Source organism: Lutibacter flavus, assembly GCF_900188355.1.
Taxonomy (GTDB): Bacteria; Bacteroidota; Bacteroidia; order Flavobacteriales; family Flavobacteriaceae; genus Lutibacter; species Lutibacter flavus.
The window spans coordinates 535,096-650,438 of the sequence record NZ_FZNX01000001.1; the positions used below are offsets into that span (position 1 = coordinate 535,096).

At 29.9% G+C, this 115,343-nt stretch carries 91 protein-coding genes, 1 tRNA gene, 1 other RNA gene, 2 pseudogenes and 1 riboswitch (2 of these 96 only partly in view); of the genes and pseudogenes, 56 read left to right on the plus strand and 39 right to left on the minus strand.

Annotated features, from left to right (window positions below; translation table 11 throughout):
- Together CHB63_RS02335 and CHB63_RS02340 are read left to right on the plus strand one after the other, a co-directional pair.
- Positions 1-675: the 3' portion of an efflux RND transporter periplasmic adaptor subunit gene (locus tag CHB63_RS02335; protein ID WP_089376814.1), read on the plus strand. 441 nt of this gene lie to the left of the window's left edge; only the last 675 of its 1,116 coding nucleotides appear in the window; its start codon lies beyond the left edge, outside the window; it ends in the stop codon at positions 673-675.
- A 183-nt stretch (positions 676-858) separates the two neighbouring features.
- Positions 859-1,239, plus strand: coding sequence for a hypothetical protein (locus tag CHB63_RS02340; protein ID WP_089376815.1), 381 nt, complete (start codon positions 859-861; stop codon positions 1,237-1,239).
- Between the two features lie 59 nt (positions 1,240-1,298).
- Here CHB63_RS02340 and CHB63_RS02345 read toward each other — a convergent pair whose 3' ends face one another.
- The 3 genes from CHB63_RS02345 to CHB63_RS02355 are packed head-to-tail and all read right to left on the minus strand — an operon-like array spanning position 1,299 to position 3,933.
- Positions 1,299-2,186 (minus strand): 3-hydroxyacyl-CoA dehydrogenase family protein, encoded by an 888-nt coding sequence (locus CHB63_RS02345; RefSeq protein WP_089376816.1) that lies wholly within the window; start codon positions 2,184-2,186, stop codon positions 1,299-1,301.
- Between the two features lie 9 nt (positions 2,187-2,195).
- Positions 2,196-2,972: a PhzF family phenazine biosynthesis protein gene (locus CHB63_RS02350; protein ID WP_089376817.1), complete on the minus strand. Its 777-nt coding sequence runs from the start codon at positions 2,970-2,972 to the stop codon at positions 2,196-2,198.
- A gap of 1 nt (position 2,973) precedes the next feature.
- The gene (locus tag CHB63_RS02355; protein WP_089376818.1) at positions 2,974-3,933 is read right to left on the minus strand and encodes a Gfo/Idh/MocA family protein; all 960 of its coding nucleotides are present in this window, start codon (positions 3,931-3,933) and stop codon (positions 2,974-2,976) included.
- Between the two features lie 86 nt (positions 3,934-4,019).
- Here CHB63_RS02355 and CHB63_RS02360 point away from each other — a divergent pair, with 86 nt between their 5' ends.
- Both CHB63_RS02360 and CHB63_RS02365 read left to right on the plus strand, forming a co-directional pair.
- Entirely contained in the window at positions 4,020-4,661 is a 642-nt protein-coding gene (locus tag CHB63_RS02360) for a protein-L-isoaspartate(D-aspartate) O-methyltransferase (RefSeq protein WP_089376819.1), read from the plus strand.
- A gap of 50 nt (positions 4,662-4,711) precedes the next feature.
- Positions 4,712-5,887 (plus strand): acyloxyacyl hydrolase, encoded by a 1,176-nt coding sequence (locus tag CHB63_RS02365; RefSeq protein ID WP_089376820.1) that lies wholly within the window; start codon positions 4,712-4,714, stop codon positions 5,885-5,887.
- Between the two features lie 49 nt (positions 5,888-5,936).
- On the opposite strand, the gene CHB63_RS02370 is transcribed toward CHB63_RS02365, so the two are convergent.
- The 4 genes from CHB63_RS02370 to ppdK form a co-directional block, all read right to left on the minus strand.
- The gene (locus tag CHB63_RS02370) at positions 5,937-6,368 is read right to left on the minus strand and encodes a DUF2147 domain-containing protein (protein WP_089377560.1); all 432 of its coding nucleotides are present in this window, start codon (positions 6,366-6,368) and stop codon (positions 5,937-5,939) included.
- A gap of 4 nt (positions 6,369-6,372) precedes the next feature.
- Positions 6,373-6,900, minus strand: a complete 528-nt coding sequence (locus CHB63_RS02375) for a KdsC family phosphatase (protein WP_089376821.1) — start codon at positions 6,898-6,900, stop codon at positions 6,373-6,375.
- Positions 6,884-7,645 carry a Rossmann-like and DUF2520 domain-containing protein gene (locus tag CHB63_RS02380; RefSeq protein WP_089376822.1) on the minus strand — a complete coding sequence of 254 codons (762 nt, stop codon included), beginning with the start codon at positions 7,643-7,645 and terminating at the stop codon, positions 6,884-6,886. The genes CHB63_RS02375 and CHB63_RS02380 overlap by 17 nt, the downstream gene beginning before the upstream one ends.
- 89 nt (positions 7,646-7,734) lie before the next feature.
- Entirely contained in the window at positions 7,735-10,464 is a 2,730-nt protein-coding gene (ppdK, locus tag CHB63_RS02385; RefSeq protein WP_089376823.1) for a pyruvate, phosphate dikinase, read from the minus strand.
- Positions 10,465-10,738: 274 nt separating this feature from the next.
- Here ppdK and CHB63_RS02390 point away from each other — a divergent pair, with 274 nt between their 5' ends.
- The 3 genes from CHB63_RS02390 to CHB63_RS02400 are packed head-to-tail and all read left to right on the plus strand — an operon-like array spanning position 10,739 to position 14,390.
- Positions 10,739-11,983, plus strand: coding sequence for an ABC transporter permease (locus tag CHB63_RS02390; protein ID WP_089376824.1), 1,245 nt, complete (start codon positions 10,739-10,741; stop codon positions 11,981-11,983).
- 10 nt (positions 11,984-11,993) lie between these two features.
- Positions 11,994-13,253 (plus strand): ABC transporter permease, encoded by a 1,260-nt coding sequence (locus CHB63_RS02395; RefSeq protein ID WP_089376825.1) that lies wholly within the window; start codon positions 11,994-11,996, stop codon positions 13,251-13,253.
- A gap of 27 nt (positions 13,254-13,280) precedes the next feature.
- A complete protein-coding gene (locus CHB63_RS02400) occupies positions 13,281-14,390 on the plus strand; it encodes an efflux RND transporter periplasmic adaptor subunit (RefSeq protein ID WP_089376826.1) in 1,110 nt (369 codons plus the stop codon).
- Positions 14,391-14,606: 216 nt separating this feature from the next.
- Here the strand turns inward: CHB63_RS02400 and CHB63_RS02405 are convergent, their stop codons facing one another.
- From CHB63_RS02405 to CHB63_RS02425, 5 genes are all read right to left on the minus strand, one after another.
- On the minus strand, positions 14,607-15,923 hold the full coding sequence (locus tag CHB63_RS02405) for a TolC family protein (protein WP_089376827.1): 1,317 nt from the start codon (positions 15,921-15,923) through the stop codon (positions 14,607-14,609).
- A complete protein-coding gene (locus tag CHB63_RS02410) occupies positions 15,916-19,089 on the minus strand; it encodes an efflux RND transporter permease subunit (RefSeq protein ID WP_089376828.1) in 3,174 nt (1,057 codons plus the stop codon). The genes CHB63_RS02405 and CHB63_RS02410 overlap by 8 nt, the downstream gene beginning before the upstream one ends.
- Positions 19,089-20,210: an efflux RND transporter periplasmic adaptor subunit gene (locus CHB63_RS02415; RefSeq protein WP_089376829.1), complete on the minus strand. Its 1,122-nt coding sequence runs from the start codon at positions 20,208-20,210 to the stop codon at positions 19,089-19,091. The genes CHB63_RS02410 and CHB63_RS02415 overlap by 1 nt, the downstream gene beginning before the upstream one ends.
- Positions 20,211-20,238: 28 nt before the next feature.
- On the minus strand, positions 20,239-20,700 hold the full coding sequence (locus CHB63_RS02420; protein WP_089376830.1) for a MarR family winged helix-turn-helix transcriptional regulator: 462 nt from the start codon (positions 20,698-20,700) through the stop codon (positions 20,239-20,241).
- Positions 20,701-20,834: 134 nt separating this feature from the next.
- A complete protein-coding gene (locus CHB63_RS02425; RefSeq protein ID WP_089376831.1) occupies positions 20,835-21,686 on the minus strand; it encodes a leucine-rich repeat domain-containing protein in 852 nt (283 codons plus the stop codon).
- A gap of 227 nt (positions 21,687-21,913) precedes the next feature.
- Here CHB63_RS02425 and bshB1 point away from each other — a divergent pair, with 227 nt between their 5' ends.
- From bshB1 to CHB63_RS02440, 3 genes are all read left to right on the plus strand, one after another.
- Positions 21,914-22,630, plus strand: coding sequence for a bacillithiol biosynthesis deacetylase BshB1 (gene bshB1 / locus CHB63_RS02430; protein ID WP_089376832.1), 717 nt, complete (start codon positions 21,914-21,916; stop codon positions 22,628-22,630).
- A 49-nt stretch (positions 22,631-22,679) separates the two neighbouring features.
- Positions 22,680-22,755: transfer RNA gene (locus CHB63_RS02435), tRNA-His, on the plus strand.
- 122 nt (positions 22,756-22,877) lie between these two features.
- Positions 22,878-23,564, plus strand: coding sequence for a tetratricopeptide repeat protein (locus CHB63_RS02440; RefSeq protein ID WP_089376833.1), 687 nt, complete (start codon positions 22,878-22,880; stop codon positions 23,562-23,564).
- Between the two features lies 1 nt (position 23,565).
- Here CHB63_RS02440 and uvrA read toward each other — a convergent pair whose 3' ends face one another.
- Positions 23,566-26,349 (minus strand): excinuclease ABC subunit UvrA, encoded by a 2,784-nt coding sequence (uvrA, locus tag CHB63_RS02445; protein WP_089376834.1) that lies wholly within the window; start codon positions 26,347-26,349, stop codon positions 23,566-23,568.
- Between the two features lie 235 nt (positions 26,350-26,584).
- Here uvrA and CHB63_RS02450 point away from each other — a divergent pair, with 235 nt between their 5' ends.
- Both CHB63_RS02450 and CHB63_RS17090 read left to right on the plus strand, forming a co-directional pair.
- Positions 26,585-27,169: an RNA polymerase sigma factor gene (locus CHB63_RS02450; protein WP_089377561.1), complete on the plus strand. Its 585-nt coding sequence runs from the start codon at positions 26,585-26,587 to the stop codon at positions 27,167-27,169.
- Positions 27,170-27,216: 47 nt separating this feature from the next.
- Positions 27,217-27,357, plus strand: coding sequence for a hypothetical protein (locus tag CHB63_RS17090; RefSeq protein WP_176420221.1), 141 nt, complete (start codon positions 27,217-27,219; stop codon positions 27,355-27,357).
- A 37-nt stretch (positions 27,358-27,394) separates the two neighbouring features.
- Here the strand turns inward: CHB63_RS17090 and nth are convergent, their stop codons facing one another.
- Positions 27,395-28,030 (minus strand): endonuclease III, encoded by a 636-nt coding sequence (nth, locus tag CHB63_RS02455; RefSeq protein ID WP_089376835.1) that lies wholly within the window; start codon positions 28,028-28,030, stop codon positions 27,395-27,397.
- Positions 28,031-28,065: 35 nt separating this feature from the next.
- Here nth and bcp point away from each other — a divergent pair, with 35 nt between their 5' ends.
- Positions 28,066-28,518 carry a thioredoxin-dependent thiol peroxidase gene (gene bcp, locus CHB63_RS02460; RefSeq protein WP_089376836.1) on the plus strand — a complete coding sequence of 151 codons (453 nt, stop codon included), beginning with the start codon at positions 28,066-28,068 and terminating at the stop codon, positions 28,516-28,518.
- Position 28,519: 1 nt separating this feature from the next.
- On the opposite strand, the gene CHB63_RS02465 is transcribed toward bcp, so the two are convergent.
- Both CHB63_RS02465 and CHB63_RS02470 read right to left on the minus strand, forming a co-directional pair.
- Positions 28,520-30,967: a TonB-dependent receptor gene (locus CHB63_RS02465; protein ID WP_089376837.1), complete on the minus strand. Its 2,448-nt coding sequence runs from the start codon at positions 30,965-30,967 to the stop codon at positions 28,520-28,522.
- A gap of 10 nt (positions 30,968-30,977) precedes the next feature.
- On the minus strand, positions 30,978-32,690 hold the full coding sequence (locus CHB63_RS02470; RefSeq protein WP_089376838.1) for a M23 family metallopeptidase: 1,713 nt from the start codon (positions 32,688-32,690) through the stop codon (positions 30,978-30,980).
- A 168-nt stretch (positions 32,691-32,858) separates the two neighbouring features.
- On the opposite strand from CHB63_RS02470, the gene CHB63_RS02475 reads away from it, so the two are divergent.
- The 4 genes from CHB63_RS02475 to rny all read left to right on the plus strand — a co-directional run bounded on the left by CHB63_RS02475 (position 32,859) and on the right by rny (position 35,237).
- Positions 32,859-33,149: a hypothetical protein gene (locus tag CHB63_RS02475; protein WP_089376839.1), complete on the plus strand. Its 291-nt coding sequence runs from the start codon at positions 32,859-32,861 to the stop codon at positions 33,147-33,149.
- 12 nt (positions 33,150-33,161) lie between these two features.
- Positions 33,162-33,458, plus strand: coding sequence for a cell division protein ZapA (locus CHB63_RS02480; RefSeq protein WP_089376840.1), 297 nt, complete (start codon positions 33,162-33,164; stop codon positions 33,456-33,458).
- 56 nt (positions 33,459-33,514) lie between these two features.
- Positions 33,515-33,621: non-coding RNA, 6S RNA (gene ssrS, locus CHB63_RS02485), on the plus strand.
- A gap of 47 nt (positions 33,622-33,668) precedes the next feature.
- The gene (gene rny / locus CHB63_RS02490; protein ID WP_089376841.1) at positions 33,669-35,237 is read left to right on the plus strand and encodes a ribonuclease Y; all 1,569 of its coding nucleotides are present in this window, start codon (positions 33,669-33,671) and stop codon (positions 35,235-35,237) included.
- Positions 35,238-35,291: 54 nt separating this feature from the next.
- Here the strand turns inward: rny and xerD are convergent, their stop codons facing one another.
- Complete coding sequence (gene xerD / locus CHB63_RS02495) at positions 35,292-36,188, minus strand: site-specific tyrosine recombinase XerD (RefSeq protein ID WP_089376842.1); 897 nt, start codon at positions 36,186-36,188, stop codon at positions 35,292-35,294.
- A gap of 94 nt (positions 36,189-36,282) precedes the next feature.
- Here xerD and CHB63_RS02500 point away from each other — a divergent pair, with 94 nt between their 5' ends.
- Together CHB63_RS02500 and aroQ are read left to right on the plus strand one after the other, a co-directional pair.
- On the plus strand, positions 36,283-36,843 hold the full coding sequence (locus tag CHB63_RS02500) for an outer membrane beta-barrel protein (RefSeq protein ID WP_089376843.1): 561 nt from the start codon (positions 36,283-36,285) through the stop codon (positions 36,841-36,843).
- A gap of 81 nt (positions 36,844-36,924) precedes the next feature.
- Positions 36,925-37,338, plus strand: coding sequence for a type II 3-dehydroquinate dehydratase (gene aroQ, locus CHB63_RS02505; RefSeq protein WP_089376844.1), 414 nt, complete (start codon positions 36,925-36,927; stop codon positions 37,336-37,338).
- Positions 37,339-37,344: 6 nt separating this feature from the next.
- Here aroQ and CHB63_RS02510 read toward each other — a convergent pair.
- Together CHB63_RS02510 and CHB63_RS02515 are read right to left on the minus strand one after the other, a co-directional pair.
- Positions 37,345-37,614: pseudogene (locus CHB63_RS02510) on the minus strand (DUF2400 family protein); the annotation flags it as partial.
- Positions 37,615-37,632: 18 nt separating this feature from the next.
- A complete protein-coding gene (locus tag CHB63_RS02515; RefSeq protein WP_089376845.1) occupies positions 37,633-39,339 on the minus strand; it encodes a recombinase family protein in 1,707 nt (568 codons plus the stop codon).
- Between the two features lie 417 nt (positions 39,340-39,756).
- Between CHB63_RS02515 and CHB63_RS02520 the strand changes: the two genes are divergently transcribed.
- Entirely contained in the window at positions 39,757-39,939 is a 183-nt protein-coding gene (locus tag CHB63_RS02520; protein ID WP_141107245.1) for a hypothetical protein, read from the plus strand.
- Positions 39,940-40,068: 129 nt separating this feature from the next.
- On the opposite strand, the gene CHB63_RS02525 is transcribed toward CHB63_RS02520, so the two are convergent.
- The 4 genes from CHB63_RS02525 to CHB63_RS02540 form a co-directional block, all read right to left on the minus strand.
- Entirely contained in the window at positions 40,069-42,717 is a 2,649-nt protein-coding gene (locus tag CHB63_RS02525; protein WP_089376847.1) for a hypothetical protein, read from the minus strand.
- Positions 42,718-43,133: 416 nt separating this feature from the next.
- On the minus strand, positions 43,134-43,685 hold the full coding sequence (locus tag CHB63_RS02530; protein ID WP_089376848.1) for a hypothetical protein: 552 nt from the start codon (positions 43,683-43,685) through the stop codon (positions 43,134-43,136).
- 204 nt (positions 43,686-43,889) lie between these two features.
- Entirely contained in the window at positions 43,890-44,612 is a 723-nt protein-coding gene (locus tag CHB63_RS02535; RefSeq protein WP_089376849.1) for a DUF5131 family protein, read from the minus strand.
- A gap of 191 nt (positions 44,613-44,803) precedes the next feature.
- Positions 44,804-45,235 carry a hypothetical protein gene (locus CHB63_RS02540; protein ID WP_089376850.1) on the minus strand — a complete coding sequence of 144 codons (432 nt, stop codon included), beginning with the start codon at positions 45,233-45,235 and terminating at the stop codon, positions 44,804-44,806.
- Between the two features lie 215 nt (positions 45,236-45,450).
- Here CHB63_RS02540 and CHB63_RS02545 point away from each other — a divergent pair, with 215 nt between their 5' ends.
- The 21 genes from CHB63_RS02545 (at position 45,451) to CHB63_RS02645 (ending at position 75,173) form a co-directional block, all read left to right on the plus strand.
- Positions 45,451-46,923 (plus strand): hypothetical protein, encoded by a 1,473-nt coding sequence (locus CHB63_RS02545; protein ID WP_089376851.1) that lies wholly within the window; start codon positions 45,451-45,453, stop codon positions 46,921-46,923.
- A 133-nt stretch (positions 46,924-47,056) separates the two neighbouring features.
- Positions 47,057-47,236 (plus strand): helix-turn-helix domain-containing protein, encoded by a 180-nt coding sequence (locus CHB63_RS17450; protein ID WP_089376852.1) that lies wholly within the window; start codon positions 47,057-47,059, stop codon positions 47,234-47,236.
- Positions 47,236-47,832: a DUF1819 family protein gene (locus CHB63_RS02555; protein WP_089376853.1), complete on the plus strand. Its 597-nt coding sequence runs from the start codon at positions 47,236-47,238 to the stop codon at positions 47,830-47,832. The genes CHB63_RS17450 and CHB63_RS02555 overlap by 1 nt, the downstream gene beginning before the upstream one ends.
- Before the next feature lies 1 nt (position 47,833).
- Positions 47,834-48,415, plus strand: coding sequence for a DUF1788 domain-containing protein (locus CHB63_RS02560; RefSeq protein WP_089376854.1), 582 nt, complete (start codon positions 47,834-47,836; stop codon positions 48,413-48,415).
- A gap of 6 nt (positions 48,416-48,421) precedes the next feature.
- Entirely contained in the window at positions 48,422-51,919 is a 3,498-nt protein-coding gene (gene brxC, locus CHB63_RS02565; RefSeq protein ID WP_089376855.1) for a BREX system P-loop protein BrxC, read from the plus strand.
- 14 nt (positions 51,920-51,933) lie between these two features.
- On the plus strand, positions 51,934-52,797 hold the full coding sequence (locus CHB63_RS02570) for a hypothetical protein (RefSeq protein ID WP_089376856.1): 864 nt from the start codon (positions 51,934-51,936) through the stop codon (positions 52,795-52,797).
- A gap of 4 nt (positions 52,798-52,801) precedes the next feature.
- Positions 52,802-56,239 carry a BREX-1 system adenine-specific DNA-methyltransferase PglX gene (gene pglX, locus CHB63_RS02575; protein ID WP_089376857.1) on the plus strand — a complete coding sequence of 1,146 codons (3,438 nt, stop codon included), beginning with the start codon at positions 52,802-52,804 and terminating at the stop codon, positions 56,237-56,239.
- Positions 56,240-56,263: 24 nt separating this feature from the next.
- Complete coding sequence (locus CHB63_RS02580; protein WP_089376858.1) at positions 56,264-56,575, plus strand: hypothetical protein; 312 nt, start codon at positions 56,264-56,266, stop codon at positions 56,573-56,575.
- Between the two features lie 79 nt (positions 56,576-56,654).
- Positions 56,655-56,909 (plus strand): hypothetical protein, encoded by a 255-nt coding sequence (locus tag CHB63_RS02585; RefSeq protein WP_089376859.1) that lies wholly within the window; start codon positions 56,655-56,657, stop codon positions 56,907-56,909.
- A 17-nt stretch (positions 56,910-56,926) separates the two neighbouring features.
- Positions 56,927-57,541 (plus strand): alpha-ketoglutarate-dependent dioxygenase AlkB family protein, encoded by a 615-nt coding sequence (locus CHB63_RS02590; protein WP_089376860.1) that lies wholly within the window; start codon positions 56,927-56,929, stop codon positions 57,539-57,541.
- The gene (locus CHB63_RS02595) at positions 57,538-58,557 is read left to right on the plus strand and encodes a DUF1848 domain-containing protein (RefSeq protein ID WP_089376861.1); all 1,020 of its coding nucleotides are present in this window, start codon (positions 57,538-57,540) and stop codon (positions 58,555-58,557) included. Before CHB63_RS02590 ends, CHB63_RS02595 begins: the two co-directional genes overlap by 4 nt.
- Before the next feature lie 15 nt (positions 58,558-58,572).
- Complete coding sequence (locus CHB63_RS02600; RefSeq protein ID WP_089376862.1) at positions 58,573-59,574, plus strand: 3'-5' exonuclease; 1,002 nt, start codon at positions 58,573-58,575, stop codon at positions 59,572-59,574.
- 2 nt (positions 59,575-59,576) lie between these two features.
- Positions 59,577-61,445 (plus strand): hypothetical protein, encoded by a 1,869-nt coding sequence (locus CHB63_RS02605; RefSeq protein ID WP_089376863.1) that lies wholly within the window; start codon positions 59,577-59,579, stop codon positions 61,443-61,445.
- A 13-nt stretch (positions 61,446-61,458) separates the two neighbouring features.
- Positions 61,459-62,919, plus strand: coding sequence for a hypothetical protein (locus CHB63_RS02610; protein WP_089376864.1), 1,461 nt, complete (start codon positions 61,459-61,461; stop codon positions 62,917-62,919).
- Between the two features lie 17 nt (positions 62,920-62,936).
- The gene (gene pglZ / locus CHB63_RS02615) at positions 62,937-65,432 is read left to right on the plus strand and encodes a BREX-1 system phosphatase PglZ type A (RefSeq protein ID WP_089376865.1); all 2,496 of its coding nucleotides are present in this window, start codon (positions 62,937-62,939) and stop codon (positions 65,430-65,432) included.
- Between the two features lie 3 nt (positions 65,433-65,435).
- The gene (gene brxL / locus CHB63_RS02620; protein WP_089376866.1) at positions 65,436-67,448 is read left to right on the plus strand and encodes a BREX system Lon protease-like protein BrxL; all 2,013 of its coding nucleotides are present in this window, start codon (positions 65,436-65,438) and stop codon (positions 67,446-67,448) included.
- Positions 67,449-67,461: 13 nt separating this feature from the next.
- Positions 67,462-70,710 carry a hypothetical protein gene (locus tag CHB63_RS02625; protein ID WP_089376867.1) on the plus strand — a complete coding sequence of 1,083 codons (3,249 nt, stop codon included), beginning with the start codon at positions 67,462-67,464 and terminating at the stop codon, positions 70,708-70,710.
- Positions 70,707-71,567, plus strand: a complete 861-nt coding sequence (locus tag CHB63_RS02630; protein ID WP_089376868.1) for a DUF5677 domain-containing protein — start codon at positions 70,707-70,709, stop codon at positions 71,565-71,567. The genes CHB63_RS02625 and CHB63_RS02630 overlap by 4 nt, the downstream gene beginning before the upstream one ends.
- Before the next feature lie 159 nt (positions 71,568-71,726).
- A complete protein-coding gene (locus CHB63_RS02635) occupies positions 71,727-72,533 on the plus strand; it encodes a DUF2971 domain-containing protein (protein ID WP_089376869.1) in 807 nt (268 codons plus the stop codon).
- 1,603 nt (positions 72,534-74,136) lie between these two features.
- Positions 74,137-74,451 (plus strand): hypothetical protein, encoded by a 315-nt coding sequence (locus CHB63_RS02640; RefSeq protein ID WP_089376870.1) that lies wholly within the window; start codon positions 74,137-74,139, stop codon positions 74,449-74,451.
- Positions 74,451-75,173: a recombinase family protein gene (locus tag CHB63_RS02645; RefSeq protein ID WP_089376871.1), complete on the plus strand. Its 723-nt coding sequence runs from the start codon at positions 74,451-74,453 to the stop codon at positions 75,171-75,173. The genes CHB63_RS02640 and CHB63_RS02645 overlap by 1 nt, the downstream gene beginning before the upstream one ends.
- Positions 75,174-75,180: 7 nt before the next feature.
- On the opposite strand, the gene CHB63_RS02650 is transcribed toward CHB63_RS02645, so the two are convergent.
- Positions 75,181-75,945: a TIGR02757 family protein gene (locus CHB63_RS02650; RefSeq protein ID WP_089376872.1), complete on the minus strand. Its 765-nt coding sequence runs from the start codon at positions 75,943-75,945 to the stop codon at positions 75,181-75,183.
- A gap of 89 nt (positions 75,946-76,034) precedes the next feature.
- Between CHB63_RS02650 and CHB63_RS02655 the strand changes: the two genes are divergently transcribed.
- Complete coding sequence (locus tag CHB63_RS02655) at positions 76,035-76,655, plus strand: hypothetical protein (protein ID WP_089376873.1); 621 nt, start codon at positions 76,035-76,037, stop codon at positions 76,653-76,655.
- A gap of 56 nt (positions 76,656-76,711) precedes the next feature.
- Here CHB63_RS02655 and CHB63_RS02660 read toward each other — a convergent pair.
- The 11 genes and pseudogenes from CHB63_RS02660 to CHB63_RS02710 form a co-directional block, all read right to left on the minus strand.
- Positions 76,712-77,227, minus strand: a pseudogene (locus CHB63_RS02660) (DUF2400 domain-containing protein); the annotation flags it as partial.
- A gap of 33 nt (positions 77,228-77,260) precedes the next feature.
- Positions 77,261-77,788 carry an inosine/xanthosine triphosphatase gene (gene yjjX, locus CHB63_RS02665; RefSeq protein WP_089376875.1) on the minus strand — a complete coding sequence of 176 codons (528 nt, stop codon included), beginning with the start codon at positions 77,786-77,788 and terminating at the stop codon, positions 77,261-77,263.
- Between the two features lie 121 nt (positions 77,789-77,909).
- Positions 77,910-78,815 carry a tRNA (adenosine(37)-N6)-dimethylallyltransferase MiaA gene (gene miaA, locus CHB63_RS02670; protein ID WP_089377562.1) on the minus strand — a complete coding sequence of 302 codons (906 nt, stop codon included), beginning with the start codon at positions 78,813-78,815 and terminating at the stop codon, positions 77,910-77,912.
- 1 nt (position 78,816) lies between these two features.
- A complete protein-coding gene (locus CHB63_RS02675) occupies positions 78,817-79,638 on the minus strand; it encodes an ion transporter (RefSeq protein ID WP_089376876.1) in 822 nt (273 codons plus the stop codon).
- An 81-nt stretch (positions 79,639-79,719) separates the two neighbouring features.
- Positions 79,720-81,678: a transglutaminase domain-containing protein gene (locus CHB63_RS02680; protein ID WP_089376877.1), complete on the minus strand. Its 1,959-nt coding sequence runs from the start codon at positions 81,676-81,678 to the stop codon at positions 79,720-79,722.
- Positions 81,679-81,691: 13 nt separating this feature from the next.
- Positions 81,692-82,771, minus strand: coding sequence for an exonuclease domain-containing protein (locus CHB63_RS02685; RefSeq protein ID WP_089377563.1), 1,080 nt, complete (start codon positions 82,769-82,771; stop codon positions 81,692-81,694).
- A 1-nt stretch (position 82,772) separates the two neighbouring features.
- Positions 82,773-83,441: a YggS family pyridoxal phosphate-dependent enzyme gene (locus CHB63_RS02690; protein ID WP_089376878.1), complete on the minus strand. Its 669-nt coding sequence runs from the start codon at positions 83,439-83,441 to the stop codon at positions 82,773-82,775.
- 42 nt (positions 83,442-83,483) lie between these two features.
- On the minus strand, positions 83,484-84,725 hold the full coding sequence (locus CHB63_RS02695; RefSeq protein WP_089376879.1) for a DUF1015 domain-containing protein: 1,242 nt from the start codon (positions 84,723-84,725) through the stop codon (positions 83,484-83,486).
- A gap of 123 nt (positions 84,726-84,848) precedes the next feature.
- Entirely contained in the window at positions 84,849-85,799 is a 951-nt protein-coding gene (locus tag CHB63_RS02700) for a D-2-hydroxyacid dehydrogenase (protein ID WP_089376880.1), read from the minus strand.
- A gap of 21 nt (positions 85,800-85,820) precedes the next feature.
- Positions 85,821-86,888: a 3-phosphoserine/phosphohydroxythreonine transaminase gene (serC, locus tag CHB63_RS02705; RefSeq protein WP_089376881.1), complete on the minus strand. Its 1,068-nt coding sequence runs from the start codon at positions 86,886-86,888 to the stop codon at positions 85,821-85,823.
- 82 nt (positions 86,889-86,970) lie between these two features.
- Positions 86,971-88,032, minus strand: a complete 1,062-nt coding sequence (locus tag CHB63_RS02710; protein ID WP_089376882.1) for an acyl-CoA reductase — start codon at positions 88,030-88,032, stop codon at positions 86,971-86,973.
- Positions 88,033-88,072: 40 nt separating this feature from the next.
- Between CHB63_RS02710 and CHB63_RS02715 the strand changes: the two genes are divergently transcribed.
- The 3 genes from CHB63_RS02715 to CHB63_RS02725 all read left to right on the plus strand — a co-directional run bounded on the left by CHB63_RS02715 (position 88,073) and on the right by CHB63_RS02725 (position 90,350).
- Positions 88,073-88,423, plus strand: a complete 351-nt coding sequence (locus CHB63_RS02715) for a 4Fe-4S binding protein (protein ID WP_089376883.1) — start codon at positions 88,073-88,075, stop codon at positions 88,421-88,423.
- Between the two features lie 235 nt (positions 88,424-88,658).
- On the plus strand, positions 88,659-89,654 hold the full coding sequence (locus CHB63_RS02720) for an isoaspartyl peptidase/L-asparaginase family protein (protein ID WP_089376884.1): 996 nt from the start codon (positions 88,659-88,661) through the stop codon (positions 89,652-89,654).
- Positions 89,655-90,350, plus strand: a complete 696-nt coding sequence (locus CHB63_RS02725) for a copper homeostasis protein CutC (protein WP_089376885.1) — start codon at positions 89,655-89,657, stop codon at positions 90,348-90,350.
- Here CHB63_RS02725 and CHB63_RS02730 read toward each other — a convergent pair.
- Positions 90,339-93,272 (minus strand): GH92 family glycosyl hydrolase, encoded by a 2,934-nt coding sequence (locus CHB63_RS02730; protein ID WP_089376886.1) that lies wholly within the window; start codon positions 93,270-93,272, stop codon positions 90,339-90,341. The two genes, CHB63_RS02725 and CHB63_RS02730, sit on opposite strands and share 12 nt — an antisense overlap.
- A 12-nt stretch (positions 93,273-93,284) precedes the next feature.
- On the minus strand, positions 93,285-94,697 hold the full coding sequence (locus tag CHB63_RS02735; RefSeq protein WP_089376887.1) for an MFS transporter: 1,413 nt from the start codon (positions 94,695-94,697) through the stop codon (positions 93,285-93,287).
- Between the two features lie 120 nt (positions 94,698-94,817).
- Here CHB63_RS02735 and ychF point away from each other — a divergent pair, with 120 nt between their 5' ends.
- The 7 genes from ychF (at position 94,818) to CHB63_RS02770 (ending at position 106,414) form a co-directional block, all read left to right on the plus strand.
- The gene (gene ychF, locus CHB63_RS02740) at positions 94,818-95,912 is read left to right on the plus strand and encodes a redox-regulated ATPase YchF (RefSeq protein ID WP_089376888.1); all 1,095 of its coding nucleotides are present in this window, start codon (positions 94,818-94,820) and stop codon (positions 95,910-95,912) included.
- Between the two features lie 51 nt (positions 95,913-95,963).
- A complete protein-coding gene (locus tag CHB63_RS17455) occupies positions 95,964-96,185 on the plus strand; it encodes an EamA family transporter (protein ID WP_089376889.1) in 222 nt (73 codons plus the stop codon).
- Between the two features lie 100 nt (positions 96,186-96,285).
- Positions 96,286-98,142, plus strand: a complete 1,857-nt coding sequence (locus CHB63_RS02750) for a DNA topoisomerase IV subunit B (protein ID WP_089376890.1) — start codon at positions 96,286-96,288, stop codon at positions 98,140-98,142.
- A 1-nt stretch (position 98,143) separates the two neighbouring features.
- Positions 98,144-100,804: a DNA gyrase/topoisomerase IV subunit A gene (locus tag CHB63_RS02755; protein ID WP_089376891.1), complete on the plus strand. Its 2,661-nt coding sequence runs from the start codon at positions 98,144-98,146 to the stop codon at positions 100,802-100,804.
- A 439-nt stretch (positions 100,805-101,243) separates the two neighbouring features.
- Positions 101,244-101,762 (plus strand): T9SS type A sorting domain-containing protein, encoded by a 519-nt coding sequence (locus CHB63_RS02760; protein ID WP_089376892.1) that lies wholly within the window; start codon positions 101,244-101,246, stop codon positions 101,760-101,762.
- A 74-nt stretch (positions 101,763-101,836) separates the two neighbouring features.
- A complete protein-coding gene (locus CHB63_RS02765) occupies positions 101,837-102,481 on the plus strand; it encodes an outer membrane beta-barrel protein (protein WP_089376893.1) in 645 nt (214 codons plus the stop codon).
- A gap of 36 nt (positions 102,482-102,517) precedes the next feature.
- Entirely contained in the window at positions 102,518-106,414 is a 3,897-nt protein-coding gene (locus CHB63_RS02770; protein WP_141107246.1) for a DUF1566 domain-containing protein, read from the plus strand.
- A 256-nt stretch (positions 106,415-106,670) separates the two neighbouring features.
- Here the strand turns inward: CHB63_RS02770 and CHB63_RS02775 are convergent, their stop codons facing one another.
- On the minus strand, positions 106,671-107,804 hold the full coding sequence (locus CHB63_RS02775) for an ABC transporter substrate-binding protein (protein ID WP_089376895.1): 1,134 nt from the start codon (positions 107,802-107,804) through the stop codon (positions 106,671-106,673).
- A 68-nt stretch (positions 107,805-107,872) separates the two neighbouring features.
- Positions 107,873-108,083: riboswitch (cobalamin riboswitch) on the plus strand.
- An 82-nt stretch (positions 108,084-108,165) separates the two neighbouring features.
- On the opposite strand from CHB63_RS02775, the gene CHB63_RS02780 reads away from it, so the two are divergent.
- The gene (locus tag CHB63_RS02780) at positions 108,166-110,070 is read left to right on the plus strand and encodes a TonB-dependent receptor plug domain-containing protein (protein WP_089376896.1); all 1,905 of its coding nucleotides are present in this window, start codon (positions 108,166-108,168) and stop codon (positions 110,068-110,070) included.
- 90 nt (positions 110,071-110,160) lie between these two features.
- On the opposite strand, the gene CHB63_RS02785 is transcribed toward CHB63_RS02780, so the two are convergent.
- Complete coding sequence (locus CHB63_RS02785) at positions 110,161-110,682, minus strand: DUF7935 family protein (protein ID WP_089376897.1); 522 nt, start codon at positions 110,680-110,682, stop codon at positions 110,161-110,163.
- A 270-nt stretch (positions 110,683-110,952) separates the two neighbouring features.
- Here CHB63_RS02785 and CHB63_RS02790 point away from each other — a divergent pair, with 270 nt between their 5' ends.
- From CHB63_RS02790 to CHB63_RS02800, 3 genes are all read left to right on the plus strand, one after another.
- On the plus strand, positions 110,953-112,329 hold the full coding sequence (locus tag CHB63_RS02790) for an OmpP1/FadL family transporter (protein WP_089376898.1): 1,377 nt from the start codon (positions 110,953-110,955) through the stop codon (positions 112,327-112,329).
- 112 nt (positions 112,330-112,441) lie between these two features.
- Positions 112,442-113,668: a hypothetical protein gene (locus tag CHB63_RS02795; protein ID WP_089376899.1), complete on the plus strand. Its 1,227-nt coding sequence runs from the start codon at positions 112,442-112,444 to the stop codon at positions 113,666-113,668.
- A gap of 67 nt (positions 113,669-113,735) precedes the next feature.
- Positions 113,736-115,343, plus strand: partial view of an ATP-dependent helicase gene (locus CHB63_RS02800; protein WP_089376900.1) — the 5' portion only. The gene runs 720 nt beyond the window's last position; the window shows 1,608 of its 2,328 coding nt (coding positions 1-1,608); the start codon lies at positions 113,736-113,738; its stop codon lies off the right edge, out of view.

Consider the following 115,343-nt stretch of genomic DNA (forward strand, 5'->3'; position numbering starts at 1 on the left):
GATTTAAGTAATGCAAGAAATAACTTACAAATCATACAAAAAGGATCTGCCGCTGGAATGGGTAAAACAGCAAATACTTATGTGACAGCAGAAATTTCTGGTACAATTTTAGAGATTCCAGTACGTAAAGGAAATCAGGTAATTGAAAGTAATACTTTTAATGCAGGTACTACAATTGCTACTATTGCTGATATGACAAAAATGATTTTTGAAGGTAAAGTTGATGAAGCTGAAGTTGGTAAAATTAAAAATGGAACGGTATTAGAAGTTTCTTTAGGTGCCATTGAAAAGAAAAAATATCCTGCAAAATTAAACTTTATTGCTCCAAAGGGAACTGAAGAAAATGGAGCAGTTCAATTTAAAATTAAAGGTGATGTAACTTTAGATGATGAATTTTTTGTTAGAGCTGGTTATAGTGCAAATGCTGATATAGTTTTAGAAAAGAAAGATAGTGTTCTTTCAATAAAAGAGGCTTTATTGCAATTTGATAAAAAAACTGAAACACCATATGTTGAAGTAAAAACGGGAGATCAGGAATTTGAAAAACGTGATGTTGAGTTAGGAATTTCAGATGGTATTAATGTTGAAGTTTTATCAGGTGTTGATAAAGAAGATGAAATAAAGATTTGGAATAAAACATCTAAAAAAGATGAAGATGAAAACGGTAATAACTAATACCGAAAATTAATAATAATAAAAAAAGCGTTTTAATTAAATTAAAACGCTTTTTTTATATCTTTATAGGAGAGTACTTTTAAAATTAAATTTTACTTAAAAATGTTAATTATGACTTTTGTCAGAGTAATTTTTAAAAAAAAGTTAGAAATTTATTGTATAAAATTTAAAAGCAAATAGAGTATGGAAAGTCAATTATTATTTTTAAGTGATTTAAACTTCAATCTTGAAGTATGGAAAAGAGAGTTGAAATTTCAAGAAAGTGAAATGGATTATTTTGAAGAGAAACTAGAGCATATAGCTATGCGTGATCTTGGAAATGACGTTATGGCTCAATTGGAAGTATTTCAGAATAAAATAATAAGAGAGAGACATGTAATGGGTGAATTAAGGCATCGAATACGAATGAAAAAAAGAGAAATAGCTCAAGCAAAATATGATAATAACAGTGAAGTAAAATTTCACGAAAAACAAGTACTGCTTAAAGATCAAATGAAAACTTTTGTTAAAATGCATTACGAGTTAAAAGAAGATATGATGGATTTTTTCTTAAAATATCTATAATTTAAAAAAAAGACCTTTCCAGAAATTGAAAGGTCTTTTTTTATAGGTCAAAATTGTTTTTATCTAAATTGTTTTGAAATTATTTCAGCCTTACGGTTTTCGGAATAGTCATAAAAACCTTCACCTGATTTTGAGCCAAGTTTACCAGCTTGTACCATATTAACTAATAGCGGACAAGGAGCATATTTTGGATTTTTAAAGCCATCATACATTACATTTAAAATTGATAAACAAACATCTAGGCCAATAAAGTCAGCCAATTGTAACGGACCCATTGGATGCGCCATTCCTAATTTCATTACAGTATCAATTTCATAAACGCCTGCAACTCCATTGTATAAGGTTTCAATAGCCTCGTTTAGCATTGGCATTAAAATACGGTTTGCTACAAAGCCTGGATAGTCATTAACTTCAACAGGAACTTTTTTAAGATTTTCTGAAAGATCCATAATTGTTTTGGTAACCTCATCAGAAGTGTTATAACCTCTAATTATTTCTACCAATTTCATTATTGGAACAGGATTCATAAAATGCATTCCAATTACTTTTTCTGGTCTTTTTGTTACCGATGCTATTTTAGTAATTGATATTGATGATGTATTTGAAGCTAAAATTGCATTAGCCGGAGCTTCTTCATCAATTTGTTTAAATATTTTTAATTTTAAATCGATGTTTTCAGTTGCAGCTTCAACAACTAAATCTATATCTTTAACACCTTCAGCAATAGAAGTATAAGTTGTAATATTATTTAAAGTTTGTGCTTTAATAATACTAGTGATTTTTTCTTTAGAAAGTAATCTATCAAGGTTTTTAGTAACTGTAGCTAAACCTTTGTCTAAAGCCGCCTGAGATATATCTATTAAGTTTACTTTGTAATTATTTTGAGCGAACACATGAGCAATTCCATTTCCCATGGTCCCAGCTCCAATAACAGCTATATTAGTCATAATTAATAATTAAATAGTTAATTTTCCTTTTAAATAAGTGATTGCTTGTCCACTCATTTCAACACGTTCATTTAAATATTCACATTTTAAATATCCCGTTCTGTTAGATAATTGAATAGCTTCTAAACTATTTAATTTTAGCTTTTTAGCCCAAAATGGAATTAATAACGTATGTGCAGAACCAGTTACCGGGTCTTCATTAATACCAATTTTTGGAGCAAAAAAACGAGAAACAAAATCCACTTTATCTCCTTGTGCAGTAACAATAATTCCTGCGTGTTCCAAATTTGCTAATTTTGAAAAATTAGGAGTTAAATTTTTAACTGCACTTTCATTTTCTAATTCCACAACCAATTTCCATTTACCTTCAAAAGTTTTAATTATTGGAACTTTTAACGCATCCTTTAAAAGTTGCGGTGTTTTAATTTCAATAATTTCTTCAGACGGAAAATTTAAAGTGTACCAATCTTCTTTTTTTTCAACTTTTAAAATGCCACTTTTTGAATTGAATTCTATTACTTTTTTGTCATAATCTAATTCTGAAAATATAATATGTGCAGCAGCTAAGGTAGCGTGACCACATAAATCAATTTCACAAGAAGGTGTAAACCATCTAATTTCAAAATGATCTTTAACTTTCACAAAGAATACAGTTTCAGATAAATTGTTTTCTTCAGCAATAGCTTGCATTAATTCTTCCGAAATCCATTTAGTTAGAGGGCAAACTGCAGCTGGATTTCCTTTGAAAATCTCGTTTGTAAAAGCATCAACTTGATAAATAGTCATCTTAAAAATCGTTTATAATCATATGAGCAACTCTTAATGCTTCTGTACCTTGTTCTAAAGTTACAATTGGAGTTGTATTATTAGTAATTGCGTCTGCAAACGTTTCTAATTCATCTAAAATAGCATTATTTGCTTCAACAGTTGGGTTTTCAAAATAAATTTGCTTTTTAATTCCTTCAGCATTTTGTAAAATCATATCAAAATCACCTGGTATTTTAGGCGCATCTTGCATTTTAACCACTTCTGTTGCTTTTTCAAAGAAATCAACAGCTATATAAGCATCCTTTTGAAAAAAACGTGTTTTACGCATATTTTTTAATGAAATTCTACTTGCCGTTAAATTAGCAACACATCCATTTTCAAATTCAATTCGAGCATTTGCAATATCCGGAGTTTCACTAATCACAGAAACACCACTGGCATTCACACTTTTTACTTTAGATTTTACAACACTTAAAATAATATCTATATCATGAATCATTAAATCTAAAACAACAGGCACATCGGTACCACGTGGATTAAACTCTGCCAATCTATGGGTTTCAATAAACATTGGTTTATTTAAAGAATCCTTAACGGCAGTAAATGCTGGATTAAAACGCTCTACGTGACCAACCTGACCTTTAACCTTGTGTTTATTAGCAAGTTCAATTAATTTCTCAGCTTCTTCAACTGTCTTAGTAATTGGTTTTTCAATAAATATATGTTTTCCTTTTTCGATGGCTTCTTTTGCACAATCAAAATGCGAAAGGGTAGGTGTAACTATATCTACAACATCTACGGCATCTATTAACTCTTGAATAGTATCAAATGATTTGTAGCCAAATTCTTCTTCAACTTTTTGAGCGTTTTCCTTTATAGGGTCGTAAAATCCTACTAAATTGTATTTTTCAGATTGATTTAATAATTTTAAGTGAATTTTTCCGAGATGTCCGGCTCCTAAAACTCCTGCTTTTAGCATAATAAGATTGTTTATTTTTATGTAAACAAAAGTAACAATCTTTATGCATTTATTCCTATTTTTAGCATCTCAAATTTAATTAATTAGTGAAAGATTCGCACAAACATCAAGGACTTAGAAATCAATTAGTAGCAATATTATCTAAAAAGGGAATTACTGATAAAAATGTTTTGAAAGCAATTTCAATTATACCAAGGCATTTATTTATGGATTCTAGTTTTGCAGATTTTGCGTATCAGGACAAGGCGTTTCCAATTGCTGCCGAACAAACTATTTCACAACCTTATACTGTTGCATTTCAAACAGAATTGTTACAAGTTAAACCTAATGATGAAATATTAGAAATAGGGACAGGTTCGGGTTATCAAACTGCTGTTTTAATAGAAATGGGAGCAAAGGTTTATACTATAGAGCGACAACTAGAACTTTTTAAAAAGACGAAATTATTTTTGCCAAAATTAAATTATAAGCCTAAAAAAGTGATTTTTGGTGACGGTTATAAAGGTTTGCCAGAAAATGCTCCTTTTGATAGAATTATTGTAACTGCCGGTGCTCCATTTGTTCCAAAACCTTTGTTGAGTCAATTAAAAATAGGAGGGAGATTGGTAATTCCCATTGGGGATGAAGTACAAACAATGACTTTGTTTGTTAGAACAAGTGAAAAGGATTTTGAAAAGCACGAATTGGGCGATTTTAGGTTTGTGCCAATGCTAAAAGAGAGGAATTAAATTAATAATATGCCTTCATTTTTATGAGTATTGTTTTTTATATTTAACCAATGAAAAAATTATTCCTCTTTTTCTTTATTGGATTTTCTTGTTTGGGTCAAAATGAACAAACATTTGGGGAATATGCTCTTAGGCCAGAATTATTTTTTGGAAAAACCATTGCTGCATTTGAATTGTACCCAAATACAAATTCTCAATTTATAATTGGGATGAGTTTTGAAAAGAAAAATTTATTTCCTGAAAAACAATGGGAAAGTATTTTAAATTTTCCAACCACAGGTGTTTCAGTATATTTTACTAATTATGGTAATAAAGATTTATTGGGACGCTCAGTGAGTGTTTTACCATTTATAAAACTAAATTTAAATAAAAAACAAAATTTTCATTTTAAAGGAGGTCTTGGAATTTCTTATTTTGATACACGTTATGACGTGGTAAATAACCCTAGAAATTCTGCAATAAGCACAAAATTAACATGGGCTTTTCAAACATTTTTGTATTACAATTTGCTTTCGAAAAACAATAAAGATTTACAATTAGGAATTGGTTATATACATCATTCAAATGGTCATGCACAACTACCAAATGAAGGGTTGAATTCTGCTTTAATGAGTATTTCAACAAAAATTGATGTTAAAAAAAGTATTATTAAAAATGATACTAAATTTGATTTAAACAATGTTAAAACGTTTTCAAAAGGTTTTTATTCAATACGTTACGGACAAGGAATACATAAATTTGTTAAAAATGAAAGTTTGGTAAAAGCTATTAATTCAATTGAAGTATATGGAGGTTTGTTTTATAAAGATATTTTTAAAGTCAGTTTAGGAGCTACCTATAGATTTTATCATCATTATTACGATTATATAAATGAAAATGAATTAGAACCTTATTACTCTAAACCTATACTAAATGCATCAAATTTATATTTGTCGGTTGGTGTTGAGGCTATGCTGGGACATATTGGGATTGATTGGGAAGGCGGTTTAAATTTGCACAAACCATTTTATAAAGAGCAATATTTACTTGAGGAACCAGAGCTTGATTTTTTTTATGATCTTAAAAAATTGTTTTTAGGACGTTTAGGTTTAAAATTATATGCTATAAATACTTCAAAAATGCCAAAAAATAATTTTTATTTAAGTGCTCACATTAATTCTAATTTAAGTCAGGCTGATTTTTCAGAATTAAGTTTGGGGTTTACCCATAGAATATTTACTAAATGACACTGTATTTATAAAATTTGAAATATTAGAAACTAAGTTTATTGTTAAATTAATTAACTCTGGTCCAGTATTGAGTTCTTCCAATTAAAGCAAAACCAATATAGCCTCTAACTTTTAGTTTGTTATTATCTTCAAGGGTTATATAACATTTGTATTCTTTTCCTGTCTTAGGATCTAATATTTTGGCTCCATTCCATTCACTACCATCTTTTGAAAGGCCATTTATAATAACCATTCCTTTAATTGATTTATTTTTATTTGTTCCTTTACAGTTTTCACAAACTTTATTTTCATTTCCTTTTTTCAATAATTGCTTAATTACAGCATAAGCTTTTCCATTTTCTTGATAAACTTCAACAATAGATTTTTCGTTACCAGTTTCATCATCAATAGTTTTCCATTCTCCAAAAATAGATTGAGCTTGTAAAGAAATAGCTCCTGAAAATAAGAGAGTTAGAGTTATTAGAATAATTTTTCTCATATTATTAATCATATTTTGCATCAAATTGTCCATTCCATTTTCCTTGAACTTTTAAAACTTGCTCAATTACATCTCTCACACATCCATTTCCACCTTTTTTTTGTGAAATATATAATGAAATATCTTGAATTTCTGGAACTGCATCTTTTGGACAACTGGGTAAACCTACTTTTTTCATGACCTTATAATCTGGAATGTCATCACCCATAAATAAAATTTCTTCAGGATTTAATTTATGAATTGTAATGTATTCTTCAAATTGTTCCATTTTATTATGAGTGCCTAAATAAATATCTGTAATTCCTAAGTTTTGAAGTCGAGAACGCACGCCTTCATTACTTCCACCAGAAATTATACATATCTTAAAGCCCTGATCTATTGCTGTTTTTAAGGCATATCCATCTTTGATGTTCATTGTTCTAATCAATTCTCCAGTAGTGGTAATTGTAATCATTCCATTAGTTAAAACGCCATCTACATCAAACATAAATGTTGTAATTTGAGGCATTATTTCTTTATAACTTTTTCCCATAGGTATTTTGTATTGATTTTGTAAGCAAATTATAAATTTCCTTTTGCTGTTTATTTAAAATTGCTTTGTGGTTTTTTATAGTTTTGGTATCGTTTCTTTTTGCAGGACCAGTTTGAGCCTTTAAAGGTGGTATTTCTACTATTTTTTTTGAAGTTTTTTCAATTAAAGGGTGCAAAATCTCAAAGGGAATTCCATTTTCTTCACAAATTTCATTTCCGATATGATATAAATGATTCACAAAATTATTTACAAAAACAGCTGCAACATGCAAATGTTTGCGTTGTTCAGAATTTATTAGATAATATTTTTTTGCAATAGATTTTGCTAATTTTTCCAGTAAATCTAAATCTGTTTTTGTTTCAGCCTCAATACAAATTGGAATAGATGTAAAATCAATTTTATTTTCTTTTGAAAATGTTTGTAAGGGGTAAAAAACACCTTTGTTAGATTTAGATTTTAATTCATTTAAATTGGCTGCCCCTGAAGTATGAACAACTAATTTATTTTTGAAATTTAATTTTGAAGAAACTTCTGAAATTGCATTATCTGCAACCGCAACAACATAAATATCAGCAGCTTCCAATGCATTTAAGTTATCTGTTATTGCAGTTTTTGATTTTAAATATTGAATTTTATCAATACTTCTATTATAAACCTGAATAAGGTTAACAGCTTTATTATTTAACAAATTTTTTGTTAAATGAAAGGCTAAATTTCCACCACCAAGTAATACAACTTTAATCATATTGCGAAGATACTTTAATTGTTATATATAAAAAAACTCCATCTTTTTTAAAAAGATGGAGTTTTTATAACTAACTAAAAAAACCTATACTATGCTTGTTTTTTAATTACCGCCTGAGCCGAAGCTACACGTGCAATTGGAACTCTATAAGGAGAACAACTAACATAATTCATTCCGGTATTGTAACAAAATTCTACTGAACTTGGCTCACCACCATGTTCACCACAAATACCAACTTTTAAGTCTGGTTTTGTCATTCTACCTTTTTCTGTACCCATTTTTACTAATTGTCCAACACCTTCTTGGTCAAGAACTTCAAATGGATCAACTTTTAATATTCCTTTTTCTATATAAACTGGTAAGAATTTACCAGCATCATCTCTTGAATAACCAAATGCCATTTGAGTTAAATCATTTGTTCCAAATGAGAAGAACTCAGCTTTAGCAGCAATTAAATCAGCTGTTAAAGCAGCTCTTGGAATTTCAATCATAGTACCTACTAAATATTCGATAGTATCATTTCTTTCTTCAAAAACTTTATTGGCTGTATCTCTAATAATTTTTTCTTGACTTTCAAATTCAGCCAAAGTACCAATTAAAGGAACCATAATTTCAGGTTTTGCTTCAATTCCTCTTTCTTTTAAATTTAAAGCAGCTTCAATAATTGCTCTTGCTTGCATTTCAGTAATTTCAGGATATGTAATTCCTAATCTACAACCTCTATGACCTAGCATTGGGTTAAATTCTTCTAACTCTGCAATTTTACTTTTTACAGCTTCTAATGAAATATGCATTTCTTCAGCTAAATCTTTTTGAGTAGCTAAAACGTGAGGTACAAACTCATGTAAAGGTGGATCTAATAAACGAACTGTTACTGGAAGACCAGCCATTGCTTCAAAAATACCTTCAAAATCTTCACGTTGCATTGGTAATAATTGGTCTAACGCTTGTTTTCTTCCTTTTACAGTATCTGAAAGTATCATTTCACGCATTGCCTTAATTCGGTCAACTTCAAAGAACATATGTTCAGTTCTTGTTAATCCAATACCTTGTGCTCCAAAACTACGAGCTACTTTTGCATCTTTAGGAGAGTCAGCATTTGTTCTAACTTTCATTGTCGCAAATTTATCAGCCAATTCCATAATTTCAGCAAATTCTCCGCTTAATTCAGGCTCAATCGTTGCAACTTTTCCGTCAATAATATTTCCAGTAGAACCGTTTAATGAAATCCAATCACCTTCATGATATTCGTGACCATCAACTGTTAAAGTTCTATTTTTATAGTTTATTTTTAAAGCACCAGCACCAGAAACACAACATTTACCCATACCACGAGCAACAACAGCTGCGTGAGAAGTCATACCACCACGTGCAGTTAATATTCCTTTTGCAATATTCATTCCTTCTAAATCTTCAGGAGAAGTTTCTATACGAACTAGAATACTTGTTTTATATTTTGAAGCTTCATCAGCAAAAAATACAATTTGACCAGTTGCAGCTCCAGGAGAAGCAGGTAAACCTTGCGCAATTACATTAGATTTTTTTAAAGCTTTAGGATCAAAAACAGGATGTAATAATTCGTCTAATTTATTTGGTTCTATAGAAAGTAAGGCTTCTTTTTCAGTAATAGCACCTTCTTTTAATTTGTCAATTGCAATTTTTACCATTGCAGAACCAGTACGTTTACCATTTCTTGTTTGTAAAATCCAAAGTTTACCATCTTGCATAGTAAACTCCATATCTTGCATATCTTTATAATGATCTTCTAATTTTTGTTGGTAGTCATTTAACTCATTATAAATAGATGGCATTAACTCTTCTAAAGAAGGGTAATTTGCTAATCTGTCATCTTCTTCAACCTTAGCTAATTCAGCCCAACGTAAAGAACCAACTTTAGTAATTTGTTGAGGAGTTCTTGTTCCAGCAACTACATCTTCACCTTGTGCATTGATTAAATATTCTCCATTGAAAAGATTTTCTCCAGTTCCAGCATCACGTGTAAAACAAACTCCTGTACCAGAATTGTCTCCCATATTTCCATAAACCATTGCTTGCACGTTTACAGCAGTTCCCCATTCACTTGGGTATCCATTCATATTTCTGTAATAAATAGCTCTATCACCGTTCCAACTATTAAAAACTGCCATAACAGCTCCCCATAATTGATCCCAAGGATTTGTAGGGAAATCATGACCAGTACGTTTTTTTACAGCATCTTTAAAATCGTAAACTAAATCTTTTAAATCTTGTATTGTAAATTCTGTATCTAATTCAATATCTCTTTTATGTTTAAGAGCTTCCATTATTTCTTCAAAAGGATCAATATCTTCTTTAGATTCTGGTTTCATACCTAAAACAACATCACCGTACATTTGTATAAAACGTCTATATGAATCCCATGCGAAACGTTCGTTTCCAGATTTAATAGCTAAGCCTTCAACAACTTCATCGTTTAAACCTAAGTTTAATACAGTATCCATCATACCTGGCATAGAAACTCTTGCTCCAGAACGAACTGAAACTAATAAAGGGTTTTCTTTGTCTCCAAATTTTGATCCCATTATATTTTCAATATTCTCTATTGCTTTTTCAACTTCAGGAACAATCATACCAACAACAGCATCTTTTCCTAATAGGTTATATTCAGTACAAACTTCTGTAGTAATTGTAAATCCTGGAGGAACAGGGATTCCAATTGCGCTCATTTCAGCTAAATTAGCTCCTTTACCACCTAATAGGTTTTTCATTGTACTATTACCATCAGTATTTTTATCTCCAAACTTGTATACTCTGGCTTTGACTTCTTGTATCGTCTCCATCTTAAAATTTTATATTTGTGTTAATCTCTTGTTTTAATGAGAACAAATTTAAGCACAGTATTTAAAGTTTATTATGATTTATGTCATTCTATTTTTCGATTTGTAATTTAAAGTAACTATTGTTACAGAAAAAGTCAAAACATACTATATTTCAGCACTTTATATATTTTAAATTATTATAAATGCAATTATTTTTCCTATTTGATGTAACATTTGTATCTTTAAAAAGTCTTTTAAGAAGGTAGTTATCATACTAATAATACTGTTTTAATAAATGTTTGATTTAGATCGCTGGCAAGAAATATTTGAAACCATTCGAAAAAATAAACTTAGGACTTTTCTTACTGGAATTTCTGTAGCCTCTGGTATATTTATTTTAGTCGTTTTATTAGGTTTTGGGCAAGGAATGCAAAATGGTATTCAAAAAGAGTTTGAAGCTGATGCGACTAACCGAGTTTGGGTTTGGACTGAAGTTACAACCAAAGAATACAAAGGCTTAAATCCAGGTAGGCCTATTCAACTTAGAAATGAAGATTATGACAATTTAACAACGTTATATAAAAATGAATTAGAATATAAGTCTGATTTGTTTAGAGTAAGAGGTACAAGTATCAATTATAAGAATGAATCTGTTTCTTACGGAGTTCATGGAGTTAGTCCAAATTATCAACAAATTGAAAATCAAAAAATAATTTTAGGGCGATATATAAATTATTCAGATTTAAAATCAAAAGGAAAAGTAATAGTAATTAGTAATAAAATTAAACAGGAATTATTGCCAAATGTTGAAAACCCTTTAAGTGAATACCTTCAACTTTCTGGTATCAATTTTAAAATAGTTGGTGTTTATATAGATGAAGGTGGTGAGCGTGAGGAAAATAGAGTATTTATACCAATAAGTACAGCTCAATCTATATTTAATGGATCAAATAGAGTTGCTAATCTCGCTTTTACTTTACAGCCTGAAGAAAATTTTGAAAAAGCGTTGGCTGTATCCAAACAATTTACGGAAGAAATAAAGCAATATTTAAAACAAGTACATAGCGTTGCGCCAGATGACAATGCCGTTAATGCATTTAATGTAATGGAAGAAGTGAAGAGATATTATACTTTAACAAGTAATATTGCATTATTTTTCTGGTTTGTAGGTATTTGTACTATAATAGCGGGAGTTGTTGGTGTAAGTAATATCATGTTAATTATTGTAAAGGAACGAACTCGTGAAATTGGGATAAGAAAAGCGTTGGGAGCTAAACCTTGGTCTATTATTTGGATGATTATGCAAGAATCAATTTTTGTTACAGGAGTTGCGGGTTTCGCAGGTTTAATTCTAAGTATGGCGTTGTTAGAAGTTGTAGGTCCAAATATTGAAGTAGATTATGTATTAAATCCATCAGTAAATTTTTCAATGGCAGTTACTATGGTTATTTTACTAATTGTTGCAGGTGCTTTGGCTGGTTTTATACCTGCCTGGAAAGCGGCAAATGTACATCCTATAAAAGCTTTAAGTCACGAATAAAAGTGTAAAAATGTTTAATAAAGACAAATGGAATGAAATAATAGAAGTACTAACAAGTAATTGGGTTAGAACTTTATTGACTGCTTTTGGTGTTTTTTGGGGCATATTTATTTTAATATTATTATTAGCTGCGGGAAAAGGTCTTGAAAATGGGATTAAGCAAGATTTTGGAGATATAGCAACCAATACAATGTTTATGTGGACTCGAACGGTTACGAAGTCTTATGAAGGAATGTCAAAAGGAAGACGTTTTAGTTACGATTTGGATGATGTTGTTGATATTAATGAGAATGTAAAAAATTTAAGATTCGTTTCTCCACGAAATCAATTAGGTGGATTTAGAGGCGCAAATAATGTAGTTAGAGGGTTAAATGTTGGCGCTTTTAATGTTTATGGAGATTATCCTGAAATTATTAAACAAGAACCAATGGATATAACTTCAGGTAGGTTTATTAATTATTCAGATATAAATGAAAAAAGAAAAATAGCTATAATTGGAGAAGGAGTAAGGAGCAGTTTGTATGAAAAGGATGAAGAAGTTATTGGGACCTACATAAAAATACAAGGAGTGAATTTTATGGTAATTGGTACTTATAAGAAGAAAACTACCGGTGGAGATGGGGAAGAAGATCAAAAACAGATTTACGTACCGTTTACATCATTCTCACAAGCTTTCAATAGGGGAGAACGTGTTGGATGGATGGCAATTACAGCAAATGATGGTACTCCAATTACAGAGATTAAACAACAAATATTTGATGTTGTCAAAAAGAACCATAAAATACATCCAGATGATGCCAGAGCAGTGGGTCATTTTGATTTATTTGAACAATACAACAGAGTAGAATCATTGTTTATGGCGTTAAGGATTATAGCATATTTTGTTGGTACTTTGGTCTTACTTTCAGGAATAATCGGTGTAAGTAATATTATGCTAATTGTAGTTAAAGAAAGAACAAAAGAAATTGGGATACGAAGAGCATTGGGAGCTTCACCATCAAATATTAGAGGCCAAATTCTTACAGAATCAGTATTTTTAACCATTATTTCGGGTATGGCAGGTATTGTATTTGGAGCCGTTTTTATCTATCTCATAAATTATGTTATAGAATTGTCGGGTCCAATAGATATGTTTGCAAATCCAAGTGTTAATTTGGGAGTAATAATTACCGCATTAACAATTTTAATATTTTCAGGATTGTTGGCTGGTTTAATACCTGCACAAAATGCAATTAAATTAAAACCAGTTGATGCCTTAAGAAATGAATAATTATCAATCAAATAATAATACCAATCAATGAAAAAGTCAGTAACTATTTTTATATTAATTTTTATCGTAATCACTTTTAGTGGTGCAATGTATTATTTATATCAAAAAAATGCCGAAGATCCAGTTGTGTATAAAACTGAAAAAGCCTCAATAGAAACTATTATTAAAAAAACAGTGGCTACAGGAAGTATTATTCCATTAGAAGAAGTATTAATAAAACCAAATATTTCTGGTGTAATAGAGGAGATTTATGTTGAAGGTGGGGATATTTTGAAAGCCAATGATTTAATTGCAAAAATTAAAGTAATCCCTAATTTATCTGCTCTAAATAACGCAAAAAATGCTATTCAAACGGCAAAAATATCACTGGATAATGAAAGCAGAAATTTCAACAGACAAAAGGGTTTATTTGCTAAAGGAGTTATTTCCAGACAAGATTTAGAGCGAGTAGAAGTTAGTTATGATCAGGCAAAGCAATCCTATAAAGCAGCAAATCAAAATTATGATATTGTAAAAACAGGTTCTACAAGCGGATTGGGAAATTCTGCAAACACTTTAATTAGATCTACAGTATCAGGAATGGTTTTAGAAATGCCTGTAGAAGTAGGAAATCAAGTAATAGAAAGTAATAATTTTAATGAAGGAACTACGATTGCAGCCCTTGCAGATGTGAATAAAATGATTTTTGAAGGAAAAGTTGATGAATCTGAAATTGATAAAATTAAAGAAGGCTTACCATTAGAAATTACTGTCGGTGCAATTGAAAATACCAAGTTTAATGCAGTTTTAGATTATATTGCACCTAAAGGAAAATTGGAAAATGGAGCTGTTCAATTTGAAATTAAAGGAACTTTAAATAAGCAAGATTCTACTTTTATTAGAGCTGGATTAAGTGCAAATGCATCAATAATTTTAGCAAAAGTAGATAGTGTTATTGCTATTAAGGAAGCATTATTACAATTTGATGTAGAAACTAAAAATCCATTTGTTGAAATTAAAACAGGGGATAAAGAATTTGAACGAAAAGATGTTAAAACTGGAATTAGCAATGGAATTTTTGTTCAAATATTAGAAGGAATAACTTTAGAAGATGAAATTAAAGTTTGGAACGCAATTAAAGCGCAAAACGGTAATTAACCTAGTTCAATATATTTAATATTGATTATAAACAAGCTAATATTTTTCAATTAAAATTAAATATTATTTTATTGAGCGAGCGTGCTACAGATGGAAACTGGGGAATCCAAAACAAAATATATAATAGATTCCTGCTTGTGCAGGAATGACAATCAAACATAAAAGGCTGTCTAAAAAATTTAGACAGCCTTTTTTTTGTTTTAAAAATATAGAATTTTAAAATTCTATATTTAGTAAATCACCAGATAGTTGCAATAATTTAAGTTCTGCGTTTTTTGCATCGTATTTTGCACTATTGTAATTAGATTGTGCATTTAATAAATTTACCTGAGCTTGTCTAAATTCTATTGAAGAAATTTGTCCTAATTTAAATTGTTCTTCTGTTCGCGTAAAATTTTTAGTATTTGTTTCAACATTTTTTCCTTCAGCTTCAAGTATAAAAAGAGCATTGTTATAAATTTCTAATGCGTTTGCAACATTACGTTCTAATTCATTCTCAACTTGATCTTTTTGTACTTTAATGTTGTCGGCATTTATTTTTGCATTTTGAATACGTGTTTTTGTGCTTCCTCCATCAAATAAATTCCAACTTAAAGTTACTCCAGTATTAAATCCATCTGATTCTATAGTTTTAAAAAGAGATGTTTGATTATTATTGGAATTATTAAATCCGTAAGAAGTATTTAAATTTAGAAAAGGATACAGGCTGGATTTACTCATTTTAATATCATATTCGCTAATTACAATATTTCTATTGATTTTTTGAATTTCAACATTGTATTGTTTTGATTTTTCTAATAATTGATCAAATTCAAAAATTGAATTAAACTCAACTTCTGTATCTACAACAAAATCAACAGTTACGTTTCTTCCTAAAAGTAAATTTAAATTACGTTTAGAATTTGCAAGTAATTGTTTTTCATTCAAAAAGCGAATACTATCATTATTAACATCAACCTCAGCATTTAAAACACCTAACTTTGTGTTTTGTCCGTATTCAAAACCGTAATTCATTCGAGTTAACCGTTGTTTAGAAATTTTTAAAGATTCTGAAATGTTCTTTTGATTTTCTGTAATTCTAGCAACTTCATAATAATTGGTGAAAATTTGCAACAACGTATTTTGAATAACTGTTTCAGCTTCTAATTCTGATAAGTTAAATTGTTCTTTTAATCTTTTAAAATTATAAGACCTTCCTAATCCATCAAATAATGTATAATTTAAACCAATAGAACCATTATATCTTGAAGATTCAGCATTATTTATTTTTACAGATGTACCATCTTGCCTTGTTGCTGTGGAATTATCGTTACTATAACTAGCGCCTGAATTTCCAACAACATTAGGTAAATAACCGCTATTGAATACGCTTTTGTTGTTTTTAGCAATTTTCACATTGTTTTTAGCAATTTTAATTCCGTAATTATTTTCTAATGCCAGGCTAATTGCTTGTTCCTTTGTTAAATTTCCCTGAGCGTAATTTGTAGTAAAACAAAGTGTTAATAGAATTACAAGTTTATTAATATTATTCATTTTCTTCGTTTTTTAATTCAATAATAGCTCTTTCAACTTCTTCTTTAGTTACTTTTTCTCCAGTACGCATCCATTTTATAAATACTTTTATAGAATTTGAAACGGATAACATTAAAGGCAGCATTACCAAGGTTAATACCGTAGCAATTCCAATACCATAAGAAATTGATATTGCCATTGGTTTTAAAAATTGTGCTTGTCTGCTTTTTTCTAAAAGCAACGGTGCTAAACCTGCAATAGTAGTTAAAGTAGTTAATAAAATAGCTCTAAATCTGGATAGACCTGCTTGTATAAGGGCATCATCATATTTCATACCTTGCTTTAAATACCCATTGAATTTTTCAATAAGAACCAACCCATCATTTACCATAATTCCTATTAAGGCAATTATACCTAACCAGGAAAGTATGTTTATTGGAAAGCCATGAACCCAATGACCTACAACAACACCAATTAAGCTAAATGGAATCATTAATAAAAGCATTATTGGTTGTTCATAAGACCTAAATGTAAATGCAATTACAATATAAATAAGTGCAAAAATAATCAATCCAACAGTTTTAAAAGAGCTAACGGTTTTATTAGCCTCTCTATTTTGTCCTTCATATGCAGCAGTAACTGTTGGATATTTTGAAGAAATTTCGGGCATTACATTTAGTTTAATATCATCTAAAATATCTGTTGCCCCTTCACCTGGAGTTTTTAAATCTGCAGTTATTTGTATTTCACGTTTACTACTTAAGTGGTTAATAGCAACATCACCTCGTTTAATTTCATAAGTGGCAATTTCAGATAATGGAACGCTTTTATTTGAAGGTGTGGTAATCCACATATCATTCAAATTTTTAATAGAAGATCTATCTTCTTTTTTATAACGTACCCAAATTTTAATTTCATCTTGCCCACGTTGAAAACGCTGAGCTTGTATACCAAAAAATCCTGAACGCACCTGACTCATTACAGATTGTAAATTTAAACCTAATAAATAAGCATTTTCTTTTAACTTAATTTGAATTTCTTTAATACCTGCAGGATCATTATCAGAAATGTCTTTTAATTGAGAATTTTTAGCTAAAACTTCTTTTAATTCGGTTTTTGCTGCTTTTAATTCTGTAATATTATTACCTAATAGTGAAACTGCAACTGGGCTTCCACCAAAGTTACCACCAGAGCCAAAAGTTAAACTTTCAATTCCATGAACGGTACCAACTTTTTCTCGAATAGCGTTTGTTATTTCAGGAGATGAAAAATCTCTTGTCTCTCCAGGAAGTAAATTCACTGTTAAACGTCCATTTGAAGTTCCAGGACCAATTCTTTTTATAACATTTTCAACAACTGGAATATTACCCGTTTGTTTTTTTGTAAATTCTTGGTTTACTTCCCAAACTGCATCTTCAATTTTTGAAATAATAGAATCAGTAATCATTTCATTAGTTCCTTGAAGCATCTTTAAGTTAATAGATACTCTATCACTTGCAATTGACGGGAAAAATGAAGTTCTTACAATTCCTCCTCCTATAGCGCCAATACTTAATATTAATAGGGCAATTGGTATTGCAAAACCTAATAATTTGTTCTTTAAAAAGAATTTTAAATAAGGAGCATAAAGTGTATCTCTAAAATAGAAAAGTCCTTTTTCTGCTTTTTGATTTACGTTAAAAAAGAAAGTATTTAACTTATTACGTTTTTTATTTTTCTTTTCTAATGCTTTTGAATGTGCAATATGCGCAGGTAAAATAATTAATGCTTCAATTAATGAAACTGCCAATGTTAAAATTACAACAAGAGAAACCTCACTAAAGAAATTTCCAATTCTCCCATCTAAAAAGAAAAATGTTGAAAAAGCTATAATAGTAGTTAATATTGCAGAAACAATGGGAGGTATAACTTCTAACGTTCCGTCAATTGCAGCTCTTATTGGAGTTTTTCCTTTTTCGAAATGGTGATAAATATTTTCTCCAATAACAATCCCGTCATCAACTAAAATACCGATAACAATAATCATCCCAAATAATGAAAGAACATTTATTGTAATTCCTAAATTTGCAGCAAAAACAAACATTCCAAAAAACGCTATTGGAATTCCAAAAGCAACCCAAAAAGCCAAACGGATATTTAAAAATAAGGCCAAGAAAAAAAGTACCAATAAAACTCCCATTCCAGCATTTTTAATCAGTAATTCTGTACGTTGGTTTAGAGAAACTGAACTATCACTGGTAACATTTAATTTAACAGTTTCTTGTTGCTGATTAAACTTATGGATGTATTCTTTTACATTTTCAGCTGTAGAAAGTAAATCTTCACTATTTGTATTGTTTACCGTAATGTCTATGGCATTTTCTCCATTATAATATAATCTGTCTGGATTTTCAGACCACGTATCTGAAACACTAGCAATATCACTAAGTCTAATAATATTACCGCTAACATCAGCTTTTACTACTAAATTTAGTAGTTCATTACCATAATAATTTTTATTACGAGCTCTTATTAAGTAATCTTCATCATCAGTTTTAATATTACCTCCAGAAATTAATAAATTTGTTTTGCTAACCGCATTTGAAACTTCAGCAAAGGATAAATTATAAGCTAGTAAGTCTTGTTCTCTCACTGCAATTTCAATTTCTTGGTCAGGAAAACCAGAAAGACTTACTTGAGAAATACCTTCGATACCCCTTAAATCATTTTCAACAGTTCTTGCATATTGTTTTAAAGTTGCCAAGGAAATATTATCACCGCTAATAGAAAAGCTAATTGTGGGTCTTATGCTTTCAATTTTGGCAATAATTGGAGGTTCCATACCAGACGGAAAGGAGGGAACTCTATCAACTGCATTTTTAACATCTGATAAAACTACATCAATTTTTTTTCCTTTAATTGTTTCTATATTTATACTAGCTGAATTTTCTCTGGAAACAGAAGTAACACGGTCTATACCTACAATTCCTTTTAAATTGTCTTCAACTTTTAGAACAATACCTTCTTCCATTTCTTCTGGTGAAGCACCTGGATAGGTTAAACTTATTGAAATGTTTTGAGATTCAGTTAATGGGAAAAATGAGGATTTCATTGATAAAACTCCTGCCAAACCAAATCCAAAAAAGGCTAGTATAAAAACATTTACAGCTACAGGAAATTTTATAAAATATGAGATTATTTTTTCCATTATTGATTATTGTTTTCAGTTGAAACCTTAACTAACATTCCAATATGTGCACCAGGAACGGGTTTAGATAAAACTAAAGTTCCGTTTTCAAGTCCTTTGACTACTACTGTTTTTTTACTTTCAAAAACAGGGTTAATTGTTACTAAATCTAAAACAGAATCTTTAACAATGTAAAGTTTAGAATTCTCAATTAATAAGTTTCTAGAAACCTGATATGCATTTTCTTCAGCTTTTGCTTCAAGAGCTACTTCTAAATATTGACCTTCTTTTAAATCTTTGCCAATTACTTCAATGTAAGCTGTTATTGTTTGTGTTGATGCATCTACTTTACCATTAATTCTAATAACTTTTCCGTCCCAACTTTTAGATTTTTCTAAATTAAATAATGTTACGTTTTTTCCAATTTGAAGTAATTCCTTAAATTCTGATTTCACGGAAATAGCTGCTTCAAATATTGTTGGGTCAATAAACTCCCCTAATTTTTGACCAGATCTCACTAAAGTTCCAGGGTTAACCATAGATTCGGTTATAATTCCCGAAAAAGGAGCTCTTAAATTATATTTGCTAAGTTTAACTTCTAAATTTTTTACATTGTAATATGAAGTTACAATTCCACGGCCTGAAATAAAGAATTTTTCTTTTTCTGAAGTTGTTTCAGGAAGTTTATCAATAGATTTATTGAAATCAAAATTTTGAAGATAGTTTTGCCATTTTAAATATTCATTTGGAAAGTCTAAACGAATATCAGGCATAATAGAGGTTAAATTATTAAATAAATTGCTTTTTTGCGCTTGTAAATTTGTGTAAAATTCGTCGCTGTTAATTTTAATAATTGTTTCCCCTTTATTAAATTTAGTTCCGGGCTTAAATTCTTTTGAAGTTGTTTTTAAAACACCCTGAACTTCAGAATATAAATCAATTTTATTTTTAGCAATTAAATTACCATTTGCAGTAATTATTAAAGGAATTGACGTGTTTTTAACTGTATCTATAAATACTGTTTTTACAATTTTTTCAAATTTAGGTTTGGGTTTATTTTTATTATCTATTAAATATTTTGCAAAAAATATAGATCCTGCTACTAGTACTACAGCTAATATAATTGTTATTATTTTTCTCATTTTTAAAGTTAATCAGTTATTTATGGTTTTAAATGGTATGTTTTTTAAGGTTATTTTGAATTTTTGCTAATATTGAAATTAAATCCTTCATTTCATTTTCAGTAATTCCACATTGAATAATATCTAAACTATTTAAGAGTAGAGGTTTTGTTTTTAAAAATAATTCATCTCCTTTTTTTGTAATTTGAATTACATTTTTACGAGAGTCTGCTTTAAATGGGATTCTAGTTACTAAATTATTTTTCTCCATAACATTAATTAATCTTGTTAAAGAAGCTTTATTTCGTTCAGTAATACATGCAAGATCATTTTGAATAATTCCATTGGTATCTTCATGTAAAATTTTTAAAACAACCCATTGTTGTTTAGTTAATTGTATGTTATTTTTATTAAATACATCTAAAATGTACATATTCAACATTTTTGATGTTTTTCCTAACCAAGGCGCTATTGTTTTATTAAACTCTGAGTTAATGATGGAAGGATGCATTATAAATATTTTTTTGCAAATATATAAATAGTAAATAAAGGTTGCATATGCAACTATGTTAATTAGTGTTAATATTAGTTAACAAAAAAAAATCACTCAATTGAGTGATTTTTTTATTTTATATATTTTGTTTTTTACTGTAATGTAAGTCTTGCTTGTGAAACTGGATTTGAATATACAGGTGATTCTTTTAAGTTTTTATATTCAACGTTTTTAAGTAAATATAAATTCTTAATAATTGGATCTAATTCTCCAACAAATCTATTCTGATTAAGCAATAACGTTTCTAATTGAGTTAATTTATTTATTTCTGTTGGTAAATTACCTTCAAATAAATTATTAGATAAAGCAAGTTCTTTTAAATTAATTAAATTTCCAATTTCAACAGGAAGAACTCCATACATAGAATTTTCAAAAAAGCTCAAAACCTCAAGGTTTTTTAACATTCCAATTTTAGAAGTTATTGTTCCTGTAATTTTATTACTGCTTAATTGTAAAATTTTTAAGTTTTCAAGTTTATAGATTGAAGCAGGTAAATCACCACTTAATAAATTATTGAATAAAATTAATTCTTTAAGACTAGCAATCTCCCCAATATTTGAAGGTAATTCACCTTCAAGCTGATTCATAAATAATTCAATACTTTCTAATGATTTGTTTTTGCAAATTTCAGAAGGAATAGTTCCTTGTAATTTATTAAACCCAAGATTTAATTTTACTAAAGAATTTAAATTCCCAATAGTAGAAGGAAGTATACCTTCTAAGTTATTCATACTTAAATTTATTTTAGTAACTGAATTATTTGATATTGTAACTCCGTGCCATGTACTTACGTCTTTAGATAGATCCCAAGAGTTATTCCAATTCTCTCCGTTGGTTGATTTATATAAATCAATCAATGCATTTTTTTCTAAATCAGAAATTTGTGAAAAAGCAACCGTTGAGATTGTTAATAAAAACAATATGCTTAGAGTGAATTTTTTCATTTTCTTGGGGTTTTGAGGGTTAAATTATTCAAAATCTTATATCAAATATATATAATTGTTTTCAATTAAACAAACAAAACTTACCATTTGTTCTGTTTTTGTTACCGTTTATTAGATTTCCGTACTTTTATATGGTTTTTCATTACTTTGTATGACCTGTAATATTAACATTAAGTATTAGGAGTCAAAATTATTATATATTTGTTTAGCAATAGAACAAAAAAATTATGAAGTTAGATATATTAGCAATAGGTGCTCATCCAGATGATGTTGAATTAGGTTGTGGAGCAACTATTGGAAAAGAAATTTCTTTAGGGAAAAAAATTGGTATTTTAGATTTAACACGAGGTGAATTAGGAACAAGAGGCTCTGCTGAAATTAGGGATAATGAAGCTAATGCCGCGGCAAAATTATTAGGAGTTCAAGTAAGAGAAAATTTGGGGTTTGCTGATGGGTTTTTTATAAATGACAAAAAACATCAATTAGAAGTAGTTAAAATTATTAGAAAATATCAACCTGAAATTGTTTTGTGTAATGCAATAGATGATAGGCATATTGATCACCCTAAGGGTAGTGATTTAGTTTCAAATGCTTGTTTTTTATCTGGTTTAATGAAAATTGAAACTGAATTAGATGGGGTTAAACAAAAAGTATGGAGACCAAAACAAGTGTACCATTATATACAGTGGAAAAATGTTGAACCAGATTTTGTTATTGATGTAAGTGGATTTATAGATTTAAAGCTAAAAGCAGTTAATGCATATAGTTCACAATTTTACAATCCTAATAGTAAAGAACCAAGCTCTCCAATTTCTAGCAAGAATTTTATAGATAGTATTGTTTATAGAGCACAAGATTTAGGAAGGCTAATTGGTGTTGAACACGCAGAAGGCTTTAATTCAGAGCGTTATATTGCAATAAAATCTTTAGATAAAATATTTTAAAAAATGTTTGTAATAAAATAGAAATGTTTTACATTTGCATCCGCAATATGGTGGTTGTAGCTCAGTTGGTTAGAGCATCGGTTTGTGGTACCGAGGGTCGCCGGTTCGAATCCGGTCTTCCACCCAAAATTAGAGGTCTGTTTTTCAGACCTTTTTTTGTGGATAAATGTCATTAATTTAAGATAAATTTTAGATTTGATAAGATTTATTTTAATAGTTTTACATCTTCAATTTCTAAATAAAAAAAATGAAAAACTTAGTATATATTTTTACTTTCATTATAGCAACATCAGCTATAGCACAATCTGTAAACAACCTAGATTTAGAAAAACAAAAACTAAAGCAAGCGTTAACTTATAGCGATAAAGTTGTTGCAGCTTCTGCAATGTATTCAATAATTGCGATGGAAGGTGAGCGAAGCACTTATAAGGATAGCTTAGCGTACCTATATTTTAATGATGCAAAGTATGTTTCTTGTTTTTTGGTAACAAATGATATTTTAAAAAGTAAACCAGATAATTTAGAGTTATTGGAAATGCAAAGCATTTCATTAGAATCTATGGGAGCAATTGCAAAAGCAATTGAAAATTACCAGTCTCTTTTGTCTAAAACTAACAATAACTATCATGCTTTTAAATTAGCAGGATTACAATTGTCTCTAAATAAATTTGATGATGCTTATCAATCAATTAAAAAAGCTGATCAGCTTCCGGATGATGGAACAGCTAAAGTAACTTATCAAGTTAATAAAAATTACAATCAAAATGTTGATTTGAAAGCAGCTATTGCTTATTTAAATGGAATTATTGAGCTGAATTTAGAGAAAAAAGCTGAAGCAAAACTAAGTTTTATGCGTGCAGTAAATTTATTTCCAGATTTTGTATTGGCTAAAAGTAAGATAACTACCATTGAAAATTCAGAAAAAAAAGAATAAACTATCTTAATTTCTCAGCTAAATAAGGAGCAGTAAAAGAATCTTTGGAATTAACAAGTTCTTCTGGTGTTCCTTGGTATAGGAGTGAACCACCATTTTTACCACCTTCTTTGCCTAAATCTATTATATAATCAGCACATTTTATTAAATCAATATTGTGTTCAATTACAATAATGGAATGGCCATTATCAATTAATGCATTAAATGATTTTAGTAATTTTTTAATATCGTGAAAATGCAGTCCCGTGGTTGGTTCATCAAAAATAAATAAAGATTTACTTTGGCGGGTTCCTTTTACTAAAAATGAAGCTAATTTTATACGTTGTGCTTCACCACCAGAAAGAGTTGATGATGATTGCCCAAGTGTAACATAGCCCAAACCAACATCTTGTAATGGTTGTAATTTTTTTACAATTTTGGTTTCATTATAATTATTAAAAAAGGTTATTGCATCATCAATTGTGCTATTTAAAATGTCGTTTATAGACATATTATAAAATTTCACTTCTAAAATTTCTTTTTTAAATCTTTTTCCTTTGCAAGTTTCACATTCTAAATGCACATCTGCCATAAATTGCATTTCAATAGTTACTTCACCATCTCCTTTGCAAACTTCACATCTGCCACCTTCAACATTAAATGAGAAATGTTTTGGCTGATAGTTTCTAATTTTTGAAAGCTTTTCTGAAGCAAATAAAGCTCTTATATCATCATAAGCCTTAATATACGTAACAGGATTTGATCTGCTTGAACGCCCAATAGGGTTTTGATTTATAAATTCAATATGTTCAATTTTATTTGCATCTCCTCTTAATTCGGTAAACTGACCAACTTTTTCTCCATATCCTCCAATTTGTTTTTGAATTGCAGGATATAGTAGTTTACTTACTAATGTACTTTTTCCACTTCCGGAAACACCGGTTACAACAGTTAAACTGTTTAATGGAAATTTTACATCAATATTTTTTAAGTTATTTTCCCGAGCTCCAATAATTTCAACTGAATATTTTGATTTTCTTCTTTTTTTAGGAACTTCGATTTGTAATTTATTATTCAAATATTGCGCAGTTAACGAATCGGATTTTAGAATTTCTTTAAAAGTACCTTCTGCAACTATAGCACCACCAAAGGTACCCGCTTCTGGTCCAATATCAATTATCATATCTGCAGCTTTCATAATATCTTCATCGTGCTCAACTACAATAACTGTATTGCCTAAATTTCGTAAATCTTTTAGCACTTTTATTAATCGTTCTGTATCTTTTGGATGCAAACCTATACTTGGTTCATCTAATATATACATAGAACCTACTAAACTACTACCTAAAGATGTTGCAAGGTTAATGCGTTGACTTTCTCCTCCAGATAATGTATTTGAGGTTCTATTTAATGTTAAATAACTCAATCCAACATCATTTAAAAATTGTATTCTATTATTAATTTCAACCAATAATCTTTTTCCAATTTTTGCTTCAAAAGCTTCTAATTGAATGTTTTTAAAAAATAATGCCAATTCATTTAAAGGTAAATCTACTAACTCGTTAATATTTTTAGTATTGATTGTAACATAATTAGTTTCTTCTCTTAAGCGTTTTCCTTTACAAGTTGTGCATTTTGTTTTTCCCCTGTATCGAGAAAGCATAACTCTATACTGAATTTTATAAGTTTGTTCTTCTAAATGTTTGAAAAAATGGTTTAAACCATTAAAAAACTTATTACCACTCCAAATAAGTTGTTTTTGTTCATCTGTTAACTCAAACCAAGGTTTATGAATAGGAATATCAAATTTATAGGCGTGTGTTATCAAGTCATTTTTATAATGGCTAAAAGTGTCTGTTTTCCAAGGTAATATTGCATTCTCATAAATTGAAAGAGAAGTATTAGGAATAACTAAATCTTCATCAATTCCAATAACACTTCCATAACCTTCGCATTTTGGGCAAGCGCCATACGGATTGTTAAAACTGAATAAATGTGTATTAGGTTCTAAAAATTGAATTCCATCCAATTCAAATTTATTATTAAAAAGTGTTTGAGTATCTGAATTTAGGTTTTCAATAATACATTCACCTTTTCCTTCAAAAAAGGCAGTTTGAACAGCATCACTCAAACGGTTAAAAAAATCTTCATCGTCTTTTACTACAATTCTATCAATTACTAAATAAAAATCGTGCTCTATTTCTTTTTTAATATCTTCAATTCTTAGAATTTCATTTTTATATTTAATTCTCGAATAGCCTTGTTGTGCTAGTATTTTTAAGGTCTGCAACACACTTCTTTCATCAGGAATATGAACAGGAGCCAACAGTAAAAGTTTTGCTTTTAATTCTAGTGTTTTTATAAAATTGATCACATCACTTACGGTATGTTTTTTTACTTCGTTTCCAGAAATAGGAGAGTAGGTTTTACCAATTCTGGCAAAAAGAAGCTTTAAATAATCATATATTTCAGTAGAAGTTCCAACAGTTGATCTCGGATTTGTTGAATTCACTTTTTGTTCAATGGCAATTGCAGGTGCAATTCCTTTTATATAATCTACTTTTGGTTTGTTTAATCTACCTAAAAACTGACGCGCATATGATGATAAACTTTCAACATATCTTCTCTGACCTTCAGCAAATAATGTGTCAAATGCTAAACTTGATTTTCCCGAACCAGAAAGTCCAGTAATCACAATTAATTTATTTCTAGGGATTGCAACATCAATATTTTTTAAATTATGAAGTCTGGCTCCTTTAATTAATATATTTTCTTTTGGGTTTAATGTTGCTATGTTTTTAGTCATATTAATTCAAAAAAGTGAATAAATGCAAAGATAATCACAATTACTGAGAATTATAACTCAACTATAAAACATATTTCAAAAATAATAATAAGGATAGTTTATAAAAATTTATTTGTAAATGTTAAAAATATGCTGCATATTTGAATATTAATTCAAAAAAGAAACGCCTATACAATACTATTACTTTTTATAAAAATTATAAAATACAAAAATAAACCCCTTAATGTATTTAAGTATGGAAAGTAAAGTTATTGCCGATAGCGTTCTAGTTAGCGACTACATAAACGGAAATGAAAAATCTTTAGAATTATTAATAATTCGTCATAAACAGCGAATTTTTAGTTTTATCTTATCTAAAGTTTTGGATAGAGAAATTGCAGAAGATATCTTTCAAGATGCCTTTATTAAAGTTATTAATACTTTAAAAAAAGGAGGATATAATGAAGAAGGAAAGTTTTTACCTTGGGTAATGCGTATTTCTCACAACCTGGTTATTGATCATTTTAGAAGAAATAAAAGGATACCAACTTTTAAAAATACGGATGATTTTGACATTTTTACTGTAATTAGTGATGAAGTGTTAAATGTTGAAAAGCAATTAATAAAAGATCAAATATTAGAAGATATTAGAGGTTTGATTGTTGAATTGCCAGAGGATCAGAAAGAAGTTTTAATAATGCGTATGTACAAAGATATGAGTTTCAAAGAAATTGCTGAAAATACAGATGTTAGTATCAATACTGCATTAGGTAGAATGCGATATGCTTTAATTAATTTACGTAAGTTAATAGAAAAACATAATATTATTTTAGTTAATTAATAATAATTGTAAGTTTTCATCGTTAATGTAATACAAACCAATTATATATGATGAAACTTTACTCTAAAAAGTCTCCAATGAAGGAGCAACCAAGACCTGAAATAGTTCAATATTTGATAAATTACTCTAAACAATTTAGAGTAGTTAAAACCAACAAAAACGATTATATTGAATTACATTTGAATTAATGTTCTTAACCCATTTTATAACCTAAAATGGGTTTTTTTATTTTAAAATAGATTTTCTTCCAATTGTTTTAGTAATTATATCTTTTTCCAGATTCCAACCTCTTGCAGGTGAATATTCTCTTCCATAAAAAATGATTTGTAAATGCAACTTATTCCATAATTCTTTTGGAAATAATCTTTTTGCATCTTTTTCAGTTTGTGCAACATTTTTTCCATTGCTCAATCCCCATCTATACATTAATCTTTGAATATGAGTATCAACAGGAAAAGTTGGAATACCAAATGCTTGACTCATTACAACACTTGCAGTTTTGTGTCCAACCGCAGGTAAGTCTTCTAAATCTTCAAAATTTTGAGGTACTTTACCATCGTGTTTTTCTATCAATATTTTTGATAAGCCATAAATTCCTTTTGCTTTCATAGGAGATAAGCCAACAGGTTTTATAATTTCTCTAATTTCTTCAACTGAAAGTTTTACCATATCATAAGGATTATCAGCTTTTGCAAATAGAATAGGAGTAATTTTATTCACGCCAACATCAGTACTTTGAGCTGATAATAGCACTGCTATTAATAATGTATATGGATCTTTATGGTCTAGTGGAATTGGAACTTCAGGATATAATTTTTCCAGTGTATCAATTACAAACTGAACTTTTTCTTTCTTTGTCATTTTTAGTATCTTTACAAAAAGCTAAAATACAAATTATGACAACATTAAAAGTAGGAGATAAGGCACCAAATTTTGAAGCACTTGATGAAAAGGAAAATACTATAAAATTAACTGATTATAAAGGTAAAAAATTAGTATTATTTTTTTATCCAAAGGCAAGTACGCCTGGTTGTACTGTAGAAGCTTGTAATTTAAGAGATAATTATCAATCGTTTTTAGCTCAAGGTTATGCTATTTTGGGAGTCAGTGCAGATTCAGCAAAACGTCAGCAAAATTTTATTGATAAAAATGAATTGCCTTTTCCTTTGTTGGCTGATGAAGATAAAACCGTGATTAACGCATTTAAAGTTTGGGGGCCAAAGAAATTTATGGGCCGCGAATATGATGGAATTCATAGAACTACTTTTGTGATTGATGAAAAAGGAATGATTGAAGAAGTAATAACCAAAGTTAAAACTAAGGAACATACTGGACAGATTTTGAAGTAATTTAAAATTTCACATCCATTTTAATATTTAAAACTCTAGGAGTCATATAATTGGGGATTCCATAATATCGTTTTGAATATACGTCTCGAACCCAAGTATTTGTAATAGAGTTTGTTACGTCAAACATATTGAAAATTTCAAACCCTACAGCTAATTCTTTAAAGTTTTTAAGCCAACCAGTATTGTAATTATTTTTGGCATCTGTAAAAACGTAAGAAATGCCAATGTCTGCTCTTTTATAGGAATTTAATCTGTTTTGATAATCGTAAGAATTTGTATAGGAAGGGGAACCTCCAGGTAATCCAGTATTAAATACTAAGTTTAAATACATTTTAATATTTGGAATATTGGGAACATAATCTTGAAACAACATTCCAAATTTAAACCGTTGGTCCGTTGGACGAGAAATATAACCTTGATTATTGCTATTTTCTTCAGTTTTTAAGAAACCAACACTAACCCAACTTTCTGTTCCCGGAACAAATTCACCATTCAATCTTAAGTCAATACCAGTAGCATATGCTTTTGCATTATTATTAGCGCTGTATCTAATTTTAACATTGTCAACGGTATACGTATTTACATCAGTTAAATTTTTATAATATACTTCTGAAACCAATTTAAAAGGTCTGTCCCAGATATTAAAACTGTAATCACTTCCTAAAACTATTTGAACTGATTTTTGAGTATCAACAGCGGTATTTATGTTTCCATTAAAATCTCTTAATTCTTTGTAAAAAGGAGGCTGGTTATACATACCACCAGAAATTCTAAAAAGCATATCTTTTTCCCAATCTGGTTTTATTGCAAATTGTCCTCGAAGACTATAAATAATTTGATTTGAAGTTTCAAGGTTTTCACTATTAACATTCCAGTTATGTGATCTTAAACCTAAATTATACCAAACTTTATGATTATTCCAATCAGAATTTTTACTGTACTGTGCAAACCAAACCAACCTATCAATTTTTATATGGTTTTTTGTATTTATATTTTGGTAAGGAGTTATTTCTCCAGAAAAAGGTTCGTAAGGCTGATTATTTACTAGGTGATGCGGTGGGCGGACACTAAACCCTACAGAATCAATTACTTCCCATTCTTTTATTCTGTCTTTTATATCTTCATTTTGATATTTTATACCAAAATCAAATTTATGATTGTCCTTTTTATAAGTAGCTTTTATTTCAGCATTACTTATTAAAGCATCAATATCATTACGTGCGTGATTTAATTGAGAACCTAATCCTTCAGAAAAATCTACATTACCAAAATCTTCAGAGCCAAAGTCGTTATTTACTTCCCCAATATTATAACTTGCCAAAATATCATAATATTCTTCTTCAATTGTATGATATGCTGACGTGGTTAGACTTAAATTTAAGTTTTCGTTTACAATGTAACTTCCTTTTAAAGCCCCAAACAATGTTTTAAATTTATCTTTTTCTTGTCCGTTGTAATGAACAATAAGTTCTAAAGGGTCACTAATAGTTCCAAATTTAGTTCTTCTGGTTTTTGGTGTATAATTGTAATTATTTAATGAATAATTTCCTAAAAAGTCAATTTTTAATTTAGGATTTACGACATAAGATAAAAAAGTTTGAACATCAGTAAAATTTGGATTTGCATTGGTTTCAATATCCTTACTATTAATAAATAAGTTGTTATTTCTGTACCTAAAGCCAATTAAGGTGCTTAATTTTTTATTTGGTGTCAAACCTTCTAATGTTAAACTCCCACCTAACAAGCTGGCATTAATACTTGCTCCAAATTCTTGTGGAGTTCTATAAGTAATATCTAAAACCGATGAAAGTTTGTCGCCATATTTGGCTTGGAACCCACCTGCAGAAAAATTAATATTTTGAACCATATTTCCATTAACAAAGCTTAAGCCCTCTTGTTGACCGGATCTCACTAAAAATGGTCTGTAAACTTCAATTCCATTTACGTACACTAAGTTTTCATCAAAATTACCGCCACGTACATTGTATTGTGTACTTAATTCATTGTTATTATTTACACCTGCTAAAATCATTAAAATATTTTCTACACCTTGATTTGCACCTGGTATTTTGGAAATATCAGCAGTATTAATATTAATATTTCCTTGCGCATCCCTTTTATGGTCTTCAACAATTACTTCAGTTATTTCCTCAACCTTGGCAGTTAAAAAAGGTGAATAGCGTAATGATTTATTTTTTGGAATAATTACAATTTTCTTAATTGAATTATATGCAATATGACTAAATATTATTGAAATTTCAATGTTCGCCGCAACTTGTAATTGGTATTCTCCTTTTTCATTTGAAATTGTACCGTGATTTAAATATGAAATTGCAACGCCTTCAATAGGTTCTCTATCTATATTTTTTATAATTCCTTTAATTGTTGCGGTTTGGGCAGAAAGGGAAAGTGAAATAAAAAAAACTAAATATTGGGTTATTGTTTTCAAATTAGAGTACTTATTTTTTTCTGAAAAAAGTAGTGTTTAAAGTATTTGTGTTTCCAACATTATCAGTTACGGTTACTTTAAGATTGTGTTTTGCAGTTGTAAAATTTTTATCTTTTAAATTGTAATATAATAAGTTCTTTTTAGGGTCATATTCCATTAAAATCCATTCACCATCTATTTCACCCCCATACGATTTAATCCCGGAATCACTATCTGTAATTTTAACTTTTAATGTATTAAAACTAGTAAGCCATTGTTCATTTTTAAAATTAACTAACTTGATCTTAGGTGATTTATAATCATACAATAAAGTAAATTTACCTAATTTTTTAATTGAAGTATAAAACGACATTTCTTTTTTAACGGTTGACTCATATTTTGAGTATCCATATTTGTTTATTGAAGCAATATACATGTGCTTTTTTTCATATTCATTATATTTAGAAACATCAAATGTAAGCGTGTATCTTTTATTCAGAGGTACGGTTGGTGTATGTACTTTAATAATAGAATCAGATGTATTGAAGTCTAAATAAAAATCATTATAAAATGTGTTTTTAGGAAATGCGATTGTGATGTTATCTTTACTGAATTTATTAAATTCAGTATGATTAATTTTATAAGGTGTTTTTATAATTTCTTTTTTTACTAAAATACTGTCCTTTTTTCCAACAATTGGAATTGTTATTTTTTGATTATTTCCTTTAAAATCTTTAGCAATTATTTCTACATTATAGTTTAAACCATCTTCAATTGTTAAATAACCTTTGCTATAAGATTTTTTATACAAACTTAGTTTATTGGCAGGCTCAATATAACATTTTTGAATTCGTTGTTTTATTTTGCTAAATCTCTCGTAATCAATAAGTAAATTTATATATTTAGATTCAGAGAAAGAGAAGGTAGTAGCATTAAACTCGTGAACAGTTTCTCCATTAACTTTCATTAAAAGACTATACAAACCATTTTTATTATAAGCATTATCCAATTGATCATAGGCATTTATTCCAAAACCAATTTTTCCAAAAGCATTAATTTTTTTTGCTAAAAAATCTCCATTTTCAAGTCGAACTAATGTAAGTTGAGTAGGAACGGTTACTTGATTTATATGAGATGCTTCAGTTAATGAATATCCAATTAAAGTATTAATTCTAGGCTTTTTAGAGTCGTTAACTGTAATCCCAAAAAGCATTGGATTAATTGTTTTTTCAGATTTAGTTTCTCTTATTTCATAGTGTAAATGTGGACCTCCAGAACCTCCGGAATTACCAGAAAACGCAATTATTTCATTTTTAGATATCGGTAAAGTTCCAGAAGAAGGAAATAATTGAATTTCAAAACTTTCCTTCTTGTATTGTTGCTTTTTTACGTAATCTTCAATTCGTTTATTAAATTTTTTTAAATGTGCATAAACAGTTGTATATCCATTAGGATGCGTGATATATAGTGCTTTGCCATAGCCCCAGTGTGAAATTTTAATTCGTGAAACATATCCATTTGCAGATGCAAATACATTTAAGCCTTCTATACCTTGTGTTTTAATATCCAATCCAGAATGAAAATGATTGGTTCTTAATTCTCCAAAGGTTCCTGATAAAACAAGTGGAATTTCAAGTGGGTTATTAAAAAAATTTACAGGGTAATTACTAGATGTATCAGCGCTTCCTTGACAAAAGATGTAAGAACTGCTAAAAAGTATTAAAATTATAAATATTTTTTTCACTAATTGTTGTTTTGTGCTAAAATACTAAATATTATTTTTTGAAATGTTTATTAAATCAATGAATTAGTAATTATAAACGTAAGTTTTTTTTAAATTGGTATAAAAACAGTTGTAATATTGACATACTAACACTAACTTTGTATTTATAGTTTAGATTCTTTAGCATATATGAGTAGTATAGTAAAAGTTGTTGATTTATTTGAAAATAAACTTAAGACGCTTTTAGAGAATTATAATTTTTTGAAAGAAGAAAATGAGATTTTATACAATAAAATTGCAGTTTTAGAAAATCAAATAGCTGAAGAAAAGGAATTTAAAAATGTAATTGAAAAAAAATATCAATCATTAAAAATTGCTAAAACTATAGAAGGCAGTAAAGAAGATAGAAGAGAAACAAAACTCAAAATAAATACTTTAATTCGTGAAATTGATAATTGTATCACTCAATTAAGCGAATAAGATCTTTTAAATATGGCAGAATCATTAAAAATAAAGGTAACCATAGCTGGAAGAGTGTACCCACTCAATGTTAAAAATGAAAATGAAGAAGAGGGAATGCGAAAGGCAGCTAATAAAATTAATGATTTAGTAAGCAAATTTGAACAAAATTATGCAGTTAGTGATAAACAAGATGTTTTATCAATGTGTGCATTGCAATTTGCTTCATTAATTGAAATTAATGCCATTAATAAAGAAGAAGATCTGATTGAAGTATCAGAAAAATTAAATAAGTTGAATGTTTTAATTGATGAACATTTAAAAAAATAAGTTCTTTAAAATAATATTAATTAATAATACTGCCTACATTAGTTATTGTTTGTTAAACTCAACACATTTTTATTAAAAAGGATGAGTCTAAATTGTTAAAGCATGCCGTTTCGTACGGATCCTTGATCAGTTTGTTAGTCCTAAACTTGTTTACAAGGAGTTTACATAAAACCTTTCTAATGTAGGTTTTTTTATATATAAATTTGAAATATGGTAGAAATTATAGTGCCAATTATAATTGGCATAGTTATAGGATTAGCAATAGGCTATGTGATTGCAAAAATTCTCGAAAAAAAGAAAGCAACTAAAATTTTAAGAAATACAAAAAAAGATGCAACTTCATTAATTAGAGCAGCTCAAATTGAAGCTGACGCAATTAAAAAAGATAAAATTTTACAAGCTAAAGAAAAATTCATAGAGCTAAAATCGGAGCATGAAAAAGTTATAATTGCTCGTGATAAGAAAATTGCAGAAGCAGAAAAACGTACACGAGATAAGGAATCTCAAGTTTCTCAAGAGCTCGATAAAGGTAAAAAGCTTAATAATGAACTTACTTCTAAAGTAAATGATTATACTAAAAAAGTTGATTATTTAGAAAGAAAAACCGAGGAAGTTGATAAATTACACCGTAAACAAATAGAAAATTTAGAAGTTATTTCTGGTTTATCTGCCGAAGACGCAAAAAAGGAATTAGTTGAATCTTTAAAAGATGAAGCAAAATCAGATGCAATGGTTCACATTCAAGATACTATTGAAGAAGCCAAATTAACTGCACAACAAGAAGCTCGTAAAGTTATTTTAAATACAATTCAACGTGTTGGTGTTGAACAAACAGTAGAAAATTGTGTATCTGTTTTCAATATAGAGTCTGATGATGTTAAAGGTAGAATTATTGGTAGAGAAGGGCGTAATATACGTGCTTTAGAAGCTGCCACTGGTGTTGAAATTATTGTTGATGATACACCTGAAGCAATTATTTTATCTTGTTTCGATCCTGTTCGCAGAGAAATTGCTCGTTTATCTTTGCATAAATTGGTAACTGATGGTCGTATTCACCCAGCTCGAATTGAAGAAATTGTAAAAAAGACAGAGAATCAATTGCAACAAGAAATTATTGAAGTTGGTAAGCGTACAGTTATAGATTTAGGTATTCACGGTTTACATCCTGAACTTATTAAAACGATTGGAAGAATGAAATATCGTTCTTCATACGGTCAAAATTTGTTACAACACTCTCGTGAGGTTGCAAATCTTTGTGGTTTAATGGCTGCAGAATTAGGTTTAAATGCAAAATTAGCTAAAAGAGCGGGTTTATTACATGATATTGGAAAAGTACCTGAAAGTGAAAGTGAATTACCACATGCATTGCTAGGTATGCAATGGGCCGAAAAATACAATGAAAACCCAGAAATATGTAATGCTATTGGAGCTCATCATGATGAGATAGAAATGAAAACGTTAATTGCGCCTATAGTGCAAGTTTGTGATGCTATTTCAGGAGCTAGACCAGGTGCACGTCGTCAGGTATTAGATTCTTATATTCAACGTTTAAAAGACTTAGAAGATATTGCATTCGGATTTAACGGAGTGCAGAAAGCATATGCTATTCAAGCAGGTAGAGAATTGCGTGTAATTGTTGAAAGTGAAAAAGTGAATGATGCGAAAGCGGCTGAACTTTCTTTTACAATATCACAAAAAATTCAAAATGATATGACATATCCTGGTCAGGTTAGAGTTACAGTTATTAGAGAAACTAGAGCTGTAAATATTGCTAAATAGTATATATTGTTAAAATAAATTGAACGAAAAAAATCTCGCTTAGGCGAGATTTTTTTATTTTCTTGGGTGAAAAGTATTTACAACTTGTTTCAAAAAGCTTTTATCTAAGTGCATATATATTTCTGTAGTTGTAATGCTTTCGTGACCTAACATTTGCTGTATAGCTCTTAAATCGGCACCACGTTCTAATAAATGAGTAGCAAAAGAGTGCCTAAATGTATGCGGACTAATTTTCTTTTTTAGTCCAGTTTTAATTGCTAAGTTTTTTACAATAGTAAAAATCATAACACGGGTTAATTTTTTGCCTCTTCGATTTAAAAAAACAGTATCTTCAAATCCTTTTTGAGTATTTAAATGAACTCTAATTTCATTTACATAATTTGCAATATACTTTTGAGTTTGAGTATTAATTGGTACAAATCGTTGTTTGTTTCCTTTCCCAATAACTCTAATAAAGCCTTCTTCAAAAAATAAATCTGAAATCTGTAGATTAACAAGTTCAGAAACTCGTAATCCACAACTATATAATGTTTCTAAAAGTGTTCTGTTTCTTTCACCTTGAGGTTTGCTTAAATCAATAGAATTAATTAAAAGATCTATATCTTCAATTGAAAGTGTATCAGGAAGTTTTAGCCCAATTTTTGGTGTTTCAAGTAAATCCGTTGGATTGTCTTTTCTATAATCTTCAAAAATTAAAAAGTCAAAAAAATTACGAATACCAGAAATTAATCGTGCTTGTGAACGTGCATTTATTTCTTTTGATGCAGTATAAATAAATTCTTGAATATGATCCTGATTTATTGAAATAGGAGAGACCTTAATTTCATTAACTTCTAAATATGAAATCAATTTTTTAACATCGCGAGAATAGCTGTCAATTGTATTTAGGGCCAGACCTTTTTCAATTTTTAAAAAAGTTAAATAATCTGTTAAAGCGTTATTCCAATTCATTAGGTAAATATAATCATTTAAAATTTTCACATTAAATATTTGAAGGGTACATTTAATTGAAATTAATTATATTAGTGGTATAAATTATAAGAATATGAAGAAGTACATTTATTATTCGTTTTTTGTTATTTTTTTATTGAACTTCAACCAAGTTAAATCTCAAAATTTAAATCAGTTTGGATTAAAAGCTGGAGCAAATTTAATGGGAATAAAAGATAAACTTAGTGACGGCAATACCACTCAAGTAAATAAAACAGGATTTTACATAGGTGCTTTTATGGAATTTAGAAAAAGTCTGAATTTATCAATCCAAGCAGAAATAAACTATTCATCAACGGATAATAAAATAAATGATAACATTGGATTATTGCATATTCCTTTATTAATTAAATATAAGCTTGGGGAAAAATTTGAAATTTATGGTGGACCAGAAAGTCAGTTTTTATTATCAGTTAGTCAAACTGATATTAAAGGTGATGAATATAAAAAATTTATTTTAGCAGCTGATTTAGGAGTTGGATTGATTGTTTCAGATGCACTTACTTTAGATGCACGTTATAATTTAGCTATTTCCAATTACAGAGATTTAGGATATCGCCAAAATATAAAATTAAATTTTTTACAAATTGGATTGGCATATAAATTTGATAATTGATAAAACAAATTCAATGTAATCAATAATAATTTTTAAATTTGATACTTGAAGAATTGACTTCTACTTTATTAAAAAACATACATGAAAATATTAATATTAAACGGCCCCAATCTTAATTTACTTGGAAAGCGTGAACCTGAAATATATGGAAGTTTAACCTTTGAAGCGTTTTTTGAAGAATTAAAAAAGAAATATAATACAATTGATTTACATTATTTTCAAAGTAATGTTGAAGGTGAACTTATAAATAAATTGCACGAAGTAGGTTTTAGTTTTGATGGAATTGTTTTAAATGCGGGTGCTTATACACATACATCTGTAGCAATTGGAGATGCTATAAAAGGCATTGAAACACCTGTAATTGAGGTACATATTTCTAATGTACATGCCCGTGAAGATTTTCGACATACCTCGTATATTGCTCCAAATGCAAAAGGAGTTATTGCTGGTTTTGGGTTGCAAAGCTATGAGTTGGCTTTACAAAGTTTTTTGTAAATAAATTTAAAATTTTTCGAATACTCCAAGACCAAATAAGGCAAAGTCATATTTAACAGGGTCTAATGGATCCATTCTTCTTAAAGAAGAATCTAGTTCAGCCAATGCTTTGGCATCGTTCTGTTTTCTAGTTAACAAACCTAATTTTCTGGCAACATTTCCAGAATGTACATCTAAGGGACAAGATAGTTGAGCGGGAGTGAGGCTTTGCCAAATACCAAAATCTACTCCGGCATTATCATTTCTAACCATCCAACGTAAAAACATATTAATCTGTATAATTAAGGAAGCGTTTTAATCAAAAGTAATTAATTCACTATCATTAATTGAGACATCTAGTTCGTCTTTAATCAATCCTTTTAATTTATAACTAAATAATGCTCGACTCGGCATATATTCTTCAACCATTTCAAGACCAAATTCATCTGATGGAAACTGTTTTACATTGGCTATACAAACATAGTTTAATAGTTGAAGGTTGGATAAAAAGGAAATTGTTTCATTGAATCCTTTATACTTGATAACAAATAGGAATCGACCATTCCTTTCAAGCGGTTTATATGATACATCAATTCTTTCTATTAGCTGTTGTACTGCTTTCTTAATTGCATCAAACCCACTACTAACATCAAACCCATCTATAACATGATTAACCCTATTTAATCTATTGTTGTCATTCTGTATTACCAATTGAGCTTCCACGTGTTCTAGTGATTCTTTAAATTTAACCACTCTATCCTTAGCTTCTCTATACTTGGCTTTTAATCTTTCATCTTCAGCAAAATCATCTTCAGCATCACCAAACAAATAGTTAAATGCTTTAGTTTCAATTTTTTCGACTGATTTTATTTTCTTAATTAGTTCATTCTTCTTGAAGGTCAAAGTATCTATTTCAACGGTATCTACTTCAATATTGTTTAAGTATTGCTGTAGGTCCTTGCTCAAGAATAAATGTTTAATGATAAAGGTTTCGAATCTAGGAATATTAAACCCTTTGCTTCCTTTACAGACATGTAAAGGTGCTTGTTTTCCAGAGCATATATATTGATTCCTCCTATCAGACAAGCGTCTTTTACCTTTGTACATATGACCGCATTCTGCACAGAATATAATTCCATTCAATAAATACTTATATATTGGTGTTTTACCAGATTTGGTTCTTTTGTTCTTCGTTAGATTCTTCTGGATGGCGCTATATTGTTCTAACGATATGATGGCCAAATGAGGCAAAGGAATTTCTTCTTTATTCCAAACATGAATACCAGCATATAATTTCTTCTTTAATATACCATGAACTGTAGAACCCCACCATACTTTATTCTTATGTTCTATTTTCTTGCCAGTACTTGCATCCGTTGTCACAACATTTTTACCAAGCTTTGCAAACCTTGTAGGTATATTTAATTTATTTAATTTCTTTGCTATACTATATGCGCCATTCCCTTCTAATGACCATTTAAATATTTTCTTAACTACTTCAATTTCTTCAGGTTCTTGAATATAATACCCATTTGCATCTTTGGTAAATCCGTATGCACGAATACCATGAACTTTCCCCTTAAGTGCATTACGGTAAAATGCAACTTTCACTGCATCAGATGTTTTATCAGAATGCATTTCATTAAAGATTGAGAGTAGGTTTGCCATAGCTCTATTGGTAGTTGAATCCAAGTCATAGAAAATTCCATCAGGATACCACTTAGCGCCAGCATTTAAAAGGGTAGAAACAAAATATCTCCATGTGTCAGGGTTTCTCTCTATCCTATCTTGATGAACAGCAAATACATTTGTTATTTTTTTATTTTTAATATCACCAATGAACCTATAAAATTCATCACGAGCTATTATTTCGGCTTTACCTGAAACATTAATATCTTTATATACTTCGTACTGCATTTTCATTTTATTAGCAAAAGCAACACCTCTTTCTTCTTGATACTCAATACTTGTATCTTTTCCTTCTTCTTTATCTCCAGATATTCTACAATATATTCCAACCATAATTTTTATATTCAAGTTCAAATATACTTTTAAATGGTTAATTAAGGAAGCGTAAATTTACATTGTTATAACCCTAATCCTACCTTTTTATATTAATTAGTTGTTTATTCAACAGTTAGTTAATTATACCACCTCGATAAATAATTATTTAAGAAATATTAAATTTCAATTAAATTTCATCTATTTATATACATGCTTTAGAACTTCATAAAGATTTCAAAGCATTATTGATAATATATAAATAGAAATGAAGAAATTAATGCAATTGATAGATACTATTACCAAAATGGAAATCCTCTGGTTAAACGACCAGTTAACATCAATCTCCAATAGAAAAAAACTTAAAAAATGAAACTAATAATCAACACCCACCAGCTAGATTTACTATCATCCAACTTTGTTATAGTAGAAGATGGATTGCATTCCAATGAAACCAACCTTATCAAAGAAGGTGGAACTCCTGAATACCTTGTGAGTCTTTGGATTTCATCATATCCCGCTGAGATTAGAATTGGAACAAATATGGGAAGTGGAGGTGCAATGGCCATTGCTCGGAAATTATTCCCCAATGCAAGAGTATATTCTGCCAAGTCTGCATAATTATGGCATTGAAATAAATTAAAAATATGGCTTAAAATATAAACTAAGCTATATTATTCTTGATACTATTGTTTATAGTAAACATCAGGAATGAAAGCTAACCTAAATAAGTTTACAATAATATTTTCATTAGTAAAATTGATAATTGTCAATTGTATTCTTGGAACTATGTGGTGTATCCGTTGTTGGTCCCATATACTCACTTCCATCATTATATAACTCAACATGATAGAAAAATTCATCCACTTGAGTTGGTAAAACTATATTTGATTCCAAAATAGCTTCCTCGCTAACAATCAAAGCATCATGAAATCGATGACAAGTAACTGGAAGAATCCTTCTATATTTCTCAATGATTCTCTTTTCATGCATAGTCATCTTCACATAAAAACTTCCTTTTGGAACTTTTGCGGTCATCTTGGCCAACTTTAATGCATTATCTTTATCATATCCACTATCCAAGTAAATCTTCTGGGCTTGAGCAACAGTAAACTTATAATTATTCAATGTCATATTAAAAAACCGTTTGGCTTCTGCTCTTGAAATACCCATATTCTCCATTAAATTATCATACACTTGCATGCCTATTTTAGTTCCAAGAATTTGGTCTATAATTTGAGGATGAGCTGAAGTCAAATCTATAGATAAATACCTAAGGGGAATAGCTTTCCTAAAAACCTTGGATAATTGAGTCATGGCATTATACTCCCTGTTTTTCTTGAGGATTGTTCTATGATTAGCCTGCCCTTCAGTTAATAAAAATAGGTTGTTATTAACCATTTTATCTCTCAATGATTTGAAAGTAACGAAATACAAACTCTTACCCTTATCTATGCGCTTAAAGAGCTTCTTTACGATATCTTTTATCAGCTCTATTTCAGTTGTGCTCAATGGCTCAAAAATCTCATCTACACGACTTGAAATAACCCTCAAGACATCTCTGTATCTTTGTGGATTGGATTCATATTTCTTATATAACTCTTCATTATTAGCTTCAATAAGTATTTTTATTTCACGCTCATATTCAACTGATAATTTCTCATAGGTAATTTGATGAATATTATATAAAAATTGCCAATCGTTGGTCAAATCAGTGTTTTCCTCTAAGATTTCCCTAATATCATTATTAGCGTATAATCTTATGGCATTTTTTTTAGCCTCTTCAGATAATTGCTCGGTATAATACTTGGTATCCGTATTAACCCTTAATAATAAATTCATCGATGCGTATATATCTTTACGCTTAACTCTCTTAGAAGTTCGTAGCTTCTCAACTAATTGAGAAGTATTGGTCACTTTCAAAAAATAAGCAGATAAATATTCAAGTGCATCTTTACTACTAAATACCCCCTTTCCATTACTCTTATTTTTTATGTTATTTTTAATTTTATTATAATCTTTTAAAAGTTGAGGTTTATCAATATCCATTAAATTAAGTAACCTTTCAGAAAATACCGTACTCTTTTTTTTGCTCACAGCTGTATTTGTAGTTACATAATCAGAAACTTTAAAGTTATATTCCTTCATCCTCTCAATGAAAATACCCTTATTATACTGCTGGTAATCATTCATTGTATTCAATGCATTATTGAATAGAAAAGCCCTATTAACATCCATCGATTGTGTTATGGACTTATGATGACTTACTTGATAATAGGCACTGTACTTACCAACTACTGAGCTAAAATAAGTGAAGTCATCTTTGAACATTGTAAATGAAGTAATTACATCCTCTTCAGATATTTGAGTACAATTTTCACTTCCATTTTGAGGGCTAGTTATGTTGACATATAAGGCGTTTTGAACTGTTTTACGACACCTACCATAAGATTGCACTAGATTGTTGATATTTATTTTATAGGCATCATTATTTTGCTCACTAATAATACAAACACTACAATCTTGATTGATATCAAACCCAGCAAAGTAGGAAGAACTAAAGACAATTATGTCACAGTCATCGAAGCTTAATTTTTCTCGACTTGTATCCCCATTAAATGGAGCTAACTTTACTCTTAACGCATCTCCAGTCCCGCTTTTAGTTTTTAAATCTGAAAATGATTTGTGATAACGGATGTTATTAGTAAATACAGCTACCTTATTTTTATTATTATTTTCATTATATACAAAGTCGAAAGCATCATCTTTTTTAGTACTATATCTCAAAGACTTAGTAGGCTCATCATATCTTTGAAATTTATAATATTTGATATCAAGTTCCTTTGGAATATCATGACCTCCATAGATAGGTGTTGCAGTAGTTAATGTCATTTTTGCTTCCCATTTTTTATAAACTAGCTCCATACAAAACCCCATCTCAACTCTGAATACGGCATCTTGAGTAAAGGCATGAATTTCATCAACCAAGACTGGAATCTGTATGATTTCACCGAATATATCTTTTCTATTTTGATATAACCATGTGATTTGATTTGGAGTACAATTAATAATTAGGTTTTGTTTCTCTATTTCAACAAAACCAAAATAATCCATGGCTTCTTGCCATAGGTCTTTTGTCTCCCCATAAATGCCTAATTGTTTGTCACTATAATATTTACCATCTATTTTATCCGTTATCTGAACAATATTAGGACTTATTATAATTAAGTTTCCTCCTTTATAATTATAAGCAGCAGTTGTTATTCCAACCCCCGTATTCTTATCAATAAATTTATGGTAGCTAAAGTCCGTTAACACGGCATTAGCATTTTCATCATTACCCACATAATCGAGGAATTTAATAATTTCTACTTCCTCATTTTTTTTAAATTCTTTCATCGTTTTTCATATTTTATAATTAATAATTTGAATGCCTTCTAAATAGTTTTTTTCCTTTTTTTCTACTTTAGAAAGTATTCCCATAACCCTGTATCCGTTGCTCCAACAATTTGACTCACAAACAAAGTTCTATAGCTCGATGGTCAAATTATCATAAGAGGCACATCAACCAAATAACTATCATTATTGTCTCCAATTCAATTGTATTCATGTCAATAATCTAGACATAGTTTTTAACTAATTTTAGACGAAAACCTAATGATGGCAGTAGTTACACTCATTTTATTGGGTAGACACTTTAGATATACTATTATAATAAACAATACTTAGGAAGATACCTGATAACACAACAACCATTATTGGTTTTTAGCAGATGGAAATCTTAGTTTTTTTTACAGCTTCCCACCCGATTAGAATTAATCTATTTCTATTACTTCCCACCCATACTCAAATCTCTTTATTATTTTATGTTTGTTTTCATATACTAATATATTATATGGATTTAGAAGGAATTTCAAGTCTGACTCTGCAATTCGAAAATTTTTAGTATTTGTTTTTATATAAACGCAGAAAATATCATCATAATTTTCTACGAAATAATCAGTTTCTCTGGATAATCCTTCAACAAGAGTATATGGGTGACAATAAATTGGAATTTCATTCCCATTATCTTGGAGGAAAATTATTTCAATATTTATTTTGAAAATACAATCATGTTTTACTCTATCAAATCCCCATTCTGGTGGAACTTCCTCACCATTGAATTCAGGAATAAGTTCCATAGTTCTTTTAATAGCGCTTGTACGAGCATCAAAAATGTTCTTACTTTCAAAAACCTGTTCAAATATTATTTCATCTAGTTCATCGTTTTTTGTAAAGTGGTAGAAGTACCCTCTCACAATATATTTACTTGTTTCTTTGTGTTTTGAATCATTTTGACTCAACTTTTTACTTTCATTTTTTTTCATGATTTCTATATTTAATTTGTTAATAATTTTATTTTACAGCAAGTTTTTCACCCTCAGGCTACTCCAGAATTTTTAATATGTTGGTAATTTGGTAATTGAGTTTTTTGTAATTCAAATACAAGTTTTTTGGTTTCTCTCATAATTTTAAAGTTTGTGAGTGGAAAACCATTTTTTGAGCCTCCCACTCGATTAGTATTATTTTATTTATGCCGATTGATTGAAAATCGGTGGCATTTCGTCATAGGTTCTACCATTCAATAATCGTCCAGCTTTCTTTTTGTTTTTGCCGCCCCATTGCTTGAAGAAAAAATCAGTTTTCTGCTCTTCACATTGCTTTTGGATATCTTCAACCCAAAATTTTTCAATCGGTCTTGATTTGGGTCCAGATTCTCCGCCTACAATTGCCCAATCTATTCCTGATAGGTTCATATTGGGCAATGGTCCCAGCAGAGGTTCAAGTGAAAGAAATTTGGTTTTAGCATTGGTATTTCTCAAGAAATCAATTCTATCCATCACCTTCTGATTTTCAACACTAACTCCCATCCATATATTTGAGGTCCATTCAAGCTCTTCATGCAATTCATGGAGCCTTTCGGCTCTTTTGGTTAACACTTGAAAAGTGTGTTGAGGGTTTTCATTCATAACTTTAAATACTTGTTTGATAAACTCTAGCGGAACATCCTTATGGAAGAGGTCGCTCATAGAATTAACAAACACCACTCTAGGTTTTTTCCATTGGTATGGTCGTGTTAATTCACTTGGATGAACTCTTACTTCAAAGTTGTCTTTGTACTTTAGTTGCCCCATAGCTTGAAGCCTTTTGGACATTATTTTTGCATAACAGTTTGCGCATCCCGCTGAACATTCAGTACATCCAGTTGTTGGGTTCCATGTTGTTTCCGTCCATTCAATTTTAGTTTTACTCATAATCTTTTAAGTTTTGTGAGTGGTAGATATTTTAATACCACTCGGTTAATAATCTTACCTATAGATATAGTTATCCCTCTTCACGATTTTCCTGAATTTTTAATTAATCGATAACAGTTGCTTATTTACCTCCGATATTGAGGGTTTGACTTAGCTTTTTATTGAATCTCTCATAGCAATGATTCAATCTTTTAATTTAGAAAGAATTCTAAATCCGATTCAAGAACTACGACCATCTGACCGTTCAAATCTTCAACTTCAACATATTCCATGTCCTCTTGGCCTACATAGTGATTGGCTTCAATTTCTAATGATTCTATGGTTAGTTCTTCTTCTCCATAAATTTGATACTCCCAATCCTCATCGAACATGAAGGTTAACTCTATTGAATATGCATTGAAGTCCTTGAACCCTTTAAATTGAGCCTCCAGTGGAGAACTAAACTCACTTCCTTCTGGCATTCCATAATTAAAGAGCTCTTCCAGTTCTTTAACCTTTGATATTGCCTTGTTGCGTGCTTCAAATAGATTTGGTTCTTGGTAGGTGTATTCAAAATTCTCTGAATTAACAGTTCCCTTTTTGTCTGATTTTAAAATGTTTACTCTTACGATGTATTTTTTCATAATATTTAGTTTTAATTGGACTATCTATTTTTAGTCCGTTTAACAATCTGTATTTGAACCACTTGCAAGCTAAATTCTATGCAAATATACGAGATACTATTGGCTAAAAAAAGAGCAATTCACAAAGTGAGTAAATTCACGCTTATTATTAAGTCTTTGTATATTAGTTTATTAAATCGTATTTTAGACGAAATAAAAATATCATTTACCTAAATATGAGTAAAAACAAGCTTACATTGATTGACAACATTGATTACAGTCATATCATAGTTGATTTACTGACTCCATTTGATTATGAAAAAAAATTTACTAAATATTCATTTAATACAATTGTTTTGGTTGCGTTGACAACAGGTTTACCGCTAAAAGGTTTAACTAGTTTGAAATGGGGAGATATACTCGAATATGATGAAAAAGGGAGGACTAAATGTTTAGATAGAATAAATTTAGAGAGAGGTTACGACTTCTCAATTAGTAATAAGGTGCGAAAGCAAATTCTAACATTCTACACATACAGGAATCAGCCTAGATTTAAAAGACTTATTATAGATGATGGTTTTTGGAAGTATCAAACGAGAAAAAAATGGCTTACTAAGCTGAATTATACAGTTTGTTTGTGTAAAACAAAAGAATCAATTCAAGATAAACGGCTAGAAATTCTGAATGACCATCTTACCCAAATTATATTTGGAAGAAGGGTAATAGAAACTTGTGGATATTCGAATAAAATAGCGAATTTTCTAAAAGGGCTGTATAATATTAAAACGAGTCAACAACTTTTCACCTTTTTGGGTTTTAAATCTCGCAATGATTTCAAATACAAATTATCTAACATATCATTAGCCGAAGGGGTTAACAATAGATTTAGTTTAGGGGAGCCCAAAAGTTTTTTAAATGAGAATAAGCATTTTTTAAAATTAAAAAAAGGGTCGAATGAGTATTATCCATTTCAACATTTTCAAGTATTTTATGATTTTTTAAATATCTTAAGGTTAGGCTATTTTGATGTTAAAGTTAAAAGTGTCTTAGTCTTGCTAATGATTAGCTTAACTAACGGAATTAGACCATCATCACTACTAAAGCTAATCTGGTCTGATTTTTTCGTTGCTGGGAAAAACGGCATTTTGGATTGTTATACTCTAAAGGATTCAATTAAGATAAGCAGACATCAAATTAAATTAGACCATAATACCAAAAAGAAAATTCTACTACAATTCAAATGTTTGTTTCTTAATTTTGATTCTGAGATTGATATCGACAATTATCAGCTAACAATTTTAAAAGAACTTCCTGACCCTAAGATTCATGGCCTTATCACTATTGATAACAAACTTATATTAAAAAATGAGGCTCCAAGCCTTAACGATAGTTGTTTTATTACCAATAAAATGAATACCCTAACACAACCATCATTAAATAGGGAAATTAAAAATGCATTGCGAGAGGTTGGATTTCAACATGCTGATAAATTCAAAACCGAATCTACAATGATAATGTATGGTAGAAGAATTCTCGATTTAAAAGGAAATCACACCCCAACTATCAGAGCTCTTGTAAAGCATTTCAACAGACGAAGTAAAAAAGATTTGTTTAAGTTTCTCTATATAGATTTCGAAAGAGGTTCAATAAGGCCGAAATATTTAGGGGAATTCACCAATATTTTTGAGCATGTATTATATGATATCTAGTATATATAATTATATCAAAACACTCCCCCTTTTTTAAATTTCAAATAGCTAAAAATATTTAATTATTTAGAATCAATCTTCATTCATTATTTACTAAATTTGATGAAGAGAAACTTTAATTTTTATTAAATAGATGCTGTTAAAAGAATTACTAAAATCTAAAGGTGTTAAACAAAATTGGTTGGCCCAGCGAATTGGGGTTAGTACCGTAACTATGAGCAACTGGGTAAAAGGTAAAAGCCACCCATCAAAGAAAAACTTAATGAAGTTGAGCGAAGTACTGAATGTTCATCTAAACGATTTAGTAAATTAATGGCGAAAACAAACAAATATAACTTCTCGTTTACTGGATTTTCTTTAAGAGTAAACGAAATGACCAAAGTTGCTGAAGCAATGAATGAAGGACTCCCAGTTGAGATGGTTGATTTTGGTGACGGAAACAGAAACACAGGACAACGTAGATTGGTGGAAATAAAAAAGAGGTTAAAAAAGTTAACCGATAAAGAACTACATCTTCTCATCGCTGGAGATTTCATATCTCAAAAGCAAATAGCCTTCCTTTCCGTTTGCAAAGTACACACATTTATCAGAGATTTTGTGGTGGAAGTTCTACGTGAAAAATTGTTGGTGTTTGATTATCAAATTACCGAAGGAGATTATATTTCATTTTACAGACGAAAATCTGAGTTGCATCCAGAAATGGAGAATTTAACAGATAGAACACAGAGTGCAATTCGACAAGTCACCTTTAAAATATTGGAGGAAGCTGGGATTATAGATAATACTAAGACAAAAATGATTCAACCTCAACTTTTAGACGCTAACGTTATCAATACAATAGCATCCGATAATGAGCAATGGTTAAAAGTCTTTTTTATGAGTGATATGGATATAGAAAATATAAATTAATATGGTAGAAATTGTAAAAAAGTTTGATGATTTATATAAGAAACTATCATCTAGTCGATTTTTGAGAAAAGATGGATTGGGTGGTGAAATACCTTTTTTTATATCGCCATATAAAGCAGAACAAGAGCTGAAAATAGCTGAGTCAATTCAACTGTTGAAAAAGAAATTAGACACCGCTGGTGTGCCTATTTTAGAAATCAACTTATATGATTTAGTCTGTGAAATACTAGAAGAAAAAGGCGGTGTGGAGCGGATGTTTAGAGTGGAAAATAGAAAATCTAAAGATAAGTTTTTAAGAGCGCTACAGTCCTCGTTAAATATACATCAAGTACTGATGCCTAGGATTGAAAAGAAGATATTAGAGAGTGATGTCAAGATTTATTTCCTGACTGGTGTTGGTTTGGTGTACCCATTCATAAGGTCCCACAATGTATTGAACAATCTCCAAAATATTGCAAAAGAGGCTCCAACGGTGATGTTTTTCCCTGGGGATTATGATGGGCATTCTTTAAACCTTTTTGGGTTGTTAAAAGATGACAATTATTACCGAGCATTTAATATTGATAAAATTGAAGCAAAATAAATTATTATGATAAAGAAGTTTTTTGAAAAAGACATTAACAGAAACATTGAAACGGTTATTAAAGCGGATGACCGTGAGCATATCTCTGATGAGGTAGTTGAATATGTAATTACCAACGAAATTGGAAAAAAAATAAGAGACCTATTCTCTGAATACATTGACTACGCTGGAGCCAATGGTGTTTGGATTTCAGGTTTTTTCGGAAGTGGTAAATCTCACTTGTTAAAGATTTTATCATATGTATTAGAAAATAAGGAAGCGTATGATGGTTATAAAAGTGGGGAGCTATTCGCAGAAAAGATTGAGAATGATGAGATGCTAAAAGCTGATGTTCTTAGAGCCTCCAAAATACCTTCAGAATCTATTTTATTCAACATTGACCAGCAAGCTCAGATTACAAGTAAATCAGATGAGAATGCCATTTTATCTGTATTTTATAAAGTGTTTTTTGACCATTTAGGCTATTATGGTTTTCAACCTCACGTAGCGGAATTCGAAATGTGGTTGGATAAACAAGGTCAGTACGATACGTTCAAAACGAACTTTAATACCAAGCACGAAAAATCTTGGGAAGAAGCTAGAATAGACTATTTCGACCCTATGGTCACGGATGATATTGCTGAAGTATTGGGAGAATTAAATAATACCGATGCATCCAAATATGAAGATATTTTAGATGATTTAGAAGATAAACAAAAACAATCTATTGAAGATTTTGCTGAGAGGGTTCATAACTATCTTAAAACGAAATCTTCTGATTTTAGACTGAATTTCTTTGTGGATGAGGTTGGTCAGTATATTAGTGACAACACCAAACTGATGCTAAATTTACAAACCATCGCTGAAACCTTAGCGACAAGAACACACGGAAAATCTTGGATATTGGTTACGTCTCAAGAAGATATGGAAAAGGTTGTTGGAGATATGAATAAGCAACAACAGAATGACTTTTCACGTATTCAAGCTCGTTTTAAAATAAAAGTTCCGCTTACTTCTGCAAATGTGGATGAAGTAATAGAAAAACGTTTATTAAAGAAAAATAGTGATGCTCAAAAACAACTAGTTGCTTCTTATAAAAAAGAAAGTGCCCATTTAGAATCATTATTATCCTTTTCTGAAGCTGGTGTTCAATTTAAAGGATATTCAGGCGGAGCTGATTTTGGAAATAAATTTCCATTGGTTCCATATCAGTTTGATTTATTTCAACAATGTAGAAGAGCATTGTCAACACATAATGCATTCCAAGGAAAACACGCTTCCGTGGGAGAACGTTCTATGTTGGGTGTGTTTCAACAAGTGATTCAAAAAATCGAAAATAGAGATGACAAAGCCTTGGTAAGTTTCGACTTAATGTTTGAAGGCATTCGTAACGAATTACGTGGTGAAATCCAAAGTTCTGTGATTTTAGCGGAACGAAATCTGGATAACAATTTTGCTAAACAGGTATTAAAAGCACTATTCTTAGTGAAGTACTTTGGTAACTTTAAAACTACCAAAAGAAATATATCAGTGTTAATGATTGATGATATCAATATTGACCTAAACAAACACAAACAAAACATTGATGAAGCGCTTAATATCCTTGAAAACCAAAATTATGTACAACGAAATGGTGATTTGTATGAGTTTTTAACGGATGATGAAAGAGATATTGAAGAAGAAATTAAAGAGACAGAGATTGATGACCCAGCTGTTACCCAATTATTAAAAGAAATTTTATTTGATGAAATCATACGTGATAACAAAATAAAATACTTGGATAACAAGCAAGATTACGATTTTACGACCAAGATTGATGGTTCTATGTTTGGGAGAGAAAAGGAGTTAGAAATCGAAATCATTACAGAAAATTATAGTGATTATGAGAACGTAGTTTTTATACAATCACAAACAATGGGAAGCACCAGTATGAAAATGGTGTTAAGCTCTGATGCTGTATTTATGAAAGATGTCAAAATGTATTTACGAACTCATAAATACGTAAAACAAAATCAATCTACATCCAATCCAACGGAGCGTAAACGAATACTTCAGGACAAAGCTCAACTAAATGCAGAAAGACGCAGAAATTTAATGCTTATTGCCAATAACTCGTTAGCAAAGTCTACCGTGTATATGAATGGTTCTAAGCACGAATTGGGGCAAACTGCCGATGGTAAAACTCGTGTAGTAAATGCATTTCAAGACCTGATAAAAACAGTGTATTCGAGCCTTAGAATGTTGGGTACTACACAGTATAGTGAAGATACTATAAAAGCAACTGTAGTTTCAAGACAAGATGATTTATTTGGAGCTGATGATGCTACCATCTCAGAAGCAGAATCAGAGGTTTTAAATATCATCAATAGACGAAAGAAACAAGCGGATAGAACGTCATTAAACGACCTTAAAATGCACTTTTCACGTAAACCATATGGTTGGTATCCAAATGCTATCTGGACTATTACAGCAAGGTTGTACAAGCGAGGGAAAGTTGAAATTATGCAAGGTTCAAATAGTTTAGAGGACCAAGATGTATTGAATGCATTGTTGAATAGTTCGAAACACGGAACAACATTATTAGAGCCACAAGCAAGTTTTGATTTAAATGCTGTAAAAAAATTAAAACAAGTCTATAAAGATGCTTTTGACGAATCGTGTCCATTAAAAGAACCTAAAGATGTGGCCAACGCTTTTAAAAATGAAATAAAAGAAATGGTTGTTGTTGTGAATCAACTACTGGCTCGTAAAAATGAATACCACTTCCTGAAAACCTTAGAAGATTTCAGTGAAAAATTGGATATGCTATCTAAAAAAGAATACAGTTATTTTATTACCAATCTTGCCGATTTTGAGGATAATTTATTAGATACCAAAGAGGACTTATTGGACCCGATTAAACGGTTTATGAATGGTGACCAAGTAAAAATTTACGATGAAATCAAAAAATTATTAAATAGTAATAATGCCAATCTAAATTTTATTGAAGGTGATGAGGTTAAAACCTTAGAGACCATTCTTGAAAGTGATTCTCCATACAAAGGAAATGGCATTCAACTGGCAAAAGCATCAAAAGATAGCCTGACTAAAAAAGTATTGGATGCTATTGATGCTGAAAAGGAGGTATTCAATACCAAAATTAATGACATTGAGAAGGCAATTCTAGATTCTGATGAATACAGCAAAATTGACAATGGGCAACAAAGGGAAATTCAAAAAACGATACTCGATTTAAAAAAGAAAGTTACTGAAGAACGCTTTATTGGAAACATTAGAGTTACAACTAGTACTATTAAGAACAACTTATATAGTGACCAAATGAATTTAATGTCCAAATGGTTAGCTCCAAAACCTGAGAGTGGAAAAGTAGAAGAACCTCAAGCCAAATATATTAAAAAAAGTAATATTCGGGTTGAATTTGTTAAGCACGAATTAACCAATGAAGAAGATGTGAATGCATATATAGAAGCTTTAAAAGAAGCCTATTTAGAACGCATTCATCAAAATTTAAAAATTACATTGTAAATATAATAATTGTTATGAATTATATAAAACCAGAAATTATTAGTCTTAAAAACAGTAAAGAATTTAATGAAAAATGGCTTCAAGCAAGAATAGAAGAGGACCCAACTATAGTTGGTCTAGGGGAGTTGGAATTCAGGGATACTGAAAAAATCCAAATTGGAGGTGGTCGCTTAGATACCATTTTATATGACCCCGAAGATAATAAAAGATATGAGGTTGAAATTCAATTGGGAAAAACGGATGAGTCACACATTATAAGGACTATTGAATATTGGGATTTGGAAAGAAAGAAAAACCCTCAGTATAGTCATTGTGCTGTAATAATTGCTGAAGATATTACAAGTAGATTTTTAAACGTTATTTCTCTATTCAATGGGTTCATACCCTTAATTGCAATTCAGGTAAAAGCGATAAAAATTGAAGATAATATTTCACTTTTCTTTACCAAAGTATTAGATGAGACAAAATTTGAATTATTGGAAGAGGATATCAATTCAGAACCTACTGACAGAGATTATTGGGAAAAAAAAGCTACAAAAAATTCACTTAAATTAACTGATGAAATATATAAAGGTTTAGGAGAATTAACTAATGATTATAATTTGAAATACAATAAGCATTACATAGGTCTTGAGAACAATAATATTGCAAATAATTTCATCTCTTTTATACCTAGAAAGTCAGGTGTAATTGCACGTATTAAAATGGAAAAGAATGAGGAGGTTGATGAAATATTAGAAAATTCAGATATGGATACTCTTTCCTTTGATAAAAAATGGAGATTATACAGACTAAAGTTAAATAAGAAAGACGTTCCTGAAAATATGGAAATAATTAAGGATTTAGTATCACGAGCAAAAACTGAATACAGAAATTAATACTATGAACACAAACACCCTAAAAAAATTCGCTCAAGAAGCTCGTAAAAAATTAATATCACAAATTGGAGCTAAATTAGAATTGGTTTTAACTTCAGATTCTGCTGAGTTACGTGAAAAAGCATCACAAATAAAAAAATTACAAGAAGCTATTAATGCTTCTAATAAAGAACAGGTAATTGAAACCGTTGCCTATACGTGGTTTAACCGTTTTATGGCATTACGATTTATGGATGCCAACGATTATCAACCTATTGGTATTAGAGTGGTGACTCCAAAAGCTGGATATACATTACCAGAAATTTTAGATGAAGCCAAACAAGGAAATATTCCTGATGAATTACCCGTAAACCAACGACATATTTACGATGTGTTGGATGGTAAAATACCAAGTAGCAACTCACAAAACGAAGCTTATAAGGAGTTGTTGATTGGAGCTTGTAACCATTTAAACCAAGTTTTTCCGTTCTTATTTGAAAAGTTAAGCGATTACACTGAGTTATTATTACCAGATGATTTAATTTCTGAATTCTCCATTGTACAAGTTATTCGAGAAGGAATGACAGATGAAGATTGCAAAGAGGTAGAAATTATTGGTTGGTTGTATCAATTTTATATTTCTGAATTAAATGAAGATTTGATTAGTTCTAAAAAAGTATATAAAAAGAATGAATTAGCACCAGCATCTCAATTGTTCACGCCTAAGTGGATTGTGCAATATATGGTGGATAATACATTGGGACAACTATGGTCTGAAATTAATCCAACTACAAAAGTTACTGATACTCTAGAGTTTTATATAAAACCAGCATATAAAGAGCAACTTTCAACAAGAGAGACTAAAAGTATTGAAGATATCAAGTTCTTTGAGCCTTGTGTTGGGTCTGGTCATATCTTGTCTTATGCTTTTGATGTGTTTTATAAAATGTATGAAGAACAAGGCTATAACCCAACAGAAATTTCAGAACTCATTATCACAAAAAACTTGTATGGAGTAGATATTGACCAACGTGCTGCTCAATTGGCTTCCTTTGTGTTATTAATGAAGGGACAACAAAAACATAGGCGTTTCCTTCGTGTCGTAGAAAAGAAAAATATACAACCTAACATTTCTTTCTATCAGGATTTTGAATTTGATAACAATTTTAAAAATGCCACAGCTTTAGGTTCTTTAATAACTATTGAAACAGAAGAAGCAAAAGCATATAAAGTTGATGGAAATTCACTTTTTGGAGAGCGACAAGCAGAAGTCAAAAAACTATATGATTTATTAGGACAACGCTATGATGTGGTAGTAACCAATCCACCATACATTAGTTCTTCTAGAATGGAGGGTGGTTTAAAACAATATGTAGAAGCTAACTATCCAGAAACAAAATCCGACCTTTTTGCTGCCTTTATTATACGTTGTATAGAATTATGTGATGAAGATGGCTTCACTGGTTTTGTAACTCCATTTGTATGGATGTTTATTAAATCATATGAAAACTTAAGAAGATATTTACTAAATAAAAAGTATCTATCTAGCCTAATAAAACCTTCTTACACCAGTTTCTTTGAGTCAGCAATAGTACCATTATGTACTTTCGTGGTTAGAAATTCTGTCCAAAAAGGAAAATCTACTTTTTTTGATTTAGGTTATTTAGGTACATTGTCTGAACAGCCTATAAGATTAAAAAAGGCTTTTTTAGATGAAAATGACATAAATGTTGATGGGAAAAAAACACAATACATTCAAAACCAGATAGATTTCTTAAGGATACCTGGAAGCCCAATGGGTTACTGGTTAAATGAAAACACAATATCAACTTTTAGCAATAATTTAATTGGAGATATTTCTGAACCGAGACTTGGAATGGCAACAGCCGACAATAATCTATTCCTTAGGTTTAATTGGGAGGTTTCAAAAGAAAAAATTGGTTTCAATGAGAAAGACTATAAAGCAAAATGGTTTAATTATGCCAAGGGAGGAGATTTTAGGAAGTGGTATGGGAATCAGGAATATACTGTTAATTGGAAAAATAAAGGGGAAGATATTAGGAGTTTTACTAATTCTCAAGGAAAAGTAAGGTCACACAATTATAATATGGATTATATTTTTAAGAAAGGGATAACTTGGTCTGCCTTAACTTCTTCTCAAACGAGCTTTAGAACACTTGAGAACTCGTTATTTGATAATGCTGGTAGCTCACTATTTGTTAAAAACGAAAAGGATTATTTACCAGTATTAGGCCTATTAAATTCTAATATTATTGAATATTTATTACCAGTAATTAGTCCTACATTAAATTGTCAACCTGGAACAATTGCAAAATTACCTGGAAAAATTGATGATTTTGGAGCAACTAATTTGGTTATAGATTGTATATCTATTGCTAAGGATGAGTACAATTCTAAAGAACTTAGTGTATTATTAAAACAGAACGAACTTATCCGCATCAAAGGTCAAGACCTAGAAGAAACCTATGATTTATATCAGCACTATTGGAAAAATAAATTTTCACAATTGCATAAAAATGAAGAAGAACTCAATAGACAATTTATAGGGATTTATGGCTTACAGGGTGAAGTTAAACCAGAGGTACCGTTAAAAGATATTACTATACTTAAAGAAGAAACTAAAATTATAAATGGCCAATTAGTTTTTCAAGTAAAAGAAGTATTTGCACAGTTTATGAGCTATGCGGTAGGTTGTATGTTTGGGCGTTATAGTTTAGACAAAGATGGTTTAATATTGGCAAACCAAGGTGAAACCTTAGAAGATTACCTTGAGAAAGTGGGAATTAGTGAAACTGAAGTATCCTTCCTCCCAGATGATGACAATATTATTCCAATACTGGATGATGAATGGTTTGAAGATGATATTGTAAACAGGTTTAATGAATTTTTAAAAATCAGTTTTGGCAAAGCCAACTTTGAGAAAAACGTAGCTTATGTAGAAGAATGTTTGGGTAAAGACATCCGCAAATACTTTGTAAAAGACTTTTATGCAGACCATATAAAGCGTTACAAAAAGCGCCCAATTTATTGGATGTTCTCATCACCAAAAGGTTCGTTTAATGTGCTTATATATATGCACCGTTATACACAAGACACCTTAAACCAAATATTAAATGGCTATTTAAAAGAATACAGAGAAAAACTAAATACACATATAGATAATTTGGACCATTTAATAGAATCTGGAACCTCAGCGGAGCAAACAAAAGCATCTAAAGAAAAAGACAAGCTTAAATTAGTTGTTAATGAGCTACTAGAATATGAACGAGATGTGTTGTATCCACTAGCTACAGAACGTATTGCTATAGACCTAGATGATGGTGTATTGGTAAACTATAACAAGTTTGGAGAAGCTATTAAAAAAGTCGCTGGATTAAATGATAAGACTGCTAAAAAGAAAGTAAGAGCATTTGATTGGATAGATACTAAAGAGATAAGGTAAAAACAACTTTAAATAATATGTAAAATGTATAAAAAATCTAAATTTACAATAAGTCTGGATGTTTTGTGTCCAAATTTAAAAGAGCATAAACAGTGTTTCGAGAGACTGTTAAAAAGAACAAAAGAGGAAGGATTTAGCTCACTACTTGTTCATCCTAGTTTTCAGGCTGAGCATAATAAAAATGGAAAATACCTAGTGTATATTGAAACTACAAACTTGTTTTATGCTACTGATGACATAAGTGGATATGTGCGAAGATGTAAAAGTAATGGTATAAAACCTGAAAATATTTGCGCTATAAATAAAAAAGGTGAATATGCAAATATTACTTTTTAAAAAATGCTGGTTTAATCGATAAAAAAGCCAAAGACAAGGTGAAAAAGTTTGATTAGATAGATACAAGTGAGATAAGATAATGGAAGATATTTTAACAAATAACAGAATTTGTCCCCAACCAATGATTTGGAATGAGTTGTATGAATTAATGTGTGAAGATTTAAAAGTTCACGCTATTCCAAAACCATTAATATTAGCGGGTTGGAATTTCTCAAATGATTTAGAGAAATCTATTCGTTTTAGAGAACACCTTAATTTAATTAATTTTGATTCTGACAATAGAATTAAAACTTATATTTTGAACATTGAAGAAGAAAATTGGTATAAAGGATAAAAAACTAAGTTAGAATAATGGAACAACTAGATATGTTTGCCCCAGCTCCAGATTATAATAAAACCATTAAAATAAATAATGGTGAGTACATCTATATCCCGAATTTTTATGGAAGGATTATGGCCAATTATTACCTTCAACAATTTACAAATACCATTGAATGGAAACAGGAGTCAATGAATATGTACGGAAAACAAATTCCATTTCCAAGGCTAACTGCTTGGTATGGTGAAAATGATAAGCCTTATAGTTTTTCAGGCATAACATTACAACCTCATCCTTGGACAAAAGAGCTAATTGAGATTAAAGATAAAATTGACCATAAAGCTCAAGTGAAATTTAATTCTGTATTGTTGAATAGATATAGAAATGGAAATGATTCAATTTCTTGGCATACTGATGCAGAAAAAGAGCTTGGTAAAAATCCAGTGATTGCTTCTGTAAATTTTGGAGCTGAACGGAAATTTCAATTAAAACATATGCATACAGATGAAAAAATTGAGCTAAATTTAAAGCACGGAAGTTTGTTAATTATGAAAGGTGAATTGCAACATTTTTGGAAGCATCAGGTGCCAAAAACAAAAATGAAAGTAGAGGAACGTATAAATTTAACATTTAGAGTTATAAAATGATTTGGAAAAAGGTTGAAATAAAGAATGATTTAGGAGAGCAAGTAAGTGCTCAAGCTCCAGTAATTGTATCTGCAAGTCGTTCTACAGATATTCCTACTTTTTATGCAGATTGGTTTGTGGAACGATGGCAAAAAGGCTATGTAAAATGGAAAAACCCTTTTAATGGTGTTTTCTCTTATGTTTCATTTAAAAACACTAGAATAGTTGTGTTTTGGACCAAAAACCCAAAGCCAATGATGAAGCACCTCGATTTTCTAAATAAAAATGTTAAGCAGTTTTATTTTCAATACACACTGAATGATTATGATAAAGAAGGATACGAAGGAAAAGTGCCAAGTGTTGATACTAGGATAAAATCGTTTATTGAACTTTCAGAAAAAATAGGAAAAGAAAGAGTGATTTGGAGATTTGACCCAATGATTTTAACTGATACAATTGACGTAAAAGAACTTTTAAGAAGAGTTAAAAATATTGGAGACCAGCTGAAGAACCATACAAGAAAATTAGTTTTCAGTTTTGCAGATATTTCAATCTACAGAAAAGTTGAAAACAATCTTAAAAAAGAGAGAATTAATTACGTTGAGTTTACGGAGGAAACGATGCATCAATTTGCAAAAGGACTTCAGGAATTAAACAAAAACTGGAATCTTGAAATTGCAACTTGTGCAGAAAAAATTCCTTTAGAACAATATGGAATCACTCACAACAAATGTATTGATGATGACTTGATGATTGAACTTTATGGCAAAGACAAACAATTAATGGATTTTCTAGGTGTTAAAATTGAAGAACCTACCCTATTTGATGACTCAAGCAATATCAAAAAAACCAAGGTAATAAAAGATAAAGGACAAAGAGAATTATGTGGATGCATAATGAGTAAAGACATTGGGCAATACAATACGTGTCCTCACGAATGTGTTTACTGCTATGCAAATACATCTAAAGAAATAGCAAGGAAAAATTACCAAACACATATTGAAAATAAATCACTAGATACAATAACAGGATTATAAAAAAACTATGAAATTATGGCTTATTATTTTAATTTACCAGCATCAACAGAATTGACAAGAGACCAACAATTAGCAGTAGACGAAACAGAACCAATTGCCCTTTCAGGAGGGCCAGGCACAGGTAAAACTGTTGTAAATCTTTGGCGCCATATATTCAACTACACAAATGGAACTGCTAGAAGTCTATTATTAACTTACACAAAAACTTTAGAACATTACTTGAGACAATCTGCCAGCTCTAGAAACATCAATGCATCTAGAAATATTGATAGGACTTACAGATGGACATATGGCAAAAACAAATCTCATTATGATGAAATAATTATTGATGAAGCCCAAGATGTTGAAATTGACAGATACAATATCATAAAAAGACACTCTGACCAATGCACCTATGGAGCAGATGAAGCACAAAGTTTGTATGCTGAAAAGAGCTGTTCTGTTCAACAACTAAAACAGCTATTCCCAAATAATGAAGAATATACTCTTGATGTTAATTTTAGAAATTCACAGGAAATATTATTATTTACAAAGGCAGTGTTTCCAAGTGTATTTATTCCGCAACGCACTATAAATAACGCTGAAGTAACAGGAATAAAACCAATCGTTCAAACTGTTGGTTGGGATGAAGATGAAATTATTGCTAATATTGAAGAAATAGTAAAAGCATATGCATCTGACACACATAATATAGGGATACTAGTTCCAGGGAAAAATCAAGTGACTAAGCTTTATAATGAGCTTGAATCAAGAATTAATTGCTCCAAATATGAAGGTGAAATGTCCGAATTTGAATCTTTTGAGAACGTACATATTACAACATTTAAATCTGCTAAAGGGGTAGAGTTTGATACTGTAATTATACCTAACTTTGACAGCTACAAGTGGTTTATAGCTAAAACTCATAATATTGGGATGAACGATTACTATGTTGCACTTACACGTTCTAAAATAAATTTATTTTTAATTAATAAATTTGATTTAGACGTTAATACTAACACGTACGAAACGGAATAAAAATGGAAAAAATATATTTACCTATAGCTTCTTTTAATCTTGGACATTACTTTACTAAAGGCTGTATTTGTCCAACAAGATATATTTCAAACAGAAATGAAGATATTCAGAATAGATTTGACAATTCACTACTTTTTTGTAGAACAAAATTTACAGATGAGACAAATTGTTCTTTAGAGATAGTTTTAACTCAAAAAGAATCAAAATCTATTAAAGAAAAAACAACTAATTTTTTTTTATTGGATTTAGTTTTACCTATTAGTAGAGTTAAACGTATTTTCTTTAAAGATGAAAAACAAAAAGTAAAAACAGTCGCCAATATTAATGACGGAGCAGCTTTTATTCCAGATGAAATTGTAGATGTTGATTTAACTAATGAATATAGTAAGACAGATGAGATTCTTGCAGTAAAAAATATTAGTGAAAAAAAAGATTGGCAGTCTAAAATTGATTTATATGACAAACTATTAGGTGGCTTTGCTTTTATGCGATTAGGAGGCGAATCTTGGATGAATTATTCAAAAAATTATTTCCAAACATTCTCTCTTCTCAATAAACTTGTTAAAGAACAACTTTATGTTACTACTTTAAATTTTGATAATCCTTATGAATGGTTAATTCTTGACAATAATAAATATGAATCTCTCCGTTCATCTATATATTCTAATGTAGATTATAAAACTGTTGAAGGTTTTGCCAAAGAAGAAGATATAAATCTAAAAAAAAGATTAGGAATTATTGATTTAGATGGAATTAAATTTAAATCAAAAACATATTTAATAGCCATTCTCGCAACATACGGGAGTAGTGGTAGAAAAAAAATAGATGATTTTATAACAGATTTAATTAATAACAAATTTTCGGAGCCTCGAAAAGAAGGAATATCCCTTATGTTTGGTATTAACTCAGGATATAAAGCATTTAGAAATAAATACAAAACTTCAAAATTTGAAGTAGATGTTAAATTTAAACTTAATAGTCAGTTAGATTATTACACAATTGAAAGTATCTATCAATATGTTTTTAATAATAAAACAGACAATTATTCATTCTTTTATATAGATAGTTGGTGTCCTAAATCAAATGAAAGAGTTAAAATAAAAGAGTATCAAACTTATACGATTTTAGATAAAACTATCATTTACAAAAAAAAAGTTCAAATTGGTTCTTTGGAATATTTGCAAGAATTATATCAAAGTGTTTCACCAAATAATCTTTTTGAAAGTATCACAAAAATAGTCAATGGTTGGTTACCCGATTTTCTAAAAACAGAGAAAACTAAGGAAGCAAGTTTATATTTTGAAAGAAATCTTAAAACCAATATAGAAGCTATAGTTAAAGACACCTACAAAAAAGTTAAAGCTGATATTGATAACGATATAAAATTAGACAAGGAAAATATTCTATTAGAGAACATTGAACTTAAAAAAAGTATTAAGAAAATTCAAAATAATTATGATGAACTATTAATAACAAATGATAATCTTTTAGGTGAATTAAATTCTAGTTCACCCAAAACATTTGTTGATAACACTAAAGAACAAATTGAAGATTCTACATCAGAAACTTTTGATTTACATGTGGATAGAGGTTCTAGAGGAGAAGGAGAAGAAAAAAATAATATTGACGATAGTTCCTTCCAAGGAGAAATGAATTTTCCAGTTAATTTATCAGAGAACAAAAAGACGCCCAATGAATCTGAACATTCTCAAATAGGATTACGTGAAAAAGAACTTTCAGTTATGGGTATCACTAAGCTTAGGAACGAAGCAAAAAAGACAGGAATTAAAGCAACTTCTAGGTTTGCAAATAATCCTGTAGATAAAGAACGGTTAGTGAAACTGATTATTGAAAAAGAATCTAACTCTTAACATTAGTTTAGATATGGATTTAATTGAAAAGCTAAATAAAGTTTCAACAAATACAAGCATCTTAACTTCGTTTTTGCAAGAGAATATAAATTCTGTCTATGACTTTTTCCTTTCTCAAGGGTATAGTGAACTAAAAGAAGAAATTGAAAGAATCGATAATTATATATTTTCAAATTATAAAGTACTAAAAAAAATAGATTTAAGCGTAACAGAAAACCTTACCTTCATTACTGTTTTACTAGATGTTTGTGAACGGTTTGGGTTTCTTTCTTATTTTAAACGCCTTTATAAATTATTAGTTTCTTCTAATTCAAATATTAATAGTAGACATAAAGCAACAGCATTATTTTCAATAGGGATAAAAGAGTTCTCTGATTATGAAAAAGTGTTTGAAGAGGTCTTAAATAAATTACAATATGCAACTGAATACGAAGAAGATAATTATGATAAAGTAGTTTCAACATTTGTTGATTTTTATGCTCAAGTTGTTTATAATTATGGTCAATTTAACTGCGAAGGTGTATTAGCTTTTAGAAATAATATCAAAAAAATTAAATGTGATTTTTTCTTTCTTGGAAATGCTCTAATTGATGAAATTCTTCTAATAGATGTTAGAGATTTCAATTCCGCTTACGATGAAATTAATCTTAAATTAGATTTATACCTTAATCGTAAAAAAGTTGAACTCATTTTTTCGGAAGAGAAATATTTAATCGAGTCTGAAACTGAGTATAGCAAGACATTAAAAACCGTACCAGCAGATTTTCACTATATAAGAAATATATCTGTTGAAAATTATAATCACATTGGTGATAATGATATTTTTTATTCATTAGGTAGAGGTGTTGAAATATTGACAAGCGAAAAGCAACTTTTTGCATATATGAATAGCTATGGAAATATGCATTATGCAAAGCTTGATACAGCCTTTAATATGCTACCTGATTCTTTATTCTCTTCTGAAATTGAAATTTATGATTGGGGTTGTGGGCAGGCAATGGCATCACTATCCTATTTGGACTTTCTGAAAAAAAATGATTACAGGCAAAAAATCAACAAAATAACTTTGAATGAACCTTCGGAACTAGCTTTAAAAAGAGGTTCCTTACATTTAAATAAATTTGACAAAAACATAGACATCTCTACAATTAATAAAGATTTAGACTCGTTAAAAGTTTGTGATTTTAATACAAATGGAAACATTAAGCTTCATTTCTTTTCAAATATTTTAGATATTGATTTTTTTTCAATGGATAAATTAACTTCTTTAATACAATCAACTTTCAAAGGCGTAAATTATTTTGTAATTGTCAGCCCATATATTACTGAAATAAAAAGAAATAGAATAGATAATTTTGTAAGGCAATTTGAGGAGAATAATGAATTTGAACTCATAGATTCATTAAACAAACAAAAAAGAGAATGGAAGAATAACTGGACAATAGTTTCAAGAGTATTCAAAGTTGATTTATAAAAAGATTCTAAAAGTTTATGAATAATATAAAAGAAGCATTATTAAAACGTTTTGAAAGTCATCGCATCATTTTTTGGTATGATGAAAAGAAAGAACTTATAGAGCAATATGAAGAATTGAGTATTGATGGGGTGGATAAAATTTACGTTCAAGGTAATGAGTTCGAAGTAAAATATCGCATCTCCAAACAAGAGCGAAACAATAAATTCTTGCTCTACTTTACTGGTAAAAAACCTCTAAATGAAGAAAATTGGTTGTTAGATTTGGTATTGGCACACCACGTTTTTCATACGGACCAAGAAGCGATGTTTATGCAAGAGATTGGGATGGGATATCATTTCAAAGAATTGGTTGCAGAACATATTGAATTCTTTAAGTCTAAAGGACGAAGAACCAAATTAAAAGAGCTCTTGGGAGAAGGTGACCAACACGAAGATATTAGAGGTAAAATGTTAGCTGTATTATTCAACACAGACTATGTAAATCTAAGTACCTTTATCCAAGCGCATAGCTCAGAATTTATTGATGGGAATGATAAGTTTGATAAAAACTTAGACCGTTATAATCTCTCCAACTATTATTGGGGGAGAATTAAACACCAATTTAATTATTTAAATGAAGCTCCATCCATATATGATTTTCTATTAGAGGTATTTAATCACAATTTTATATTAGGTTCTAAAAATACGTTAAACAAAGAGTCTAGAATATTGCTATTGCAATGGAAAGACACTATTCAATTTAGAGATAGCTTTGCCCAAATTTCTGAAAAAATAGCAAAAGATTTGGATATTAAATCCAAATTGAATGAAACTACTTTAGATACTATTATTGATGATGATTTATTTGAATTGGTAGATTTAAAAGTAATTCACGAACTAGTTACGCAATTAGCTGAAGGAAGCATTACCACAGAAAAAGTTTTAAAGTATATAAAGAAGAGAGAAAATAAGTTTTGGAACAATAAATTTCAACCGTTCTACAGCTGTATCACTTATGGAGCTCAGTTTGTTGATAAAGCTAAAGAAACCTCATCAACAACCTATAAATCGTTTGATGAAGGTGTAAAAAACTACTCAGAGAATTTGTACGAAGTAGACTTTATTTACAGAAAATTCATTTGGAATTTCAGGCAAACAAAACAAAACAAAATATTAGCACATTTAGTTGAAACAGTAGAAAAAATATACTCCAATGATTGGTTGTTGAACAACAACAATAACTGGCAAAAGGTGATTGAAAATGTTGAGGTTTGGCCATTTAAAAAAGGGAACAGTCAGAGAGCATTCTTTAAAAATCACGTTGTGCCATTCATTGAGAAGAAGCAACGATTGTTTGTAATTATTTCAGATGCATTTAGATATGAATGCGGAGCTGAATTGAGTGAAAGACTTCAAGCGGAAAACAGATATGAATCATCTATCGATTCGATGGTGGCTTCACTTCCTTCTTATACACAACTAGGAATGGCTTCTTTATTGCCTCATAAAGAAATTTCATTTAAAGAAGGTTCAGATTCAGCAGAGGTTGATGGAATGTCTAGTTCTGGCACACAAGGAAGAGCAAAAATATTAGCAACCAATTCAGGAGTGAGAGCAACAGCTATTAAAGCGAAAGACTTTATGAATTTTAATTCTGCAACTGAGGGAAGAGATTTTGTAAAAAAACACGACCTCATCTACATTTATCACAATAGAATTGATAAAATGGGTGATGATAAAACAACGGAAGAAAACGTTTTTGAGGCTGTTGAAGATGAACTGGACTTCTTGATGGATATGCTAAAGAAAATAGCCAATATGAATGGTAATAATATGCTCATTACATCAGACCACGGTTTTATTTATCAGAATAATTCATTGGATGAAAGTGACTTTGTTCAATCCAATCATAACGGTACTATCTGGAAGGAGAATAGAAGGTTTGTTATAGGAGAAGGATTAAAAGGAGATAATACTACAACAGCATTTACGGCAAGTCAATTAGGTTTAAAATCTGATTCCAATGTTTTGATTCCTAAGTCTATTAACAGACTTCGTATTAAAGGCGCTGGCTCTAGATTTGTACACGGTGGAGCATCATTACAAGAAATTATAATTCCCGTTATAAAAGTCACTAAAAAGCGTCAAAACACAACATCTCAAGTTGAAATTGACATCATTAAATCTACGGATAGAATTACCACTAATATTTTACCAGTATCCTTTATTCAATCTGACTTGGTTACAGAGAAAGTACTTGCAAGAACACTTAGAGCTGGTATTTATGCCGAAGATGGAGAATTACTAAGTGACCAATTCAAATACAACTTTGATATTGAACAAGGAAGTGAACGCCAACGAGAAGTGAAACATAGATTTCAATTAATGGCAAAAGCAAGTGGGAAATATAAGAACCAACGGGTACAATTCATTTTGGAAGAACCAGTTGAAGGAACTACCAAATGGAAGCAATACAAAGAATACTATTATACATTAAACATATCATTTACCAACGATTTTGATGATTTCTAGCCTATGGAACAATTAGATATAAAATTGAATGAACATTTTGGAGGAAAAGTAGTTCGTAAAGATTTAACCAAATTGGTGAAAGGAAATGCCATTGTACCTACCTATGTATTGGAATATTTATTAGGCCAATATTGTGCAACGGATGATGAGGAAACTATTGTTGAAGGTGTTGAAACAGTGAAGAGTATCATAGCTAAACATTTTGTTCATAGAGATGAAGCGCAGCTTATAAAAGCAACAGTTCGAGAAAAAGGTTCTCATCGTATTATTGATAAAGTATCTGTAAGACTAAATGATAAAAAAGACCAGTATGAAGCATCTTTTGCAAACCTAGGTCTAAACAGAATCCCAATTTCCGATTCAGTAATTAAAGAACATCAAAAATTGCTCTCTAGCGGTGTATGGTGCATTTTAACGTTAGCTTATTTCCATACAGACGAAAGAGATTCAACACCTTGGATAATTGAAAAGATTAAGCCTATTCAAGTTTCCAATGCTGATGTAGATGAGTATAAAGAAGCACGAAAAGCATTTACAAAGGAAGAATGGATTGATGTGTTACTACAAACAATTGGTTTAAACCCAGAAGAGTTTACATTTAGGTCTAAATTGATTCAGCTGACAAGGTTGGTTCCTTTTGTTGAAAACAATTACAATCTTATTGAGCTAGGACCAAAAGGTACTGGGAAGTCTCATATATTTTCAGAATTGTCACCTCATGGAATGTTGATTTCGGGTGGTGAAGTTTCTAAGGCAAAACTCTTCGTGAATAATAGCTCTGGTGAAATTGGTCTTGTTGGCTATTGGGATGTTGTTGCTTATGATGAGTTTGCTGGTAAAACCAAGAGAGTTGACAGAGGGTTGGTTGACATTATGAAAAATTATATGGCCAACAAATCATTCTCCAGAGGAACACAAGTTTATGGAGCATCGGCTTCCATGGTGTTTGTAGGAAATACAGACCATACTGTACCCTATATGATTAAGCATAGTGATTTGTTTGATGCGCTACCAAAAGATTACTATGACACCGCTTTTTTAGACAGATTACACGCCTATATACCAGGATGGGAAGTCCAAAAATTAAGAAATGAAATGTTCACTTCAAACTATGGATTCATTGTAGATTATTTGGCTGAGATTCTGAAGGATTTAAGAAAAGAAGATAGAACACACGATTATTCGAAGTTTTTTGAGTTATCAAATTCCATTACAACTAGAGATAAAACGTCTATTGCAAAGACCTATGCTGGTTTGGAAAAAGTAATCTACCCTCATAATGAAATAACTGAAAATGATGCCAAAGAGCTGTTAGATTTCGCTATAGAGAATAGAAAAAGAGTAAAGCTACAATTGCAGAAAATGGATGAAACCTTTGAAGAGGTTGACTTTAGTTATACCATTAAAAGCACTGGTGAAATCATCAACGTTGATACCTTGGAAGTTATTCAATATGCTCCTAAAAAAAGCCCCGTACTTGAAGTAAAAACTGAAAAGAGTAAAGAAACCACCTCAACTTTTATTGGAGAGAGTCCAATTGAGCTCCAAGGCGGACAAAAAATTATTAGAGACAACCAAATAGGAATATCTTATGATTTATTATTTGGAGCTTACTTATTAGGAGCTACAGACATAAAAGTGATTGACCCATATGTTAGGTTGCCATATCAGTTAAGAAACTTTATGGAGCTGGCAAAATTGATTGCAGAAAAGAAAGACCCTGAAGTTGAAGTAAAACTTCATTTAGTTACAGCCAATAATGAAGATTATTTGGAGAATGCCAAAGAAGCATTTCAACAAATGTCTTATTCTTTAGAATCTTTAGGAATCATTTTTTCATATGAATTTGATGACTACATTCATGACCGTTCAATTTTAATGGATAATGGGTGGAAGGTGGTTCTTGGCAGAGGTCTGGATATTTGGCAAAAAACGGGTGGTTGGTATGATATCAACGAATATGTTCAGGAACAAAGATTATGCAAAGCACATGAAATAACATTTGTAAAAAATTGATACTGATAATTAAATGAGAAATGCGTTAAGTGGTTACACATATCAAAAACAAGTTACCTTACTCTTATTATCAATTATGGATGTGGAACGTAATATCTCAAAAATTGAGATAGAAGCTAAAACCACTGACAACTTCGATGATTTAATAATTACTACTAATTCAGACAGTTTCCAATTTCAAATAAAGGATTTTGAGGACGTATCACTTGAAAATTTAAAAATTAAAAACAATGAAATTTTCATTAAAGGAAACCCTCATAAACTATCTGCAAAACATAATGTCATATTCTTTAAAAATATAACAATCAAATCAAATGAGAAAATTCTAGAATTTCCTAGTTATAAATTTGCTGAAAACGTTTCAATTGTTTCGTTATCAAGAGTCCAAATTGATAAAAAATTAAATAATCTATACAAAATTAATCCACGAAGAAAAAACGAAATGGATTGCTTTTTAAACTCAATTTTAGATAAAAGAATATGGCAAATACCAAGAGAATCATTACCACAACTAAAAGTGTTCTTAACTGATTTACAAGAAAAATCTGTATTAATCAGTCATAAGCTTCTTGAATTTGAAAAACTTCTTTTAATAGAAGGAAAACCTGGTATTGGTAAAAGCCATTTCGTAAACTCACTAATTAAGAAGTTTGAAAACAATATAATATACCGCTTTTGGATTGGAAATCAGGATAGGGATTATCAAGAAAGGTTAAGGTTTGAAAATTTTATTCGTGATTTAAACGTTAAACTGTTTTACGACCAAAAAACAAGAACAATAGAAGAGCTTCTTATTAAATTAAAAAACGAAGATAAAACTTTTATTATTGACGGTCTTGACCACATAGAAAACTATAACAAACCTGAATTTAATAGTTTTATTAATTTCATTAATAGAGCTAAAGAATTTTGTAAAATAATTATTTTATCAAGACCCTTAACTAAGGAACTAAACTGGAATAAACATACACTTGAAAAGTGGAATTTGAAACAAACTGAAAGGGTTTTAAAAACGTTGTTTCACCTTTCAGAACATCATATCTTAAAGGAAATTTATGAAATCTCCCAAGGCTATCCTATCATTGTTAAATATATAGCAGAACACTATAAAATAAACGGAAAAGTACCGAAAATTGAACAAGTTGAAAATATAGATTCTTATTATCAGGATATCATTTCAAACGAAAAAGGAAAAAATAGTTTATCAGTTTTTCTATGTTCAAAATCCTATATAATGGAATCGGAAATAGATTTGTTTATAGGTCATGAAAAATATTATGTTGAAGAGTTTATTAAGGAACATCCATATCTATTTGACATCAAAATAAATCGAATTTCCCTTTTCCACGATAGCTTCAACACTTTTTTAAGAAAGCAAGTTGATTACACACATAAAACGGAAACGGTTAATAATATCGTTAGTAAATCAATTTTAAATCTTGAAAAAAGATTTTTATCACGATTTAGCTTATTTCAATTTTCAAAAGAACAGAAAAAGAGTATATTAATTAAATATGCTTCAATAAAAACATTCGAAAAAATCATTAAAAATACCGTTGACTTCGAATCAATAAGAACGTTTTATACTCAACTTAGAGAATTATTAAAGGAGATTTCACCAACCGAGCTGAGCATTAATAATTACTATGACTTATCTTTAATTATCATCTTAGTTACACGAGAACACATATCAACTATCAATACTTTTTACTACACATATGTAAGTTCGTTAATTGAGAATGGAATAACTGATGAAGATATTACAAGTTCTGAATATCTTTTTGGAATGTATTATTACGTTAAAACTAAAAATGCAGCACTACTTTATAATAGCACTACTGACGACCATTATGACACCGAATATTTCCATAAACAATTAGAACTTGACATCAACGAAGAAGAAACATTCATAGAAAAACATTCAAGACAATTAGACAAAAGAACTATAGATGAGGCATTAAAAGATAAAATAAATTTCAAAAAACACTTAAAGCAAATCATTGAAAATATCTTTATACACAAATCAAAAATAAAAGGTTACGAAATTCTAAAATCCAGTATTGGAGAATATCTAAATGGACATACTTACCAAGCGACCCATAAACTAGAGAGATTTTTAATAAAATATAATGTCCCAGATTATTATCCAAATTGGATTTTGAAAGATGTTTATAATAATCTATTATCTTATGGATATAAAATTGACTCAGGGAAAAATGAATATCATGATTTAACCTTAAAAGAACTCATATGTAAGTATCGTGATTTAGGAAGTTTTAAACTAAGAAATAAAATACATAATTATATTCGCTTAGCTTTATTAGAAAAAAGAAAAATTGATGTACAAAGTATTTATCCTTACTGGACAAAATACTACCAAAGAAAAGACTATACCTTATATAGTCTGCCAATTGCATTAAAAACACTACAAAGTGAAAATTTAATTTCACTTAAAGAATGTGTAAGTCTAATTCACAAAATACAAGAAATATCTGAAAAAGGATATAGGCATTTACTTGCTGACTTTATTGAATTATATCAACCGTCAAAAATAATTTTACTTTTAGAAATAGACTTTGACATTGAAGAATTACATGTAGAATGGTTCAAATTACAAAAAAAATACATAAATAAAATAAGTGAACGAACATATAATATTCAGGAGAATAGATTACTTACAAATCATCAAAGTCTTTTAATACCTTTAGAAGAAATTGAAAATGTTCTTTATTCTAACAAGTTCGAAAAACTTGAACTTACTTTGGATTTATTTAAAGCAAAAGTTAGTTTTAAAAATAATCAAAAGAAAACGGCTCTAAAATTTAAACAATCAAAATTAAGATTTTACGAATTAACTGAACAAAATGACTATGACAAATACAAACAGAATAGTCAACAGAGATTCGAAAGAGGTATTTTAACATCCAAAGACATAAACTTCATCAAGAGGGAAAAGTTAAAACCGTATGAAATCGCAAAATATTCGGATGGTAATTACACTTCTCTACCCGAAATAGATATTTTTAAAGTTTATGAACCAAAACAAATAAAATACTACTTTAAAAAAATATTATACAATACATTAATAAATAAGACAAAGAGTATAAACTACTTTTATTCATTGTACTACCATCCAGGAAACATACTTGCAATGATAAAACTTTATAGAAATGACAAAGAGTTTAAAGACGCAACTAAAAGTTTTGAAAGGTTTTTAAACTTATCAATGCTTAGTCTAAAACAAGATAGAAGTCCAAAATGAAAAGAAAATATGCACACATCAAAAATGTTGAGAAATTAGAAGTTGAACTTTTGAAATCGAACTTTATCAAGGACTTTTCGAATGAATTGATGACACTCATTAAAAAGACAATTGACCCTTTTGAAGATATGGGTTATGTCTATGATATAAATCAAGCTACGATTGCTGGTTTATATACAAAACTATATAAGCATTATAAATTATTTCTTCGGGCCTTCAATAACAATGAATATGATACTAATGCTTTACTAAGTAGACCGATATATGAAGCTTTTGTTTTAATGAAGTATTTGATATTAAAAGGAGAAGAATCACAAAAACATTACAGACTTGTTTCATATAGGAGAAGGTACAAGAATTTAAAAGAGCTTGAGGGAATTGAAGGAATTGGTCAAGTAATGATTGAAAAGTTAAAACATGCGATGAGCATAGATGGATTTACAATGAGTGATTTTGAGGCTGAAAATTCAAAAAAGAAAGGGCGTAAATGGGAACTTGATGGGAAAAATTTCTCAGAGATTCATAAGGAAGTAGAAATATCGGAAACATACCCATATGTATATGGAATGCTTTCGGAAGTTTTACATAGCGGATGGGGAGATATTAGACAGCTACATTTAACATATTGTGAAGGTAAATACTTCATTCCTAAGATGGATTTCTACAATAATAATGACAATCGTATTATTGCTCCAATTTTCTCAATATTGATTGAAGCCTCTGAAGAGTTTTTAAACTGGGCAGAAAGAAACAAAGATGTAGAGAATTTCACAGAACTTAAGAGAATTAATAACTTGACAATTAAATATATTTTTAAAAATTATGAAACTAATTCGGATAAATATCTATATGAATAGAAAGAAAAATAAATTATTACAATTAGTATAATTCATTGCTTGGTTTGGAAATTGTCCAACAAACATTCCGTATATTTAACCTGATTTCTCAGCCTGAAAATCCTAGCGGGTTTACAGCAACAAAATCATAACTCTGAACCGTTGTACATAATTTAAAAAATGACTCCCGATAACTATCCAGATATAATTTACAAATACAGAAGTTGGAACAACGACTTCCATAAAAATATTCTTTTAAATAATGAAGTCTTTATGTCACCACCTAATGATTTTAACGACCCATTTGACTGTCGAATTCCAAAAAATCATTATCTAATCGATACACCTGAAAAAATAGACCAATTTATTAATGATGGGATTGAAAAGCATAGAGAATGGTTAATTGCAAGTGGGAAAAATATTGATTTTGAAAAGAAACAATTAAAAGAACGCCTTCAAGATATTGAAACTTATCAAAAAGAACACGAAGATTTAGAATATGCGGAAATGGATAAACATTATGGAATATTATCATTAAGTGCTCGTTGGAATTCAATTTTGATGTGGTCTCATTATGGAGACTTTCATAAAGGTTTTTGTATTGGATTTAATGAATTAAAAATGCGGAATTGTGGACTTTTTGGAAAAGGTGGGCCAGTAACGTATACTGAAGAGTTTCCAGAAATCAATCCAATGGAACAAGAACATACAATGTTGAAATCATTTAAACAGACACACAACAAAGCTAAAGATTGGGAATACGAGGAAGAATATAGGCTAACAAATCTTTTTTTTCCTAATGTACCAACAAATGAGCAAAGAGTAATTAAGGTACCTTCTGAATTCATCGATGAAGTTAACTTAGGAATGAATATTTCAGAACAACATAAAACAGAGATTATTACAGAATGTACAAAACGAAATATTAAAGTCTATCAAACTGAAAAAACTCCATTCAAGTTTAATTTGACAAGAAACATTATCTAAATAAAACGTGTGACAACAAAAAAAACGGAGTTAAAAAACAAGTCATTTTAGTTTAATTTCGATACAAATTTTGCTTCATAATACAAACCCGATTTAGCAATAGTAAAAACTTATTTTAATAGTTTATTGCTCACTATTATTAATGTTAGTTACTTACTCTTCCTTTTGATATAATACCCAGAAAATTCTATCTTTTGGAATGATACTCAATCAAATATCTGATAACAGAACTCGCTGAGCCACCATAAATATTTCTCTTGGCCATTTGGTTCAATTTTTCCTTTAATTTGGGGCTTATGCGCATCGTAAAAATCAATGTGTTATCAGTTTTCGGTAATCTCTTATTCATAATAATCAAGTGTTTATACTAATAAATATCTCCAACATTTCAGAAACACCTCCCTGAATGCATTATTATTTTTATTCATAGAATAAAATGTACCTAAACCCATATTTATAATCTCATAGCGCACTTCAACGCCAACTCATTCGCAGTCAATACATCCATTGAAGTGGCGTTATTAGTACTTAATAGCACGATTAAGAGTCCTCCAAGGATATGCATATCGAGGTACGTGTGATATATCTGGGATATCTCAATACCCTAGACCCTCCCTACATAGGAAACCTCAATCTAAAGCGCTAATAATCAACCACTTACGTATACCGTCTTATATGCTAATAATCAGGTAGTTACGTATATACGCCCATCCGTATGGTTTTTATATTTTGGGAATTTTGAAATTGTAATATTTGGAAGTGTATATACAGAAAATTATTTTTCTAAATTTTAAGAGCTTTATTTTAGAGTGATTTATGTTTGTGAAAATAAAATAGATTTTCTACATTTGAGATGTAGGTTATTTTTCCTACAACTTTTTCATAGCAATTTACCCACCTCTCTAAAGAAGTGGGTTTTTTTTATTAGTATAGTTCAGATTATTATCTATAATTTTTGTTGTTGTGAATTTCAGTCATCATTTTCAAATATTAATGTCAAGATAAGTCAACATTCTTGACATTATATTTGATGAATATTTGGTAAAAACCCAATGATGGCAAAGGATTACAAGGATTGATTGGGTGTCTACCTTAGATGTATATAATATAATAACCATCTCATAGGTCGTAGCCCAGATATCATTAGTTTTCTGTAAGCTTAATTTTACAAATTAGTCCTAAAGAGATGAACTATCCAATTGTAATTACATATTTATATACATATGGATTTAATAGAAATTGAAACAAGAATTAAACACTTCGAGACTCGATTAACGGAATCAGAATGCTCGGAGGATATAAATTGGCTTCAATGCCAGCTGGACAATCTTAGGTTTAGAATAAGATTGAAAAACCTTAAGCGAAGAGCTTATGAAATGCAAAATAAGCTATCAGATATAGAACTCTTGAATAAATACTTTTCAATCCAGTTTTGGGATTACTACTGAATATTTCAATTTATAGGTTTTATAGAAATATCATACCAAATTATCAATTTCGCAAAATAATTGAATGGTGAAATTACAAAATAACAAAACGCTAACTACTGTTTGCGATATGTTATAAAATGTTGTATCTTTGATATATCTTTAAAATATAGGTCATGGAAAACAATTCAACTCAAATAGCTCAAACGATTTTAAACCAAATAAAATATTCTGATAGATGTGCACTTATGGCATGGGGAGCAAAAAACTTTGTGGCTCTTCCAAAATCAAAAGATTTTAAAGGTGGAGTTAGATTTAAAGTTAATGGGCTTCAATTTAAGAATTGGGTAACGGTGGAATTAACATGGTCAGATGAATATAAAGTTTCATTCATCAACAGAAAAAGAGAGGTTGTAAAAGAATATGATGGTGTGTATTGCGATATGCTTGTTAATATTATTGATTGGGTTGAAAATAAAAACGTTGCATAATGAAGAGGTTTGTTACATATTATAGGGTTTCAACTGCTAAACAGGGTGAATCTGGTCTGGGCCTTCAGGCTCAACGAAATTCAGTTGATAATTATATTCAAGGCAAAGGTGAAATGATTAAAGCTTTCACTGAAGTTGAAACTGGTACCAGAAAAAAGAAGAGGGTAGAAATTTATAAAGCCATTGAACTAGCCAAAAAAGAGAAGGCTGTTCTATTGGTAGCAAAATTGGACAGATTAGCTCGTGATGTAGAGTTCACAGCTGCTTTGTACAATGCCAATATTGAATTTATTTGTGTTGATAATCCAAATGCAAATAAGCTAACCATCCAGCTCCTAAGTGTTATTGCTGAGCATGAGGCGGAGGTAATTTCCACAAGAATCAAGGATGCGCTAAGGGTAAAGAAGGATAAAATCAAAAGTGGTAATTACATCAACAAGGATGGTTCTCAAATGAAGCCAGTTGATGGAAAAATAAGGTTAGGCAATCCAAATGGATTTAGTGATTATCAGAAGATGGGTGTTGAAAAGATTAAAGAAAATTCTTTAACCAACAAAGCCAATATTCAAGCAATGGATATTATATGTAGTGCAAGGAAAGAAGGAATGACCTTCCAACAAATTGCAGATAAGTTGAATAACCTACAATACACAACTAGAAGAGGAAAGCAATTTAACCCTATTCAAGTTCAAAGACTTTATAAAAGATGTGAAGAAGATTAATTCCTATTTAAAAATTTTCAAAAATACCCAATCCAAATAAAGCAAAATCATATTTTACTGGGGCGTTTCTATCCATTGCTCTTAAAGAAGCATCCAATTCAGCTAAAGCTTTTGAATCGTTTTGTTTTCTGGTTAACAAACCTAATTTACGAGCTACATTTCCTGAGTGAACATCTAATGGACAAGATAATTGAGAAGGTGAGAGGTTTTTCCAAATCCCAAAATCAACACCAGCTGTGTCATTTCTAATCATCCATCTCAGCCACATATTTAATCTTTTTGAAGATGAACCTTTCATAGGGTCAGACATATGTTTGGTGGTTCTTAATGGGTGTGGTAATTCAAAAAACACCTTCTTTAGTTCGTGTATAGCTGGTTGAAGAGAATCATTAGAAGCATAATGGTTAATTAAACTTTCTAATCCATTATGATTAATGTAAATATGCTTAAGTGCCTTGATGAAATATTTTAAATCAATACTATTAAAGGTTCTATGTACAAAACCATCTAAAGAATCTAAATGATGCTCATCGTGATTCATCACAAAATCATATGGGGAATTACCCATAAACTCCATCATCTTGTTCGCATTCTTAATTATCATTTTTCTATTTCCCCAAGCAATAGTTGAAGTTAAAAATGCTGAAATTTCAATATCTTCTTTTAGATTATATCTATGAGGTATTTGGATGGGGTCACTTTCAATAAATTTTGGTTGGTTGTATTCTAATACTTTTTCATCTAGAAATTCTTTGAGTTCAATAGAATCCATAACTTTTACAATTTGGTTCTAAAATTAATAGAATTAATATTAACTTTACTTATCGTTAATAGAAAGTTTATAACAATATATAATATATTATGAAAAAATTACTTATCCTTTTTTTACTAGCATCAAACTTTAGTTTTAGTCAAGATTTATCTGTTTTAAAAGAAAAAAATGGTTTTAGAAATATCAAATTGAACAGCCTGGTTAAAAATTACAAAGATTTTACAGAGACTCATAATAGTGATGAATATATAACTCTAGATGATAACACATTTATTGTTGGCTTAAGTAAAAATAAGTATGAATTAAAAACGAGATATAATACACAAATTAATATAGCTGGTTCAGAAGTAAGAAATATTACTTTGTCAACTATTGATGGAAAAATATTTGAAATTTTTGTTGATATTAAATATTCAAGCAATGTATTGGATAATTTAAAGTTAGCTTTTGGTAAACCAAATAAATCCTATGTTCAGGATTATGCGGAAGTTGATTATGGCACAACGCCAGATGAAAAATATACGTGGGAAATTGATAACGTTCACTGCACTTTATCTAATGGAAATTTATATAATGGAGGTGATACGAATGATGTATATCACCTCAGATATGTCGATATTAAACTAAAAGAGTTATATGTTTTGAGGTCAAAAAAGAATAGCCTTAAAAAAAATAAGGATAAACAAAAAAAAGCTACTTCAGAATTTTAAATAACCTCTTTGCTTAATTATTATGGTTGATGAAATATTTTTGCTACCTTAATTGAACGAGTTAATATGTTAATTCTTTTTGCAGCTGAACCCTTTAACGGATCTGAGATGTGTTTTTTTGTTCTGTCTAAATGAGGAATTTCGAAAAATATTTTTTTTAATTCATGAATTCCGTTTTGGGTTGAATGGGAAGTTGAATATTTTTCAAATATAGATTCCAAGCCAGCTTGATTTTTATAAATATGTTGAAGCGCTTTAATAAAATAAGAAAAATCAAGGCTATTAAATGTTCTATGAACAAATCCTTCAAGATTTTTTAAATGTTGTTCGTTATGGCTCATTACAAAATCAAAAGGTGAATTACCCATCAATTCTGTCATTCTTTGTGCATTCTTTATAATCATTTTCCTATTTCCCCAAGAAATAGTAGCTGTTAAGAACCCCGAAATTTCAATATCTTCTTTCAAGGAATATTGATGCGGAATTTGAATAGGATCACTATCAATAAACTTTGGATTATTGAATTCAATCACTTTTTCATCTAAAAATTCTTTAAGCTCGGCTGGGGTCATTATTTTAATGAATTATAGTTTTATTAAATGAAATTAATAAAATTGTTCGTTTTTAAATGGAATCAATGCCAAAATAACCGCTTCCAAATAATAAGAAGTTCTATCAATAATATTGTTGGTGAGCAACCCAACAGCACCATTTTCTTGTTTAGAATTACTTTTGTTAAAAACAATGTCATCAGCTTCTCCAAGTTCTAAACCCTTATTTATCAGCTTTACAATTTCAGGAGGAAGAAAAAATGTTCCAGTTTTGGATTTTCCTGTTTTTAATGCAGACTTAATAACAACCCAAGCAAATGCTTCCATTTCTTCATTGTTTGGCTGTATGCCACCTTCTATTCCAACCCAATAAATTGCTGCACTATATTGTTGTTTGGCATTTTCGACCCTATTTATTGCTCCTTCAAGAGTTTCTATATTACTAAAAGGTTGGTCTGCAACATCAGATGAAACTGAAACACCAATAAATTCAAATATTTCATTTGGAAACATTTTTTCAAAACCTTTTTTAACAGCATTAATTTTGACTGGGTTTTTAGAGGCAACAATTACTTTTTTCATAAGTTAGTTTTTGGCTATTGTAGGTATTTTTTTAATCAACAAATTAACGATTTTACAATAATACAATTCAATAATTAGGTTGTGAAAATGGATTCCTGTCTACTTAGGAAAGACAGTTGTGTTAACTAATTAACGATTCTATATTATTAATTATTTCAGAAATATCAGTTTCAAAATCAAACCAATGTATGTCATCATCTTTTTTATTCCAAGTTACTTGACGTTTAGCAAATCTTCTTGTATTTTTTTTAATTTCTTCAATTGCAAACTCCAAAGTACAGTTTCCATCAAAATAATTGAAAAGCTCTCTGTAGCCAACAGTTTGAAGCGCATTTAAGTTTTTATTTGGGTATAATTTTTTAGCTTCTTCAATTAAACCTTGGTCAATCATTATATCAACACGCTTATTAATACGATTGTACATAATTTCTCTATCAGCACTTAAACCAATTTTTATAGGGGTGAAATTACGTTTTGCTTTTGGTTTATTTTTAAATTCGGAATACGTTTTACCCGTGCCAATGCAAATTTCTAAAGCTCTAATTATGCGATGTGGATTTTCAATTTCAATTGTATTATAAGAATTCAGGTCTAACTCTTTTAATTTCTTTTGCAAAGATTCAATTCCATCTTCTTTAAGTTGAATGTTAAGCTGATCTCTTATTTCCGGTGAAACTTCAGGGAAATAATCTAAACCATCAATAACAGCATTGGTATATAAGCCACTGCCACCAACCATAATTGCAAGATTATTCTTTAAAAGAAGTTCATCTAGTTTTTTTAATGCATCATTTTCAAATTGTCCGACACTATAATTTTCAAAGATGGATCTATTTTGGATAAAATGATGTTTAGCTGCAGTCAATTCTTCACAAGAAGGAACAGCAGTTCCAATTTTCATTTCTTTATAAAACTGACGGGAATCACAAGAAATTATTTCGGCATTAAAATGTTGAGCAAGTTTAATACTTATGGCAGTTTTACCAATTGCTGTAGCACCAATAACTGTAATTAAATAGTTAGACATGTTACAATTTTTCACCACATTTATTACAATATTCTGCATTGTCTAAATGCGTATCTGCTCCGCAAAATTTACAATGTTGAGTATTTGTTTGTATTTTTGTGTTTGTTTTAGCCATTTCTGAAGTTACAATACCTGTAGGAATAGCAATAATTCCATAACCCAATATCATTACAATACTAGCAATAAATTGACCTAAAGGTGTATGAGGTGAAATATCTCCGTAACCCACTGTGGTTAAGGTTACTATCGCCCAATACATACTGTAAGGAATACTTGTAAAACCATTTTCGGGTCCTTCTATTAAATACATTACTGTACCTAAAATAACGGTTAATAATAGCACTACAAATAAAAATACGGCAATTTTTATTCTGCTAGCTTTTAGTGCAGCTGCTAAAGTTATAGAAGCACCTAAATAACGTGTCAATTTTAAAATTCTAAAAACTCGCAATAAACGCAGGGCTCTTAAAGCAACTAATGCATGTGTTCCAACAAAAATTAATGATAAATATTTAGGAATTGTTGCTAAAAAGTCAATTACTCCATAAAAGCTAAATATATAGGAGGTTGGTTTTTTAATAGATACTATTCTGGCAATGTATTCTAAGGTGAAAAGGATGGTAATAATCCATTCAGAAATATTTAAAAAGTTATGATATTCACTATCGAAACTTTCAACGCTTTCTAGCATCACTAAAATTATACTAGCAATAATTGTAAGAATTAAAATGATATCAAACAACTTGCCGTTTGGTGTATCTGCTTCATAAATTACTTCATGAAGTTTAGATTTCCAATTCTTTTTAATGTTTAGATCTTCCAAAGGTTATTTTTTAATAAAATAAATACTAAAATAATTCTTTTATTTTAATTAAAATTCATTAAATATTTAATTTAAATAATTTTATCTAATTTTTAAAACAATAGGAGTTTTTTGAGAATTTATTGTTTGACTAAAAAGTTCTTTCAATAAATTGTATTCAAAATTATAGTAGATAGATTTATTAATTTCTAAATTGCTACTTAAAGTTATTTTATAATCTTCATTTTTTCTAACTAGTAATTTAAAACTTCCACTATTTTCTGGTAAAGCTAAAGAAATATTTTTAGGGAATGATTCAATCTTATAATTATCAGGAACTTCTAATGAAAAAGTTGTAGAATATTTTCTTGGATATCCAAAATCAACAGGGTATAGTCTGTTATTGAGTTTAAAAGGGTTTTTATCTAATTTTTCATCAAAATAGGGATTCAAGAAAATAGTATTTAGGTTTTCAAAATTTTCAATTTGAATTTCAAAAATTTCAGTAAGAGGTTTTTCTTTTTTATTTTTATTAACAACCTCATAATTAATTACTTCTAAATCGTTAAAACTACTTTCGAACTCCGAAATTGAATCATCTTCAATTAGTGAAATTATTTTTTTTCTTTTAAAATATGAATCATAGCCGAAGTATTTTTTTCGTAATTTCCCTGTAATTGAGCCATCCTCTTTTAATTCTAAAAAAACGTTAATAGAGGTTTTTGAATTTTCATTTGGAATTATATCAATCCAATAACTATCATTTTCAAAATCCATAACTCTACCATATCCATTAAGACATCTATAAGGTAACAATCCAAATGGTATCAATTTTTCAGTAGCATCAATTAAATACGTTTTGTTGTCTATATCTATTTTTGCAATAATGTAATTGAAATCTGAAATAATAGGGTGAACTTTAGTTGCATTGCCATTATTTCTAGTTGATAATAAAACCATTTGAGTATTTAAACCTACTGATTTTAAGGCGTTAATTAAGGAAATATTTATTTCACCAACATTCCCTATTTTGTTTTCAAAAGCATTTTTAACATTTACATTTTTAAAAATACTATTCTTTTTATTCCAAGTAAAATGATTTTGTATAAAACTATATATTGCTTTAGCTCTTTCTAATTCATCTTCAAGTGATTTTATTTCAATAGGAATTAATTTTTCGAAATAGCTGGTTTTTTTTAATTGTTTACCAACGTTTTTGTCGGTTTTAAATTCTTTATCAACAGCTTCCCAAGTAGTAGTGAATTTTTTGTTTGTGCCATCAAACCAAATTGTTTCTGCTAACTCAAATTTAATTTTTGCAACAAAATTATCTTTATCAGTCATATAATCTTCAACTTCAAAAGCTGGGATATTTTCCATTTCATATTTAATTTCTTCACAATTAGCAGAACCTGCTATACCAGGAACTCTGAAGCAATTCTTTTTTACTGTTGAAGAATTGGTTTTTAATTTTAAGTACCCTTTTAGTTGCCTGTTATAAACATAATTACCTGGAACAGATGCTATGTATTGGCTGAATTTTTTAGGTATATCAGATTGAAATTCCCAACCAGTTAAATTAAATTTAAATGGGCTATTTAAAACATATTCAACTTGAATAATACAACCCTCTTTTAAATTTGGCATTGTAAATTTTACGCTTTTCCAATTTTCATTTATCTTTTCCTTGAAAATTTGTGAATTTTCAAGATAAGTTTTTTCATAACCATTTAATGTAAAACCTGTTATATTTGAAACTGTTTCACGATTATTTTTAGAATTATATAATGGTATTTCAAAAGTAGCATTATCGTAACCTTCTTTTTTAAATATTTTTATTTTAAAAAAATATTTAGTTTCAATAACTATTTTATCGTTTTTAATTTTAAATACTGTATTCCCTGATTCAAATAAGACAACAGCATTTGCAAGTGTGTCTAAACTGTATTCTAATAAATCGATTTCTTCTTGTGTAATTCTGTTTTTTTCTGAAGTATTAGTGTTTTGAGCGTTTGAAAATAAAGTGAATAGAAAAATTGTAGCAATAATTAATTTTTTCATAGATTGGGTTTTGTCAAAATCGAATTAGTTTTTCAACTGTATTTTTTTGTAAGTAATTTTTAACTGTATTTCTATTTGATAAGGAATTTTCCATAGGTGAAACAAGGTTTCTTAAGATTTCAATATTGTTAATTTGATGACTTAATTCTGTGTAACCAAAACCAATTAATTCACTATTTTCAATAAGTAAAACTGATTTTTCACCAATTGATCTGCCTTTATCAATTACCAGCAAATTTTCGTTACTAAATTCTATTTTTGTAAAATTATTTTTTGCTTTAAAATTAAATTTAGGTTTATTAATTTTAATTTCTTCAAGGTATTTCAATTGGGCAATTAGCTCATTTCCAGTCTCTTCAAATGAAACTGTTATAACTGTGTTTTGTATTATTTGAGCCTTTTTTGAAGTTCTTAAAAACAATTGGTTTACTGTTTTCTTTATATTTTTTCCTTTACCAATATAAATAATTGTTTTTTCGGAATTATAAATATAAAATAAACCAGCAGTTGAAGGTAACTCATCTAAAATTGATAATAATTTTGGGGCTAATTTTTTTGAATTTTCAATTTTAATAGCTTGTTTTACTATTTCTTTACTTGTGTCCTTGTTTAATAATAATTTAAATAATTGAACCGTTGCAATAGCATCTCCATCAGCTCTGTGTCGGCTAGATACCGGAATTCCGAGGGATCTACACAATTTTCCAAGTTTGTATGAAGACTGCTCAGGCATTAATTTTTGACTTAATTCAACGGTACATAACGTATTTCGTTCAAAATCAAACCCTAATCTTCTAAATTCTGTAGTTAAAATTCGATTGTCAAAGTTAGCATTGTGAGCGACCAAAATGCAATCTGTAGTAATTTCTACAATTCGTTTAGCAACCTCAAAAAATTTGGGTGCATTTTTAAGCATTCCGTTATTTATACCAGTTAAGTTTACAACAAAAGGTTGAATCGCTTTTTCAGGATTCACTAAACTAATAAATTGATCAACTATTTGTGTGCCGTCAAATTTATATATAGCAATTTCTGTAATTCCTTCTTCATTAAATTTTCCACCGGTAGTTTCTATGTCAAGTATTGCGTACAAATTATTTATAATTTCTTGTTCCAAATATAGCACTACCAACTCTAATCATGGTGCTGCCTTCTTCAATTGCAATTTTATAGTCACCACTCATTCCCATAGATAATTTAGATAGATTTATATTTATTGAATTGTGTTCTTTTAAAATGTCAAAATATTTTTTTAAAATTTTAAATTCAGTTCTTATAATGGATTCATCCTCAGTAAAACTAGCCATTCCCATTAAACCAACAATATTAATGTTTTCCAATTTTTTTATTTCTTCGGAACTTAATAAATCCTGAACCTCATTAAATGACAAGCCAAATTTTGTTTCTTCACGTGCTATTTTTACCTGTAATAAACAATTAATTATTCTATTATTTTTAATTGCTTGTTTATTTATTTCATTTAAAGTTTTAAAACGATCTACACCATGAATTAAATGTACGAAATGAGCCATATACTTTACTTTGTTGCTTTGTAAATGCCCAATCATGTGCCATTCAATGTCCTTTGGTAATTCTTCATATTTTGCTGCCATTTCCTGAATTTTATTTTCACCAAACACTTTTTGTCCAGCATCATAAGCTTCTTTTATGGCAGAAGTTGGTTTAGTTTTAGAAACAGCAACCAAACAAACATTTTCAGGAATAGAATTTTTAATCTTATTAAGGTTTTTAGCGATACTCATAAAATTTGTAACAGATAATTTGCAAAGATAATTGAAATAATATTAATCATTAATTTCAAAGATTGTTAATCCGCTTCGCAATTTGGGTTCAATATAAGTGCTTTTAGGTGGCATTCTAAGTCCTTCATTTACAACTGCTTTTAATTGATCAACAGAAACAGGAAACAATCCAAAACCAACTTTGTAATTTCCTTTATCTACTTCTTTTTTTAATTGTTTTTTATTGTAAACAGAAGGTAAACATTTAATACGCGAATCGGTTTTTAAATCTTTTATACCCAAAATTGGCTTTAAAATTATTTTATTTAAAATATGTGTGTCTAAATCTGATAGTGCATTGTTTATTGGAACCTCAGTTTTCCTGAGATATAAAGAATAGTATTCACCATTTAAATACATACTAAAATGATGTTTTTTACTTGGTTCATATACGTTTTTACCTTTATTCTCCACAATAAATAAAACAGCAAGTTTCTTTAAAAATTCTTCTTTTGTGAGACCATTTAAATTTTTCACAAACCGGTTGAATGATGAGATTTTTAAATTGGCATCAGAAATCAAATAACTCATGAAGTAATTATAATTTTCTTCACCTGTATGATTTTTATTTTCTTGTTTGTTTTTGTTAGCCAAATAGTTGGAAGATGCGGTTCTATGGTGGCCATCAGCTATATAAATGGCTTTCATTTTATCAAATTCTTTCGCTATATTTTCAATATCTAAATCATCATCAATTATCCAAAGTTTATGCAATCGCCGGTTCTGAGTCATAAACTCAAATTCAGAACGCGTTTGGTTATACTTTCTGTAAATTCGATTTATATAATTGCTTTCAGGATAGGTAAGTAGCACTGGTTCAGCATTAAATCCAGTGATTCCCAAATAATTCCCAAATAATTCTTCTCGAGCTTTTAAGGTATCCTCGTGTTTTTTAATAATACCATTTTGATAATCTTTTACATGAGCAGCAGCAATAATTCCCCAAAAAGTATCACCTCCATAAGATTTTTCATGTAGGTAATATTGAGATCTACCATCTTTGCGATAAATATTTTCATTTTTAAATTTCTGATATGTTTTATATACTAATTTAAACCGTTCTTCACCAGTTAATTCATCTTGATTTTCGTAACCTGGTTTTATAATATGTAAAAAGGAAAAAGGATTGTAGCGTAAACTTGCTTTTAATTCAGATTTAGAATATTCATCATATGATCTTGAAGTTGCCAACGCAGCTTTATCCCGTGTTGGTCTTGTAGCTTTAAAGGGTTTTATAGTTGCCATATCAATTCTTTCAGATATTTTGTATTATTGCTAAAATAGATACTCAAAGATACAACTATATTAAATTTTATTAAAAAAAAAGGATGCTATTTTAGCATCCTTTTAATTTTTATGTGAAATAGGTTATTTTAAAATCTCAATAATTTGAGAAGCTAATTCAGTTCCAATTCTATCTTGTGCTTCACCAGTTGCAGCTCCAATATGAGGTGTAAGTGATAAATTAGGATTCATTAAAAGTTGAATTTCAGGAGTTGGTTCATTTTCAAATACATCTAATGCTGCTGATGAAATTTGACCTTCTTCTATTGCTTTAACCAAAGCAACTTCATCAACCACACCACCACGAGCTGCATTAATAAGAATAGCAGTATTTTTCATCATTTCAAATTCTTTAGTTGAAATAACATACTCTTTTTGTGCGGGTACATGAAGAGTAACAAAATCAGCTTGTTTTAAAACTTCTTCTTTTGAAATAGTATTAATATTAAAGAATAAAGATTGATGGTCGAAAAATTCTAATTCTAAATTTACGCTGTCTATAAAAGGGTCAAATGCAATAACTTTCATACCTAGACCTAAACCAACTTTTGCAGTTGCCTGACCAATTCTACCAAAGCCAATAACACCTAGTGTTTTACCTTTTAATTCAACACCTTTTGCATATGCTTTTTTAAACACTTTAAATTTTGAGTCACCTTCTAACGGCATATTTCTGTTAGAATCATGTAAAAAACGAACTAGGCTAAATAAATGTGCAAATACTAGTTCTGCGACAGAATGAGATGATGCTGCAGGTGTATTAATTACATTAATTCCTTTTTCACGGGCATAATCAACATCAATATTATCCATACCAACACCACCACGTCCAATAATTTTAATTGAAGGGCAATTATCGATAATGTCTGTTCTGACTTGTGTTGCACTTCTAACAAGCAAAACAGTAACATTATTGGTGTTTATATAATCAACAAGTTGCCCTTGGGCTACAGTTGTTAAATCTACTTCAAAACCAGCTTCTTCAAGTGCTTTTACACCACTTGCGGCAATACCGTCATTAGCTAATACTTTCATTTTATTTTTGATTTTTTTAGTTTAAATTTCTTTTTCAAGTTGTTGCATTACATCAACTAAAACCTGTACACTTTCTATTGGCATTGCATTGTATATACTTGCTCTATAACCCCCAACTGATCTATGCCCTTTAATACCACTAATTCCTACAGCATTCCATAGTTTATCAAATGCCTCTTTGTGATCTTCATTCGCCAAAGTAAAAGTTACATTCATTAATGAACGATCTTCTTTTTCTGCAAATCCATTAAATAGTGGATTTCTATCTATTTCAGCATATAATATTGCTGCTTTAGCTTCATTTAATTTTTCAATTGCTGGAATACCTCCTAAATCTTTTAACCACTGCAAGGTTAGCATAGAAACGTAAACAGGAAATACAGCTGGTGTATTAAACATGCTGTCACTCTTAATGTGACTTTGATAATCTAACATTGCTGGAATTGTACGGCCAGTTTTACCTAAAATTTCATCTTTTACAATAACTAAAGTTGTACCAGCCGGACCCATATTTTTTTGAGCACCTGCATATATTAAATCGAATTGAGTAAAATCTAATTGACGCGAAAATATATCTGAACTCATATCACAAACTAACAAACTATCAGTTTTAGGAAACTCCTTAAATTGGGTCCCATAAATAGTATTGTTAGATGTAACGTGAACATAATCTAAACCACTTGGAACTGAATAATTTTTTGGTATATAATTAAAAGTTTTGTCTTTTGAAGATGCAAATACTTCAACATCACCAAATAGTTTTGCTTCTTTAATAGCTTTAGAACTCCAAGCTCCTGTATCTATATAACCAGCTTTTCCATCAACTTTCATTAAGTTGTAAGCAGTCATTAAAAATTCTAAACTAGCACCTCCTTGTAAAAATAATACTGAATATCCTTCAGGTAAGTTTAATAATTCTTTTACTAAACTTCGAGCATTTTCCATCACTTCAACAAATTCTTTGCTTCTGTGAGAAATTTCAATTAACGATAAATTTAAACCATTAAAATTGATAACAGCATCAGCTGCTTTTTTTAAAACTTCTTGCGGTAAAATACACGGTCCTGCACTAAAATTATGTTTTTTCATCTTATATTATAAATATGAGTTTAGTTAAACAAATTTCGTAAAAAAAAGAAGAATACTTGTAATTAATATTATAAAAAAAAGATTATAATTTTAATAAAAATTCAATAGTATCTATATTATCTGCATAATCCCATAATTTTGGATGCTGAGTTTTGCCCAATTTTACGAAATCTACAACGTTTTCGTTACACGCAATGCATTGTATTTGTTCACTTTCTTCTTTTAGTCTAGATAATAGATTTTCAAAAGACTCATAATATTCATAAAATACTGTGGCGATTGGTGAAGCATAATTTTCATCTTCTTTTAACATTACAAAACTGTTTTCGAGCACATTAAATAAACTCATTATATATACTGCTTTATTGTAGTCGTAATTGTTTTCGTATTTTTTATAATTTATAATATCATTGTATTTATACAAGGCATTAAAAAGAAGGTCGAAATTATAATCTTTTGGTATAAAAATTTTAGAAACACTCCGGCAACCAAGCCCAAAATATTGAAAAATATCCTCTCCCAAAGCTTCTAATTCTTCTTTACTTTCATTTCCTGTTAATATTGCTACAGAGTTTCTGTTTTTACGAATAATATTAGGATATTTCCCAAAATAATGCTCAAAATAACGCGCTGTATTATTGCTACCTGTTGCAATAACAGCATCAAAATCAGGTAGCTTGTCTTCTGTAAAAGTTATTTTGTTTTTAAAGTAAGGATTTAAATGTTCTAAAAATTTTGATACTAATGGTAAAAAGTGTTTATCGTTTGAAGATTGTTTTACAACTGCATTATTTCCACTAATTAGCACAGATAAAAAGTCGTGAAAACCAACCAAAGGAATATTACCAGCCATAATAATGGCAACATTTTTAGGGTCATTATTTTCTTGAAAGTTATATTTAGAAGTCCAAAATGTTAAATTTTCTTTTGTAAGTGCTTTGTTCCAGCTTTCAAAGGCTTTTAATACATTCTCTTTTGTAAACCAGCCGTTAAATTCCTGAGCTCTATTTATTTGCATTTTAAAAGCATCAAAAAATAGTGTATTGAATTCTGAATCATCTTTTTTTAAGAAACCATCGGTTGTAAACTGACTAAAAAAATCTCCAAGTTTGGTAAAAGCCTCAATACGTTGTTCTAAATTCATTTTCAAATTTTATATTTGCAAAAATAATCTAAATAATAGTATGGCAATAAAAATAACCGATGAATGTATAAATTGTGGAGCGTGTGAACCAGAATGTCCTAACAATGCAATTTATGAGGCATCAGAAGAATGGAAATATTCTGATGGAACTGAAATAAGTGGAAGTGTTGTTTTACCAAATGGAAAAAAAGTAGATGCAGACGCGTTAAATGAACCTATTGATGATGAAGTATATTTTATTGTTACGGATAAATGTACAGAATGTAAAGGTTTTCATGATGAGCCACAATGTGCAGCTGTATGCCCGGTAGACTGTTGTGTTCCTGATGAAGAAAATGAGGAAAGCGAGGATGAATTGTTAGCTAAAAAAGGTTTTTTACATAAAGAATAGTTAGTTTTTGATGCAATAAAAGTTTTAAATAAGGCTTTATAAAAAGCAAATAAAATATAATTTACCTAACTGAGTCTGTCGAAATTGATTCTGATTTTAATCAAGTTAACATATTTCGACAAGCTCAAAATGACATAGGGTTTTACTTTTAAAAAGCCTTATTTTTTTGTTTTACAATTTGTGTAATTATAAAAAAAGCACGTACTTCAACATAAAATTAAGACCTCCAAATTTTATGAAATCACGTAGAAATTTTATTAAACTTTCAGCATTGGGAAGTGCAGCAGTTTTAACAAGTTCTTGTATATCTTCAGAAAAAGATTCTAAGGAAGAAACAAAAATTCCAAAGATTGTAGCAAAACCAATTGTAATCTCTACCTGGATTCATGGTATGGAAGCAAATGCATCAGCTTGGGAAATTTTAAAAAATGGAGGTAATTCTTTAGATGCTGTTGAAGCTGGAGTAAGAGTTACAGAATCGGATCCTGAAAACTCAAGTGTTGGATTAGGAGGATTGCCAGATAGAGATGGTTTTGTAACTCTGGATGCTTGTATTATGGATCACGAAAATAATTGCGGAGCAATTGGTTGTATACAAGATATTGAAAATCCGATTTCTGTTGCCAGAAAAGTGATGGAAGATACTCCCCATGTGATGCTAGTTGGCGATGGAGCTAAACAATTTGCTATTGAAAAAGGATTTGAAGAAACCAATTTATTAACAGAAAATTCTAAAAAAGCTTGGGAAAAATGGAAAGAAGAATCAAAATATCAGCCAATTATAAATAGTGAAAATCATGATACAATTGGTTTATTAGCTTTAGATGAATCAGGAAATTTGGCTGGTGCTTGTACAACAAGTGGAATGGCATATAAATTACATGGTAGAGTAGGAGATTCACCAATAATTGGGGCAGGATTATTTGTAGATAATGAAGTTGGTGCAGCCTGTGCTACTGGTGTTGGGGAAGCAGTTATTAGAATTGCAGGGAGTGCAATTGTTGTTGAATTAATGAGAAATGGAATGTCGCCAAATGATGCTTGTAAAGAAGCTGTAAATAGAATTATTAATAAGCACAAAGATTTAACAAATATGCAAGTTGGGTTTATTGCATTAAATAAATTTGGAGAAACGGGAGGATATAGTGTTTATGAAGGCTTTAATTATGCCCAATATGATAAAAATTCCAACCAAATGATTGATGCCGAATTTGATAGAAATTGGGGTTAAATGAATATAGAGATTTGTACAGATAGTGTTGAAGGAGTAATTATTGCTCAAAAATATGGAGCAAAACGTATTGAATTATGTTCTGCGTTGTCAGTTGGTGGATTAACTCCAAGTATTGGTTTAATTCAACAAAGTGTATTAAATTCATCTGTAGAAGTTCATGTGTTAATTAGACCAAGAGAAGGTGATTTTAAGTATTCAAAAAATGATATTGAAGTCCTGAAATCAGATATTAAAATGGCAAAAAAAGCTGGAGCAAAAGGTGTCGTTTTTGGTGTTTTAACAGAGAATAATGAAGTTTCAAATATAAATCAAGAATTAGTTACCCTCTCAAAATCCTTAGGTTTGGAAGTTACTTTTCATAGAGCTTTTGATTTTGTAAATGACTTTAAAATTGCCATTGAAAAAATAATTGAGTTCGGTTTTGATAGATTATTAACTTCTGGATTGCAGCCAACGGTAGATGAAGGTTTAGATGTTATTTCTTATTTACAAGCAAATTATGGCTCTAAAATACAAATAATGGCTGGAAGCGGCATAAACGTTTCCAATGCTTTAAAAATTGCTGATACAGGAATTAAAAACATTCATTTTACTGCTAGAAAAACAATTCAAGAATATTTAGAATTTGGAATGGGGATTCAAACAGAAATTGATGAAGAAAAAATAAAAGAGATTACAAATTTAATCAATTGAAATTTCATCAATAAAAATCCAAGAATTGCCACCAGCACCCAAATGCCATTCTGGACAAACTCCAAAGTTTTTAGCAATCATTTTTATATAACGTGCTTTAATTGATGTTTTAAACCCAAATTCTTTAATAAAGGAACCTTCTTGTTTTATGCTAAAATCGTTTTTAAGATTTTTAATTTTGGTGAAATTTACTCCGTCTATTGAAGAATAATAGTCAACTTCTTTAGGAAACCAAACCCAAGAACGATTGTCTTGTAAAAAACCTGTTGAAATAGTTGAAACCGGTTCAATTTTCCCTAAATCTACAATAGCTTCTACATTTTGACCTTGAAAACCTTGCCAAAATCCAGTTCTAAAATTATTACTTCCTTTTAGCATATCAATTAAAGCGCCATCACCTTCAGCTGAGTATTGATTGGCATATGTTGAATTTAACTTTAAACTTCTACCAGGTTTTATTTTTAAAAACTCACTAAAAACAGGCACACTTTGGTTACCACTGTTATCAATTGCAATTGCCGTAATAGTTGATGTTTCTGTTAATAATAATGGTTTAGAATAATTTAACCAAGTTGGATTTTCTGATTTTCCGATAAAATATTTTAATTCACAATCCTTACAGTTACTACTAATAGAAACTTCCAATTGTTTTGTAAATGTTTTCTTTTCCGAATCAATAAAAGGAACGGGAATTATTAAATTTTCTGCTATTTCTGAAACAGGAATATTTTCAGGTCCTACTCCAAAATCTTTTGAAGGTTTATTACCCATTTTAAAAATTAATTCTCCCCCATTCATTAAATCATTATGTAATAAGTACGATTTTGTATAATTCTCACTATTTAAAGTAGCAGATTGAATGTATTTATTTTCATTGGATAAATTTTCAGCTAAAATTTTAAAAGAATTTCCATTTTCTAAATTGTAAATAACTTCATTAAAAGTTGGAGCGCCAATTACATAATAATTTAAACCAGGCGTAACAGCATAAAAACCTGAAGCACTCAAAACAAACCAAGCACTCATTTGCCCACAATCTTCATTACCTGAAAGTCCATCTGGAGCATTCCAATATTGTTCGTCAATAATTTGTTTTACGCGTTCTTGTGTTTTCCAAGGTTTGCCAATAAAGTTGTATAAATAAGCCATATGATGACTTGGCTCATTTCCATGTGCATATTGCCCAATTAAACCTGTGATATCTGCTTGATGTCGACCTGAAGTTTCAGAACTTACAGTGAACAAATCATCTAAACGTTTTTCAAAATTTTCTTTTCCACCAAATAAATTAATCAACCCCGAAATATCTTGAGGAGCAAATAATGAATATTGCCAAGAATTAGCTTCGGTATAATTAAAATTTACTTCTGATGGGTCAAAAGGTTTAAACCAACCACCATTTAATCGGGCTCGCATAAATTTTGAAGTTGGATCGAAACTATTTTTATAGAATTGAGCTCGTTGAATAAATTCATTATAAATTTTAGCATTTCCGTTTGCTTTTGCAAATTGAGCAATACACCAATCATCATATGCATACTCTAATGTTTTTGAAACTGATTCAGGCTCATCACCGGCTCTAATATATCCATGTTTTTTATACGATTCTAACCCAAAATGATTCAAGTTTGCACCATAAATCATAGCTTCTAATGCTTTTTTAGTATCAAAATTGGTAATTCCTTTATTAAAAGCGTCAGTTATTACAGAAACCGAATGATACCCAATCATACACTCTGTTTCATTACTTGATAATTCCCAAACGGGTAACCGTCCACCTTGATCATACTGTTTTAAAAAAGTATTGATAAAATCATTTGTTTTTTGTTGCTCAATTATGGTGTATAAAGGATGTGCAGCTCTAAAAGTATCCCAAAGTGAAAAAACAGTATACGTAGTATTTAAAGTGTCTCTATGAATTTTTTGATCCATTCCTATATAATTTCCATCTTCATCTGAAAAAGTATTTGGAGCAATCATTGTATGGTACAATGCAGAATAAAAAACGCTCAGTTTTTCTTCATCAGCACTTTTTACTTCAATTTTATTCAAAGCTTTTGTCCAAACTTCTTTTGCATTTGTTTTATAAGAATTAAAATCCCAATTGGTTGCTTCTGCTTTTAAATTTGCTTGAGCTCCTTCAATGCTCACAGCCGAAATACCAACTTTTACTACCAGATTTTTAACAGAATTTTTAAAGGATAATATTTTATAGAGTGCTGCCTTTTTTGCTTTATTGTCTAAAGGGTTTGACGCTGAAAACTCTTCAGAAAATTCCATATAAAAATAAACATGCTGATTATCAGCCCAAGCTTTTGATTGTCTAAACCCTGAAATTGTTTTGTTGTTTTCTATATTTATTTCAAAGTTTAAAACCCTATCTCTATGATTTAAATCTAGTAGAATTTTGTTGTTTTCTTTCTTGTTAAAAGTATAATTATGAATTCCAACTCTTGTAGTTGCAGTCAATTCAACATCAACATTTGGTTTTTCTAAATGCACTTTGTAATAACCAGGATGTGCAGTTTCAGTTTCTTTTTTAAATTTAGAAGGAATAATTTTTTGTTCTTCTACTTTAGAAAGAGTAATATTTTTATCATAATTAAAAGGCATTAATAAAATATCGCCGTAATCTGAAATTCCTGTACCGCTTAAATGTGTATGTGAAAAACCAAAGATTATAGAATCTGTATTATGATATCCAGAACAGCCATCCCAGCCATCTAATCGAGTGTCTGGACTTAATTGTACCATTCCAAATGGCATTGTTGCCCCAGGAAATGTATGTCCGTGACCACCAGTTCCAATAAATGGGTTTACTAATTCATAAGCTTGTTTAGAGCTAAATGAAATAGTTTGTTTTTGTGTACAAAAAGTAAATATGACAAAACTGCAAATAAAATAAATTCCTTTTAGTTTCATAAGTTAACACTATTATTCTTCAATTATTTTTGCTGGTTTATAACCAGATAATCCATAATAAATTAAATAAAGCATTCCAAAAATTGGAATAATAAATGATGTTTGAACATTCACTTTTTCAATAATTACACTCTGAATCAAAGGTAAAATAGCACCACCAACAACTGCCATTACTAATAAGGAAGAACCTTGAGAAGTATATTTCCCTAAGTTGCTTATTGCAAGTGAAAAAATATTTGTCCAACCAATTGAAAAGAATAACCCTGTACTAATAATTACAATAAAAGCTAATTGACCTTTTGCTAAAACTGCAATAGTTAACAGCACAAAATTGATACAAGAAAAAACCACTAAAGATTTTGAAGGTTTTCCATCTCCAATAATAAATGCAACAAAGCAAAGCGCAATAAACGCTATATACATTGCTATTTTACTAAATTCTATAGGGGAAAAGGCAAAAGACCCTGCATCCATTTTAATTCCGGTAACTAAGTAAATGCCCATAAATACAACCAAACCAATAATTGCCATAGAAAGATATTTTCGCTGCTTACTTAATTCAGAATTTAAAGCATAACTGGCCATCAATCTACCAATCATAAGCCCACCCCAAAAAAATGAGAGAAAGTAACTGGCATTTTCTTCACTCATTCCAACAATATTTTCGTCTTTTAAATATTCAACAATCCAGCTTCCAATTGCTACTTCAGAACCAACATAAAAGAAAATAGCTAATACACCTAAAGTTAATTGTCTATGCTTAAAAACTCCAGCACCTGATCCGATTTTTTCATTGTTTTGAAACGAGGGCATATTACTAAATTTAACAATAATAGCTAAAATTATAAATATGATTCCATAGGCTAAATAAGTTTTACTAATTGAAAAAGCAGTTAATTCACCTGTTGAAAATACTTTGTAAATTAAAATTGTTCCAACAATAGGACCCAAAGTAGTTCCTAATGAATTAAATCCTTGAGCTAAATTTAAACGACTACTTTCTGATCCTTTTTTACCTAATATTGTTGCGTAAGGATTTGCGCATATTTGTAATAAAGTTACTCCGGAAGCTAAAATAAACAATGAAAATAAAAATGCATTGTAAGAATTTAAATGCGCTGCTCCATAAAAGCTAACACAGCCAATACCGCAAATTAACAGACTAATTGCCATTCCGCTTTTATACCCAATTTTATTAATAGGATCTTTTCCTTTTGATGAAGAAATTAAATAGTAAATTAAAGAAATAATGAAAAAGGCACCAAAAAAAGAAAATTGAATTAAAGCCCTTTGAGTAGGAGATAAATTAAAAACGCCTTTAAAAGTATTTATTAAAATATCATTCATTACTGTAATAAATCCCCACATAAAAAATAGAGAAGTTAAAAGAGAAAATGATTTGGAGTAATTTTTGGTTGAGTTCATTGGGTATAGTTTGAAAAATTGAAATGGAAAGGTAAAAAATAAACTTCATTTATATGATTAAAATCAAGTTTAGAATTAACAAAACTAAATACTATATTTGCATCGCTAAAAAATTAAATTATGAAGGCAGGAATTGTAGGATTACCAAATGTTGGAAAATCAACATTATTCAATTGTTTATCAAATGCAAAAGCACAAAGTGCGAATTTTCCATTTTGTACGATTGAACCAAATGTAGGTGTTGTAAATGTTCCAGATAGTAGAGTAGCAAAATTAGAAGAATTGGTAAAGCCAGAACGAGTTCAAATGGCAACTGTTGATATTGTTGATATTGCAGGTTTGGTTAGAGGAGCAAGCAAGGGGGAAGGTTTAGGGAATCAATTTTTAGCTAATATTAGAGAAACAGATGCAATTATTCACGTTGTACGTTGTTTTGATAATGATAATATTGTACATGTTGACACAACAGTTGATCCTGTTAGAGATAAGGAAACAATTGATATTGAATTGCAGTTAAAGGATCTGGAAACAGTAGAAAAAAAACTGGAGCGTGTTAAAAAAACGGCTCGTACAGGTAATAAAGATGCACAAAAAGAGCAAGATGTGTTAGAAAGGGTTAAAGCAGGATTAGAAAGTGCAATTTCTGTTAGAGCAATTGAATTCACTGAAAAAGAACGTGAAGAGTACATTAAACCGATGCAATTTATTACTGATAAGCCTGTATTATATGTTTGTAACGTAGACGAAAATTCGGCAGTTGATGGTAATAGTTATGTTGACGCTTTAAATGAAGCTGTAAAAGATGAAAATGCAGAAGTAATTGTATTGGCAGTTGGAATGGAAGCAGATATTACAGAGTTAGAAACTTTTGAAGAGCGTCAATTATTTCTAGAAGATTTAGGGTTAAATGAACCAGGAGCTTCCGTTTTAATTAGAACAGCTTACAAACTATTAAATCAGCAAACTTATTTTACTGCTGGGGTTAAGGAAGTTAGAGCTTGGACAATTAATATAGGTGATACTGCACCTCAGGCGGCTGGAGTAATTCATACCGATTTTGAAAAAGGATTTATTAGAGCGGAAGTTATTGCTTATGATGATTTTGTAAAATACGGAAGTGAAGCAAAAGTAAAAGAAGCTGGTAAAATGCGTGTTGAAGGGAAAGAATACATTGTAAAAGATGGTGATGTTATGCATTTCCGTTTTAATGTATAACATTGTATATTAAAATATAAAAAAAATCGCCTTATTTGAGGCGATTTTTTTTTGAGTCATTATATTTTTTTAGTTTCATTAACAATCAAAAAGTTGGGAGCTTCAAATTTTTCCATCATTGGTAGTATTGGTCGGATTTCAACAATAATATTGGCATATTTTATTTTAGATGAAAAACTTTTTTTCTTACAGGTTTTAGGAACTGTTATTGTGATTTTTGGAATAGGAGTGATATCTTATAAAAAGAGAAAAACAAGACCTAAATTAGATTGAAGTTTGTTCAATTACTGTTAATAACTATTTTAACAGAGTTTTTTGCCTTTTTTATAGCAAAATAGTACATTAGCACTTCTTCAAGAATTTTACATAATAGATGGCAGAACAAACTAAGTATACCGAGGACAATATTCGTTCATTAGACTGGAAAGAGCATATTAGAATGCGTCCTGGAATGTATATAGGTAAATTAGGTGATGGTTCTTCACCCGATGATGGAATTTACATTCTAATTAAAGAAGTTTTAGATAACTCTATTGATGAGTATGTAATGGGTGCCGGAAAAACCATTGAGGTTGCTGTAAAAGGCGAAACAGTTACCGTTCGTGATTATGGTCGTGGTATTCCTTTAGGTAAAGTTGTTGATGTTGTTTCTAAAATGAATACAGGTGGAAAATACGATTCTCGGGCATTTAAGAAATCAGTTGGGTTAAATGGAGTGGGTACAAAAGCTGTTAATGCATTATCCTCTTATTTTAAGGTTCAATCTATAAGAGATGGGCAAACTGCTTTTGCAGAATTTTCAGCTGGAAATATAACTCTTGAAGAAAAAGCTCAGGAATCTTCGCAAAGAAAAGGTACCAAAGTTACTTTTATTCCGGATAATACAATTTTTCCTAAATTCAAATATAGAAATGAATATATAGTGAAAATGATTAAAAATTATGTGTACCTGAATACAGGACTTACCATAATTTTTAATGGAGAAAAGTACTTTTCTGAAAATGGATTGAAAGATTTATTAGAAGAAAATATTGCAGATGAGTTTATGTTATTTCCAATAATTCACTTAAAAGGTGAAGACATTGAAGTAGCATTAACGTATAGCAAAGCTCAATATAGTGAAGAATATCATTCTTTTGTAAATGGGCAACATACAACACAAGGTGGTACGCATCAAAATGCGTTTAGAGAGGCAATTGTTAAGACAGTTAGAGAATATTTTGGAAAAAATTATGAAGCTTCAGATATTAGAAAATCGATAGTTTCAGCTGTGAGTGTTAAAGTTATGGAACCTGTTTTCGAAAGTCAGACAAAAACAAAATTAGGTTCAACTGAAATGGGTGGGGATTTACCAACTGTTAGAACATTTATTACAGACTTTGTAAAAACTAAATTAGATAACTATTTACATAAAAATCCTGATGTTGCTGAAAAAATTCATAAGAAAATATTACAAGCAGAAAAGGAACGTAAAGATTTATCAGGTATTCGTAAATTAGCCCGTGAACGAGCTAAAAAAGCTAGTGTGCATAATAAAAAATTACGGGATTGTAGGGTTCATTTAAATGATTTAAAAAAGGACAATAGATTAGAAAGTACCTTATTTATTACTGAGGGAGATTCTGCAAGTGGTTCCATAACTAAATCAAGAAATGTAAATACACAAGCTGTTTTTAGTTTGCGTGGAAAGCCTTTAAATTCATACAATATGAGTAAAAAAATAGTGTATGAAAATGAAGAATTTAATTTATTGCAGGCTGCATTAGATATTGAAGATGGTTTAGAGAATTTACGTTATAACAATATTGTAATTGCAACCGATGCCGATGTAGATGGAATGCATATTAGATTATTATTGATTACATTCTTTCTTCAATTTTTCCCTGAATTAATTAAAGAAGGGCATTTATATATTTTAGACACACCTTTGTTTAGAATTAGAGATAAAAAACAAACTTTTTATTGTTATACCCCTGAAGAAAAACAAGATGCAATTAATAAATTGAAAGGGAAACCTGAAATGACTCGATTTAAAGGATTAGGTGAAATTTCTCCGGATGAATTTGTACATTTTATTGGAGATGATATTCGATTAGATCCGGTTATGCTAGATAAAGAAATGTCTATTGATAAAATGTTGGAATTTTATATGGGGAAAAATACTCCAGACCGACAAAAATTTATCATACAAAATTTAAAAGTTGAATTAGATATAGTAGAAGAAGTCTAATATGGCAGAAGAAAACAACGAAGAAATAAACGAAGAGTACGGAAATCAAGAGACCATTACTAAGGTAACGGGAATGTATAAAGATTGGTTTCTGGATTATGCATCCTATGTAATTTTAGAAAGAGCAGTACCTGGAATAAAAGATGGTTTTAAGCCAGTTCAACGTAGAATATTACATTCTATGAAAGATTTAGATGATGGACGTTATAATAAAGTAGCTAACATTGTTGGGCATACAATGCAATATCACCCTCACGGAGATGCTTCAATTGCAGATGCAATGGTACAAATTGGACAGAAAGATTTGCTAATTGATATGCAAGGAAACTGGGGAAATATTTTAACTGGTGACCGCGCGGCAGCTTCTCGTTATATTGAAGCACGTTTGTCAAAATTTGCTTTAGATGTTGTTTTTAATCCAAAAACTACGGATTGGCAATCATCTTATGATGGCAGAAGAAAAGAACCCGTAGATTTACCAGTAAAATTTCCAATGTTATTGGCGCAAGGGGCTGAAGGAATTGCAGTTGGGCTTTCAACAAAAATTTTACCTCATAATTTTAATGAACTTATTGATGCATCTATAAAACACTTAAAAGGAAAAAGTTTTACTTTAATACCAGATTTTTTAACTGGTGGTATTGCAGATGTTTCTAATTATAACGATGGAAAAAGAGGCGGTAAAATTAGGTGTAGAGCAAATATTTCTCAAGTTGATAAAAAGACACTAGTAATTACAGAAATACCTTTTGGAACTACTACGTCTTCATTAATTGATTCCATATTAAAAGCAAATGATAAAGGCACAATTAAAATAAAACAAATTGAAGATAATACTGCGGCAAATGTTGAAATATTAGTACACTTACCAGCTGGTATTTCACCTGATAAAACAATTGATGCTTTATTTGCCTTTACCAGTTGTGAAAATCCCATTTCACCGTTATGTTGTGTAATTGACAATAATAAACCAGTATTTATTGGAGTTTCTGAAATTTTAAAACGTTCTACTGATCTTACAGTAGATTTATTAAAGCAAGAATTAGAAATTCAATTAAATGAATTAGAAGAACAATGGCATTTTGCTTCTTTAGAGCGTATTTTTATTGAAAATAGAATTTATCGTGATATTGAAGAGGAAGAAACTTGGAAAGGTGTAATTAAGGCAATTGATAAAGGTTTAAAACCACATATTAAACATTTAAAAAGAGCAATTACTGAAGATGATATTGTTAGATTAACAGAAATTAGAATTAAAAAAATATCAAAATTTGATATTGATAAGGCTAAACAATTCATAGAAAGTTTAGAAGAAAAGATTGCCGTTGTGAAAAATAATTTAGCAAATTTAATTATGTATGCAATTGACTATTTTAAAGAGTTAAAAACTAAATATGGTAAAGGAAAAGAACGTAAAACGGAGATTCGATTATTTGATGATATTGTTGCTACAAAAGTAGTAATGCGTAATACCAAATTATATGTTAATAGAGAAGAAGGTTTTGTTGGAACTTCCTTAAAACGTGATGAATATGTAGATGATTGTGCTGATATTGATAATGTTATTGTTTTTAGAAAAGATGGTGTAATGATGATTACAAAAGTAGATACTAAAACTTTTGTAGGTAAAGATATTATTCATATTGCAGTATTTAAAAAGAACGATAAAAGGACTGTTTACAATATGATTTATCGAGATGGAAGGAATGGACCTAATTATATGAAACGTTTCAATGTTACGAGCGTTACTCGTGATAAAGAATACAATTTAACAGCTGGAAACAAAGCTTCGGTTGTTCTTTATTTTACAGCAAACCCAAATGGAGAAGCAGAAGTGATTACCATAAATTTACGCTCTGTTGGAAGTGTTAAAAAATTAAAATGGGATATTGATTTTTCTAATTTAGCAATAAAAGGAAGAAGCTCAAAAGGAAATATTGTTTCAAAATATGCTATAAAAAAAATAGAATTAAAATCTGAAGGTGTTTCAACTTTAAAACCTCGTAAAATTTGGTTTGACGAAACTGTTCAACGTTTAAATGTTGACGAACGTGGAGAATTATTAGGGGAGTTTAAAGGCGAGGATAGGTTATTGATAATCAATCAAAAAGGAATTGTAAAAACAATTAAACCAGAGTTGACAACACATTTTGATAATGATATGATTGTATTGGAAAAATGGATTCCTGAAAAACCAATTTCTGCAATTTATTTCGACGGAGAAAAAGAACGTTATTATATCAAACGTTTTATGATTGACAATCCTAATAAAGATGAAGTTTTTATATCGGAACACCCAAAATCTCAACTAGAAATTGTTTCTACAGATTATAGACCAATGGCGGAAATAGTATTTTCTAAACGTAGTTTAGAGAATATTGAGGTTAACTTGGAGGAGTTTATATCAGTAAAAGGAATAAAAGCACAAGGAAACCAATTAACTACGGATAAAATAAAGACAGTTAATATGTTGGAGTCTTTGCCTTACGAAGCTCCAATTATTGAGGAAGTTGAGGTGATAGAAGAAGAGATTGTTGATAATTTCCCATTAGAGGATATAGAAATAAAAACGTCGATTGTTGATAAAAACAAAAAAAAACCGACAATAATTCCACCGAAAAAAAAGATTGATGAAGATCCTGATCAAGTAACACTTTTTTAAAAGTTACTTTAACTTTTCATAAAAAGTAAATTCGTATTCTTTTAGTAATTCTGGGTGTGCAATTTTTATAAGGTCTTTTAATACTAAATCTGGTCGGGCAGGAGCCAATTCAAAATAAATGATTCCACCTTTTTCTCCTCGTTTATTTACAAAAGAATAAACTTCCTTATTTTGAAAAGCCTTAAATTGTGAATAGATATCATTGGCGGTTTTTATTTTCTTGAACTTTATGCTTCCTTAAAAACAATTTAACAAAAATTAAAATACCATAGAGTGTTTTAAATCTACCATTTATAGCGTTAACTATGTAATTTTCTTAAAGCTGATAAATATCATTTAATTAGAACTACATTTACCATCTAACTAAAAAAGTTTCTTTACATTCTCCACAAGTAATTGAGTTGATTCTATCTTAACTTTTTAAATAAATTAATTGCAGATGAAACAAAAATTACTTTTTGCAAGTGTCTTATTTTTGACATTTATTCAATTTACCGAAGCCCAAAACACCACAAGTGCTTATTTAGTAAGAGCAACCACTGGTGTTGCAGGATCGTCAGAAACTATTACAGCAAACAACAAAAGCTATACAGTACAGCAAAGTATTGGACAAGCCAGTGCCATAGGAACTTTTAGTGCTGAAAACTATACGGTACGTCAAGGTTTTATACAGCCCAATGTATTGGCGAAAATTAGAGATACAGCCATTCCTTTAATTTTAGAAGCTATTGTATATCCAAATCCATTTGTTGAAGGTGTTACCATCTCTTTTTCAGAACAAATTTCTAACAAGGTAGAAGTTGCTGTTTTTGATGTATTGGGACGCTTGGTTTTTTCCAATACCTATGCAGCAGAACAAAACCTAAAGGTGCAATTTGAAAACCTTTCAGTGGCAGATTACATATTAAAGGTAACCGCTAACAACAAACAATTCATAAAAAAAATACTTAAAAAGTAAGCTGTAATTAAGTATTGCTTTACTTATTTTTTTTATTAAATAAAATAACAACCAAACAAACTCACCAAATCAATATGAAAAAAATTACTTTAATACTAATGCTATTAATCGCAACCATTGCCACTGCGCAACAATTGTATGTTGAAGGCGGAAAATCATCAACTTCATTTGAGTACACAAATTCACAAGGAAATAGCCTGGATAACCTACAAGCTACCACAAATAGTTATATGGCAGTAGGTTATAGCAACCAATTGCTTACAAAAAACTTGCGTTTAAATGTAGGATTGGATTATTCAAGTTATGGTGCAATAGGAAGCGACCAAGCAGTAGGAAACTTTATGGAGTGGAACGTAAACTATGCAGGACTAAATGTAGGATTGGATTATAACCTTTTTAACATAAAAAAAGCAAGTGTTTATGTAAAAGGAGGGATGTCCGCTGCATTTTTTGTTGAAGGAACTCAAACATTCAACAACAGTGTGATTGATTTAAAAAACAATGATGACTTTGATACCACTTTAGTTGCGATGCAACTAGGCGCAGGATTTTCACACCCTATATCAGAAGATCTTTCTTTTTATGTGCAATATCTATATGGAAAAAGTTTAGATATGGCTTCAGGCGATGCGGAATTAAAAATTTCAAGTAAAAATATTGGTTTTGGATTGTTAATAAACATTTCCAAAAAAACAGCAAATACAGAACCAGCAAACTAAAAAATCAAGACAAACTAACACATAAAACAAGCAATTATGAAAAGACTACTACTTTTAATGCTATTAATAGTAACGGTATTTCAAGGTTTTTCACAAACTAAAGGAATTAGTTACCAAGCGGTTATCTTAAATCCGAACCCACAGGAACTACCAGGGCAAAATGCACAAAACAATATTTTGGTAAACAGCGCAGTTTCCATACAATTTACAGTTGTAAATGCGTCGGGTACAGAAGAATATCAGGAACAACACAACACAAGTACCGATAAGTATGGTATGATCAACCTTTTAATAGGAACTGGATCGCCAACGAGTAGTGCTGATTTTACAGATATTTTTTGGGATGGTATCACAAAGAAATTAAAAGTTGGGATTGATTTTTCAGGAGGTACTAATTTTAGTGCTTTAAGTGAGCAAAACTTAACGTATATGCCTCAACCTGCTACGCAGGAAACCACACAATTAATTGTGGATAATGCAGCTTCAATTTTAGCAGAGAAAGCGAGAGCAATTTCAGCCGAACAAACAAATACAGCTGCCATTGTATTAAATACAGCTAAAATATCATATCCAGGCGACCAAGATATTTCAGGAATTGCAGTAAATGCAGCAGGAATTTCAGCTTTAGAAAGTGAGCAAACTACTCAAAATAATGCGATTTATTTAAATACTGGTAAAGTTGGAATTACAACCGGTCAGGCAACTACTATAAGTAATACAACAGGAATTAATACAGGCGACCAAGATATTTCAGGAATTGCAACCAATGCAACTGGGATTTCAGATGAAGCAGCAAGAGCAGGATCAGCAGAATTAGCGAATGCTGGTGCTATTTCAACTATCCAAGGAGAGCAAACTATTCAAAATACATCAATTGGGTTAAATACTGCCAAAGTTGGCATTACAATAGCTCAGGCAACTACTATAAGTAATACAACAGGAATTAATACAGGCGACCAAGATATTTCAGGAATTGCAACCAATGCAACTGGGATTTCAGCTTTAGAAAGTGAGCAAACTATTCAAAATACATCAATTGGGTTAAATACTGCCAAAGTTGGCATTACAACAGCTCAGGCAACTATAATTAGCAATACAAGTGGAATTAACACAGGTAACCAAAATATTTCAGGAATAGCAATTAATGCAGGAGCTATTTCAACTATTCAAGGTGAGCAAACAACTCAAAATGATGCAATAGATTTAAAAGAAAATGCTATAACTGCAACAACACAGGGCCAGATTAAAGTATGGAATGGTACAAAGTGGATTGTTTCTACAGATAAGATTGGAATTGGTAATGCTGCAGGAAGTACTTCGCAAGAACCTAATGCTTTAGCTATTGGTACTCAAGCCGGTACTTCAACGCAAGGTGGAAAGTCAATAGCCATTGGTTATCAATCAGGTATGACTACGCAAGGATGGAATGCCACTGCCGTTGGTCAAGAAGCCGGTAAAACTAATCAACAAGGTAATGCTGTAGCTATTGGAAATGTAGCTGGTTATAATGCTCAAGGGGGTGGAGCAATTGCAATAGGTATACTAGCAGGTTATGAAACTCAGGGGAGTAATGCAACAGCTGTGGGTAGTAAAGCAGGATATTATTACCAAGGAGAAAACGGAGTGGCAGTAGGTATTAATTCAGGAAGACAATATCAAGGTACAAATGCAGTTGCTGTTGGTAATGAAGCAGGAAACGGTAGTCAAGGTGCTAATTCAGTTGCTTTGGGAATTACTGCCGGGCAGATATCCCAAGGTGTAGATGCTGTGGCAATAGGAAATAATGCAGCAAGTTCTTCTCAAGGCACTAGTGCAGTAGCAATAGGATTGCAAGCTGGTCGTTCTAATCAAAGTGCAGATGCTGTTGCAATAGGAACCCAAGCTGGAGGTTATAATCAGGGAACATCATCTATAGCTATTGGAAGGCTAGCAGGTAAAACCAATCAAGCAGCTAATTCCATAATATTAAGTGCATCTGGGATAGAGTTAAATTCGGCTACGGAAGGTTTTTACGTTGACCCAATAAGAACTGTTACTGCTTCAGGTGCTAATTATTCATTATCATATAATTCAGCTACAAAAGAAATATTTTTAAATGATGGTGCACAAATAAGTGGAACTAACACTGGTGATGAAACTTTAACAACAATTAAAAATAAATTAGGCATAAGCACATTAAGTGGATCTAACACAGGAGATCAAACCTTGCCAACATTATTAAGTTTAGGTGCTGTTGCAAGTAATGTAGGTATTACAGGAGGCACAAATACAAAAATCACGTATGACGCCCAAGGTTTGGTTACAGCAGGAGCTGCTGCAACTACCACAGATATAGTTGAGGGTACAAATTTATATTATACCGAAGCAAGAGTAATAGCCAATACTGCAGTAGTAGCGAATACAAGTCATTCAACTTTAACAAATAACCCACATGCTGTAACAAAGGCTCAAGTTGGATTGGAAAATGTTGAAAATACTAAAGTTAATTTAAGTGCTACAGCTGCTCCAATTGCAACAGATGATTCAACATTAGGTTATTCAGTTGGTTCAAGATGGATAGATGTTACCATTGGGAAGGAATATGTTTGTTTAGATGCCACTGCAACGGTAGCCGTGTGGGTAGAAACTACAGGTGGAAGTAGCAATAATTATGCAGGTACTTCAACCACATCAATTGATTTAAGTTCTTTTGGTGGATGTATGACTTATCCAAGTTATGGTTGTGCAAGCGGAACAGCAACTTTAACTACCAGTTTACCATTATCTTATACCGCTGGTATGAGAGTTAGAATATCAGAAACTACAAATCCTACAGTTGAATTTATAGAAGGAGTTATTCAATCTTATGATGGTGAAACGATGGTTATAACTATTGATACATTAATATCTTCAGCATCAGGAACATTTTCTAGTTGGACTATTAATTTGGGTGCTGGTTTACCAGGAGTTCCAGGTATGCTGGGACAAATGGGACAAGGTTATGGAGGTACTTCCACAACAAGTAATGATATAACAATTGGAGTAAAAACGTTTACTTTAGATAATATGTATTATGCGTATAGTGTTGGGATGCGGGTTCGTTTTGCAAATTCAGCAACTAATTATGTAGAAGGGCTAATAACTTCATATGATAATTCTTTATATGATATTTCAATTAATGTAGATTATATTTTAGGTGCAGGTAATTTTTCAGATTGGACAGTTGGTATTGCTGGTGATCCTGCAACTCAAGATTTAAGTAGCTATGCTACAAAAGACATGGCAAATGCTACGATTACAAATCTAGCAGACCCTACAAACGCCCAAGATGCCGCTACAAAGGCGTATGTAGATGCATTAGAAGCTAAATTAACAGCTTTAGAAGCAAGAATAACTGCTTTGGAACCTTCAGCACCATCTGCAACACTCGCAATAGGCGATAGATATCAAGGAGGTATAATTGCATACATTTTACAACTAGGAGACCCTGGTTATGTAGCTGGAGAAAGTCACGGTCTGATAGCAGCTGAAAATGATCAAACGCCATTAGGTCTAGGTATAGAGTGGATAACCGGAGTTTCTACGCAAACAACTTTAAATGGCAATACTTTAGCTGCTATAGGCACAGGACAAGCAAACACAATTGCGATGATGAATCAAGCTGGTTATATTGGAGGAGCTGCAAAACTTTGTGATGCTTATTCAATTATAGATGGAGGAGTTACGTATAACGATTGGTTTTTGCCTAGCAAGGACGAACTGAGCACTATGGCTCTTAACAGGTATGCTATTGGAGGATTTGATTTAACCGGAGGTCTTCCTACCACCTCTTTCTACTGGAGTTCTACAGAGAACGATGCCAATACCGCGTGGGCAAATTATTTTGTCCGTGATGTTCAAGTTATCAATAGTAAGGCCTACAGGTACAACGTGCGTGCTGTTCGGGCTTTTTAGTTACCTGCCTTCCGGCAGGCAGGTTTATCAATTTAATTATTTATCAAATATAAAATTAAAGCCACACAAGCGTCAATTTTAAAAATATAAAACCAATGCTACCGTAAAAAGGTGGTGTTGGTTTTTTTGTTATAGTAAAAAAGTAACTTAATCCGTCATTACGAGGCGCGATAGCAACGAAGTAATCTGTTACTTTGCAGTTCTACTCATGAGATTGCTTCTTTCCACTTCGTTTCAATCGCAATGACGGATAAGATTACTTCAACTTTTCAAAAAAAGTAAATTTATAATCTTCCATTAACTCAGGATGGGCAATTTTAATTAGGTCTTTTAGCACTAAATCTGGTCGGGCAGGAGCAAGTTCAAAATAAATAATTCCGCCTTTTTCACCACGTTTATTTACAAAGGAATAAACTTCTTTATTTTTAAATGCTTCAAAATTGGAATAGATATCATTTGCTTTTTTAATTTCTTCTAGGGAGGTATAAAAACTAGGTGAAATCCATAAATTGGCATCTTTTCCTTTCTCAAAAACATTTTCAATATTTAAAGATAAACTTCCTTTTCCTTTCGAATCTTTCCATAAATAATTTGTATTTGCATCTTTTAAAAAAGTAGCTTCAAAGCTGTCGCCAGCAGGTAAATTCCAAATGTCTTTAAAGAGTCCCCCAGAAATAATTGTAGGTGTATTTTTAGATTTTATGGCAGTGTTTTTAGCTTCTATATAATTCTTTTCAATAGTATTAAAAATACTATCTGCTTCTTTTTCTTTATCAAATAAAACACCAAAAAACCGAATCCATTCTGCTCTTCCTAAAGGAGTTTCTTCTAGCCAGTCACCATTTAAAATTACTGGAATTCCCAAATTTTCAATGGTGGTAAACATTTTATTGTTGCTGTTTATTGAAAATCCAACAACTACATCAGGTTTTAAATTTATTAACGATTCAGTATTTATATTTTCTTCGTTTCCAAGATCTATTATTTTACCATCTTCAATTAATTTTCTAGTTTTAATTGAAGAAATATAATCTGAATTAGGATAGCCAACCAGCTTATTTTCAACTTGTAATAATTCTAACATTGGAATATGAGTGGTGCTGGTTACAACTATTGAATTTATAGGAGTTGCTATTTCTTTAAAGTTATTTTTTGATTTAGTTTTTGTAAGAATAAATTCAAAAGTTTCTTTAGAATTTTGATATGGAGCTTTAATAATTAGCTTTTTGTAATTCGTAAAAGATTGAATTTCAAAGCCTTTTGCGTATTTAATAGTGCTTTTAGAGTTGACTTCCTTTAGTTGAGATTTACTTTTCACATCATTTTTACATGATACAGAAATTAAAAATAAAATTAAAACACTTAATAATTGGTACGTTATAGACTTCATTATAAATATAATTTTTGCAAATGTAATATTTTAGAAAATTAATAGTACTAATTACTCTTATTTTAATTAATTTCGCAGCTGATTATGGTTCCTACACTATACTTCAGTATAGATTAAGTGAAAAGGGAAGTTGGTTAAACTCCAACGCTGTACCCGCAACTGTACGCTTTGTCGATTTTGTTCGATGGTTGTTATTACTCTTTAACCACTGTTCTTTAAGAATGGGAAGGTAAATAACAATACGCAAGCCAGGAGACCTGCCAAAATCTTTATAGTTCAAACTTTCGGGAGAAAGGTTTGAGTATGTGGAAATACTTAAAACTTACCTGATTAATTTATTAATTAATTCAAACAAAGTAAAATGAAAAAATCATTTCATTTAAGTTGGGTATGCCTTATTATGGTATTCACCAATTTATTTGCTCAAGAAAAAAAGCAAGAAGTTGAGCAATTAAACGAAGTTGTAGTAACCGCAACAAAATTTGCAACAAAAAAAGAACTTGTAGGTAAAATTATTTACCAAATTAAGGCCAAAGATCTTGAAAACTTAAAAGGTCAAACAGTAGTTGATGTTTTAGATAACATTTCTGGAATTCACATAAATGGCAACAACAGTTCTGCCGGAAAAAATAAAAGTACTTATATTAGAGGAGGAAGAGACCGTCATTTTTTAGTACTAATTGATGGGGTTCCAGTTAACGACCCTTCTGGAGTAAACACTACTTTTGATTTACGATTATTAACATTAAGTCAGGTTGCGTCTATTGAAGTTATGAATGGTGCTGCAAGTACATTATATGGTTCTGGTGCTGCAACCGGAGTTATTAATATTACTTTAAAGGATGCTAATAAAAAACCTATTTCATTGAATTATCAAACCTCTGTAGGTACTAATAATTCTCAAAAAGATTCAAAAATTAATTTTAATGAGATTAATCAAAATGTATCTGTTAATGGGGCTTTGAACAAATTTAATTATTTAACATCTTTCAATATTTCAAAAACAGATGGTTTATCAGAAGCTAGTGATGAGAATAGCACTGATAAATATGGAAGTGATGCGCTAAAAGCAAGCAATGCATTTATGAGAATTGGTTATAATTTTAATAATGATTTAAGCATTAAATTATTTAGTAATTATGATAAAAACACCTACGATTACGATGCAGGTGCTTTTTCTGATTCAGATATAAATAATGGTGAAAATGAACAAGTTAGATTTGGGATTTCATCGAATTATAAGTATACCAAAGGAAGTTTAAAATTAATTGTTTCTATGAATAAAATTGATAGAATGTTTGATAGTTATAATGGTTGGACTCTAGAAACAGATCATTATGAATATACTGGTAAAACATATGTTATTGATGCTGTTAATAATTATAAATTTTCAGAGGAAATACAATTAATAACAGGTTTAAATTATCAGAAACAAAGTAATTTAACTAACAGTCCGTATGGAAATATTGACGAGAATATAGCTAATTACGAAACAATAGATCCTTATGCGACAGTAGTTTATAATTCATCAAATGGATTTAATATAAACGGTGGACTTCGATTAAATAACCATAGCGAATATGGAAATCATTTTGTTTATAATGTAAACCCATCTTTTAATTTCACTAATAATTTTAGAGTTATTTCTTCATTAAGTACTGCTTTTATTGCACCAAGTACTTACCAATTATTTTCGCAATACGGTAATGTAAATTTAGATCCGGAAGAAACTAAAACTGTTGAATTGGGATTAATTTATTCAAAGGGCCAACTATTTGAAATTAACTCGGTTTTCTTTTATCGAGAAGAAGATAATGCTATTATTTTACCAGATTATATTACCTACCAAAACGCAACTGAAACGTTAAATGCAAAAGGTATAGAAACTGAGCTTAAAATAAATGCATTAAAAGATGTTTCTTTTAGATTAGGGCATACTTATACTAATAAAAGTGCAGATTTGGATTACATTCCTAAAAATAAATTCACAGCTTTAATTGAAACCAGTTCAATTAAAAACAGCTATGTGTCATTGCGCCTAAAAAATATTTCTGAACGAACATATTTTGATCAGTGGGGAACAGGAGAGAATATTAATTTAGATGCTTATAATTTAGTTGATTTATATGGAAGCCATAATTTAATAAAAGATAGGCTTTCTGTATTTATTCAAGTGAACAATATTTTTAATGAAGATTATGTTGAAACAATTGGATATACTACTAGAGGAAGAAATTTTAAAATTGGATTAGATTTTAATTTTTAAGATATAATAAGATAAAAAATGTCATTCTAAATGAAATGAAGTATCTAATTTTAGATAGATTTTTTAACAACATTTAGAATGACATTTTTTTTACATAAAACTTTTCACTTCATTTTTTATAAATGAAAGAGCAGTTGTAGATGGAGGAGAAGTATTTAACATTCTCTTTAATATTGCCTCTCGCAATTCTTGAGCATTTGTAATTATGGAATCATCAGCTGTATTTTTAATAATTTGCATAGTTGCATTTTTTGATGCAATTATAACATTCCAGCATTTATCTGAGATATAAATTTGTTGTGATAAATTATGTTCAAACTCTTGTTCAATTGTATTTATTAAGCTTTGTAAATAAGCATCTTTATCATTATTTATTGAAGTAACCCGTAGCAATAAATTAGAAGGATTCATTCGTTCTAAAAACAACGTCATTCTTTCGTATGCTTGTAATCTTATAGGTAAAGAATGCTTTTGATTCTCTTTTAGCAATGTAATCTTTAATTTCCGTACTTCAGAAGCAGTATAATTTTTAAAAAAATAATAGGCCACAAATCCAGTAACAATTGTTGGTATAGTATAACTCAATAAATCAATAATTCTATTTATTTCCATAATGTTTTATTTCATTTCAAAAATAGACATTGTTATAATAACATACAATTATGATTTAATAATTATAAATTATTTTATTGCTAAATTTTTTTGAATAAAATCTGATCATTTTAGAGTGTAACAGTTGTTACATTCTAAATGAAAAATTATGATAATTGTCAGTGTTAGTAGGTACGAATCTTTCTAATTTTGTTGTGTAACAATTGTATAATAATTATATTTAAAGCAATAAATGTTACATAACAAGGAATATTAAACAAATATTAAATTATGAAAAATTTACTAAAATTGGCAGTTCTATTATTTACAACTGCAACTTTTGCTCAAGCAGGACACATTATGCAAGGTGTTGGTGCGGTTAATATGTCAATGGGTGGGGCTTCTACAGCGCAACCAATAGATATAAGTGGAGCTCTACAATGGAATCCAGCATCTATCTCAACTTTTGATAATAAAATAATGAATTTTGATTTAGGGTTGTTCTTTTCTTCTCCAGAATTATCTTCAACTTATGGTCCGCTTTCTGGTGTGACTGAGGATGATAGAGGAGTATCTCCTATGCCTGCATTGGCAATGGTTTGGGGTAAAGAAGATAGCAAACATACTTTTGGAGCTTCTGCTTTTGGTATTAGTGGTTTTGGTGTAACATTTCCAGAAAATATTAACTACCCACAAGATAGAATGGGAAATCCAAATCCAAGTTTTGATCAAAATTCACCTGTTAATCCTATTAATTTCCCTCAAATGGCAGGAGGTTTTGGTCATCTTGAATCAGATTATATGTTGTTACAAGTAGGATTTACTTGGGCTTATGAAATTTCTGAGAATTTCTCAATAGGAGTGCAGCCAACATTTAATTATGCAGCGTTGGAATTAGCACCAAACCCAATAGCTTCTCCAAGTCAAACATTAGGTTATCCAGTAAGTGATAAAGCGAGTGCATTAGGTTTTGGAGCACAAGTTGGTTTATTTTATGAATCTGATGGAGGATTTAAATTAGGAGCTTCATATAAAACAACACAATCATTTGGTGATTTAGAATTTAAAAACACTTATTTAGATGGATCATCAGCTCCTGATGCTTCATTTAATATGGATTATCCAGCAATATTATCATTTGGTACTGGTTATTCTAACGAAACAATAGATTTTGCATTGGATTATAGAATGGTAGATTATGAAAACACTGATGGTTTTTCTGAAAAAGGTTGGGTGATTGCTGATAATGGTTTCCCTTCAGGTGCGGTTAAAGGTTTTGGTTGGAAAAACATCAATATAATTTCAGTTGGTTTACAATATAAAGGAATTGAAAAAATGCCTTTAAGAGTTGGTTATACTTATAGTAGCAACCCTATTGAAGACGAATTGGCATTTTTCTCTACACCAGCAACAGCAGTAATTGCAAATGCATTTCAATTAGGTTTTGGATATGAATTTAGTGAAAACTTTACCTTAAACGGCGTATATCATTACGGCTCTAGTGATGGGAAAACTGAAGGAACATTGTTAGATCCAACTCCTGATGTTATGGGAGGTCCTTGGAATGCGACTACAAACCCACTTGGTATTATCCCAGGTTCTAAAGTTGGTTACGAAATGACAACTAGTATGATAATGTTTGGAGTTTCATATACATTTACAAAATAGTAATACAATCACAAGTTAATTTAAAAACGGCTTCTTAGGAAGTCGTTTTTTTGTGCTATATATTAAAATTAACAAATTAATTCTTGTTTATTTGTAAACCAAAATTTTACAAATGCTAATTAAAAGGAATAAATCACTTATTTTATATTCACTATTATTATTTGTAATATCTGCAATATATGGTTTGTTGTTGAGATGGAACTTTGCCTTTCCAACTAAAATTATTTCGTATAAAAATTTATTACAAGGGCACTCACATGTGGCTTTTTTAGGTTGGGGTTACTTAGCCCTTATTGGAATTCTTTTGTGTTTATTTATAACAAAAGAAAAACAAAAAAACAACATATATAATATAACAATTATTACAATTATCATTACCATTTTTTTAATGTTAATTAGTTTTATAGCAAGTGGATATAAAGTTTTTTCTATTGCGCTTCTTTCTATATTTGGAGTAGTTTCATATGTGTTATCCTTTAGGTTATTGAAAGATATATCAGGAATAAGTACTTCACATAAATTAATCAGATTTGGTGTTTATTATTATTTAATTTCGAGTTTAGCAACTTGGTTTTTAGCATTTGTTATTATAACTCAAGGTAAAACGGAATTGTATTATAATACGGTTTATTTTTATTTACATTTTTTATACAATGGTTTTTTTGTATTTGTTTTGTTTGGTATTTTATTTAAAATTTTAGAAAATCAAGAGATAATAATTTCAGAAAGACTTAAAAAGAACTTTTTTATATATTTAAATGTAGCTTGTATACCGGCTTATGTGCTTTCAGTGTTATGGAGTACTAACAATTTAGCTTTTAATAGTGTTGGATTTTTTGCAGCAATATTGCAATTAATTTCATTAGTAATTTTATTTAGAATTTTAAAACAAGCCTATGTGCAACTTCAATGGAATTATATTTCAAAGTTACTGTTGAAATATTCAATGGTGGCGTATGCATTAAAAATAGTTGCTCAATTGGCATCATCATTACCTTATTTTGTTTCAAAATCATTGGCATTAAAGCCATTTTTTATCATTGGATATTTACATTTATTTACGTTGGCATTTATGAGTGTTTTTATTCTATTAATTTTAAATCAACTAAAAATTATTAGCTTTAAAAAACTAAGTTCAAAAATAGGAATAGGTTTATTCCTTTTAGGAGTTTTATTTACAGAATTGCTGTTATTTTCACAAGGATTTTTAATATTGCTGCAATTAAAAGCTATCAATTATTACAATCAGTTGCTATTAGCGGTTAGTTTTCTTATTGTTGTAGGATTGATTTTTATTTTTAGTAGTCAGTTTATAAAACAACGAAATATTATAAAATAAACATTGTCAATAACTTTTATTGCCAAACTAAACATGTAATAGTACATTTGAATTTTAAAGATTTCCTGTGAATAATTACTTAGAAAACCTTAACGAATCTCAAAGAGAAGCCGTTGTACATAAAGACGGTCCAATGATAATAATTGCTGGTGCTGGTTCAGGTAAAACGCGAGTTTTAACCTATAGAATTGCGCATTTAATGAATCAAGGAATTGATCCATTTAATATTTTATCGCTCACATTTACCAACAAAGCCGCACGAGAAATGAAAGATCGTATTGGTACTGTTGTTGGTTATTCTGAAGCAAAAAACTTATGGATGGGAACTTTTCATTCTGTTTTTGCAAGAATTTTACGTTCTGAAGGTCATCATTTAGGTTTTCCTTCAAACTTTACAATTTATGATACTCAGGATTCCGTTCGCCTGATTTCTTCCATTATAAAAGAAATGGCATTGGATAAAGAAATTTATAAGGCTAAAAAGGTTTTAAGTAGAATTTCTTCTTTTAAAAATAGTTTAATTACGGTTAAGGCTTATTATAACGATCCAGAGTTGAAGGAAGCTGATAAAATGGCGAGACAGCCAAAAATGGGTGAAATTTATCATCAATATGTAGAGCGTTGTTTTAAAGCAGGAGCAATGGATTTTGATGATTTATTGCTTAGAACTAACGAATTATTAACACGTTTTCCAGAAGTTTTAGCAAAATATCAAGATAGGTTTAAATATATTTTGGTTGACGAGTATCAAGATACCAACCATTCTCAATATTTAATAGTTAGAGCATTGGCAGATCGTTTTCAAAATATTTGCGTGGTAGGTGATGATTCACAAAGTATTTATGCATTTAGAGGGGCTAATATTCAAAATATTTTAAATTTTCAGAAGAATTATGATGATGTTAAAATTTTCAAATTAGAACAAAATTATAGGTCAAGTAAAAATATTGTTGAAGCAGCTAATAGTGTTATTGAAAAAAATAAAACAAAACTAGATAAAGAAGTTTGGACAGATAATAGTGAAGGTTCCAAAGTAAAAGTGATGCGAACTGTTACGGAAGTAAAAGAAGGTCGATTTGTTGCGAATTCAATTTTTGATAATAAAATGAATTTGCAGCTTCAAAATTCTGAATTTGCCGTTTTATATCGTACAAATGCGCAGTCAAGAGCCATTGAAGATGCTTTACGTGAGAAGGATATTGATTATGTTATTTATGGTGGACTTTCATTTTATCAACGTAAGGAAATTAAAGATATCTTATCCTATTTAAGATTATTGATTAACCCTAATGATGAGGAGGCTTTAAAACGTGTAATAAATTACCCTGCAAGAGGAATAGGAGCAACTACACTTGATAAATTATCTGTTGCCGCAAATCATTATAAAAAATCAATTTTTGAGCTGCTTTGTAGTTTAAATAAAATTGATCTAAATTTAAATTCAGGAACAAAAACAAAGTTGATAAACTTTGTTACAATGATAAAACATTTTCAAATTGAAGCGCAATCTAAAAATGCTTTTGATGTAACAGATTTTGTTGTAAAACAAACAAGAATAGTTCAGGAAATTGAAAAAGATGGAACTCCGGAAGGAGTTAGTAAAGTTGAAAATATTCAGGAATTATTAAACGCAATTAAAAATTTTACTGAAGAGCAGAAAGAGAAAGAAGAAGAC

What these genes read in the sequence shown, in the direction of transcription:
- CHB63_RS02340 (WP_089376815.1), top strand. Translation starts at nt 859, where the DNA reads ATGGAAAGTCAATTATTATTTTTAAGTGATTTAAACTTCAATCTTGAA.
- CHB63_RS02345 (WP_089376816.1), bottom strand. Translation starts at nt 2,186, where the DNA reads ATGACTAATATAGCTGTTATTGGAGCTGGGACCATGGGAAATGGAATT.
- CHB63_RS02350 (WP_089376817.1), bottom strand. Translation starts at nt 2,972, where the DNA reads ATGACTATTTATCAAGTTGATGCTTTTACAAACGAGATTTTCAAAGGA.
- CHB63_RS02355 (WP_089376818.1), bottom strand. Translation starts at nt 3,933, where the DNA reads ATGCTAAAAGCAGGAGTTTTAGGAGCCGGACATCTCGGAAAAATTCAC.
- CHB63_RS02365 (WP_089376820.1), top strand. Translation starts at nt 4,712, where the DNA reads ATGAAAAAATTATTCCTCTTTTTCTTTATTGGATTTTCTTGTTTGGGT.
- CHB63_RS02370 (WP_089377560.1), bottom strand. Translation starts at nt 6,368, where the DNA reads ATGAGAAAAATTATTCTAATAACTCTAACTCTCTTATTTTCAGGAGCT.
- CHB63_RS02375 (WP_089376821.1), bottom strand. Translation starts at nt 6,900, where the DNA reads ATGGGAAAAAGTTATAAAGAAATAATGCCTCAAATTACAACATTTATG.
- CHB63_RS02380 (WP_089376822.1), bottom strand. Translation starts at nt 7,645, where the DNA reads ATGATTAAAGTTGTATTACTTGGTGGTGGAAATTTAGCCTTTCATTTA.
- ppdK (WP_089376823.1), bottom strand. Translation starts at nt 10,464, where the DNA reads ATGGAGACGATACAAGAAGTCAAAGCCAGAGTATACAAGTTTGGAGAT.
- CHB63_RS02390 (WP_089376824.1), top strand. Translation starts at nt 10,739, where the DNA reads ATGTTTGATTTAGATCGCTGGCAAGAAATATTTGAAACCATTCGAAAA.
- CHB63_RS02395 (WP_089376825.1), top strand. Translation starts at nt 11,994, where the DNA reads ATGTTTAATAAAGACAAATGGAATGAAATAATAGAAGTACTAACAAGT.
- CHB63_RS02400 (WP_089376826.1), top strand. Translation starts at nt 13,281, where the DNA reads ATGAAAAAGTCAGTAACTATTTTTATATTAATTTTTATCGTAATCACT.
- CHB63_RS02405 (WP_089376827.1), bottom strand. Translation starts at nt 15,923, where the DNA reads ATGAATAATATTAATAAACTTGTAATTCTATTAACACTTTGTTTTACT.
- CHB63_RS02410 (WP_089376828.1), bottom strand. Translation starts at nt 19,089, where the DNA reads ATGGAAAAAATAATCTCATATTTTATAAAATTTCCTGTAGCTGTAAAT.
- CHB63_RS02415 (WP_089376829.1), bottom strand. Translation starts at nt 20,210, where the DNA reads ATGAGAAAAATAATAACAATTATATTAGCTGTAGTACTAGTAGCAGGA.
- CHB63_RS02420 (WP_089376830.1), bottom strand. Translation starts at nt 20,700, where the DNA reads ATGCATCCTTCCATCATTAACTCAGAGTTTAATAAAACAATAGCGCCT.
- CHB63_RS02425 (WP_089376831.1), bottom strand. Translation starts at nt 21,686, where the DNA reads ATGAAAAAATTCACTCTAAGCATATTGTTTTTATTAACAATCTCAACG.
- bshB1 (WP_089376832.1), top strand. Translation starts at nt 21,914, where the DNA reads ATGAAGTTAGATATATTAGCAATAGGTGCTCATCCAGATGATGTTGAA.
- CHB63_RS02440 (WP_089376833.1), top strand. Translation starts at nt 22,878, where the DNA reads ATGAAAAACTTAGTATATATTTTTACTTTCATTATAGCAACATCAGCT.
- uvrA (WP_089376834.1), bottom strand. Translation starts at nt 26,349, where the DNA reads ATGACTAAAAACATAGCAACATTAAACCCAAAAGAAAATATATTAATT.
- CHB63_RS02450 (WP_089377561.1), top strand. Translation starts at nt 26,585, where the DNA reads ATGGAAAGTAAAGTTATTGCCGATAGCGTTCTAGTTAGCGACTACATA.
- CHB63_RS17090 (WP_176420221.1), top strand. Translation starts at nt 27,217, where the DNA reads ATGATGAAACTTTACTCTAAAAAGTCTCCAATGAAGGAGCAACCAAGA.
- nth (WP_089376835.1), bottom strand. Translation starts at nt 28,030, where the DNA reads ATGACAAAGAAAGAAAAAGTTCAGTTTGTAATTGATACACTGGAAAAA.
- bcp (WP_089376836.1), top strand. Translation starts at nt 28,066, where the DNA reads ATGACAACATTAAAAGTAGGAGATAAGGCACCAAATTTTGAAGCACTT.
- CHB63_RS02475 (WP_089376839.1), top strand. Translation starts at nt 32,859, where the DNA reads ATGAGTAGTATAGTAAAAGTTGTTGATTTATTTGAAAATAAACTTAAG.
- CHB63_RS02480 (WP_089376840.1), top strand. Translation starts at nt 33,162, where the DNA reads ATGGCAGAATCATTAAAAATAAAGGTAACCATAGCTGGAAGAGTGTAC.
- rny (WP_089376841.1), top strand. Translation starts at nt 33,669, where the DNA reads ATGGTAGAAATTATAGTGCCAATTATAATTGGCATAGTTATAGGATTA.
- xerD (WP_089376842.1), bottom strand. Translation starts at nt 36,188, where the DNA reads ATGAATTGGAATAACGCTTTAACAGATTATTTAACTTTTTTAAAAATT.
- CHB63_RS02500 (WP_089376843.1), top strand. Translation starts at nt 36,283, where the DNA reads ATGAAGAAGTACATTTATTATTCGTTTTTTGTTATTTTTTTATTGAAC.
- aroQ (WP_089376844.1), top strand. Translation starts at nt 36,925, where the DNA reads ATGAAAATATTAATATTAAACGGCCCCAATCTTAATTTACTTGGAAAG.
- CHB63_RS02515 (WP_089376845.1), bottom strand. Translation starts at nt 39,339, where the DNA reads ATGGTTGGAATATATTGTAGAATATCTGGAGATAAAGAAGAAGGAAAA.
- CHB63_RS02525 (WP_089376847.1), bottom strand. Translation starts at nt 42,717, where the DNA reads ATGAAAGAATTTAAAAAAAATGAGGAAGTAGAAATTATTAAATTCCTC.
- CHB63_RS02530 (WP_089376848.1), bottom strand. Translation starts at nt 43,685, where the DNA reads ATGAAAAAAAATGAAAGTAAAAAGTTGAGTCAAAATGATTCAAAACAC.
- CHB63_RS02535 (WP_089376849.1), bottom strand. Translation starts at nt 44,612, where the DNA reads ATGAGTAAAACTAAAATTGAATGGACGGAAACAACATGGAACCCAACA.
- CHB63_RS02540 (WP_089376850.1), bottom strand. Translation starts at nt 45,235, where the DNA reads ATGAAAAAATACATCGTAAGAGTAAACATTTTAAAATCAGACAAAAAG.
- CHB63_RS02545 (WP_089376851.1), top strand. Translation starts at nt 45,451, where the DNA reads ATGAGTAAAAACAAGCTTACATTGATTGACAACATTGATTACAGTCAT.
- CHB63_RS17450 (WP_089376852.1), top strand. Translation starts at nt 47,057, where the DNA reads ATGCTGTTAAAAGAATTACTAAAATCTAAAGGTGTTAAACAAAATTGG.
- CHB63_RS02555 (WP_089376853.1), top strand. Translation starts at nt 47,236, where the DNA reads ATGGCGAAAACAAACAAATATAACTTCTCGTTTACTGGATTTTCTTTA.
- CHB63_RS02560 (WP_089376854.1), top strand. Translation starts at nt 47,834, where the DNA reads ATGGTAGAAATTGTAAAAAAGTTTGATGATTTATATAAGAAACTATCA.
- brxC (WP_089376855.1), top strand. Translation starts at nt 48,422, where the DNA reads ATGATAAAGAAGTTTTTTGAAAAAGACATTAACAGAAACATTGAAACG.
- CHB63_RS02570 (WP_089376856.1), top strand. Translation starts at nt 51,934, where the DNA reads ATGAATTATATAAAACCAGAAATTATTAGTCTTAAAAACAGTAAAGAA.
- pglX (WP_089376857.1), top strand. Translation starts at nt 52,802, where the DNA reads ATGAACACAAACACCCTAAAAAAATTCGCTCAAGAAGCTCGTAAAAAA.
- CHB63_RS02580 (WP_089376858.1), top strand. Translation starts at nt 56,264, where the DNA reads ATGTATAAAAAATCTAAATTTACAATAAGTCTGGATGTTTTGTGTCCA.
- CHB63_RS02585 (WP_089376859.1), top strand. Translation starts at nt 56,655, where the DNA reads ATGGAAGATATTTTAACAAATAACAGAATTTGTCCCCAACCAATGATT.
- CHB63_RS02590 (WP_089376860.1), top strand. Translation starts at nt 56,927, where the DNA reads ATGGAACAACTAGATATGTTTGCCCCAGCTCCAGATTATAATAAAACC.
- CHB63_RS02595 (WP_089376861.1), top strand. Translation starts at nt 57,538, where the DNA reads ATGATTTGGAAAAAGGTTGAAATAAAGAATGATTTAGGAGAGCAAGTA.
- CHB63_RS02600 (WP_089376862.1), top strand. Translation starts at nt 58,573, where the DNA reads ATGGCTTATTATTTTAATTTACCAGCATCAACAGAATTGACAAGAGAC.
- CHB63_RS02605 (WP_089376863.1), top strand. Translation starts at nt 59,577, where the DNA reads ATGGAAAAAATATATTTACCTATAGCTTCTTTTAATCTTGGACATTAC.
- CHB63_RS02610 (WP_089376864.1), top strand. Translation starts at nt 61,459, where the DNA reads ATGGATTTAATTGAAAAGCTAAATAAAGTTTCAACAAATACAAGCATC.
- pglZ (WP_089376865.1), top strand. Translation starts at nt 62,937, where the DNA reads ATGAATAATATAAAAGAAGCATTATTAAAACGTTTTGAAAGTCATCGC.
- brxL (WP_089376866.1), top strand. Translation starts at nt 65,436, where the DNA reads ATGGAACAATTAGATATAAAATTGAATGAACATTTTGGAGGAAAAGTA.
- CHB63_RS02625 (WP_089376867.1), top strand. Translation starts at nt 67,462, where the DNA reads ATGAGAAATGCGTTAAGTGGTTACACATATCAAAAACAAGTTACCTTA.
- CHB63_RS02630 (WP_089376868.1), top strand. Translation starts at nt 70,707, where the DNA reads ATGAAAAGAAAATATGCACACATCAAAAATGTTGAGAAATTAGAAGTT.
- CHB63_RS02635 (WP_089376869.1), top strand. Translation starts at nt 71,727, where the DNA reads ATGACTCCCGATAACTATCCAGATATAATTTACAAATACAGAAGTTGG.
- CHB63_RS02640 (WP_089376870.1), top strand. Translation starts at nt 74,137, where the DNA reads ATGGAAAACAATTCAACTCAAATAGCTCAAACGATTTTAAACCAAATA.
- CHB63_RS02645 (WP_089376871.1), top strand. Translation starts at nt 74,451, where the DNA reads ATGAAGAGGTTTGTTACATATTATAGGGTTTCAACTGCTAAACAGGGT.
- CHB63_RS02650 (WP_089376872.1), bottom strand. Translation starts at nt 75,945, where the DNA reads ATGGATTCTATTGAACTCAAAGAATTTCTAGATGAAAAAGTATTAGAA.
- CHB63_RS02655 (WP_089376873.1), top strand. Translation starts at nt 76,035, where the DNA reads ATGAAAAAATTACTTATCCTTTTTTTACTAGCATCAAACTTTAGTTTT.
- yjjX (WP_089376875.1), bottom strand. Translation starts at nt 77,788, where the DNA reads ATGAAAAAAGTAATTGTTGCCTCTAAAAACCCAGTCAAAATTAATGCT.
- miaA (WP_089377562.1), bottom strand. Translation starts at nt 78,815, where the DNA reads ATGTCTAACTATTTAATTACAGTTATTGGTGCTACAGCAATTGGTAAA.
- CHB63_RS02680 (WP_089376877.1), bottom strand. Translation starts at nt 81,678, where the DNA reads ATGAAAAAATTAATTATTGCTACAATTTTTCTATTCACTTTATTTTCA.
- CHB63_RS02690 (WP_089376878.1), bottom strand. Translation starts at nt 83,441, where the DNA reads ATGAGTATCGCTAAAAACCTTAATAAGATTAAAAATTCTATTCCTGAA.
- CHB63_RS02695 (WP_089376879.1), bottom strand. Translation starts at nt 84,725, where the DNA reads ATGGCAACTATAAAACCCTTTAAAGCTACAAGACCAACACGGGATAAA.
- CHB63_RS02700 (WP_089376880.1), bottom strand. Translation starts at nt 85,799, where the DNA reads ATGAAAGTATTAGCTAATGACGGTATTGCCGCAAGTGGTGTAAAAGCA.
- serC (WP_089376881.1), bottom strand. Translation starts at nt 86,888, where the DNA reads ATGAAAAAACATAATTTTAGTGCAGGACCGTGTATTTTACCGCAAGAA.
- CHB63_RS02710 (WP_089376882.1), bottom strand. Translation starts at nt 88,032, where the DNA reads ATGAATTTAGAACAACGTATTGAGGCTTTTACCAAACTTGGAGATTTT.
- CHB63_RS02715 (WP_089376883.1), top strand. Translation starts at nt 88,073, where the DNA reads ATGGCAATAAAAATAACCGATGAATGTATAAATTGTGGAGCGTGTGAA.
- CHB63_RS02720 (WP_089376884.1), top strand. Translation starts at nt 88,659, where the DNA reads ATGAAATCACGTAGAAATTTTATTAAACTTTCAGCATTGGGAAGTGCA.
- CHB63_RS02725 (WP_089376885.1), top strand. Translation starts at nt 89,655, where the DNA reads ATGAATATAGAGATTTGTACAGATAGTGTTGAAGGAGTAATTATTGCT.
- CHB63_RS02730 (WP_089376886.1), bottom strand. Translation starts at nt 93,272, where the DNA reads ATGAAACTAAAAGGAATTTATTTTATTTGCAGTTTTGTCATATTTACT.
- CHB63_RS02735 (WP_089376887.1), bottom strand. Translation starts at nt 94,697, where the DNA reads ATGAACTCAACCAAAAATTACTCCAAATCATTTTCTCTTTTAACTTCT.
- ychF (WP_089376888.1), top strand. Translation starts at nt 94,818, where the DNA reads ATGAAGGCAGGAATTGTAGGATTACCAAATGTTGGAAAATCAACATTA.
- CHB63_RS02750 (WP_089376890.1), top strand. Translation starts at nt 96,286, where the DNA reads ATGGCAGAACAAACTAAGTATACCGAGGACAATATTCGTTCATTAGAC.
- CHB63_RS02755 (WP_089376891.1), top strand. Translation starts at nt 98,144, where the DNA reads ATGGCAGAAGAAAACAACGAAGAAATAAACGAAGAGTACGGAAATCAA.
- CHB63_RS02760 (WP_089376892.1), top strand. Translation starts at nt 101,244, where the DNA reads ATGAAACAAAAATTACTTTTTGCAAGTGTCTTATTTTTGACATTTATT.
- CHB63_RS02765 (WP_089376893.1), top strand. Translation starts at nt 101,837, where the DNA reads ATGAAAAAAATTACTTTAATACTAATGCTATTAATCGCAACCATTGCC.
- CHB63_RS02770 (WP_141107246.1), top strand. Translation starts at nt 102,518, where the DNA reads ATGAAAAGACTACTACTTTTAATGCTATTAATAGTAACGGTATTTCAA.
- CHB63_RS02775 (WP_089376895.1), bottom strand. Translation starts at nt 107,804, where the DNA reads ATGAAGTCTATAACGTACCAATTATTAAGTGTTTTAATTTTATTTTTA.
- CHB63_RS02780 (WP_089376896.1), top strand. Translation starts at nt 108,166, where the DNA reads ATGAAAAAATCATTTCATTTAAGTTGGGTATGCCTTATTATGGTATTC.
- CHB63_RS02785 (WP_089376897.1), bottom strand. Translation starts at nt 110,682, where the DNA reads ATGGAAATAAATAGAATTATTGATTTATTGAGTTATACTATACCAACA.
- CHB63_RS02790 (WP_089376898.1), top strand. Translation starts at nt 110,953, where the DNA reads ATGAAAAATTTACTAAAATTGGCAGTTCTATTATTTACAACTGCAACT.
- CHB63_RS02795 (WP_089376899.1), top strand. Translation starts at nt 112,442, where the DNA reads ATGCTAATTAAAAGGAATAAATCACTTATTTTATATTCACTATTATTA.